131 protein-coding genes and 1 other RNA gene (2 of these 132 running past the window's edge) are annotated in these 112,499 nt (G+C 46.2%); 108 read left to right on the top strand and 24 right to left on the bottom strand.

Features of this window, described 5'->3' with window-relative positions:
• From ACWJJS_RS03525 to ACWJJS_RS03570, 10 genes are all read left to right on the top strand, one after another.
• Positions 1-574 carry the final stretch of a M28 family peptidase gene (locus tag ACWJJS_RS03525; protein WP_454023318.1) on the top strand. It extends 707 nt beyond the left edge of the window, so 574 of the gene's 1,281 nt are visible here — the last part of the coding sequence; its start codon lies beyond the left edge, outside the window; it ends in the stop codon at positions 572-574.
• A gap of 264 nt (positions 575-838) precedes the next feature.
• The gene (locus ACWJJS_RS03530; protein ID WP_326362201.1) at positions 839-2,176 is read left to right on the top strand and encodes a nucleotide sugar dehydrogenase; all 1,338 of its coding nucleotides are present in this window, start codon (positions 839-841) and stop codon (positions 2,174-2,176) included.
• A gap of 49 nt (positions 2,177-2,225) precedes the next feature.
• Complete coding sequence (locus ACWJJS_RS03535) at positions 2,226-3,356, top strand: DegT/DnrJ/EryC1/StrS family aminotransferase (RefSeq protein WP_014305849.1); 1,131 nt, start codon at positions 2,226-2,228, stop codon at positions 3,354-3,356.
• Positions 3,353-4,282: an NAD-dependent epimerase/dehydratase family protein gene (locus ACWJJS_RS03540; RefSeq protein ID WP_454023319.1), complete on the top strand. Its 930-nt coding sequence runs from the start codon at positions 3,353-3,355 to the stop codon at positions 4,280-4,282. The genes ACWJJS_RS03535 and ACWJJS_RS03540 overlap by 4 nt, the downstream gene beginning before the upstream one ends.
• Positions 4,248-5,504 (top strand): aminotransferase class V-fold PLP-dependent enzyme, encoded by a 1,257-nt coding sequence (locus ACWJJS_RS03545; RefSeq protein ID WP_454023320.1) that lies wholly within the window; start codon positions 4,248-4,250, stop codon positions 5,502-5,504. The genes ACWJJS_RS03540 and ACWJJS_RS03545 overlap by 35 nt, the downstream gene beginning before the upstream one ends.
• A gap of 11 nt (positions 5,505-5,515) precedes the next feature.
• Positions 5,516-6,397 (top strand): GNAT family N-acetyltransferase, encoded by an 882-nt coding sequence (locus ACWJJS_RS03550; RefSeq protein WP_077722861.1) that lies wholly within the window; start codon positions 5,516-5,518, stop codon positions 6,395-6,397.
• Positions 6,370-7,128, top strand: coding sequence for a WbqC family protein (locus ACWJJS_RS03555; protein WP_076851287.1), 759 nt, complete (start codon positions 6,370-6,372; stop codon positions 7,126-7,128). Before ACWJJS_RS03550 ends, ACWJJS_RS03555 begins: the two co-directional genes overlap by 28 nt.
• On the top strand, positions 7,091-7,768 hold the full coding sequence (locus tag ACWJJS_RS03560; RefSeq protein ID WP_077722860.1) for a PIG-L deacetylase family protein: 678 nt from the start codon (positions 7,091-7,093) through the stop codon (positions 7,766-7,768). Before ACWJJS_RS03555 ends, ACWJJS_RS03560 begins: the two co-directional genes overlap by 38 nt.
• Positions 7,769-7,775: 7 nt before the next feature.
• On the top strand, positions 7,776-8,696 hold the full coding sequence (locus tag ACWJJS_RS03565; RefSeq protein WP_077722859.1) for a TIM barrel protein: 921 nt from the start codon (positions 7,776-7,778) through the stop codon (positions 8,694-8,696).
• A complete protein-coding gene (locus tag ACWJJS_RS03570) occupies positions 8,671-9,906 on the top strand; it encodes an MFS transporter (RefSeq protein WP_003151636.1) in 1,236 nt (411 codons plus the stop codon). Before ACWJJS_RS03565 ends, ACWJJS_RS03570 begins: the two co-directional genes overlap by 26 nt.
• 42 nt (positions 9,907-9,948) lie before the next feature.
• On the opposite strand, the gene ACWJJS_RS03575 is transcribed toward ACWJJS_RS03570, so the two are convergent.
• Positions 9,949-10,410: a GNAT family N-acetyltransferase gene (locus ACWJJS_RS03575; protein ID WP_003151638.1), complete on the bottom strand. Its 462-nt coding sequence runs from the start codon at positions 10,408-10,410 to the stop codon at positions 9,949-9,951.
• A gap of 131 nt (positions 10,411-10,541) precedes the next feature.
• On the opposite strand from ACWJJS_RS03575, the gene ACWJJS_RS03580 reads away from it, so the two are divergent.
• The gene (locus ACWJJS_RS03580; protein WP_454023321.1) at positions 10,542-12,332 is read left to right on the top strand and encodes a zinc ribbon domain-containing protein; all 1,791 of its coding nucleotides are present in this window, start codon (positions 10,542-10,544) and stop codon (positions 12,330-12,332) included.
• Positions 12,333-12,370: 38 nt separating this feature from the next.
• Here ACWJJS_RS03580 and ACWJJS_RS03585 read toward each other — a convergent pair whose 3' ends face one another.
• The gene (locus ACWJJS_RS03585; RefSeq protein ID WP_454023322.1) at positions 12,371-13,081 is read right to left on the bottom strand and encodes a zinc ribbon domain-containing protein; all 711 of its coding nucleotides are present in this window, start codon (positions 13,079-13,081) and stop codon (positions 12,371-12,373) included.
• Between the two features lie 438 nt (positions 13,082-13,519).
• On the opposite strand from ACWJJS_RS03585, the gene ACWJJS_RS03590 reads away from it, so the two are divergent.
• The gene (locus tag ACWJJS_RS03590; protein WP_071392294.1) at positions 13,520-14,152 is read left to right on the top strand and encodes an NAAT family transporter; all 633 of its coding nucleotides are present in this window, start codon (positions 13,520-13,522) and stop codon (positions 14,150-14,152) included.
• 20 nt (positions 14,153-14,172) lie between these two features.
• Here the strand turns inward: ACWJJS_RS03590 and ACWJJS_RS03595 are convergent, their stop codons facing one another.
• Positions 14,173-14,730, bottom strand: coding sequence for a GbsR/MarR family transcriptional regulator (locus ACWJJS_RS03595; RefSeq protein WP_014418904.1), 558 nt, complete (start codon positions 14,728-14,730; stop codon positions 14,173-14,175).
• Positions 14,731-14,990: 260 nt separating this feature from the next.
• Here ACWJJS_RS03595 and opuCA point away from each other — a divergent pair, with 260 nt between their 5' ends.
• The 4 genes from opuCA to opuCD are packed head-to-tail and all read left to right on the top strand — an operon-like array spanning position 14,991 to position 18,427.
• Positions 14,991-16,130: an osmoprotectant ABC transporter ATP-binding protein OpuCA gene (opuCA, locus tag ACWJJS_RS03600; protein ID WP_062623563.1), complete on the top strand. Its 1,140-nt coding sequence runs from the start codon at positions 14,991-14,993 to the stop codon at positions 16,128-16,130.
• Between the two features lie 20 nt (positions 16,131-16,150).
• Positions 16,151-16,804 carry an ABC transporter permease gene (locus ACWJJS_RS03605; RefSeq protein ID WP_003151654.1) on the top strand — a complete coding sequence of 218 codons (654 nt, stop codon included), beginning with the start codon at positions 16,151-16,153 and terminating at the stop codon, positions 16,802-16,804.
• Positions 16,805-16,841: 37 nt separating this feature from the next.
• Positions 16,842-17,735: an osmoprotectant ABC transporter substrate-binding lipoprotein OpuCC gene (opuCC, locus tag ACWJJS_RS03610; RefSeq protein WP_102422576.1), complete on the top strand. Its 894-nt coding sequence runs from the start codon at positions 16,842-16,844 to the stop codon at positions 17,733-17,735.
• A gap of 17 nt (positions 17,736-17,752) precedes the next feature.
• On the top strand, positions 17,753-18,427 hold the full coding sequence (gene opuCD, locus ACWJJS_RS03615; protein WP_017418896.1) for a glycine betaine/carnitine/choline/choline sulfate ABC transporter permease OpuCD: 675 nt from the start codon (positions 17,753-17,755) through the stop codon (positions 18,425-18,427).
• Between the two features lie 34 nt (positions 18,428-18,461).
• Here opuCD and ACWJJS_RS03620 read toward each other — a convergent pair whose 3' ends face one another.
• A complete protein-coding gene (locus ACWJJS_RS03620) occupies positions 18,462-18,995 on the bottom strand; it encodes a GbsR/MarR family transcriptional regulator (protein WP_003151660.1) in 534 nt (177 codons plus the stop codon).
• Between the two features lie 285 nt (positions 18,996-19,280).
• Between ACWJJS_RS03620 and ACWJJS_RS03625 the strand changes: the two genes are divergently transcribed.
• The 9 genes from ACWJJS_RS03625 (at position 19,281) to ACWJJS_RS03665 (ending at position 27,127) form a co-directional block, all read left to right on the top strand.
• Positions 19,281-20,426 (top strand): betaine/proline/choline family ABC transporter ATP-binding protein, encoded by a 1,146-nt coding sequence (locus tag ACWJJS_RS03625; protein WP_454023323.1) that lies wholly within the window; start codon positions 19,281-19,283, stop codon positions 20,424-20,426.
• A 16-nt stretch (positions 20,427-20,442) separates the two neighbouring features.
• Entirely contained in the window at positions 20,443-21,096 is a 654-nt protein-coding gene (locus tag ACWJJS_RS03630) for an ABC transporter permease (protein ID WP_353575267.1), read from the top strand.
• A 14-nt stretch (positions 21,097-21,110) separates the two neighbouring features.
• Entirely contained in the window at positions 21,111-22,028 is a 918-nt protein-coding gene (locus ACWJJS_RS03635; RefSeq protein WP_146284063.1) for an osmoprotectant ABC transporter substrate-binding protein, read from the top strand.
• 18 nt (positions 22,029-22,046) lie between these two features.
• Positions 22,047-22,724 carry an ABC transporter permease gene (locus ACWJJS_RS03640; protein WP_070082385.1) on the top strand — a complete coding sequence of 226 codons (678 nt, stop codon included), beginning with the start codon at positions 22,047-22,049 and terminating at the stop codon, positions 22,722-22,724.
• Between the two features lie 110 nt (positions 22,725-22,834).
• On the top strand, positions 22,835-23,548 hold the full coding sequence (locus tag ACWJJS_RS03645; RefSeq protein WP_070082384.1) for a lantibiotic protection ABC transporter ATP-binding protein: 714 nt from the start codon (positions 22,835-22,837) through the stop codon (positions 23,546-23,548).
• Positions 23,545-24,279 (top strand): lantibiotic immunity ABC transporter MutE/EpiE family permease subunit, encoded by a 735-nt coding sequence (locus tag ACWJJS_RS03650; protein ID WP_070082383.1) that lies wholly within the window; start codon positions 23,545-23,547, stop codon positions 24,277-24,279. The genes ACWJJS_RS03645 and ACWJJS_RS03650 overlap by 4 nt, the downstream gene beginning before the upstream one ends.
• Positions 24,276-25,049: a lantibiotic immunity ABC transporter MutG family permease subunit gene (locus tag ACWJJS_RS03655; RefSeq protein ID WP_025853836.1), complete on the top strand. Its 774-nt coding sequence runs from the start codon at positions 24,276-24,278 to the stop codon at positions 25,047-25,049. Before ACWJJS_RS03650 ends, ACWJJS_RS03655 begins: the two co-directional genes overlap by 4 nt.
• Positions 25,050-25,070: 21 nt before the next feature.
• A complete protein-coding gene (locus tag ACWJJS_RS03660; RefSeq protein ID WP_070082382.1) occupies positions 25,071-25,733 on the top strand; it encodes a response regulator transcription factor in 663 nt (220 codons plus the stop codon).
• Entirely contained in the window at positions 25,724-27,127 is a 1,404-nt protein-coding gene (locus tag ACWJJS_RS03665) for a sensor histidine kinase (RefSeq protein WP_454023324.1), read from the top strand. Before ACWJJS_RS03660 ends, ACWJJS_RS03665 begins: the two co-directional genes overlap by 10 nt.
• Positions 27,128-27,211: 84 nt before the next feature.
• On the opposite strand, the gene ACWJJS_RS03670 is transcribed toward ACWJJS_RS03665, so the two are convergent.
• The 3 genes from ACWJJS_RS03670 to ACWJJS_RS03680 form a co-directional block, all read right to left on the bottom strand.
• Positions 27,212-27,529, bottom strand: a complete 318-nt coding sequence (locus tag ACWJJS_RS03670) for a winged helix-turn-helix transcriptional regulator (protein ID WP_003151672.1) — start codon at positions 27,527-27,529, stop codon at positions 27,212-27,214.
• Positions 27,530-27,610: 81 nt separating this feature from the next.
• Positions 27,611-28,042: a helix-turn-helix domain-containing protein gene (locus ACWJJS_RS03675; protein ID WP_003151674.1), complete on the bottom strand. Its 432-nt coding sequence runs from the start codon at positions 28,040-28,042 to the stop codon at positions 27,611-27,613.
• 24 nt (positions 28,043-28,066) lie between these two features.
• Complete coding sequence (locus tag ACWJJS_RS03680; protein ID WP_003151677.1) at positions 28,067-28,477, bottom strand: helix-turn-helix domain-containing protein; 411 nt, start codon at positions 28,475-28,477, stop codon at positions 28,067-28,069.
• A 195-nt stretch (positions 28,478-28,672) separates the two neighbouring features.
• Here ACWJJS_RS03680 and ACWJJS_RS03685 point away from each other — a divergent pair, with 195 nt between their 5' ends.
• The 6 genes from ACWJJS_RS03685 to ssrA all read left to right on the top strand — a co-directional run bounded on the left by ACWJJS_RS03685 (position 28,673) and on the right by ssrA (position 33,564).
• On the top strand, positions 28,673-28,858 hold the full coding sequence (locus ACWJJS_RS03685) for a helix-turn-helix domain-containing protein (RefSeq protein ID WP_087920807.1): 186 nt from the start codon (positions 28,673-28,675) through the stop codon (positions 28,856-28,858).
• Between the two features lie 123 nt (positions 28,859-28,981).
• On the top strand, positions 28,982-29,212 hold the full coding sequence (gene secG / locus ACWJJS_RS03690; RefSeq protein ID WP_003151681.1) for a preprotein translocase subunit SecG: 231 nt from the start codon (positions 28,982-28,984) through the stop codon (positions 29,210-29,212).
• A 118-nt stretch (positions 29,213-29,330) separates the two neighbouring features.
• Positions 29,331-30,071 (top strand): alpha/beta hydrolase, encoded by a 741-nt coding sequence (locus ACWJJS_RS03695; protein ID WP_014305833.1) that lies wholly within the window; start codon positions 29,331-29,333, stop codon positions 30,069-30,071.
• 18 nt (positions 30,072-30,089) lie between these two features.
• Positions 30,090-32,423: a ribonuclease R gene (rnr, locus tag ACWJJS_RS03700; RefSeq protein WP_003151684.1), complete on the top strand. Its 2,334-nt coding sequence runs from the start codon at positions 30,090-30,092 to the stop codon at positions 32,421-32,423.
• 139 nt (positions 32,424-32,562) lie between these two features.
• The gene (gene smpB, locus ACWJJS_RS03705) at positions 32,563-33,033 is read left to right on the top strand and encodes an SsrA-binding protein (RefSeq protein WP_003151688.1); all 471 of its coding nucleotides are present in this window, start codon (positions 32,563-32,565) and stop codon (positions 33,031-33,033) included.
• A gap of 168 nt (positions 33,034-33,201) precedes the next feature.
• Positions 33,202-33,564: a transfer-messenger RNA gene (gene ssrA, locus ACWJJS_RS03710) on the top strand.
• 73 nt (positions 33,565-33,637) lie between these two features.
• Here ssrA and ACWJJS_RS03715 read toward each other — a convergent pair.
• Positions 33,638-34,699, bottom strand: a complete 1,062-nt coding sequence (locus ACWJJS_RS03715; protein ID WP_454023325.1) for a tyrosine-type recombinase/integrase — start codon at positions 34,697-34,699, stop codon at positions 33,638-33,640.
• A 251-nt stretch (positions 34,700-34,950) separates the two neighbouring features.
• Between ACWJJS_RS03715 and ACWJJS_RS03720 the strand changes: the two genes are divergently transcribed.
• A complete protein-coding gene (locus ACWJJS_RS03720) occupies positions 34,951-36,051 on the top strand; it encodes an AimR family lysis-lysogeny pheromone receptor (protein ID WP_454023326.1) in 1,101 nt (366 codons plus the stop codon).
• A gap of 427 nt (positions 36,052-36,478) precedes the next feature.
• On the opposite strand, the gene ACWJJS_RS03725 is transcribed toward ACWJJS_RS03720, so the two are convergent.
• On the bottom strand, positions 36,479-36,877 hold the full coding sequence (locus ACWJJS_RS03725; protein ID WP_047936207.1) for a helix-turn-helix domain-containing protein: 399 nt from the start codon (positions 36,875-36,877) through the stop codon (positions 36,479-36,481).
• A 155-nt stretch (positions 36,878-37,032) separates the two neighbouring features.
• Here ACWJJS_RS03725 and ACWJJS_RS03730 point away from each other — a divergent pair, with 155 nt between their 5' ends.
• Together ACWJJS_RS03730 and ACWJJS_RS03735 are read left to right on the top strand one after the other, a co-directional pair.
• Positions 37,033-37,245 (top strand): helix-turn-helix domain-containing protein, encoded by a 213-nt coding sequence (locus ACWJJS_RS03730; RefSeq protein ID WP_257645411.1) that lies wholly within the window; start codon positions 37,033-37,035, stop codon positions 37,243-37,245.
• Between the two features lie 37 nt (positions 37,246-37,282).
• The gene (locus tag ACWJJS_RS03735) at positions 37,283-37,474 is read left to right on the top strand and encodes a helix-turn-helix transcriptional regulator (protein WP_139885394.1); all 192 of its coding nucleotides are present in this window, start codon (positions 37,283-37,285) and stop codon (positions 37,472-37,474) included.
• Positions 37,475-37,494: 20 nt separating this feature from the next.
• Here the strand turns inward: ACWJJS_RS03735 and ACWJJS_RS03740 are convergent, their stop codons facing one another.
• On the bottom strand, positions 37,495-37,620 hold the full coding sequence (locus tag ACWJJS_RS03740; protein ID WP_257645412.1) for a hypothetical protein: 126 nt from the start codon (positions 37,618-37,620) through the stop codon (positions 37,495-37,497).
• 79 nt (positions 37,621-37,699) lie between these two features.
• Between ACWJJS_RS03740 and ACWJJS_RS03745 the strand changes: the two genes are divergently transcribed.
• The 49 genes from ACWJJS_RS03745 to ACWJJS_RS03985 all read left to right on the top strand — a co-directional run bounded on the left by ACWJJS_RS03745 (position 37,700) and on the right by ACWJJS_RS03985 (position 71,635).
• Positions 37,700-38,575 (top strand): phage replisome organizer N-terminal domain-containing protein, encoded by an 876-nt coding sequence (locus ACWJJS_RS03745; protein WP_139885396.1) that lies wholly within the window; start codon positions 37,700-37,702, stop codon positions 38,573-38,575.
• On the top strand, positions 38,559-39,392 hold the full coding sequence (locus tag ACWJJS_RS03750; protein ID WP_031306578.1) for an ATP-binding protein: 834 nt from the start codon (positions 38,559-38,561) through the stop codon (positions 39,390-39,392). The genes ACWJJS_RS03745 and ACWJJS_RS03750 overlap by 17 nt, the downstream gene beginning before the upstream one ends.
• 14 nt (positions 39,393-39,406) lie before the next feature.
• A complete protein-coding gene (locus tag ACWJJS_RS03755) occupies positions 39,407-39,556 on the top strand; it encodes a hypothetical protein (protein WP_024085441.1) in 150 nt (49 codons plus the stop codon).
• Complete coding sequence (locus ACWJJS_RS03760) at positions 39,553-39,711, top strand: DUF6906 family protein (protein ID WP_015387915.1); 159 nt, start codon at positions 39,553-39,555, stop codon at positions 39,709-39,711. The genes ACWJJS_RS03755 and ACWJJS_RS03760 overlap by 4 nt, the downstream gene beginning before the upstream one ends.
• On the top strand, positions 39,708-40,256 hold the full coding sequence (locus ACWJJS_RS03765) for a hypothetical protein (RefSeq protein WP_102422279.1): 549 nt from the start codon (positions 39,708-39,710) through the stop codon (positions 40,254-40,256). Before ACWJJS_RS03760 ends, ACWJJS_RS03765 begins: the two co-directional genes overlap by 4 nt.
• Before the next feature lie 108 nt (positions 40,257-40,364).
• Positions 40,365-40,505 carry a BH0509 family protein gene (locus ACWJJS_RS03770; protein ID WP_015387918.1) on the top strand — a complete coding sequence of 47 codons (141 nt, stop codon included), beginning with the start codon at positions 40,365-40,367 and terminating at the stop codon, positions 40,503-40,505.
• A gap of 12 nt (positions 40,506-40,517) precedes the next feature.
• A complete protein-coding gene (locus tag ACWJJS_RS03775) occupies positions 40,518-40,673 on the top strand; it encodes a hypothetical protein (RefSeq protein ID WP_014721585.1) in 156 nt (51 codons plus the stop codon).
• 79 nt (positions 40,674-40,752) lie between these two features.
• Positions 40,753-40,956, top strand: a complete 204-nt coding sequence (locus tag ACWJJS_RS03780; RefSeq protein WP_024085436.1) for an XtrA/YqaO family protein — start codon at positions 40,753-40,755, stop codon at positions 40,954-40,956.
• A gap of 140 nt (positions 40,957-41,096) precedes the next feature.
• Positions 41,097-41,459, top strand: a complete 363-nt coding sequence (locus tag ACWJJS_RS03785; RefSeq protein WP_454023327.1) for a hypothetical protein — start codon at positions 41,097-41,099, stop codon at positions 41,457-41,459.
• Positions 41,456-41,713 (top strand): hypothetical protein, encoded by a 258-nt coding sequence (locus ACWJJS_RS03790; RefSeq protein ID WP_043867112.1) that lies wholly within the window; start codon positions 41,456-41,458, stop codon positions 41,711-41,713. The genes ACWJJS_RS03785 and ACWJJS_RS03790 overlap by 4 nt, the downstream gene beginning before the upstream one ends.
• Before the next feature lie 95 nt (positions 41,714-41,808).
• Positions 41,809-42,549 (top strand): hypothetical protein, encoded by a 741-nt coding sequence (locus tag ACWJJS_RS03795; RefSeq protein WP_454023328.1) that lies wholly within the window; start codon positions 41,809-41,811, stop codon positions 42,547-42,549.
• A gap of 128 nt (positions 42,550-42,677) precedes the next feature.
• Positions 42,678-42,815 (top strand): hypothetical protein, encoded by a 138-nt coding sequence (locus tag ACWJJS_RS03800; protein ID WP_454023329.1) that lies wholly within the window; start codon positions 42,678-42,680, stop codon positions 42,813-42,815.
• Between the two features lie 249 nt (positions 42,816-43,064).
• Positions 43,065-43,748, top strand: a complete 684-nt coding sequence (locus tag ACWJJS_RS03805; protein ID WP_454023330.1) for a dUTP diphosphatase — start codon at positions 43,065-43,067, stop codon at positions 43,746-43,748.
• Entirely contained in the window at positions 43,748-44,110 is a 363-nt protein-coding gene (locus ACWJJS_RS03810) for a hypothetical protein (protein WP_454023331.1), read from the top strand. Before ACWJJS_RS03805 ends, ACWJJS_RS03810 begins: the two co-directional genes overlap by 1 nt.
• Entirely contained in the window at positions 44,110-44,328 is a 219-nt protein-coding gene (locus ACWJJS_RS03815) for a hypothetical protein (RefSeq protein ID WP_454023387.1), read from the top strand. Before ACWJJS_RS03810 ends, ACWJJS_RS03815 begins: the two co-directional genes overlap by 1 nt.
• Positions 44,329-44,494: 166 nt before the next feature.
• Positions 44,495-44,713, top strand: coding sequence for a hypothetical protein (locus ACWJJS_RS03820; protein ID WP_014418499.1), 219 nt, complete (start codon positions 44,495-44,497; stop codon positions 44,711-44,713).
• An 86-nt stretch (positions 44,714-44,799) separates the two neighbouring features.
• On the top strand, positions 44,800-45,000 hold the full coding sequence (locus tag ACWJJS_RS03825) for a hypothetical protein (RefSeq protein WP_454023332.1): 201 nt from the start codon (positions 44,800-44,802) through the stop codon (positions 44,998-45,000).
• A gap of 118 nt (positions 45,001-45,118) precedes the next feature.
• Positions 45,119-45,310, top strand: a complete 192-nt coding sequence (locus ACWJJS_RS03830) for a hypothetical protein (protein WP_454023333.1) — start codon at positions 45,119-45,121, stop codon at positions 45,308-45,310.
• Positions 45,311-45,325: 15 nt separating this feature from the next.
• Complete coding sequence (locus tag ACWJJS_RS03835) at positions 45,326-45,760, top strand: hypothetical protein (RefSeq protein WP_454023334.1); 435 nt, start codon at positions 45,326-45,328, stop codon at positions 45,758-45,760.
• A 105-nt stretch (positions 45,761-45,865) separates the two neighbouring features.
• Positions 45,866-46,081, top strand: a complete 216-nt coding sequence (locus ACWJJS_RS03840; protein ID WP_099566814.1) for a hypothetical protein — start codon at positions 45,866-45,868, stop codon at positions 46,079-46,081.
• Positions 46,082-46,099: 18 nt separating this feature from the next.
• Complete coding sequence (locus ACWJJS_RS03845) at positions 46,100-46,549, top strand: ArpU family phage packaging/lysis transcriptional regulator (protein WP_340802320.1); 450 nt, start codon at positions 46,100-46,102, stop codon at positions 46,547-46,549.
• On the top strand, positions 46,549-47,091 hold the full coding sequence (locus tag ACWJJS_RS03850; protein WP_017417279.1) for a site-specific integrase: 543 nt from the start codon (positions 46,549-46,551) through the stop codon (positions 47,089-47,091). Before ACWJJS_RS03845 ends, ACWJJS_RS03850 begins: the two co-directional genes overlap by 1 nt.
• Before the next feature lie 838 nt (positions 47,092-47,929).
• On the top strand, positions 47,930-48,607 hold the full coding sequence (locus ACWJJS_RS03855) for a hypothetical protein (RefSeq protein WP_257645414.1): 678 nt from the start codon (positions 47,930-47,932) through the stop codon (positions 48,605-48,607).
• A gap of 13 nt (positions 48,608-48,620) precedes the next feature.
• Positions 48,621-48,995 carry an HNH endonuclease signature motif containing protein gene (locus ACWJJS_RS03860; RefSeq protein WP_139885404.1) on the top strand — a complete coding sequence of 125 codons (375 nt, stop codon included), beginning with the start codon at positions 48,621-48,623 and terminating at the stop codon, positions 48,993-48,995.
• Complete coding sequence (locus tag ACWJJS_RS03865; protein WP_257645415.1) at positions 48,955-49,290, top strand: transglycosylase; 336 nt, start codon at positions 48,955-48,957, stop codon at positions 49,288-49,290. The genes ACWJJS_RS03860 and ACWJJS_RS03865 overlap by 41 nt, the downstream gene beginning before the upstream one ends.
• 86 nt (positions 49,291-49,376) lie before the next feature.
• Positions 49,377-49,910, top strand: coding sequence for a phage terminase small subunit P27 family (locus ACWJJS_RS03870; protein WP_139885406.1), 534 nt, complete (start codon positions 49,377-49,379; stop codon positions 49,908-49,910).
• Complete coding sequence (locus ACWJJS_RS03875; protein WP_024085421.1) at positions 49,910-51,619, top strand: terminase large subunit; 1,710 nt, start codon at positions 49,910-49,912, stop codon at positions 51,617-51,619. The genes ACWJJS_RS03870 and ACWJJS_RS03875 overlap by 1 nt, the downstream gene beginning before the upstream one ends.
• 247 nt (positions 51,620-51,866) lie before the next feature.
• Positions 51,867-53,117 (top strand): phage portal protein, encoded by a 1,251-nt coding sequence (locus ACWJJS_RS03880; protein ID WP_454023335.1) that lies wholly within the window; start codon positions 51,867-51,869, stop codon positions 53,115-53,117.
• Positions 53,107-53,733 carry an HK97 family phage prohead protease gene (locus ACWJJS_RS03885; RefSeq protein WP_015968215.1) on the top strand — a complete coding sequence of 209 codons (627 nt, stop codon included), beginning with the start codon at positions 53,107-53,109 and terminating at the stop codon, positions 53,731-53,733. Before ACWJJS_RS03880 ends, ACWJJS_RS03885 begins: the two co-directional genes overlap by 11 nt.
• A 39-nt stretch (positions 53,734-53,772) precedes the next feature.
• Positions 53,773-54,966, top strand: coding sequence for a phage major capsid protein (locus ACWJJS_RS03890; protein ID WP_139885407.1), 1,194 nt, complete (start codon positions 53,773-53,775; stop codon positions 54,964-54,966).
• Positions 54,967-54,977: 11 nt separating this feature from the next.
• A complete protein-coding gene (locus ACWJJS_RS03895) occupies positions 54,978-55,292 on the top strand; it encodes a hypothetical protein (RefSeq protein WP_139885408.1) in 315 nt (104 codons plus the stop codon).
• Between the two features lie 27 nt (positions 55,293-55,319).
• Complete coding sequence (locus tag ACWJJS_RS03900; protein WP_139885409.1) at positions 55,320-55,865, top strand: collagen-like domain-containing protein; 546 nt, start codon at positions 55,320-55,322, stop codon at positions 55,863-55,865.
• A 14-nt stretch (positions 55,866-55,879) separates the two neighbouring features.
• Entirely contained in the window at positions 55,880-56,227 is a 348-nt protein-coding gene (locus ACWJJS_RS03905) for a head-tail connector protein (protein ID WP_139885410.1), read from the top strand.
• Positions 56,160-56,519, top strand: coding sequence for a phage head closure protein (locus ACWJJS_RS03910; protein WP_072177826.1), 360 nt, complete (start codon positions 56,160-56,162; stop codon positions 56,517-56,519). Before ACWJJS_RS03905 ends, ACWJJS_RS03910 begins: the two co-directional genes overlap by 68 nt.
• Entirely contained in the window at positions 56,512-56,895 is a 384-nt protein-coding gene (locus ACWJJS_RS03915) for an HK97-gp10 family putative phage morphogenesis protein (RefSeq protein ID WP_045510216.1), read from the top strand. The genes ACWJJS_RS03910 and ACWJJS_RS03915 overlap by 8 nt, the downstream gene beginning before the upstream one ends.
• A 23-nt stretch (positions 56,896-56,918) precedes the next feature.
• Positions 56,919-57,272: a DUF3168 domain-containing protein gene (locus tag ACWJJS_RS03920; RefSeq protein WP_257645416.1), complete on the top strand. Its 354-nt coding sequence runs from the start codon at positions 56,919-56,921 to the stop codon at positions 57,270-57,272.
• Positions 57,273-57,881 carry a major tail protein gene (locus tag ACWJJS_RS03925; protein WP_065180837.1) on the top strand — a complete coding sequence of 203 codons (609 nt, stop codon included), beginning with the start codon at positions 57,273-57,275 and terminating at the stop codon, positions 57,879-57,881.
• Between the two features lie 51 nt (positions 57,882-57,932).
• Complete coding sequence (gpG, locus tag ACWJJS_RS03930) at positions 57,933-58,271, top strand: phage tail assembly chaperone G (RefSeq protein ID WP_065180836.1); 339 nt, start codon at positions 57,933-57,935, stop codon at positions 58,269-58,271.
• 2 nt (positions 58,272-58,273) lie between these two features.
• Complete coding sequence (locus tag ACWJJS_RS03935; protein WP_223255071.1) at positions 58,274-58,459, top strand: hypothetical protein; 186 nt, start codon at positions 58,274-58,276, stop codon at positions 58,457-58,459.
• Between the two features lie 12 nt (positions 58,460-58,471).
• On the top strand, positions 58,472-62,347 hold the full coding sequence (locus ACWJJS_RS03940) for a phage tail tape measure protein (RefSeq protein ID WP_139885411.1): 3,876 nt from the start codon (positions 58,472-58,474) through the stop codon (positions 62,345-62,347).
• Complete coding sequence (locus ACWJJS_RS03945) at positions 62,347-63,186, top strand: phage tail domain-containing protein (protein WP_188322848.1); 840 nt, start codon at positions 62,347-62,349, stop codon at positions 63,184-63,186. Before ACWJJS_RS03940 ends, ACWJJS_RS03945 begins: the two co-directional genes overlap by 1 nt.
• A gap of 11 nt (positions 63,187-63,197) precedes the next feature.
• Positions 63,198-64,901 carry a phage tail spike protein gene (locus ACWJJS_RS03950; RefSeq protein ID WP_454023336.1) on the top strand — a complete coding sequence of 568 codons (1,704 nt, stop codon included), beginning with the start codon at positions 63,198-63,200 and terminating at the stop codon, positions 64,899-64,901.
• Between the two features lie 108 nt (positions 64,902-65,009).
• Positions 65,010-67,502, top strand: a complete 2,493-nt coding sequence (locus ACWJJS_RS03955) for a peptidase G2 autoproteolytic cleavage domain-containing protein (protein ID WP_454023337.1) — start codon at positions 65,010-65,012, stop codon at positions 67,500-67,502.
• Between the two features lie 16 nt (positions 67,503-67,518).
• A complete protein-coding gene (locus ACWJJS_RS03960) occupies positions 67,519-68,751 on the top strand; it encodes a phage baseplate upper protein (RefSeq protein ID WP_025852356.1) in 1,233 nt (410 codons plus the stop codon).
• Positions 68,748-69,110 carry a hypothetical protein gene (locus ACWJJS_RS03965; RefSeq protein WP_423056969.1) on the top strand — a complete coding sequence of 121 codons (363 nt, stop codon included), beginning with the start codon at positions 68,748-68,750 and terminating at the stop codon, positions 69,108-69,110. Before ACWJJS_RS03960 ends, ACWJJS_RS03965 begins: the two co-directional genes overlap by 4 nt.
• Positions 69,107-69,295: an XkdX family protein gene (locus tag ACWJJS_RS03970; RefSeq protein WP_015387951.1), complete on the top strand. Its 189-nt coding sequence runs from the start codon at positions 69,107-69,109 to the stop codon at positions 69,293-69,295. Before ACWJJS_RS03965 ends, ACWJJS_RS03970 begins: the two co-directional genes overlap by 4 nt.
• Before the next feature lie 51 nt (positions 69,296-69,346).
• Positions 69,347-69,769, top strand: a complete 423-nt coding sequence (locus ACWJJS_RS03975) for a phage holin family protein (RefSeq protein ID WP_025852350.1) — start codon at positions 69,347-69,349, stop codon at positions 69,767-69,769.
• Positions 69,770-69,816: 47 nt separating this feature from the next.
• Positions 69,817-70,755, top strand: coding sequence for an N-acetylmuramoyl-L-alanine amidase (locus ACWJJS_RS03980; RefSeq protein WP_139885417.1), 939 nt, complete (start codon positions 69,817-69,819; stop codon positions 70,753-70,755).
• 313 nt (positions 70,756-71,068) lie between these two features.
• Positions 71,069-71,635, top strand: coding sequence for a hypothetical protein (locus ACWJJS_RS03985; protein ID WP_139885418.1), 567 nt, complete (start codon positions 71,069-71,071; stop codon positions 71,633-71,635).
• A 51-nt stretch (positions 71,636-71,686) separates the two neighbouring features.
• Here the strand turns inward: ACWJJS_RS03985 and ACWJJS_RS03990 are convergent, their stop codons facing one another.
• Together ACWJJS_RS03990 and ACWJJS_RS03995 are read right to left on the bottom strand one after the other, a co-directional pair.
• Positions 71,687-72,229, bottom strand: coding sequence for a hypothetical protein (locus tag ACWJJS_RS03990; RefSeq protein WP_139885419.1), 543 nt, complete (start codon positions 72,227-72,229; stop codon positions 71,687-71,689).
• Positions 72,230-73,414: 1,185 nt separating this feature from the next.
• A complete protein-coding gene (locus tag ACWJJS_RS03995) occupies positions 73,415-74,068 on the bottom strand; it encodes a hypothetical protein (protein WP_101562435.1) in 654 nt (217 codons plus the stop codon).
• A 177-nt stretch (positions 74,069-74,245) separates the two neighbouring features.
• Between ACWJJS_RS03995 and ACWJJS_RS04000 the strand changes: the two genes are divergently transcribed.
• Both ACWJJS_RS04000 and ACWJJS_RS04005 read left to right on the top strand, forming a co-directional pair.
• The gene (locus tag ACWJJS_RS04000) at positions 74,246-74,551 is read left to right on the top strand and encodes a barstar family protein (RefSeq protein ID WP_326375029.1); all 306 of its coding nucleotides are present in this window, start codon (positions 74,246-74,248) and stop codon (positions 74,549-74,551) included.
• Positions 74,552-74,665: 114 nt separating this feature from the next.
• The gene (locus ACWJJS_RS04005; RefSeq protein WP_003151697.1) at positions 74,666-75,460 is read left to right on the top strand and encodes an SDR family NAD(P)-dependent oxidoreductase; all 795 of its coding nucleotides are present in this window, start codon (positions 74,666-74,668) and stop codon (positions 75,458-75,460) included.
• A 38-nt stretch (positions 75,461-75,498) separates the two neighbouring features.
• Here ACWJJS_RS04005 and ACWJJS_RS04010 read toward each other — a convergent pair whose 3' ends face one another.
• Entirely contained in the window at positions 75,499-76,389 is an 891-nt protein-coding gene (locus ACWJJS_RS04010) for a LysR family transcriptional regulator (protein WP_025853843.1), read from the bottom strand.
• A 151-nt stretch (positions 76,390-76,540) separates the two neighbouring features.
• On the opposite strand from ACWJJS_RS04010, the gene ACWJJS_RS04015 reads away from it, so the two are divergent.
• The 10 genes from ACWJJS_RS04015 (at position 76,541) to azoRB (ending at position 84,429) form a co-directional block, all read left to right on the top strand.
• Positions 76,541-77,080, top strand: coding sequence for a GNAT family N-acetyltransferase (locus ACWJJS_RS04015; protein WP_102422506.1), 540 nt, complete (start codon positions 76,541-76,543; stop codon positions 77,078-77,080).
• Entirely contained in the window at positions 77,077-77,889 is an 813-nt protein-coding gene (locus tag ACWJJS_RS04020) for an amino acid ABC transporter substrate-binding protein (RefSeq protein WP_025853844.1), read from the top strand. The genes ACWJJS_RS04015 and ACWJJS_RS04020 overlap by 4 nt, the downstream gene beginning before the upstream one ends.
• 25 nt (positions 77,890-77,914) lie before the next feature.
• A complete protein-coding gene (locus ACWJJS_RS04025; protein WP_264254831.1) occupies positions 77,915-78,727 on the top strand; it encodes an amino acid ABC transporter substrate-binding protein in 813 nt (270 codons plus the stop codon).
• A gap of 22 nt (positions 78,728-78,749) precedes the next feature.
• The gene (locus ACWJJS_RS04030) at positions 78,750-79,472 is read left to right on the top strand and encodes an amino acid ABC transporter permease (RefSeq protein ID WP_007409997.1); all 723 of its coding nucleotides are present in this window, start codon (positions 78,750-78,752) and stop codon (positions 79,470-79,472) included.
• 15 nt (positions 79,473-79,487) lie between these two features.
• Positions 79,488-80,195: an amino acid ABC transporter permease gene (locus ACWJJS_RS04035; protein ID WP_025853846.1), complete on the top strand. Its 708-nt coding sequence runs from the start codon at positions 79,488-79,490 to the stop codon at positions 80,193-80,195.
• Positions 80,192-80,971, top strand: a complete 780-nt coding sequence (locus tag ACWJJS_RS04040; protein ID WP_025853847.1) for an amino acid ABC transporter ATP-binding protein — start codon at positions 80,192-80,194, stop codon at positions 80,969-80,971. The genes ACWJJS_RS04035 and ACWJJS_RS04040 overlap by 4 nt, the downstream gene beginning before the upstream one ends.
• Entirely contained in the window at positions 80,968-81,975 is a 1,008-nt protein-coding gene (locus ACWJJS_RS04045) for an LLM class flavin-dependent oxidoreductase (protein ID WP_003151713.1), read from the top strand. Before ACWJJS_RS04040 ends, ACWJJS_RS04045 begins: the two co-directional genes overlap by 4 nt.
• Before the next feature lie 11 nt (positions 81,976-81,986).
• On the top strand, positions 81,987-82,274 hold the full coding sequence (locus tag ACWJJS_RS04050) for a glutaredoxin family protein (RefSeq protein ID WP_044052896.1): 288 nt from the start codon (positions 81,987-81,989) through the stop codon (positions 82,272-82,274).
• Positions 82,271-83,599 (top strand): LLM class flavin-dependent oxidoreductase, encoded by a 1,329-nt coding sequence (locus tag ACWJJS_RS04055; RefSeq protein ID WP_077722842.1) that lies wholly within the window; start codon positions 82,271-82,273, stop codon positions 83,597-83,599. Before ACWJJS_RS04050 ends, ACWJJS_RS04055 begins: the two co-directional genes overlap by 4 nt.
• Before the next feature lie 194 nt (positions 83,600-83,793).
• On the top strand, positions 83,794-84,429 hold the full coding sequence (azoRB, locus tag ACWJJS_RS04060; protein WP_003151719.1) for an FMN-dependent NADH-azoreductase AzoRB: 636 nt from the start codon (positions 83,794-83,796) through the stop codon (positions 84,427-84,429).
• Positions 84,430-84,474: 45 nt separating this feature from the next.
• Here azoRB and ACWJJS_RS04065 read toward each other — a convergent pair whose 3' ends face one another.
• Positions 84,475-85,515, bottom strand: a complete 1,041-nt coding sequence (locus ACWJJS_RS04065; protein WP_044052898.1) for an oxidoreductase — start codon at positions 85,513-85,515, stop codon at positions 84,475-84,477.
• A gap of 138 nt (positions 85,516-85,653) precedes the next feature.
• Between ACWJJS_RS04065 and csoR the strand changes: the two genes are divergently transcribed.
• The 6 genes from csoR (at position 85,654) to ACWJJS_RS04095 (ending at position 92,213) form a co-directional block, all read left to right on the top strand.
• On the top strand, positions 85,654-85,959 hold the full coding sequence (gene csoR, locus ACWJJS_RS04070) for a copper-sensing transcriptional repressor CsoR (RefSeq protein WP_013353610.1): 306 nt from the start codon (positions 85,654-85,656) through the stop codon (positions 85,957-85,959).
• 75 nt (positions 85,960-86,034) lie between these two features.
• Positions 86,035-86,241, top strand: a complete 207-nt coding sequence (gene copZ / locus ACWJJS_RS04075) for a copper chaperone CopZ (RefSeq protein ID WP_015240581.1) — start codon at positions 86,035-86,037, stop codon at positions 86,239-86,241.
• A gap of 83 nt (positions 86,242-86,324) precedes the next feature.
• Complete coding sequence (locus ACWJJS_RS04080) at positions 86,325-88,754, top strand: heavy metal translocating P-type ATPase (RefSeq protein WP_454023338.1); 2,430 nt, start codon at positions 86,325-86,327, stop codon at positions 88,752-88,754.
• Between the two features lie 149 nt (positions 88,755-88,903).
• The gene (locus ACWJJS_RS04085; protein ID WP_454023339.1) at positions 88,904-91,015 is read left to right on the top strand and encodes a heavy metal translocating P-type ATPase; all 2,112 of its coding nucleotides are present in this window, start codon (positions 88,904-88,906) and stop codon (positions 91,013-91,015) included.
• 117 nt (positions 91,016-91,132) lie between these two features.
• The gene (locus ACWJJS_RS04090; protein WP_014305813.1) at positions 91,133-91,804 is read left to right on the top strand and encodes a DsbA family protein; all 672 of its coding nucleotides are present in this window, start codon (positions 91,133-91,135) and stop codon (positions 91,802-91,804) included.
• Positions 91,794-92,213 carry a disulfide oxidoreductase gene (locus tag ACWJJS_RS04095; protein ID WP_014305812.1) on the top strand — a complete coding sequence of 140 codons (420 nt, stop codon included), beginning with the start codon at positions 91,794-91,796 and terminating at the stop codon, positions 92,211-92,213. The genes ACWJJS_RS04090 and ACWJJS_RS04095 overlap by 11 nt, the downstream gene beginning before the upstream one ends.
• A gap of 34 nt (positions 92,214-92,247) precedes the next feature.
• On the opposite strand, the gene ACWJJS_RS04100 is transcribed toward ACWJJS_RS04095, so the two are convergent.
• Positions 92,248-93,048, bottom strand: a complete 801-nt coding sequence (locus ACWJJS_RS04100) for a zinc-dependent metalloprotease (RefSeq protein ID WP_025853854.1) — start codon at positions 93,046-93,048, stop codon at positions 92,248-92,250.
• 222 nt (positions 93,049-93,270) lie between these two features.
• Here ACWJJS_RS04100 and ACWJJS_RS04105 point away from each other — a divergent pair, with 222 nt between their 5' ends.
• The 5 genes from ACWJJS_RS04105 to ACWJJS_RS04125 all read left to right on the top strand — a co-directional run bounded on the left by ACWJJS_RS04105 (position 93,271) and on the right by ACWJJS_RS04125 (position 102,455).
• Entirely contained in the window at positions 93,271-93,879 is a 609-nt protein-coding gene (locus tag ACWJJS_RS04105; protein WP_007410017.1) for a trimeric intracellular cation channel family protein, read from the top strand.
• A gap of 172 nt (positions 93,880-94,051) precedes the next feature.
• The gene (gene helD / locus ACWJJS_RS04110; RefSeq protein ID WP_454023340.1) at positions 94,052-96,367 is read left to right on the top strand and encodes an RNA polymerase recycling motor HelD; all 2,316 of its coding nucleotides are present in this window, start codon (positions 94,052-94,054) and stop codon (positions 96,365-96,367) included.
• Positions 96,368-96,541: 174 nt separating this feature from the next.
• Complete coding sequence (locus tag ACWJJS_RS04115; RefSeq protein ID WP_015387718.1) at positions 96,542-98,350, top strand: assimilatory sulfite reductase (NADPH) flavoprotein subunit; 1,809 nt, start codon at positions 96,542-96,544, stop codon at positions 98,348-98,350.
• A 27-nt stretch (positions 98,351-98,377) separates the two neighbouring features.
• Positions 98,378-100,093 carry an assimilatory sulfite reductase (NADPH) hemoprotein subunit gene (cysI, locus tag ACWJJS_RS04120; protein ID WP_052827842.1) on the top strand — a complete coding sequence of 572 codons (1,716 nt, stop codon included), beginning with the start codon at positions 98,378-98,380 and terminating at the stop codon, positions 100,091-100,093.
• Positions 100,094-100,439: 346 nt separating this feature from the next.
• Positions 100,440-102,455, top strand: a complete 2,016-nt coding sequence (locus ACWJJS_RS04125; RefSeq protein WP_077722834.1) for a Na+/H+ antiporter — start codon at positions 100,440-100,442, stop codon at positions 102,453-102,455.
• 36 nt (positions 102,456-102,491) lie between these two features.
• Here the strand turns inward: ACWJJS_RS04125 and ACWJJS_RS04130 are convergent, their stop codons facing one another.
• On the bottom strand, positions 102,492-102,977 hold the full coding sequence (locus ACWJJS_RS04130; RefSeq protein WP_025853859.1) for a hypothetical protein: 486 nt from the start codon (positions 102,975-102,977) through the stop codon (positions 102,492-102,494).
• 221 nt (positions 102,978-103,198) lie between these two features.
• On the opposite strand from ACWJJS_RS04130, the gene ACWJJS_RS04135 reads away from it, so the two are divergent.
• Positions 103,199-104,029 carry an aldo/keto reductase gene (locus ACWJJS_RS04135; RefSeq protein WP_007410023.1) on the top strand — a complete coding sequence of 277 codons (831 nt, stop codon included), beginning with the start codon at positions 103,199-103,201 and terminating at the stop codon, positions 104,027-104,029.
• A gap of 32 nt (positions 104,030-104,061) precedes the next feature.
• Here ACWJJS_RS04135 and ACWJJS_RS04140 read toward each other — a convergent pair whose 3' ends face one another.
• The 7 genes from ACWJJS_RS04140 to modA all read right to left on the bottom strand — a co-directional run bounded on the left by ACWJJS_RS04140 (position 104,062) and on the right by modA (position 110,693).
• Positions 104,062-105,207, bottom strand: a complete 1,146-nt coding sequence (locus ACWJJS_RS04140; RefSeq protein WP_102422514.1) for an ABC transporter permease — start codon at positions 105,205-105,207, stop codon at positions 104,062-104,064.
• A gap of 1 nt (position 105,208) precedes the next feature.
• A complete protein-coding gene (locus ACWJJS_RS04145) occupies positions 105,209-106,303 on the bottom strand; it encodes an ABC transporter permease (RefSeq protein ID WP_454023341.1) in 1,095 nt (364 codons plus the stop codon).
• 23 nt (positions 106,304-106,326) lie between these two features.
• On the bottom strand, positions 106,327-107,262 hold the full coding sequence (locus ACWJJS_RS04150) for an ABC transporter ATP-binding protein (RefSeq protein ID WP_003151751.1): 936 nt from the start codon (positions 107,260-107,262) through the stop codon (positions 106,327-106,329).
• 119 nt (positions 107,263-107,381) lie between these two features.
• Complete coding sequence (locus ACWJJS_RS04155; protein ID WP_024085790.1) at positions 107,382-108,485, bottom strand: sensor histidine kinase; 1,104 nt, start codon at positions 108,483-108,485, stop codon at positions 107,382-107,384.
• A gap of 5 nt (positions 108,486-108,490) precedes the next feature.
• Entirely contained in the window at positions 108,491-109,138 is a 648-nt protein-coding gene (locus ACWJJS_RS04160) for a response regulator transcription factor (RefSeq protein ID WP_014305805.1), read from the bottom strand.
• 93 nt (positions 109,139-109,231) lie between these two features.
• On the bottom strand, positions 109,232-109,915 hold the full coding sequence (gene modB / locus ACWJJS_RS04165) for a molybdate ABC transporter permease subunit (protein ID WP_014305804.1): 684 nt from the start codon (positions 109,913-109,915) through the stop codon (positions 109,232-109,234).
• The gene (modA, locus tag ACWJJS_RS04170) at positions 109,896-110,693 is read right to left on the bottom strand and encodes a molybdate ABC transporter substrate-binding protein (RefSeq protein WP_014305803.1); all 798 of its coding nucleotides are present in this window, start codon (positions 110,691-110,693) and stop codon (positions 109,896-109,898) included. The genes modB and modA overlap by 20 nt, the downstream gene beginning before the upstream one ends.
• A gap of 117 nt (positions 110,694-110,810) precedes the next feature.
• Here modA and ACWJJS_RS04175 point away from each other — a divergent pair, with 117 nt between their 5' ends.
• Positions 110,811-111,737, top strand: a complete 927-nt coding sequence (locus ACWJJS_RS04175; RefSeq protein ID WP_003151757.1) for a substrate-binding domain-containing protein — start codon at positions 110,811-110,813, stop codon at positions 111,735-111,737.
• A 30-nt stretch (positions 111,738-111,767) separates the two neighbouring features.
• Here ACWJJS_RS04175 and ACWJJS_RS04180 read toward each other — a convergent pair whose 3' ends face one another.
• Positions 111,768-112,499 carry the 3' portion of an LTA synthase family protein gene (locus ACWJJS_RS04180; RefSeq protein WP_454023342.1) on the bottom strand. The gene runs 1,125 nt beyond the window's last position, so only the last 732 of its 1,857 coding nucleotides appear in the window; its start codon lies beyond the right edge, outside the window; its stop codon occupies positions 111,768-111,770.

Below are 112,499 nucleotides of genomic sequence, written 5' to 3' on the forward strand. Positions count from 1 at the left end.
TGATATTATTTATGTCACAGCGCATTATGACAGCGTAAAAGGCGCGCCCGGAGCGGATGATAACGCCTCAGGCACATCTGCCGTTCTGGAAATCAGCAAGCAATTGACACACATACCGAAAGACAAAGAGATCCGCTTTATCCTGTTCGGTGCAGAAGAATTATGGTCTGCGGGTTCATCTTATTACGTCAGTACACTCACGGATAATGAAAGAAAGCACAGCCAGGCCAATTTTAATGCCGATATGATTGCGACTGACTGGGAAGAAGCGAGTCAAATGTGTGTCACGACTCCTGACGGCAGGGAAAACCCGAGTGTCCGGTATGCTGAAAAAGCCGCTGAAAAATCCCGGTTGGTCAAGCCAAACCTGATTCAGCTCGGTTACTCAGACCATGTCTCTTTTTATGAAGCGGGGATTCCGTCGGCTAACTGGATTTGGCTCAGCCCCGATACACAGGAGCCGGGGCCCTGGTACCACACCGAAAATGATAATATGAAACACATCAGCAAGGAACGGCTAGAGAAAGCCGGGGCACTCGTTTCCGCAGCAGTAACTGAGGCAATGAAAGAATAAAAAACAGGCTTCGGCCTGTTTTTTATATTATTTTCTGTATATTCTATCAATTAAGGGAGATTTTCTCACTCGTTACCAGATATATACCATTTAACAGGATTTTATTTTACAAATAAAAGAAAAATAAATAGATAATACCTAATTCACAAAAGGATGTAAAACTCATTTATCAAATTTTAACTTTTGTTATAATTGCGATATCGATCGATATTTGTTTTAAATTGTAAAAAACAATACTCTTTTCTATCTATTAGGGGGCGAAAAATGAATACTGTCACAAAAGAAGCCAGCAACCTTGGTCAAAAACGGCTGTTACATCTGATTGAAACGAAGCAGGCGATAGTAGGCGTGTTAGGCATGGGATATGTGGGATTTCCTCTTGCGCTGGAATGTGTCGATAAAGGATACAATGTGATCGGATTCGACAAAAACAGTGAAAAGGTTTCCTTGTTAGCCGCCGGAAGCAGCCATATTCAAGATATAGAGGACGGCAGACTGAACTCGGCTTTACAAACAGAACGCTTTCAAATCAGCGCCGACATGTCGCTCATCCAAAAATGCGACATCATTGTGATATGTGTACCGACACCCCTGAACAAAAAAGACAAGATCCCCGATTTAACCTACATCGACAGTGCAGTTGACAGCATGATCGCTTATGGAAGGCAGCATCAGCTTTTAATTTTAGAAAGCACCACCTATCCCGGAACAACGAAAAAAAAGATTGCCGACAGAATGGCATCAAGCCGCGGCATGAAAATAGGAACAGACTTTTTTACGGCTTATTCTCCGGAAAGAATCGATCCGGGCAACAGGCAATATGAAGTTTCAGATATTCCTAAAGTAGTCGGCGGAACCACACAGACTTGCACAGAACTTGCCTCAGCGTTTTACAACACCATTGTTACAAGCATTCACCCGGTCACCTCACCCGAAGTAGCTGAAACAGCTAAACTCCTAGAGAATACTTATCGTTATGTCAATATAGCTCTTATCAATGAAATGGCGCTTAATTGCCGTGAACTTGATATTGATATATGGGAAGTCATCTGCGCGGCGGACACGAAGCCGTTCGGCTTTCAAAAATTTATCCCTGGCCCCGGAGTCGGAGGCCATTGTATCCCGATTGATCCTTTTTACTTCAAATGGATCGCGAATGAAAAAGGACTGCAGACAAAATTAATTGATCTGGCGGACGAAATCAATTCTAACATGCCGATTTCTGTCTCTGACTATGCTTTGAAACTGGCGGGCAAAGACAAATGCAGCATCTTAATAATAGGGGCCGCTTATAAAAAAAATACAAATGACCCGCGTGAATCCTCAGTGTTTACGATAATGGAAGAATTGATGGACAAGGGATGCGCAAAAATTGATTATCATGATCCGTTTATCAGCGAGATCCGCTTGAATGACGGAAGCCGCAAACAATCTGTCCCTTTCACAAGAGAACAAATCAATCAGTACGACGTCATCATCATTCATACAGATCACGATGTAATCGACTACAGTATTTTGAAGGATGCCTCACCGATTATCTTTGACACAAGAAATGTATGCAGGGAAAAATCAGCCGACAATTGCAGAGTTGTCACTTTATAAGGAGGGAACGGTCATTAGTAATCGATTTATCTCTTTTCACAGACCTGATATGACAAACGAAGAAATCGCAAGCGTAACCGAAACGATTCAGTCGGGCTGGATTTCGAAAGGCCCGAAGGTAATCGATTTTGAGAAAAAGCTGGGAGAATGTATTGGAGCCGAACACGTCATCAGCTGTAATTCAGGCACTGCTGCATTACATATGGCTTTATTGGCGCTCGGTGTGGGAGAAGGCGATGAAGTCATCGTGCCGAGCTTCACGTTCTGTTCCAGCGTCAATGTCATCCTGCACGCCGGAGCCGTTCCTGTGTTTGCGGATATATGCGAGAAAAGTCTATGTGCCGATCCTGAAGATGTCAGGAAGAAAATAACGCCGCGCACAAAAGCGGTAATTGCGGTTCATTTTGCCGGCTATCCGGCTGATCTGGAAAACTTGCAGTCCATTTGTAAAGAAAACGGATTGTATCTGATTGAAGACGCCGCTCATGCGCTCGGTACAAAATATAACGGAAGCATGATCGGCACTCATGGAGATGCCGTGTGCTTCAGCTTTTATGCCACCAAAAATATTACAACGGGGGAAGGCGGAGCACTCGTCATGAAAGACGAACAGGCCGCAGAAAGAGCGAGGCTGTACGGCTGGCACGGCATCACAAAAAATGCCTGGAACCGGTACGGTGAAAAAGGCAGCTGGAGATACGACGTGTTACTGCCGGGCTTTAAATATAATATGACGGATATTCAGGCCGCGCTCGGTCTGGTTCAATTGAAGCGTGCAAACGAAATTCAAGAAAAACGGGCACAGATCGCTCAATTTTATGTACGTGAACTGTCGGGCCAATCTGACAAAGCAGCGCTTCCGCTTTCTGACATTCCAAACGGCATAACGCACTCATGGCATTTATTCATTTTGCGGATCCGAGAGAACGGCGGCATGGACAGAGATCTGTTTATTGAGAAAATGAAAGAAAAACAGATCGGGCTCAGCGTGCACTTTATTCCCGTGCATATGCATCCTTACTATCAAAAACATTTTCCTGCCGAGCTTCCGGTTACTGAACGTGTTTTCCGGGAGATCGTGTCACTGCCTCTTTACAGCCAGTTATCAGATGAGGATTGCAGCTATATTGTCAAGTCTATAAAAGAAGTTTTGACTATCAGCCAGGAGGTAGGATCATGAAACATATTGCGATTATCGGAGGAGCCGGTTTTATCGGAAGCGAATTGGCAGCATTATTACAGGCTAAAGGTTATCACACCATTATTGCAGACCAAAAGGAGCCCGATTTTGACACTGAATACCGCCAAACGGATATCCTTGACCGGACATCCCTCCGCGAATCACTGCGGGGAGCGGATGCGGTTGTCCATTTGGCGGCAATGGTCGGAGTGGACAGCTGCCGAAGCAATGAAGAAGACGTCATACGGGTCAATTTTGAAGGAACGAAAAATGTCACCGAGGTATGCGGTGAATTGGGAATCAGCACACTTCTTTTCTCATCGAGTTCAGAAGTGTTCGGCGATTCACCGGATTTTCCTTATACCGAGACAAGCCGAAAGCTTCCGAAATCGGCTTACGGAAAAGCCAAACTGCAATCAGAGGAATATTTGAGAGAACAGGCTTCCGACGAACTTCATATTCGGGTCGTCCGGTACTTTAATGTATACGGGCCGAAACAGCGCGAGGATTTTGTCATCAACAAGTTTTTCAGCCTGGCCGAGAATGGCTCTGAGCTGCCTCTTTACGGGGACGGCGGACAAATACGCTGCTTCAGCTACGTCAGTGATATCGTCACCGGAACTTATCTCGCGCTCATTCATGAAGGAGCCGTCTTTGAAGACTTCAATATCGGAAACGACCAGCCGATCACGATAAAAGAACTGGCTGAAAAAGTCAATGTGCTCTCAGGCAGAGAGAAGGATAACTATTTGTTTAAAAAGCTGGGCGAAGACGGCGTGAGGGGAAAAGACATCGAGATTTTTAAACGGGCGCCGTCAATCGAGAAGGCGAAACGTTTACTCGGTTACGATCCAAAAGTAAGTCTGAATGAAGGCCTGGAGATCATAAAAGATGAAAGACAAAAGCACAAACTTTCACTTTCCTGAAAACCCGGAAGTAGTCAAATATCCCGTTTATCCCGGACAGCTTTCCGTCAGGGGCCGTCTGCGCGCGGTGAAGCACTTGCTTACTGCCGGACAAAGCAGACTGACTGAAAAACTGGAAAAACGGTATGGAAAAGGGGTTGTGCTGACCTCCAGCGGCAGTGCGGCACTGGTGCTCGCCTTAACTTATTCGGGAGCCGGGCCGGGGAAAGAAGTGATTTTCTCATCCTTCAGCTGCCCGAATGTCATTGATGCCGTAGTGCAATCCGGTGCAACGCCTGTTTTTGCGCAGCTGGATGAGCATCTTTCTTTATCGTTTGAGGATGTCAAAAAAAAAGCGACGCGGCAGACGTGTGCGGTTATCCTCACGCATGTATACGGACGGAGAGAAAATACCGCCATCATTGACTGGGCGAAGGAACACGGTATTTTTGTCATTGATGATGCCGCTCAAGCCATGTTTACAAAACAAGCGGATACATATGCCGGCGGTCTGGGCGATTTGGGCATTTTAAGCTTTGGCCCGTCAAAACCGCTTGCGAGTATCGGAGGCGGCGCGTTAATCGCGCCGAAAGAATTGCTGAAGCAAAATGCAGCTCCCCCGATGGAACGGCGCGGCCGAGTAGCAAATGACTATCGATCCTATATCAGAAATCAAAGAATACAGGCTGTTATGAAACGGAAACGGCATCATCCCGTTTCATATATTTATAGAAAAGCGGGCATCATGCCTTCCATGAAAGCCACAAAGCTAGAAGCTCTGCCGGATAAACCGGCTCTTGTACCGGTGCTTCGCATGCATCCGGCAAGGGAAGCCATTATTGAAGATCAGCTTTCACGTATGGGTCAGCTTGTAACAGCCTCACTCCGAAACTTACAAGCGGCGGGAGAAATCTTTATAAAGGCGGAAGAGACGTACGGCATAAAGATGATCCAGCCTCAGGAAGGAGAACATCTGAATTATTTAACGATTGTATTCCCCCGGGATGAAGAGCGGTACGGGTGTTCCGTTTATTTAGCCGAAAGAGGCATCCAAACATGCTGGAACTATCTTCCCCTCGAACGTATTCCGATTTATGAAACATATGCGGCGGAAGAAGGGGAAGATCCGCTTTGGAAAAGAGTTCTTTCTCTGCCGTTTAAACCTCCTCTTCAAAAGGAGCAAGCCAGATATGTAGCCGAATCCGTTTTATCATATTGTGAGCAACAGAATAAGACTGAATAGTGGTGATAACTATGCAAAAAACAGCAGTATGCACGACCCGTCAGGTATGGGATCGGGCCGCTGACATGTATCAGGCGGGATTGTTTCAAAGCTATGATTGGGGAATTCTCATGGAAGAGCTTCCCGGCACGTCATTTCACCCTGTCAGACTGACAACGGACGGAGGACAGGTCATCTATCTTCCGCTTTTTGAACAGAAGGGCGTATTATCCGGCAATATGATCGGATACGGCGGCGTTATTTCAGATCGCCCCATCTCATTTGAATGGCTTCAAAGTGAAATCGAGGCCATATTCGGCCGGAACATATCCCGGATGCTGCTGCCGTACGGTCAGACTTCTTTTACAGAAGAAATCGGGGAAGGGTGGACGGAAAAGGCGACACGGATTCTTACGCTTCCGGACACGTTTGACGAACTTTGGACGGGCATTTCCGGAAAAGCCCGGACGGCAGTCAGATACGCTGAAAAAGAGAATATTGTCACCCGGCTGATCGGGCGACAAGAACTTGGCGCGTTTTATGACCTCTACAAAGAGCATACGTCGGCAATCGGCGCGGCTTATGTGCTGAGCCAGGGATTTTTCCAAAAACTGCTTGACACGTTTGCTGACCGGATGTTTTGGGTCGGAGCATATCAGGATGAGACGCTGATCAGCAGCAGTATTTTTCTCTATGACCGCTCTCATTTCTATTATTGGCAGAATGTAAACAGCCTGGCGGGAAAAAAAGCGCAGGCCTCTTACTTGTTGATGCGTGACGCTTTGCAATTCGCCATCAGCCGCAAGCTTCAATGGGCTGATTTTGGCTATTCACACAGTAAAGAAATCGCAAGACCGAAACGATATTGGGGAGCTGAAGAAAAACAATGCCGACTTTTTACGAAACCGGAATGAAAACAATAAGCGGCCATCAATCCAGTTATCTGCCGTGGTACGGTTTTTTTGAAAAAATGTATAAGTCGGATCTGTTTGCCATTCATGACACGGCTCAATTTGAGAAAAAAGGGTTTCTGAACCGCAACAGAATCAAAACGCCGCAGGGCCCCAGATGGCTGACGGTGCCTTTGCAGATGAAACAATATAAAGACATAGAGCTTCGGCATATGAAAATCGACCAGACACAGGATTGGCGGAAAAAACATTGGATGGCGATTAAGATGAACTATGCGAAAGCTCCCTATTTTGAGCGGTACCAGCATTTTTTTCAAGATGTCTATCAGAGGGAGTGGGAATATCTCCATGATTTGAATATGCACATCATTGAATTTTTCCGAAAAGAGCTCCGAATTGAAACGCCGCTCTGTTATGTCTCTGAGCTTGAATGCCGGAAGGAGAAAAAAAGCGATTTTGTTTTAGCGCTTTGTCAGGAGCTGGGGGCGGACCGTTATTATTCAGGCAGTCAGGGTTCCGACTATTTAATAGAAAGCGATTTTGATAGAAACGGAATTGTCATTGAGTATCAGCAGATCCGGCATTTTGACTATCCTCAATTATTCGGGGAGCATATCCCTCACCTCTCCATGCTTGATATGCTGATGAACTGCGGAGCGGATACAGCTGAAATGTTAGTTAAAGGAGGGCAATATGATGAAAGTAATGGTATTTGCAGCGCATCCCGACGATGAAATTATCGGCGTCGGCGGCACGCTCGCCAAACATGTCCGCCAAGGTGACAGCGTGTCGGCAGTCATTATGGCGGAAGGCAAGTCATCAAGAAAAACGGATTATGAGAAGCCTGAAGAGTCCGTTATGCAGCATTCTGCTCAAGAAACGGAACAAGCGCTCAGCACTTTGGGCATCCATGATTTTGTCAGGCTGAACCTTCCTGATAACAGAATGGATTCAATGGATTTGCTGGATGTCGTGAAGGAAGCGGAGAAACAAATCAATCGTTTTCAGCCTGACATTGTGTATACCCAGTACGGCGGTGACATTAATATTGACCACTCCGTCGTATTCAGAGCGGTCATGACCGCAACCCGTCCGCTTCCCGGCCATACGGTAAAACGGGTTTTTGCCTATGAAACATTGTCTTCGACGGAATGGAATTACTGTCAGAAGGATCAGTTTCATGCCAACTTCTTCGTTAATATTGAAGCTGAACTTGAAATGAAATTGAAATCGATGGCGTGTTACGGCTCCGAGCTCAGGGACTTCCCTCATCCCCGCTCTTTGCAGGCAATCGAACATAATGCCCGTGTATGGGGAGCAAAATCGGGTTTTTCCGCTGCGGAAGCGTTTATGCTTGTGAGAGGAACATGGTGACTGTCCTATGATTGCTCAAATTCCGTTTTTCGGACTTGATCCGAAGCAAATCGATGAGAAATGGGTGGAAGCGGGATACGGTCTGGAAGCCAATATTTTTGACGGCCGCTCCTTTAGTGAAGCGGATTATCTCAAAACATTCAATCAGACGCTGGAATATGCAAAACAGCTGGATCCTTCATTATTAACGCTGCATTTCCCGACAGATCATGCCGATTATGTGCATGAAGATCACATCAAAAAACAGCTTTATCACTTTGCGGAGCTCGCTGTGAAATACGGCGCCAAAGGCATAACCGTTCATGCGAATCAATTTATGACGGTTGAGGAATTTCAAGTCTATGACCTGGAAGGAAACCGTAAAAAAATCATTGAATTTTTCGCGGAGTTTGATGAGCAGCTGAAAGGGACGAACATTTGGATCGGTGTGGAAAACCTTCCGATCATCGGGAATCTGGGAGAGGATTTTGATCCGATTTTCATTTATCCTGAGGATTTTACAGAGCTGGTTCAGCTGGATCTGAAGCATGTCGGTATTACGTGGGATCTGTGCCATTGGGCGATTACCTATCAGACTCACTTGTCTTCCGCGCTTATGTTCAGAAATGACCAGCTGAGATACCCGGATTTCTTTCAGTTTCTCTCGATAAAAGAGAGTATTAAACATTATCACTTCAGCTCATTTCGCCAGCTTGCGTTCCCGCATGGCGGCGTCCGCTGTTTTGAGGGCCGCCATCCGAGTGAAGGGACGATCGCTGAGGAGCTGCTGAGACGGGCTGCAGATACTTTGCAGGAGCTTTATCGGAATCAAGATACCGGCATTGTATTTGAGGTGATGGAAGAGGATTATACGGAAAGACGGGAATCATGGAGAACGCTGGAATGGTTCGGCGGTGTTTCTGATGCCGAGGATCAAAAAAGGGCCTGATATGACATATCGAACACCGAACTATGCAAAGCTTTGGTGTGCGCAGGTGTTTTCTTCAGCGGCGGACGGGATCTGGCTTATTGCACTGCCGCTGTTAGTGCTGGAATTGACCGGCAGCAAAATTCTTGTCGGCGTTATTTCTTTTATCGAACTCGTGCCGTTGACATTTGGCGTGCTGGCGGGACCGCTGATTGATTTATTCCGAAAAAAGTCGATCTTGTATTTGTGCAATACGGGCCGGGCCGTCATCATGATCCTCTTGGCGGTGCTCAGCGCGAACGATTTATTAACCGTGTGGATAGCCGGGGTGTGCGCTTTTTGTCTATCTCTGCAATCGATGCTGTTTGCGCCGGCGAAAGTCGCGATCATTCCGCTGCTCGTCCGCAAACAGCATCTTGATCAGGCGACATCTCTGATCAATACGAGTGACTTGATCGGACTCATCGTCGGAAAATTGATCAGCGGGATCATGATTGCGGCTATTCCGTTCGGGCTGCTGTTTGCCATAAACGGAACTGCTTTTTTTATCTCCGCGGCATTTATCGCGTTCATTCGTATTTCAGAACAGCCCAATGAAAAAAGCAACGGGGCTGAAGATGTAAAAGCCGGTTACAGAATGCTGAAAGGAAATGCGGCATGGCTGACATCGGTCGGATACTTTTTCGTCGTAAATCTCGTCATTGCCGGTCTTATTTCAGTAATGGGGCCGATTCTTGCTGTGGAGCGTTTTCAGCAGAACTATTCTGTATGGTTTGCCGTCATGTATTCAATGTTTCAGGCGGGGATGCTTTTGGGCAATCTGGCCGTATTTTTCAAATGGAATACAAAACGCTTGAACCGGCTGTACCCGCGGACGTTAACGGCAGCGGGACTGCTCATTTTGGTGCTGTTTTTTCCGCTTCACGGGTTTGAGTGCATCATCTTCCTGGTGCTCGGCATCATCATCTCGTATATTGATGTGCAAACGGTGCTGTATTTCCAAAAGACGGTTCCGGCCGCATATTTCGGAAGGGTCTTTGCACTGATTTTTTCCATTGTCAAAATGGGTGAACCGCTGTCGGCCGCTGTCTACACAGGGCTTCTGCTGTTGATGAATGCGGATTATATTTTTGCGGCGGTCGGACTGACCCTTACGATCGTTTTTGCTGTTTTTTCAGTCAGACAAGGGAGTCAAAGAAATACAGAGAAACAAGCGGATCAATCTGTTTGAACGTTAAACGAAAGGGCGCCGATATCAGCCGGCGCCCTTTTATCATAAATCCAAATAAAGCCGTATCATATCCCGGCATTGAATGCCGTTTTCAAAAATGTCTTCATCATAATGTCTGATAAAAAAATCATGGTCGACAGCCTGAATGCGGAATCCGCATTTTTGATAGAGTGACAGCTGATGAATACTGGAATTTCCGGTGCCGATTTCAATCGTGTCAGCTCCCGATTGTCTCGCTTTTTCAATGGCATCTTGCACCAGCTGTTTTCCGAATCCCCTGTTCTGCAGCGATTCTTTTACCGCGATGTTTACGATTTCTATCGTTTTAGGCCTTGTTTGCAATAAGACGTAAACCCCTGCAAGCTCGTCTGACGTCCAAGCCGTATAGCATTCTCCTCTTACAAGATAATCATCGACAATCTCTTTCGACGGATCGGCCAGCAGCAATAGTTCATACAGCGCTTCATCCGGCTCCGCGGCTTTTCGGATGCTCAGTTTTTGCATGTCTGTTTCTCCTCCTCCGTTATGATCGACAGCTATTTTTCAAAATAACTCCAAAATCATTCTACTTTATTATAAAATATGAAACATAGGAAAAGTTATACAAGTTTTGCAGATTGAATAGGAGGAAAGTCATGTTTTTTTGTAAGTATTGCGGCCGACAGAACAACGAAGAGGCGCATTTCTGTAAAGAATGCGGAAAACCGATCGGGAAAGGAAGCCGGCTTGAACGGCAGGCGGCTGTAAGAGCGGCTGAACCTGCTTCACAAATGAGAAAGCCGATCCCTAAAAAAACGCTCTTCATATGGGGCGGCATTGCCGCAGCGCTGATCTTATTGATTGCCGCATATAAAACCGGAGCCTGGCTGACATCTGAAAAAAGGCTCACAGATCAATTCGAACAGGCGGTTCATGACGGGGACACGAAAAAGCTCGCAGCCCTGCTCACTCCTTCAGACAAAAAACTGAAGCTGAATGAGACCAATGTCAAACCGCTCCTTGCATACGCAAAGAAACACGATGAACTGCTGGCAACGCTTCGCGGCAATTCATCAGAAAAAGATGCGGTATACGTCAAAAAAGAGGGTAAAACCCTTCTATTGTTTGACCATTACGAACTGAAAGTCGATCCGGTTTATTTCCGCGTCACCAGCAATTATAAAGGCGCCGATCTTTATATCAACAGCGAGAAAACAGGGACGGTCAAAAAAGCCGATGAAACCCAAATCTTCGGCCCGTATGCACCCGGTGTCTACACGGCGGAAGCCAAGCTTAAAAATGACACGGTTGACGTTGTCAAAAAGCAAGAGGCAGAGGCGGCCGGCAGCCGGAATGTTGATTTTGACCTGCCGTTAGACGCCGAGGATGTGACGTTCACTCCGGCAGACAGCTTCAAAAACGCGAAAGGCGATCTGCTGATAAACGGCAAGTCCGTCCATAAAGATCCGTTTAAATCCGTTACATACGGTCCGCTCTTAACTGACGGTTCCATGACAGCCGCCGTGGAGGCTGATTTTCCTTGGGGAAAAATGAAAACTGCCGATGTTCCGATCAACAGTACTGATGTGGACTTAACGCTTATCCCGGATCAAGATACACAACAAACAATCATGGACACGATTGTCAAAACAACGAAGCAGTATACAAAAGCGATGGCAGACGGAAATACCGATCAGATGACCGAGGCTGGTTCCGCCTGGAAAGAGCAGACGAAAGAAGTGGTATCCGGCATGAAGAGTTCCGGCACCTTTTTGAAAGATCAGTATAAAGAGACAAGCTTTGATCTGGATTCATTTGCGATTTCTCAAGAGAACGGCCGCTGGCAAGCAACTGTTACGGGTAAAGAGCTTCATGAGTCTGCTTATTTCGACGGGAATACGAAGCCTGATATGGAAGAGGCTGAGCCGAGCTTTCATTATGTACTCTCATATGATACAAAACATAAAAAATGGGTTTTCGAAAAAGCTGACCCTGCCTCAGATTCTTCTGGGACCAATGTAAAAAAAATAAAAAACGACCAGCCGAAAACCTATACATCCGCATGGGCATCTTCCAAAGGAAATACAGCTTCAGGCAGCGTGACAAACGAGCAAGTCACATCGTTTATGACTGATTACCTGACAAATCAATCAAGCGCCGTCAGCCTTAACAATTTTGCCATCATGGCGGGCAATTTAGAAGAGGGAAGCCCTTTGTATGCTGATCAGCAGAAACTGGTCAAAAAACTGCACAGCGAGGGCACGACCGAAGTATTTAATGAAGTGAATGTCAAAAGCTTTTCACAGAAAGGCTCTCATCTGACGATTCATACGTACGAGGAGTTTTATATTACGAAAGCCGGCGGCAGTCCGAAGCTCAGAACATACAATTGGACGTATGGCGGCGTTGTCAAAGACGGAAGAATTTATTTAACATCCATTCAATAAAAAAACCCCGCGCCAATCAGGCGGCGGGGTTTCCGTTTTTAAAAGAAGAAATAATTCATGAGTTCTTTCATATAATGCTTGATCGTGAATTGAAACGTTACGCAAATGATCAAATAGATGACGATAACAGAATAAATGATATCCGCTTTAGCCGTGAGCTGATGCTGATAGCTCGCCAGCATGAGCGGAGGCACGGCAAACGCCGCTCCTAAAAGACCGACAGCCAGAATGGTAAAGCAAACGGTTGTATGAAGCAGCATAAAAATGAGGGCAAGAAGCAAAATAGCTGTAAACGGAATCAAAAATGCTCCGAATCTGGACAGCGAATCTTTAAATGACACCTGCGCGCCGCCGGCCTTCAAAGCGATAAAAATCAAGAGATACAGGCAAAAAACGCATAATGCAAAGGTAAGCGCCGGTTTGATCACAACCGCGGTAAAACTGACATCACGAAAGCCGTCTGATAAGAGAATATAAAACATAATCGGCGTCAGCAGGCAGAAAAGCACCATGTTGATGATGCTGCTGACAAGCTGTTCGCCGCCTGTCGTTTTACATGTTTGATACGGTCTCTTTAACACATCAAGCACGAATAAGGCAAATTGCTTTGAAGCCTGTTTAGCCGCGGCGCCGGCCTGAGCGGCCTGACTCTGTGTTTGGCCTGCGCCTCCCTGCCCGTGCTGGAGCGCACCGCACTTTTCACAAAATTTTCCGCCATCAGTATGATGGCCGCATTGGGAACAATACATTCTAAAACTCCTTTTACAAGTAATATAGGGATTTTGTTCAATATTTACATTATAAAAGAAAATAGGACGGATGTAACGGAGTTTTCTAAAGATATATAAATCACCTTCTCTATGAAATGATAATAGAGAAAAAGTACCCAATATGGTAGAATTTTATTGGAGCTGACAGATATCATGTCTCTCGGCGCATTGATTCAGAGTGAAAAAGGAAATTAACGCATGCTAAAAAAATTGAAAATGCTTTATCGGCTGTTGAAATTCGGAAAAGGCTTATGGAGATAGCAAACAGAAAAAACCGTCCTTACAAGGACGGTTTTTTCTGTTTTCCGGATCGTCCGGCTGAGGTTATAAAAAGCAGACCCCGGGGTAAAAATCATGCATAAGAAACAGCGGAGAACAAAACATAACTCAATAATGGCAAGTCATAAGGAGGTACGCATGTTTTCATTCATCATTCATGTCTTCATTTCACTGTTTGCAGTCTCCAATCCCATCGGAAACGTGCCGATTTTTCTTTCACTGACGGAAGGATACCCGGAGAAAGAACGGACAGCGATCGCACGCAAGGCTTCCGTGCTGTCGTTTATCATCTTGGCGGCTTTTTTAATCTTCGGCCATCTGATCTTTAAACTGTTCGACATTAATATTCATGCCTTGCGTATCGCAGGCGGTATTTTTATTTTCGGCATCGCTTATAATCTTTTAAACGCGAAACAATCACATGTACAGTCCCTTCATCATGAAGAGAAAGGGGAAAGCAAGGAGAAAGCCGATATATCCGTGACGCCTTTGTCGATTCCGATTATCGCCGGTCCCGGTACGATCGCGACGGTGATGAGTCTGTCGGCCGGCCATGGCGGCATCATCCATTACATTAGCGTGCTTATCGGCATTGCGGCCGTCATCGCGATGACGTTCATCTTCTTTCACTATTCTTCTTTCATCAGCAATAAGCTCGGGAAAACCGAAATGAACGTCATTACCCGACTGATGGGGCTGATTTTGGCGGTGGTGGCGATCGGCATGATCGGCGCCGGTCTGAAAGGCATGTTCCCGATATTGGTTTCCTGACTTAAAAAAGCAGCACCCGGTTATCTTCGGGTGCTGCTTTTTTCTATTTTCGGCACATGCTGAAACACTTCTTCACTCTCAAAAAATTCTATCAAACGGCTCAGCCAGTCATAATAATGGAGCCAATCCGTCAGTTCATCCAAAAGCTGACGGGCTTTTTCTTCAATATCGGGACTGAGATTTTCCGATTCCAGAAGCTCAGTCAGCTCGCGGTTCAGCTTTTTATAGAGCATTTTGTTTTTGCTGACCGCCTTTGTCCAATTTGCCGTAAACAGGGAGATAAACGTCTGGTAATAATCACGCTCCACGTCGTAAAGGTCTTTGCGAACGCCTTTTTCAAACACTTTTTCCGCCAGATTGGCATCAGTCATTTCACGGACCACCTGGCTCATCCTCGTTTTGCTCATCCCGGTCGCCTCTGACAGCTCATTTAACGTCATCGGCTTGCGGTTCATATAAATAATACCGAGCACACGACCAAGTGTGGCCGGCATTCCGAATGTATGCATATTCTCGGCGATTCTCTCAATGAGATGCTCTTCAGCATGCCCGATGATATCAAGAGCGTTTTTTTCCACGGCTGATCATCCCTTCACTGGCTTTTCATGCTGACAATATATCATATTTTTTACAGTTGATGAAAAAGATGATGCGGCAGGATATGCGAGCTATCGGGAGCGATTGTAAGAACATCCGCATTGTCAGCGGGATAACATGAAAAAATACGTATATTGTATATAATTTCAACACATTGTAAACTTTTTATTTTACAAATTTCATCTTATAATAAAGATTATACTTTTCAGAAAAATAACGGAACCCTTCGGAGGTGCACGGATTGCTGAGATTAGAAAATGTATCGAAAGTCTATAAAGGCGGAAAAAAAGCTGTCAGCAGCATTGATTTAAATATCGAAAAAGGCGAGTTTATTTGTTTTATCGGGCCGAGCGGCTGCGGAAAAACGACGACGATGAAAATGATTAACAGACTGATTGAGCCGTCATCCGGAAAGATTTTTATCGATGGCGAAAACATTATGGAGCAGGACCCGGTGGAGCTGAGACGGAAAATCGGCTACGTCATTCAGCAGATCGGACTTTTCCCTCATATGACCATTCAGCAGAACATTTCCCTCGTGCCGAAACTGCTGAAATGGCCGGAACAAAAGCGGAAGGAACGGGCGCGGGAGCTTTTGAAGCTCGTCGATATGGGCCCGGAATATTTAGACCGCTATCCTCACGAGCTGAGCGGGGGACAGCAGCAGAGAATCGGCGTGCTGCGCGCCCTTGCAGCGGAACCGCCTCTTATTCTTATGGATGAACCGTTCGGCGCGCTTGACCCGATTACACGGGATTCCCTTCAGGAAGAATTCAAAAAACTGCAAAGAACATTGAATAAAACGATTGTGTTTGTAACCCACGATATGGATGAAGCCATTAAGCTGGCTGACCGGATCGTCATTTTAAAAGCGGGAGAGATCGTTCAGGCCGGCACTCCTGATGACATTCTCCGGAATCCGGCTAATGAGTTTGTCGAAGAATTTATCGGCAAAGAACGGTTATTGCAATCAAGACCGGACATTGAGCGCGTCGAGCAGATGATGAACAAAAAGCCTGTCACCGTTACGGCGGACAAAACGCTTTCGCAGGCGATCCAAGTGATGCGGGAGCACCGTGTCGATTCCCTGCTTGTCGTTGATGACCTGAATGTGCTGCAAGGGTATGTCGATGTCGAGATCATTGATCAGAACCGGAAAAAAGCGAGCCTCGTCGGCGACGTGCTACGCTCTGATCTGTATACGGTCGAGCAGGGTACACTGCTGCGTGATACCGTACGCAAAATTTTAAAGCGCGGAATGAAATATGTACCCGTCGTTGATGAACAAAGGCATTTAGTCGGAATTGTCACGCGAGCGAGCCTTGTCGACATCGTTTACGATTCAATCTGGGGCGAGGAAGACCAGCTGGTGACAGGCTGACAAGGGGAGGAATGCTTACAATGAATGAAATGATCAAGTTTTTGCAGACGAACGGCGGAGAACTGTTATATAAAACGTGGGAGCATTTATATATTTCGATCATCGCCGTCATATTAGGCATTGTCGTCGCCGTTCCGCTCGGAGTGGCGCTGACGAGAATGAAAAAGGGCGCAGGCGCCGTCATCGGCGCCGTCAATATTGTGCAGACCTTGCCGAGTCTCGCGATACTGGCGTTTTTTATCCCGCTGTTAGGCGTGGGAAAGGTGCCCGCGATCGTCGCGCTGTTTTTCTATTCGGTGCTGCCGATTCTCCGAAACACGTATACCGGCATTCAAGGCGTAAACAAAAATCTGCTGGAATCGGGAAAAGGCATCGGGATGACGGTCTGGGAGCAGATCAGGCTTGTGGAACTGCCGCTTGCGGTTCCGGTGATCATGGCGGGCATCCGCACATCCACCATTTATCTGATCGGCTGGGCGACGCTTGCTTCCTTTATCGGGGGCGGCGGGCTCGGAGACTATATTTTTATCGGCCTGAATCTCTATCAGCCTGAATATATTATCGGCGGCGCCGTGCCCGTCACCATTTTAGCCATTATCATTGATTATCTGCTGGCGGCGACGGAACGGAAGGTGACGCCGAAAGGGCTGAAAGGACTGAAGGAAGTATCATAAGGAGTTGGCTGTTTTGAAAAGAAACCAAAAGAGATGGATGTGCGCACTGGCGCTGTCGGCTGCTCTGCTTCTGGGCGGCTGTTCCCTTCCCGGCCTGAGCGGGGCTTCCGATGATACGATTAAAATCGGGGCGCAAAGCATGACGGAATCAGAAATTATCGCCAATATGATTGCACAGATGATTGAGCACAATACAGACTTGAATACGGCATTAATTAAAAACCTCGGATCGAACTATGTCCAGCAGCAGGCGATGCTCGGCGGTGAAATCGATATCGCCGCGACGCGCTACTCGGGAACGGATTTAACGAGCACCCTCGGCATGGAAGCGGAAAAAGACCCGAAAAAAGCATTATCTATCGTCCAGAAGGAATTTGAGAAACGCTTCCATTACAAATGGTTTGATTCTTACGGATTTGAGAACACATACGCTTTTACCGTCACGAAAGAGCTTGCGGAAAAAGACCATTTAGACAAAGTATCCGATATTAAGAAGTATGCGGATCAATTTAAGCTCGGTGTAGACAATGCGTGGCTGAAAAGAAAAGGCGACGGCTATAAGGGCTTCACCGACACGTACGGCTATGAATTCGGCACAACCTATCCGATGCAGATCGGACTTGTATACGATGCCGTGAAAAACGGGAAAATGGACGCCGTCCTCGCTTATTCAACGGACGGACGGATTAAAGCGTACGATCTGAAAATTTTAAAAGACGACAAGCAGTTTTTCCCGCCGTATGACTGTTCGCCGGTCATTCCCGACAGCGTGCTGAAGCAGCATCCTGAACTGAAGGGCATTGTGAATAAACTGATCGGCAAAATCGATACGGAAACGATGCAGGAATTGAATTACGAGGTGGACGGCAAGCTGAAAGAACCGTCCGTCGTCGCTAAAGAATTTCTGGAGAAACATCATTATTTTGAATAAGAAATGAGGTGGGGCAAATGGAAGTGCTGCAGCAGCTCGGCACTTATTATTCTCAAAACGGCGTCTATGTGCTTCAGGAGTTTTACCGCCATTTTCTCATGTCGGTATACGGCGTTTTATTTGCGGCGATCGTTGGGATTCCGCTCGGCATCTTCATTGCCAGATACAGAACATTAAGCGGCTGGATATTCGCGGTGACAAACGTGATTCAGACCGTGCCGGCGCTTGCGATGCTTGCGGTGCTGATGCTCGTCATGGGGCTCGGCGCCAATACGGTGATTTTGTCGCTGTTTTTATATTCGCTTCTTCCGATCATCCGGAATACGTACACCGGAATCGCCAGCATTGAACATGCTTATCTTGAATCGGGAAAAGCGATGGGCATGACCAAATTTCAGGTGCTCCGCATGGTGGAGCTGCCGCTTGCGCTTTCCGTCATCATGGCGGGGCTGCGGACGGCCCTTGTCATCGCGATCGGCATTACGGCAATCGGTACGTTTGTCGGCGCGGGCGGGCTCGGTGACATCATTGTCAGGGGCTCAAACGCCACGAACGGAACCGCGATTATTTTGGCCGGCGCCATTCCGACAGCGCTGATGGCCGTTATCGCAGATCTTGTGATGGCATGGCTGGAGCGGGCGCTAAGTCCGGTGAGAAAGAAAAAACGAACCAAAGCGCCGAATGCGGCATGAAAAAAAACGCCTTGCGGGTCAGGGCGTTTTTTTCTTATGGCTTCGGAACATGCTTGAAAATTTCTTCGCTTTCAAAAAACTCGATCAGACGGCTGATCCAGTTGTAGTAATCAAGCCAATCCTTTAATTCTTTCAGCAGTTCGTTGATTTTTTCCTCAGCTTCTTCCGGCACGCCGTTTTCAAGGACGGCCGTCAGTTCGCGGTTCAGCTTTTTATGCATCATTTTATTTTTGCTGACGACCTTGCTCCATGTGGCCGTAAACAGCGTAATAAAGGTTTGATAATAATCCTGCTCGACGTCGTATAAATCTTTGCGGACGCCTTTTTCAAACACTTTTTCCGCCAGATTGACGTCAAGCATTTCACGGACCGCCTGGCTCATTCTCGTTTTGCTCATGCCGGTCGCTTCTGATAATTCAGTTAAGGTCATCGGCTTGCGGTTCATATAAATAATGCCTAAAATGCGCCCCACTGTCGCCGGCATTCCGAATGTATGCATATTTTCAGCGATTCGTTCTATCAAATGATCTTCAGCTTGTTCGATTACGTGTAACGGATCTTTCTCCAACAGTTTCAATCCTTTCAGTCAGCAATTCCGATGTCAATATACCACATTTTTAAACCGGCGGAAATGCTCTTCCGAGAGAATTTGGCAGTAATTCGGAGCAATAAGAAGAACTTTGCCGATCAATACGGGTAAATCAGTGCTTACACAACCTTTATATATAATATGGACAAATTGTAAACTTTTTAATTTACAAAGTTTAATTTATAATGGGAAACGTTCAATTGTCTGAAAAGTTAAATTTGAATTTAACGATTTGAACAAATTTAATATCGGAGGTGTGAGTGTTTGCTGACATTAGAAAATGTCTCGAAAACGTATAAAGGCGGGAAAAAAGCCGTCAACAGCATCAGCCTGAATATCGCCAAAGGCGAATTTATTTGTTTTATCGGACCGAGCGGCTGCGGCAAAACGACGACGATGAAAATGATCAACCGCTTAATTGAACCGACAGAAGGCAGAATCCTGATAGAGGGCCGAAACATTATGGAACAAGACCCGGTGGAACTCAGAAGAAGCATCGGCTATGTCATCCAGCAGATCGGGCTGTTTCCGCATATGACCATTCAGCAGAACATTACGCTCGTTCCGAAGCTTTTAAAGCATCCTGCCGAAAAACGGAAGAAACGGGCGCGGGAGCTTTTAAAGCTCGTTGATATGGGGCCTGAATATTTAGACCGTTACCCTCATGAACTGAGCGGAGGACAGCAGCAGCGAATAGGTGTATTACGGGCACTTGCCGCAGAGCCGCCGCTTATCTTAATGGATGAACCGTTCGGGGCGCTTGACCCGATTACGAGAGATTCCCTTCAGGAAGAATTTAAAAAACTGCAAAAAACCTTACATAAAACCATCGTATTTGTTACCCATGATATGGACGAAGCCATCAAGCTTGCGGACAGAATCGTCATTCTGAAAGCGGGAGAAATCGTCCAGGCCGGAACGCCTGATGAGATTCTCAGATTTCCGGCGAATGAATTTGTTGAGGAGTTTATCGGCAAGGAACGGCTGATTCAATCATCCAGCCCTGATATTGAACGGGTGGAGCAGATCATGAATCCCGATCCCGTGACGGTAACACCTGAGAAAACACTGTCAGCCGCCATTCAGCTGATGCGTGCCGAGCGGGTGGATTCGCTGCTCGTCATTGATGAAAAGAACGTTCTCCAAGGTTATGTCGATGTGGAGATGATTGACCGCAAACGAAGACAAGCGGTAACCGTCGCGGAAGTGCTTGAACGGGATCTGTACACGGTCAGAAGCGGCACTCTGCTTCGCGACGCCGTCCATAAAATTTTAAAAAGAGGCATGAAATTTGTGCCGGTCCTTGATGAGGAAGGCCGGCTAACGGGAATCGTGACAAGGGCAAGCCTCGTTGACATCGTCTATGACTCCATCTGGGGAGAAGAGAATCAGCTTGCGGTGATGTCATGAGGAGGCTTCCATTGATATGAATCAGACCGTGCAATTTTTACAGGCAAATGGAGGAGAGATGCTTTATAAAACATGGGAGCATCTGTACATCTCATTAATCGCCGTCATGGCGGGCATTCTCGCCGCCGTTCCGCTCGGCGTCCTGCTGACGAGGATGAAAAGAGGAGCCGGCGCCGTCATCGGCATCGTCAACATCATTCAAACCTTGCCGAACCTTGCCATTCTTGCGTTTTTTATTCCGCTTTTAGGCGTAGGAAAGGTCCCGGCCGTTGCGGCGCTGTTTTTCTATTCCATGCTGCCGATTCTCAGAAACACGTATACGGGGATTCTCGGCGTCAATCGGCATCTTCTGGAATCGGGAAAAGGAATCGGCATGACGGCATGGGAGCAGATCAGGCTTGTAGAGCTCCCGCTTGCCGCTCCGGTCATCATGGCGGGCATCAGAACGTCTTCGATTTATTTAATCGGCTGGGCGACGCTCGCCTCCTTTATCGGCGGAGGCGGGCTGGGAGATTACATTTTTATCGGCTTGAACCTTTATCAGCCGGAGTATATTATCGCAGGCGCCGTTCCGGTCACGATGCTGGCGGCCGCCGTCGATTACATGCTGGGGATGACAGAACGGAAAGTCACGCCTGACGGGCTGAAAAGCATAAAGGACGCTTCATAAGGAGGAGGTCTCTCATGGGGAATAGATGCAAAAAACGGCTGCTCGCAATCGCCTGTCTCGGCATGCTGCTCCTTGGCGGATGCTCGCTCCCGGGATTGAGCGCCGCATCGGAGGACACCATTAAAATCGGCGCGCAAAGCATGACCGAATCGGAAATCATCGCAAGCATGCTCGGACAGATGATCGAACATCACAGCGGGTTGAAGACAACGGTTATTAAAAATCTCGGCTCCAATGCCGTACAGCAGCAATCCTTGATAAACGGTGATATTGATATCGCCGCGACGCGCTATACAGGAGACGCGCTGACCGGGACGCTTCGCATGGAGCCGGAAAAAGACCCGGACAAAGCGCTGCGGCTCGTTCAGCGTGAATTTCAAAACAGATATGACATGAAATGGTTTGATTCTTACGGCTTTGATAATACATACGTCTTTACCGTTTCCGGACAGCTTGCCCGCAAGTACCATTTAGAAACGGTATCCGATGTCAAAAAAGAAGCGTCTCATCTGAAATTCGGCGTAGATAACTATTGGATGAAGCTGAGAGGCAACGGATATCAGGATTTTATGAAAACATACGGAATGTCATTTGAAGGCACGTATCCAATGCAGATCGGCCTCGTATACGACGCGCTGAAAAGCAGAAAGATGGATATCGCGCTCGCTTATTCCACCGACGGAAGAATCATCGCTTACGGACTGAAAACGCTGAAGGATGATAAGCGTTTCTTTCCTCCGTATGACTGTTCACCCGTCGTTCCGGATCATGTATTAAAAGAGCATCCCGAACTGGAGGGCGTGATCAATCAAATGATCGGCGCGATTGATACAAAGATGATGCAGAAAATGAATTACGAAGTTGACGGCCGATTAAAAGAGCCGTCCGTCGTGGCCAAGGAATATTTAGAAAAACATCATTACTTTGAATAACGGAAAGGAGATGTGCGGATGGACACGATGAAAGAGCTGTTTACGTATTACGCTCAAAACGGCAGCTATGTTCTGTATGAGTGCTGGCGGCACTTTCTCATGTCGGCGTACGGCGTCGTTTTCGCTGCCGCTTTCGCCATTCCGGCCGGAATTGTGACAGCCAGGCACGGGCGTCTCGCCGGCTGGGTGTTTGCTGTGGCGAACGTGATTCAAACCGTTCCGGCGCTTGCGATGCTCGCCGTCCTGATGCTTGTCATGGGACTCGGCGCCAATACGGTTATCACGGCTTTGTTTTTGTATTCACTGCTGCCGATTCTCAGAAATACGCACACGGGCATTATTAATATCGAGCACGCTTATCTCGAGTCGGGAAAAGCGATGGGCATGACGAAATACCAAATCCTTCGTATGGTGGAGCTGCCGCTTGCGCTTTCCGTCATTATGGCGGGTCTCCGAACGGCGCTCGTCATTGCCATCGGCATCACGGCGATCGGCACCTTCGTCGGGGCGGGCGGCCTCGGCGATATGATCGTCAGAGGATCGAACGCGACAAACGGAACCGCCATTATTCTGGCGGGCGCCATCCCGACCGCGCTGATGGCGGTGGCCGCAGACCTGCTGATGGCGTGGCTGGAGCGAGCCCTAAGCCCGGTGAAAAAACAAAAAAGAAAGCTGATCGTACGCTCAGCCTCATGAAAAAAAGCATTCTTCCGCGTGAAGGATGCTTTTTTTGATTTCTTGATTAAATTTTGATAACTGCGCTGTAAAGTCTTACATATCAAATAACAAAGCAGAGGGGTAATCATATGAGCAACATCTTAGAAACGAGACGGCTGCAAAAATCATTCGGCAGACAACAGGCAGTGGCTGATGTGTCTCTATCGGTTAAACGCAACAGTATATACGGCCTGCTCGGTCCGAACGGCGCGGGAAAATCGACGACTCTCAAAATATTGACCGGCATGCTGCAGCAAACATCCGGCGAGGTTCTGTTCGACGGACATACATGGAAGCGCGAAGATTTGAAAAGCATCGGTTCCCTGATTGAAGCGCCGCCGCTTTACAGCAACCTGACAGCCGCTGAAAATCTGAAAGTCCGCTGCGTGATGCTCGGACTGCCTGATTCAAGAATTGCGGAAGTGCTGGAAATCACGGGATTAACGGGAACCGGAAAAAAGCGCGCCGGACAATTTTCCATGGGAATGAAACAGCGTCTCGGCATTGCGTTAGCATTATTAAACCGTCCGTCGCTCTTAATTCTTGATGAGCCGACAAACGGATTGGACCCGATGGGGATTCAGGATTTGCGGGAATTTATCCGCTCCCTGCCCGGACAGGGAATGACGGTTATTTTATCAAGCCACCTGTTATCAGAAGTCGAGCAGATCGCAGACCATATCGGAATCATCAGTGACGGCGTTTTAGGATATCAGGGAGAAATCAGCCGGGAAGACGATCTGGAGCGGCTGTTTCTGGAGGTTGTCAAATCAACACGCGAGAAAGCGGGGAATGGGAAATGATTCAGTACATGCAGGCGGAACACCTTACATCTAAAAGAACATTTATCAGAAAGCTGATCATTCTTATCCCGCTTCTGAACACGGCTTTTTCTTTTCTGCTGAATACGGCTTATTTTATGACGGGCACGTTCAATTGGTGGGCGGTTATTTTCATGCCGCTCATGATTGCTCTAATGTGCGGTTTATCTGTTAAAAAAGAGAAAAAATCTGCGAATGACCGCGCGGTGTACTCATTGCCGGCAGATTTAAAAAGCATATGGCTCTCAAAAATAAGCTTGATCGCGCTGTATTCACTCCTGTCGCAAATCGTCTTTTTCATCATCATGTTTTTACTTGGCCTTGTATTTCCGGCAATTGCTGCGCTGCAGCTGAAAGGCGTTGAAGCAGGCTTCCTTTTATGGCTGACGACGCTTTGGGAAATTCCATTGTGCTTATGGATTGCCAGGCAGTTCGGATTTACGGCAGTCATTCTCGTGAATATGATCGCCGCCTTTGTTTTGGGTATTGTGCCGGCGTCCGGCTCATTGTGGTGGCTGAGCCCATGGAGCTGGTCAGTCCGGGTGATGTCACCGATTCTCGGGATCCATCCGAACGGAATTCCGCTTCCCGCAGACAGCGGCTTATTAAACGGAAACGTGATCTTTCCGGCTATTATTCTTTCTATCCTTTCTTTTATCGCAATAAGTTTGATTTCCGCAGTGTCTTTTTCAAAAGGGGGAAACCGGTCATGACCGTGCTTTTACGATATATGTGGGCCGATGTATTAAAAATGAAGCGCACGCCGTTCATATGGATGCATGTTGCGGCGCCGGTTTTATGCGCGGGATTTTTCCTGTTATATATGATGTATGGAAGGATTCAGGAGCCTTATGTGCTGTACAGCGTCTTCTTCAACGTGATTGCCGTTTTATACCCTTTAATCATCAGTATTGTCTGCGGCATGTCTGCCTCCGTCGAGGAACAGGCGGGTTATTTTCAGATGATGCTGGCGGTTCCGCATTCGAAAATCGTCAGTTTTGCGGGCAAGCTGCTTTTGCTGCTCCTATTGAATGTGTTATCGGCAGGTCTCGCCATCTGTCTTTATTTGGCGGGGTTGAAATTTGTTCTTCACATCAATGATCTCCCGTATCTTCTCTTTTTAAAAGGAGGGGCGTGGCTGATTGCCGGCAGTATTCCGCTTTATATGATTTCTTTTTTTGTCGGCATACAGTACGGCATGGGACCGTCCGGGCTTTTAGGGGGTGCGGGATTATTAATGGCGGCGCTCATGAATACGGGACTTGGCGATATCATCTGGCGTTTTTTCCCGTGGGCATGGAGCGTGCGGCTTTCAGGCCTTGCAGGACTGCTGCATTTTGACAAAGTCAAAAAAGAGTTCCTCCCTTATGTAAGATACGATATGAGATTCGGAGAAATAATGTTATATTTTTCTATAGTGATATTATGTCTGGCCGGCCTCTATTGGTGCAGAAGATGGGAAGGGCGGCGTTCATATGAATAAAGGCAAGGAGCGATTCGGCCGGTGGCAAACATTTTAGCAATTGATGATGAAAAAGATATTCTCGTTCTGATCAGAAACATTTTACAGCGTGATCAGCATACAGTAACGATTCTCGAAAAAGCGGAAGATCAGTCATTGGATTTTTTTCAAGGCTATGATTTGATTCTTCTTGATGTCATGATGCCCGGAACGGACGGGATTGAACTCTGCCGGCGGATTCGGCCGCTGGTGGACAGCCCGATCCTGTTTTTAACGGCAAAGTCTGACGAAGAATCCATTGTGAAAGGCCTCATGACAGGCGCTGATGATTACATCACAAAGCCGTTCGGCGTACAGGAATTGATGGCAAGGGTAAACGCGCATGTCAGAAGGGAACGGCGGGAAAAGCATCAGAGGAAACGGCTGATATCAGGCTTCATGTTTGATTTTGACAATAAAGAAGTATGGATGGATGACCGGAAACTGCCTCTTACGAAAAACGAATATAAAATCGTTGAATTTCTGGCACAGCATAAAAACAGAACATTCTCACGGGAGCAGATTTACGAGGAAGTGTACGGCTTGGACGGCGATGCGCTCTATTCAACCATTACGGAGTTTATCAGAACCATCCGGAAAAAATGTAAAGAACACGGGGCTGATCCGATCAAAACGGTGTGGGGTGTCGGATACAAATGGGAATAGCAAAAGGAAAATCCAGCATCCGCAAAGAGCTTGTCAAATTTACCATCACTTTGTGTCTGAGCACGATGGGGGTGGCGGCATTATGCATCGCCTTAAATGCCATTGCCATGAATGCCGGAGCGATCCTCCCGGCAAATTACAGCGAGCATGAGGCGGAACAGATCAAACCCCGCCTGAAATCAGCGGAAAAGATAACAGAAGACATGATCCCCGCAGGTATGACATACGCCGTTTTTGATAAAAAAACAAAGCGGATGACAAAAGGAACGATGACGGAACAAGATGCGGCCAACGCCAGAAAAAAGATTCAGCATCAGCCGTATTTTAATTATGCTCAAAAAGGATTCATGGTGATAAATCGGAAAGATGAATACGGCGTTCTCCAATATTCACTCAGGTCGGAATTTCAGTCGCCGCTGTTAAGGCGCTATCTGCCGAATTATGAATGGACGGGTCTTACGATTCTGATCACTTTGCTTCTTTTGACCGTTTTTATCGTGACGACGCGTTTCGCCAATCAGCTGAGACGGCATTTCAGCACACTCAGCTCCATTACGGCAAGCATTCAAAAACAGAATTTAAATATCAATCCAAAAAGGTCGCGTATAAAAGAATTTGACGATGTCATTGACTCTCTGCTGAAAATGAAAGACGCGCTTCAGGCATCTCTGGCGGCGCAGTGGGAGGCGGAGCGGATAAAGAAAGAACAGATCGGCGCGCTTGCGCATGATATTAAAATTCCGGCAACGATCATTAAAGGAAATGCCGAGCTGCTTCAGTTAACAGAACCTGATGAGGAGCAGGCGGAATATGCGCAGTATATCCTGGATGCCGGAAACAAAATCGAGCATTATGTCGGACAGCTGATCCAGCTTTCCAAAGCGGAGGAGGCAGTTGATGTTCATGTCGAATATACCGACCTTAAGGAGTGGATTCAAAACATATATCGTGACGCGGCGGCGCTTGCGGGGCCGAAGCAGATTGATCTCGTCCTTAGCGAACGGGGAATTGACCGAATAGAAGCGCCGATCGATCATGAGCTGCTCCACAGGGCGGTCATGAATATCGCGGCAAATGCCGTCGACTATACGCCGGAAGGAGGGGAAATCCGTGTGGACGTCCTGTGCACCGATTCCGCCCTCCATCTTGCCGTATCCGACTGCGGAAGCGGGTTCTCGCCGGAAGCGCTGAAAAGAGCGACACAGCTTTTTTACACGGAGGATAAAAGCAGACATTCGGCGGGACATCACGGCATGGGGCTTACATTCGCCCATCACGTCGTACATCTTCATCACGGCGAATTAATACTTGAAAATCAGGAGTCTGGAGGAGCCCGGGCGGAGATTCGAATTCCGCTGGAAGGCGTCAGACAAAAACAAGCCCTGCACGCCTGAGGGCTTGTTTTTCTGTATAAGAAAAGCAAAAATAAAAACGGCTGTCCGTTTGAGAGATCAGCCGCTTATGCGGAAAAGAGTTTATCAGGAAGGATCAATCCATGTTGAAGACCACTTGGAAATTTCCTCTAAAATAGGGGCTAATGCGCAGCCTTTTTCCGTTAAAGAATACTCAATGCGGACAGGCGTTTCGGGGATAACATCCCGTTTGATGACACCTTCTGTTTCAAGTTCTTTCAGACGTTCTGACAAGACTCTTCCGCTTAAATTCGGAAGCGCCGCTTCAATTTCGCTAAATCGCTGCTGTCCGTTCAATAACTGAAAGACGATTAGAGCCACCCAGCGTTTACTTAGGATGTCGACCGCTTTTTCGAATCTGGGGCACATTTCTGATTGGTTCATGCTTTTTCACCTCGTCTTCTGCTATTATACCGCAAAATCGGAGGGAACGTACGTCTGGCGCTTGTTAAGTTGAGGAGAGGATCAAAAAGAGGATGAGGAATCCGGGGAGCGTTTTTTCGCTTCAGCCGCAATAAAATCAAAGTACTTGCTGACGCTTTCAATATCTTCTTTTGTGAAGTGCTGCCACTTTTTGCTGTCAAACAGCGGCAGATGCTCCGCGCCTCTGTCAACGGCGGTCTGATAGATGGCGCAGATGGATTGATAGCTTTCGGAGGTTTCACGGATTTCCTCCTGAAATGCCTTGATGTGTCCGGCCCGCGCCATTAACTCCTCGTACGGGATTTTTAATGTGTCCGCCAATTTTCTGATGGTCGCCGGTTTAGGAATGCCGCGGTGCCCGTTTTCAATTCTGGAAATGGTCGCCGAGCTGACGCCGGAATAGACGGCAAGCTGATTGACGGTAAGCTTCCGGGCGCGGCGCAGCTCTCTTAATTGCTTTCCGAATGTGTTCAATAAGATCGCCTCACATGTGCAAAGTCATGAGTCTTCATTTGTTCTTTTTTTGGCTTCCGCCGATAAGAACGCAAAGTATTTATCAAGCAGAACCAAGTCTTCTTTCGACAGGTGCCGCCAGTTCTCCCGCTCCAAAAGGGATAAATCATGCAGCTCATACGTTTCGGCTTTTTCCAGCAAGGTGCAGCCCGTGTCGTACGGGGCTCTCGTTTCCTGGACGGTCTCTATGTATCCCGCCGTCTGCATCAGTTCCTCATACGGGATTTTTAACGCATCTGCGAGCTTTTTAATGGTTGCAGGTTTCGGCACCCCGCGTTTGCCGTTTTCAATCCGCGAGATTCCCGCGGCGCTGACGCCTGAATACGTTGCCAGCTGATTCACTGTCAGATGCCTTTTTTCCCGTAATGTCCGCAATTGTTTCCCGAAGCTTTCCACAGTCTCTCCCCCTCCCGCGGTCTATTTATATTCTAGTATGTTTATTGACTAAAGGGAATAGCCAGGCTGGAAAAGTATTGACAAAAGTTAACAAAAGCCGTATCTTATGTATAAGAAAGAAAGTATTTGACAGAACGGAAGGTGAAGAAAGTGGTCGAAAAGATACAGATCAGAAGAGATTATGTGCTGCAGTATATGGTCAATAATGACTACTCGTTAAACCAGCTCGCCCTGGAGATCGGAATATCTCCCGCCACACTGAGCCGTGTACTGAATGGAGAGCGGAGGCCGGGCCAGCTGGTCATCGGAAAAATGCTCTATTACTTTGACATGAAATTTGAAGATCTTTTTTACTACGACTTTGTTGACAAAAGTCAATGATGATGGAAGATTCAAACGCATTTCCGTTTTTCTGACATGATGTGCACCGATACGGCGTGACATGCCTTTGTTTTTCATGTAAAATAGAAGCAATGTAGGCCAGTCAGTCTGGAGGTGTATGGGATGCACACATTATTGATTACCTTATTGGTTATCGTCAGTATTGCACTTATTATTGTCGTATTGCTTCAAACCAGCAAAAGCGCCGGTTTATCGGGTGCAATTTCAGGCGGGGCGGAGCAGCTTTTCGGAAAACAGAAAGCAAGGGGCCTTGATCTGATTCTTCACCGCACAACCGTTGTGCTGGCAGTCTTGTTTTTCGTGTTGACGATTTCGCTAGCGTATATCGTATAAGGCAATGTTTGTATAAGGTCTGATTTAATATCAGGCCTTTTTCTTGTTGAGAGACGGCGTTTGTTTCTCGCAAAACTGTGGAAAACTAAATTGAATGTGCAAAAAAGGGGTTATGAGCATGAAAATTGTGACACCAAAACCATTTACATTTAAAGGCGGAGACAAAGCAGTGCTTCTGCTGCACGGATTTACGGGAAATACGGCAGACGTCAGAATGCTCGGCCGCTACTTGAATGAGCGCGGCTACACTTGTCACGCGCCTCAATATAAAGGGCACGGCGTTCCGCCGGAAGAGCTGGTACATACGGGACCTGAAGATTGGTGGAAAGACGTCATGGACGGTTATGAGTATTTACGGTCTGAAGGCTATGAAAACATTGCGGCGTGCGGACTGTCGCTTGGCGGGGTTTTTTCATTGAAATTGGGTTACACTGTACCCATAAAGGGAATTGTTCCTATGTGTGCGCCGATGCACATTAAAAGTGAAGAGGTTATGTACGAAGGAGTTCTCTCCTACGCGCGCAATTATAAAAAATTCGAAGGAAAACAGCCGGAGCAGATTGAAAAGGAAATGAAGGAGTTTGAAAAAACGCCGATGAATACGCTCAAATCGCTCCAGGAGCTGATTGCCGATGTGCGCAAAAACGTCGACATGATCTATTCCCCGACATTTGTGGTTCAGGCACGGCATGACCATATGATTAATACAGAAAGTGCGAACATCATTTTCAACGAGGTGGAAACGGACGACAAACAGCTGAAATGGTATGAAGAATCAGGCCATGTCATTACGCTCGATAAAGAACGGGACCTCGTTCATCAGGATGTGTACGAATTTTTAGAGAAACTCGATTGGTAACAAACAGGAGGTCGAATAATGGAAAAAGAAGCGTTTATGGACCGTCTTCTCGCGTTTATGAAGGAAGAGGCGTACAAGCCCCTTACCATTCAGGAACTCGAGGAGATGCTGAACATCAAGGAAGCCGATGAATTTAAAGAGCTGGTAAAAGCGCTGGTGGCGCTCGAGGAGACGGGACAGATCGTCCGCACCAGAAGCAACCGCTACGGGCTTCCGGAAAAAATGAATTTAGTAAAAGGAAAAATTTCCGCGCATGCGAAGGGCTTCGCGTTTCTGCTGCCGGAGGATACCTCTTTAAGCGACGTGTTTATTCCGCCGAACGAGCTGAATACGGCCATGAACGGCGATATCGTCATGGTGCGGCTCAATTCCCAGTCAAGCGGATCGAGACAGGAAGGCACGGTCATCCGCATCCTGGAAAGAAGTATCGACCGCGTCGTGGGCACATACACAGAAACGAAAAGCTTCGGCTTTGTCATCCCGGATGATAAGAAAATCACGAGTGATATTTTTATTCCGAAACATGCCAATAACGGCGCTGCGGAAGGCCATAAAGTCGTCGTCAAACTGACAAGCTACCCTGAAGGCAGAATGAACGCCGAAGGAGAAATCGTTGAAATACTCGGCCATAAAAATGATCCGGGCATCGATATTTTATCCATCATCCATAAGCACGGCCTGCCGGGAGATTTTCCGGCTGAAGCGATGGAGCAGGCAACAAGCACGCCCGATACCATCGATGAAAAAGACATCAAAGACCGCCGTGATCTCCGCGATCAGGTCATCGTCACCATTGACGGCGCCGATGCGAAGGATCTGGATGACGCCGTCACCGTGACAAAGCTTGATAACGGCAGCTACAAGCTCGGCGTCCATATTGCCGATGTCAGCCATTACGTCACGGAGAATTCCCCGATTGACAAAGAAGCGCTGGAAAGAGGGACAAGCGTGTACTTGGTTGACCGGGTCATTCCGATGATCCCGCACAGACTGTCTAACGGAATCTGTTCTTTAAATCCGAAGGTCGACCGGCTGACGCTTTCCTGCGAAATGACAATCAACCAGCAGGGACAGGTGACAGAGCACGAGATCTTCCAAAGCGTCATTAAAACGACGGAAAGAATGACCTATTCAGATGTCAACCGGATTCTCACAGAAGACGACGCCGAGCTGAAAGAAAGATATGAGCCGCTCGTCCCGATGTTCAAAGACATGGAACGTCTGGCGGAAATTCTCCGGGCGAAACGGATGGACCGCGGCGCCGTGGATTTTGATTTCAAAGAGGCGAAGGTGCTCGTCGATGAGGAAGGCGCCGTAAAAGACGTCGTCATCAGAGAGCGCTCAGTAGCGGAAAAGCTGATTGAAGAATTTATGCTTGTGGCAAACGAAACGGTGGCCGAACACTTCCATTGGATGAACGTGCCGTTTATTTACCGGATTCACGAAGAGCCGAACGCCGAAAAACTGCAAAAGTTTCTGGAGTTCGTGACGACATTCGGTTATATCGTCAAAGGGAAAGCCGGAGACATTCATCCGCGCGCGCTGCAAAGCATTCTTGATGAAGTGCGGGACCGTCCGGAAGAAACGGTGATTTCAACGGTTATGCTCCGTTCCATGAAGCAGGCGAAATACGATCCGCAAAGCCTGGGCCATTTCGGGCTGGCGACTGAATTTTATACGCACTTCACATCGCCGATCCGCCGTTATCCTGACTTAATCGTTCACAGGCTGATCAGAACGTATTTGATCAACGGACAATCGGACGAAGCAACTCAGGAAAAGTGGGCCGAACGCCTTCCGGAAATCGCTGATCATACGTCAACGATGGAACGGCGCGCCGTTGACGCCGAGCGGGAAACGGACGATCTGAAAAAAGCGGAATATATGCTTGATAAAATCGGCGAGGAATTTGACGGCATGATCAGTTCCGTCACGAATTTCGGAATGTTCGTCGAGCTGCCGAATACGATTGAAGGGCTTGTGCACGTCAGCTTTATGACGGATGATTATTACCGTTTTGACGAGCAGCATTTCGCCATGATCGGTGAACGCACGGGCAACGTTTACCGCATCGGAGACGAAATCACGGTCAAAGTCGTCGACGTCAATAAAGATGAGAGAAACATCGACTTTGAAATTGTCGGCATGAAAGGCACCCGCCGTCCGAGAGAAACAACAGGCGACCGCAGAAAACGAGGCAGACCGGCGCGGAAACGCGTGTTAAACAGCAATACCCCGGCTTCACCGCCGAAATCGGAGGAAAAAGGGGAATGGTTTACAAAACCGAAGAAGAAAAAGAAAAAACGCGGTTTCCAAAACGCGCCGAAACAAAAACGCAAAAAGAAGAAGTAAATGCGAAAAGCAAATGGGGCATAATGCTCTGTTTGCTTTCTTTCGCAAGCCGCATTTTCATTGTCGCGGAACGATCCATTTGCTAAAATAAAGCGTATCGCACACATGAACGGTTTTTGCGGAGAGAGGAGGATAAGGCATGCCAAAAGGATCAGGCAAAGTATTATCGCAAAACAAAAAAGCAAACCATGATTACTTTATAGAAGAAACCTATGAAACAGGCATCGTGCTGCAGGGAACGGAGATTAAGTCCATCCGCGCCGGCCGCGTAAACATGAAGGATTCCTTTGCGAAAATCGAGCGCGGCGAAGTGTTCCTCCACAACATGCACATCAGCCCGTACGAGCAGGGAAACCGCTATAACCACGACCCGCTCCGGACGAGAAAGCTTTTGATGCACCGGAAAGAAATCAATAAGCTGATCGGCCTGACGAAAGAGAAAGGCTATTCCCTCGTGCCGCTGAAGCTGTACTTGAAAAACGGCTTCGCCAAAGTATTAATCGGCCTCGGAAAAGGGAAGAAAACATACGATAAACGTGAAGATTTAAAACGAAAAGACGCCAAAAGAGAAATCGAAAGAGCGTTCAGAGACAGACAAAAAGGCTTCTGATGCCTGAGCCTTGATGTGATGATATGCCCTGTGCTATACTGTTCACACATCAGATTCACAGGCTGTTTATTGAAGATATTCCCAATTGAATTTGCCTGTGATCATGGTATAATAACAGTACAGCCAGTTGAGCAAGAGCTTGATAGATCTCCCGTATACCCTTAACAAGGGGACGTTACGGATTCGACAGGGATGGATCGAGCTTGAGCTGCGAGCCGAGAGGCGATCTCGTTAACACGCACCTAAATATAACTGGCAAAACTAAAAGTTTTAACCAAAACTTAGCACTAGCTGCCTAATAAACGCAGCGAGCTCTTCCTGACATTGCCTATGTGTCCGTGAAGAGCACATCCAAGTAGGCTACGCTTGCGTTCCCGTCTGAGAACGTAAGAAGAGACTGACAGACTAGCTCTCGGAAGGCCCGCCCGCAGGCATGAAGACGAGTGAAACACGAAATATGCAGGCTACGCTCGTAGACGCTTAAGTAATCGATGTTTCTGGACGTGGGTTCGACTCCCACCGTCTCCATACATAACGCCAAACCACGCTGTTATCAAGGGTTTCAACGCCCCCGGTAACAGCGTGGCAACATTTTGGCAACATTTTAAAAAATTTCTTTGTTCATAAGCTCAACCATTTCCCTCTGTGCAGAGGGGTAGAGGTGACTATATGTGTTTAATGTTTCTGCCACATTTTTATGTCCTAACCTCTGAGCAATGACAAGAGGATTGCACCTTTTATGAATCAAATATGATGCGTGAGAGTGTCTAAATTCATGAATGAGGATTCTTTTGACACCAGACAGCTTTAAATATTTCTCGTACCGTCTATCTATTGTACTTGTTGCGATACTGTCATAAAACGAACCAAAAACCCTATAATCAGGTTTAACCGGCGCTAACTTTTCAGCGCTTTTTTTTATGTTCTTTAATAGCTCCATGACTTTTTCAGGCATTAAAATGACCCTTATAGATGATTTTGTTTTAGGTGTTGTTATGATCCGGTTGTACTCGGTCTTATTGATGTCAATCAAACCATTTTCAAAATCCACATCGGCCCAATTCAATGCCAACAGCTCACCTTTTCTTGTTCCGCTAAAGTACAGAGTCGAGAAAAAGGCTTTATATAATTCATCGTCAACCACAGATATAAACTTCTGGAATTCATCAAATTCCCAATAATTCAATCGTTTATTTACTTCCATTTCAAAATTTCCAGCAACTTTTGCTGGGTTGTTTTTTGCACCATGAAATTTTATAGAAAAGTTAAACACGGCTGATAGTGTTGTATGAATCTTCTTTAAGAAGTCTGGTGAATATTTATCAATGATTTTACTCTGATACAACATAACTTTTTTTGGCGTAATTGAATCTAACTTCGAATTGCCAAACTCATTAATTAAATGATTAAAGAGAATGTTCTTTATAACGTTGATAGACGACTCTTTACGCCGTCCTCTATACCAAGTGAAATAACTCTCGGCTGCCTCTTTGAACGTTAGGTCAGAGGAATCATCTATTTCAATTAGGAACTTGGCTTCTGCCTCTTTTGCTGCTTTTTTTGTTTTGAAGCCGCGTTTTCTAGCCTGCTTTACACTGCCGTCCTCGCGTTGTACACGAGTAGTGAAAAAGTATGTGTTCGTTTTTTTGTCTTTGTATACAGGCAAGGCATATCATCCTTTCTTACCCCGATTTCATAATATTAAGATAGCATGGGTTTGAATCTTTGAAAAGAATAGGGGTAAAATATCATGCCAAAAAGGTATGAATACTTATACTTTTAATTACATATATGGTATAATTAAGTATAGGAAGTATTTTTTTCTTTTGAAATATTGCAAAATTCTAAATTTTATCGCCACCGTTCGACAAATTTCTCTTTGTGATTATGTTAAATTTGAGTTGAAAAGGTGATCATATGGGAACAATTACAGCTAGAGATATAAGAGTTCATCTAAAAGAAATGATTAAATCATCCGACGAAAAGCAGAATTTGATAGCTGCTAAAATCGGAATAAGTGAAGGGTATTTGAGTAAATTTCTCAGTGGAAAAGAAATAAATTTTTGGATGGTTCGAGAGATCGTAAGGTATCTTGACCCGGAGAATGAAACGGAATTGATGAAACGGCATTGTTTAAGTGGAGTGAAGAAGAAAAATTATGCTTCTGCTTTGGAATACTGTTACGCAAAACGGCTTTTTTCGGTCGTTGAATCGTTGATTAAAAATCAGATTTCTAGAGATGGAAAAGCTGACTTATGGTCAAAAATTTATAGATTTATCCTTAACTTTCGGTTATCTGATGGAAATATAGAGTATATCGAAAGCCTCAAAGAGTTAAAGTCAAATTCGGATGAAACAAAGGTGTTACTATATATCTTGGAGATGTACAGTAATTTTTATAATGGCAGATTTGAGATAACTCTATATCAAATAGAAACTATTAAAATCTTGATTTCTGAATTGGGCGATCCATTCTTAAAACTGGCTTATTCTGCCCGCGTTGAAGAAGTTCTAGTTAACATCTACTTGAAGCAGAAAAACAATGTTAATAAGGCGAGAGAAGTAGCTCACTCGCTTTTGGAAAAGAATCTTAGTGTCAATCTAAATATGACGGCGTTATACATATTGGCATTATCATATGTTTACGAATCCTATTCTGCTTCCTATCACTACTACATGGAAGTCATAAAGTTGCTCGGGAAATTCCCTGACAGAGAAGACGAATTAATTCAGAACAAAGAAGAAATAGCAATTCTTCAGTGTTACTGGGACAAAGAAATATCAGAGGATTTTCGTGTCACTAAATTTGCAAAAGCATTGGCAGAAAAGAAAGCCCTTAATAAATTTTATAAACATGATACTTACAAAAAATATGCTTTATTGTTTGATGGTAAGGAAGAGGCATCATCGGAGAAACTACTGTTATCTCTTTATTTTTTTTCACAGCAACAAGACCAATTTAGAGCAACACTTCCAAAAATACACTTGATAAAATTAGGATTTAATTTTAATATTTAGTATCAGGAGGTGTTGCAAATGAGAAAAATGCTATTAACTCTATCCCTAGTGTTCGGTATACTGGCTCTTTCTTATACCAATTTGAGTTTTACTCATACAGCAAATGGCGAATTTCAAACTGCCGAGATTAGAGTAGGAGCATAAATCATTGCCACCTGAAAAGTATATAATCTTTTAAAAAAAGACGCTGCCGTAACGGGCAACGTCTTTCGTACTTTTCGGGGATATTTCCTGTTTTCAAAAAAAACGAAAACAGGAAATTCTTGAAAAAGTGTTTATTTTGAAATTGATATTAAATATAATAGGAACAAGCGTTCTTTTTTGAAAGGGGAAACATCATGCACATTTCATTTGAAAACATCATCGGGAATTTGAAAAAGGAAATTGAAAAGGAGAAAAATGCAGACACAAAAAAACTTAAAGTTGGTTAATCTAGGTCTTTCAAATGCCGTTCTTTTAATTCCCTTAATTCTTTCAAATAGTTTATAACCATTTGTAATTCTTCTTCTGTAATTTTACTTCCGTTATCATGAACAATATTTAACTTTTTAAGGTCATCTATCGTGATACTCTTTTGAGCAAGAAGTTGCTTTTCAGGTTCTGAATATTTTTTCAAACTCTCTTCATCAAAAAACAAGTATGATTTATGAACGCCTAAATAATCAGCGATATTTTCTATAACCTGCATTGATGGTTGTTGTATATTTCTTTCAATTCGCGAAAGATAACTTTGCGTAATTCCTATTGAAGCAGCCATTTCTTCTATGGTTCTCTTCTTCTCTTTTCTAAGGCGACGTATAGCTTCCCCTAATTTTAGATTTTCCATAACAAACACCCGCTTTTTTTAAAAAATAACCCTCTTACCTATAGGTAATTATATCACAGGGTATTCCTCACAAGAAATTTTTTTTTGGAAAACTCTTGTATAAAAAATTCCTCTGTGGTAATCTACAAATATACCTGACAGGAATTAAAAAGGGTGTGATTGAAATATTTCGTCTTAATGAACTTGGACAAATGATTAAGGAATTAAGAAAAAAACGTAAAATGACACAAAATGATTTTGCTCAATTACTTGGTTTTACTGCTTCTTATATCTCTCGTATAGAGAGCGGGAAAGCAAATCCAACGTTAAAGGCTATTGAACAAATGGAAAAAAAGTTATGTGTAAGAATTTTTTTTGAATATCAATAGTCCTGTCAGGTATATTTTAGAGGGGGAGGTAATAATTTTGTATCTGAATCTTTTTATCGCTCGCAAAGAAAATCGAAAATCACAAAATGATATTGCTCAATATCTAAATATCACAAAGCAAACCTATTGCAGAAAAGAAAAGGGGATGGCTGATTTTACCATTACAGAGGGCCGAAAATTAGCCGATTACTTTGGTCGCTCCTTGGATGAGTTATTTCAGAAATCATAAGGGGGTCGCAAGAGTTGTTTTTAGTTAGTCAAATATGGCTGGATAATCAGTTTCAGGTCATTATCAGTGAATCTGCTTCTGTACACCAAAAAGCCGTGGATAAATTGGTAGGCCTTGGCGGGGTTGTAGTTGCAAACAATCGTCAAGATAATCTCCTCGGCTCTGTAATCGTAAACGGAAAACGGTCTGTATGGCCTTTGACCAAGTCAGAAGGGGGTGAGTTGGATGGGCGAAATTAAATTTGTAAAGCTCAGTACTCATATGTTTGATGATGAAAAAATCAAACTTATTGAACAGATGCCTGAAGCTGACACATTGTTAATTATATGGGTGAAATTACTCGCTCAAGCTGGTAAGACCAACGCCTCCGGTTACATCTTTCTTAGTGAAAATGTTCCGTATACTGACGAAATGCTTGCAGCTATTTTCTCGCGGCCGTTGGGGGTTGTAAGAATGGCCTTGGATACATTCAGACGGTTCGGAATGATTGAGATTAACGATCAGAATTATATCAGTATTTGCAATTGGGAAAAACATCAAAACGTAGATGCAATGGATAAAATCAGGGAAGATACCCGCAAAAGAGTTGCTAAATATCGGGAAAAACAAAAGGCTTTACAGCTTTCTCAACCTAGTAACGTTACAGGTAACGTTACAGTAACGCAAGGTAACGAACAAGAAGAAGAAAGAAGAAAGAAGAAAGAAGAAGAATTAAAAGATATATTGTCGGGTAAACCCGACGACGCATCTTCTTCCAAAAACGAAAAGGACGAAATTCCTTACACACTGATCATTGATCTGCTGAACAAAGTAGCGGGTAAACGGTACCGACCTACTACACCAAGAACAAAAAAAGACATCAAGGCACGCTGGAACGAAGGTTTTCGCTTTGAAGATTTTAAACATGTCATTCTAGTAAAAACTGAGGAATGGCTCAATGATCCTGCTATGAATAGATATTTACGTCCTGAAACATTGTTCGGTACAAAATTTGAATCTTACCTAAATCAAAAAGGAGGATCAGCGAATGAAGGATTTTACAAAGGAACAAGCGGCCGCAGTCCAGGGCGAAATATCTCGCAGGATGACATTCCTTACTGACGAGCACGGCAATCCCGTTTTCTGTGACAAACACACCCGGATAATCGGGGGAGAAGAAAAGCCGTATCCAGTGCAGTTCATTAAACTGCGGGATGGCTCTGCAAAGTGTCCCATGTGCGAACGGGAACAGCGCAATAAGGAGATTGAGCATGAAACCGAGGAATGGCGCCGCCGGATGGATCAAAAGGTTTTATCTATGTATTCACTAATCGCTGATCCCACACTCAAAGAAGCGACGTTCTCGACATTCCAAAGTTATAACCATGAAGACGAGCGGAACAAGCGCCGGATGATGGAGCTTGTTAAGCAAGTGAAGGCAGGAGCCGTCATGAATATCTTCTTAACGGGTGAATCTAACGCAGGAAAAAGCCATCTCGCTATGTCAGCCATTAAAGAGCTGAACAAGAGGGACGCAGAAGGATACGCTAAATCAGCGTTGTTTGTAAACAGTGACGCCCTTATGAGGCGAATAAAGAACTCATTCAAGGACAGCTCTGAAAGGCTTACGGAAGCTTTTGCGATCGAACTGCTGACAAGGGTTGATTATCTTGTCATTGACGATCTCGGGGCCGAGGTGGGCGACACAGACAACGAAAACAGGGCGGCAAATGATTTTATTCATCGCGTATGGTACGGCGTCTCTACGGGGCGACAAGGCAAATTCACGATCGTTACAACTAATCTATCCGGCGTGGCTCTGACTAAACTTTATGACAAGAAAGTCGTAAGCCGGCTCACGGCACACCTGGAAACAGTCAAATTCGAAGAGAAGCAGAAGGAAAGAAAAGGCCGTACTGCGCCCGCCCTGTCCTTTTAAGGAGGTGAAAACAGTTGATACAGGCAATCATGCCCGGCGTGCTGCAGATCGTCCCTGAACGCAAATTAACGGATGACCAGCGCAAAAAAGAAATAGACGAGCTTATCAAGGTTCTTGATCAAAAAATAGCAGACTATCAGAACTTTAGGGGGAATGCAGTGTGAAACACGGGAAGCGCCCGACGCGCGCACAGAAAAATGTCATTAAGGCAAACGGCTTAAACCCAAATAACTGGCTTGTAAGCAAAAATCTGCAGCATGAACACCGGCTTATTATCGTTCATCGGAATACAGGAACGGTCCGGAGGTGCTGGGCATGAGTCAGGCGGTCAATACCGAACGGTTCGAACTGGCTTTGGAAGATATGAATTATGAATGGTCAATGGTCCAGCTAAAAAAGGTCGTTCAATACTGGCACGATGGGAAATCAATTCTTGATATGTCGGAATTATTAAACAGGGATTCAGATGAAATCATTTTGCTGGTCATGGACTTTGCAAGAAAAAACATCCTGCCCGCCCGTAAAAACGGCTTACGCGCTAACAAAAGAATTAGAATATCCGAGAAAACGATGAAAGATAAAATGTACCGACTACGCTATTTGTTTGAAGAAAGCCCGGTGTATATCCCTTTTCAGGAGCTAAACTTCATGTTTTATGACAGTGAAATCAGGCGTTTCCGGGAGCTATGGGCGGCAGATGAGTCTTATCTCAACATAGCAAAAGAGCTGAAACGGAATGAAGATGAAACGTTATTCCTTATCATCGACCAAGCAAAAAGAGACCTCATTGAGCCTCGGGAATCCGGCTTGCTCGGAAAGGAAGCGTCAGAAGATGAACGCAACAAGCAAAAACTTCCATTTTGAAAAAGCAACGGTCCAGCAACTTATGGTCATCGTGCGTTATGAAGACTGCGCCCCGGAGGTACGGAACGCGGCTTTACAAATGCTGATTATGAAGGGAGTGGCAGACGTTTGGGACAGGCAGAACGAAAGCATTTAATGGAATGGCTTTTGCTTATCGGCTCTTATGGCAGAGATTTTTTAAACCGCCAGACAGATGAAGAGCTTGAGCGCTTATATAATCTTCAAATCAAAGGCATGAACAAAGAATAGGAGGACAGCACCATGACAGAAAACAAAAACTTGCGTCGGCACGGCGAAGTCACAACGCGGGTGATGAGCGAAGAAGAACGCCTTGAGTATATAAAAAAACACCCAATCATTTCGACGGAAAAACCAAAGGTTGGCATACAACTATTCCCGTCAAACTATTGGATGTAAGGACGGCCGCTAAAGCAACCGCCACCGTATGAATAATAAAACCTAGACACTTTTATTATACCATACGGAGGCTTTGAACATGCAGCCAAAACATATATCACTCAATCAAAATACAAGTGTTTCTCAATTTATTGAGCCGGGGAAGGTGTCTGTCATCGTGTTAGACGGCAACCAAAACGCCGCGTATGTCGTCGAGGCACCCGAACACGGTAAAACAATCATTCAAACAGTAAAAGGCGGTCTGGCTCGTTGTGATTACGAGATCGGCCATAAATTCAATTAGCAGGGGCTTTCCCCTGCGGGGGAGGAACGGAAAATGTATCAAAACGAAATTGCCCGCAAGTGTGAACGCTGCGGAAAAATATATTATTCAGCTCAATGGGTTGTATGCAAAACATGTCTTTTAGACCGGGAGGCCCGGGCATGAAAGAATTCAAAATCAATTTGTCAAAAGGTGAGGTTTTATATACCGGCTCTTACATTTGCGCCCTTTCAAAAACGCCAGCCAGTACACCTGAGCAAATTTCTTTAGAAGCAGCAGCCGAAAAGCTCGCGGAAGAATTAATCATGCAACAGGCTATGAATCGGGAACACCAGCGCCAGCAGGATGTCACGGTCATTCAGTTTCGGCAGGCTCAAGAAGAGATTAAGCGGCTTAAATACGAGAATGACAATTTCAGAAGGTTGCTTGCTACATTCACCGATGAAGAGGACGACCCTTTCGGAGTGGTAAAGAAGGCCTTAAACGGTCAGTTTCCTGTTGAATGGGAGGGGGCTGCGGAATGATGCCACTACAAGTAGAACTGCAACGGAACGTGAAGGCCACGAAGGACGAAGCAATGACCGTCGAGCAGGCGGCCGAGCTTTTAAAGGTTCACCCGGATTACATCCCGACGCTTGTCGCTCGGTCTGACGATCTAAAAATGATCGGCGACCATACCATTATCGCTAAACGGGATAAAACAAATATCTGGCTGGTCGGGGCATGCGTGGGGCTTTTCTTCTTCGCTGTCGCTGTCCTGCCGGGATTAATGGGGTGACAGCATAACCGGTTTAGGAAAACCTCTTCAATACCTGTTTAAGTGAACACATGATCAACTTTACAAGTATAAAAACAAATTAGGAGGAAATCAAAATGAATCTTGAAACAAATATCAAAGATGTAATCGCAAAACAAATGGAAGAAGGAATGGTTGAAAAACTGGTCGCAGAACAACTAGAAAAAGGAATTTCAAAAGCGCTTGAACATTTATTCTCAAGCTATGGTGATGTGACCGAGATTATCAAAAGCAAACTAAAAAGCGTCATCGTCCCATACTTAGAAAACTATGATTACTCGGATTACATCACAAAGCTTGATCATGTGCTGGTCGGAGTATTACAAAATACAACAATAGAAAACCGAAACCTACTAAACAATTTCAAGGAATTGATGTCGGGAGAGACAGAAAAAACAATCAAACTGTCTGACCTCTTCGCAGAATGGATGAACTATGTTGCAAAAAACGTTGAGACTGACGAACTGGAAGTAGAATTTGACGATAGACCTGAATATGAAGCGGTTGAGGTATCTGTAAATGTTGAACGGAACGAGGATAGAAGTTGGAGTTCGTTTGAGCATGCAACGATTTTATTTGAGTGTGATCATGACGAAGAAATGAACTTTGAAATACCGATTTCCTTTTATAAGAACGGAACAGATAAGGAATGGGATTTAAGATACAACTCAGTTCACGACTTGAAATCTCTCAGACATCTGAACGAATTTGAAATTCTTCTCATGAGATTATCACAAAACGGCGTGGGGATAATCCTTGATATTGAATGGGAAAATGATGCAGTTACGCCAGAAAAAGAACCGGAACCAAGTTTCTAAAAGGATGGGAATATCATGATCGAATACCATTGCCCGGACTGCGATTATAAAAAACTTGATTTAGAAATCCGCGCTGATGCACGCTGCCCGCATTGTGGCCGCACCATGGGCGCTGAGGAGGAAATAGCGTGAAACAGGATTACAGGCAGGCTTTAGAACAAGCATTGGCTGTCTTCCGTGAAAAGCACGGACCGGAAACAGGCGGCATGCTGCTGATGTGTCATGTGCATGAATTTCTACAAAATACCGTCGGTGGGCGGAAATAAGGGAGCGGAAATCATTATGGAAAGCTTATGTTGTGAAACGTGCGGATTAGATACCCATGAAAATACTGCACCTATCTTTGAAAAGCCTTTAAGGTTTGCTTTGCGATCAGACATTAAAAAGCTAAAACAAAACACTGGCGATCATCGAAAACAAGAAAATATTTGCCTTGACTGTTTCACTGCTGAATTGCAACAGGTTAGCAAGGATTGTAAAACACGGTGCACAATTAGATCAAAGGAGAGCGGACAATGAATCTACAAAAAATGTTTGAAATGCAAAAGGTGCTTGATGATCGGATCATCAAAGAAAAGGGGCTTGAGGGGCAGGACTTGCTACCGAATCTCATTCTTGCTCTACAAGTGGAACTGGCCGAGTGTGCGAATGAATGGCGCGGCTTTAAGCATTGGAGTAATAATCAAAAGCCAAGAACAAAATTATCAACAACTGTTGGAGCGACTCCTGAAAATGCATCCTTTTTCCGATGTGAAAATCACTATTGCGGAAAATATGTAAACAAAGATGATTTTAAACACTTATTAGATCCGGATTATGAAATATGTCCTGTTTGCAATGCGGCTTATGTAACGGCTTTTCGTGATAAAAACCCACTACTTGAGGAATACGTGGACTGCCTGCATTTTATCTTGAGCATCGGGAACCGGCTTGGCTGGAATGACACTGACACCATAGATGGTGTAGTCGTGCAGCATTTAATTTCTGAAAAAGGGTTTGATACAGCAAAAACATTCTCTTGCTTGCTATCCATTGCTTACGGATTCCATTTCAGCAATGTAGAAGAGCGGACATATATCAGTTTATTTACGACTTTCTTTGAATTAGGCAGCAAGCTCGGATTTAAATGGGAGCAAATCGAAGCGGCTTACATGGACAAAAACGCCGTCAATCATCAGCGGCAGCAGGAGGGGTATTGATGAATCACACTGACAACCCGATCATTTCAGCCGTCATCAGCAAACTAAACGCACAACAGGAAAAGGGGCTTGCCAAGTACGGCCGGCCCGTTCAAGTTAACACCTATGACATACGCGGCTGGTTGCAGCACGCACTTGAAGAAACTCTTGACCAGGCAGTCTATCTGGAAGCGGCTATTCAGAATTTAGACAGAAAAGAAGAGACACTACAAGCGACATATAACAATTTGAAAAATAATCCGCCTGCTTCCGAATCCATAGAAGATATGGGCGATTACTATATGAACCTTAATTCAGCTCAAGCGATTTACTCCACCGCATTTTTATTAGGTTTTAATCTTAAAAAGGAGGGCGCGGAGTGATGGCATACAAAGATAAATCCATTCAACTTTTCAATCTGTTTGATGAATTGAGCGAACAGGTTAACAACGTCATGCATGACGCGGTGATTTACAGAAAGCGAAACAGACTCAATGTGATAGATCAAGGCGCAAAAGAGGCCGAGCGGATCACGAAAGAAATTCAAACGCTTGTGAATTCGATGCGGCGGAAGAAGGTGGACACGGAATGCCAAAAGTGAATGGAACATTGATCGGATACCATTGCGACGACTGCGAGGAATGGACATTCTTAGAAAGGCCTGCCAGCACGTCCGAAATTTATTGCCCTTTTTGTGGAGAACAAAATCTTGCGATAGATTCTGATGATTTAAGCTTACTGGAAGAAATAATGAAGGTGGACGCGGAATGAGTAAATTCATCGTTTTGAAAATGGATGACATCAAAGATCATTTAACTATTGAAGAACAGCTCCTTTTATGGACGTCCATCGAAAAGATTAACGTATGCAGAGAAGCCGAAGGGAAAAAGTTTAATAATTATGCCGTCATCAACCAGGATGAACCCTATATCAACGAGGTAACGGACATTATGAGAAAGCATGGACATTGGGAGGACGCGGAATGAATGATGGGATAATTGGAGTCATATTCTTCCTGTTCCTGTTTTGGGCGTTTATAGTCTGGTGGAGAAATTATTGAGGGGGGCGCGGAGTGAAGAAGTGGACGGCAAAAGAAGGAAATTGCACATACACCATAGAGAAAATAGCGGACGGAACCTTTGATCTAACTGTTGATGTTCTTGGTCAAAAAACCTATCTTTGGTTTCCGAGTTACGCAAGTGCCCGTAATTATCTGCGGAACGAAGAATCATTCACGGGCAGGATGAAACAGGTTAAGGAGGGCGCGGAGTGATGGAAGATATTCTTTGCCCTAGCTGCTGCGAAAGTGAATTAGAACTATGGCATATGGACATTTACGAATGCCCGGAGTGCGGGACTATGATTCCGGGTGAAGTATTGGAGGACGCGGAATGAGTAAAGAGCTTTCGGATATTAACAGTTTAGAAATAAGCGATAGGCATTCTAAGCGTTTAGAGATATGTACCGATGGTCATTTAGTTGACTTGTATGATTCGTCAACAGAGGCACACATCTTCGAATTTAACAAAACGCATATCGAAGTTCTAAAGAAAATTATAAAAAATTTAGAAATTGTTGAATGAAGGGGATGAACAATCATGAAAAAAATATTCAAATCAATCATTCTATCGGCAGTATTACTTACGGGAGCGGCGGCCGTTGCGCCGTCTGCTTCCGCAGCATGGTCCGGCTGGCAAAACGAATCCGGGTACAGCGGCCGGGTGTTTACGGATGCCGCGACTTACACGGCCGGCGCCTCAACGGTGGACTGGAAAGCCGAGAAAAAAGGCTCAAGCACTCTTTATTACACGGCCGGCGTATACAAGAAGCGCAGCGGCGGCGGGCTGATTGATACGAATTTAGTACAGCGGGGCAGCTTCAAAACGGCAACCCCTCTGAAATCATTTAACGTGAAAACGATCCGGAATAAGACCGGGAAAGGAACCTATGTCATTCAGCTTGACTGCTATTCTGATTCCGGCAAGCGGAACTACATCGGAACATTTGAATCAGCTAAATTTTACGTGAAGTAATCAAAAATCAATATGTCCAAGACGGAGAGCCTGCGGACACTGATCATTGCACAGAATCACTGTGCTCTGATTGGTGTCCGTTTTTATTTGAATGGAGGTTAAAGGATGAAAACAATGCAACGGGCGTGTGAAGAACTAGGGGAAAACCTAAGAAAATTCGGAACGCGTTTACCCAAACCTAAGCCGATTGTTAATAAAGAACGTTGTTTAAAGCCATCTAAAAAGTCTCAGAAGCTCAGTAAGCGCGATTTAGAAGACCTAATGGGGGTAAACAGACCGACATACAAAAGAGGCCGTGGCGGAGCTTTTAGACAGAAATAATAACAGGAGGGATTTTTGATGAATCAAATGACACTGAACATACCTCAAATTGACGAAGAAGCAACGAAAACGAAGGCAGAAGAGCTGCTCGAAAAATATCGCATGTACTTGCTACAAGTGCCGGAAGATTTTTTGCCGAAAGTGACCGCAACATATAGCCTTGTCCCTCCCAGTTTTTCGAATGAATTTCATTCCTCCACAGAAGACGCAGCATTAAAACGCATGGATTGGGAGATTGAAAGAGAACGGTTTTTAAAGAGAATGCAAAGAGCGGTTAACCGGCTTTCTCAAAAGGAGCGGCAAATTCTTGTCATGCTCTACATGCAGAATGAAGAGATGTATGATTATGAAGTCTATGCAGAAATGAGAATCAGCCAGCGCAGCTACTACCGGACGAAAGCAAAAGCGTTTTACCGGTTGGCCTTTGCCCTTCGTGCGGAAGTCTATAAGGATGGGGGCGCGTCGTAATGAATTTTGTTCAACCTATAAGGGATTTAGATCAGATTTATTATATTAAAAAGTACCTGAAAGAACGGAGCGAACGGAATCACCTTCTTTTTGTGGCCGGAATTAATTCAGGTCTGCGTATATCAGACTTGCGGCTTTTAAGGGTTAGGGACGTGAAGCGCATGTATATCGACCTGCGGGAGCAAAAGACCAGTAAACAAAAGCGAATCAAAATCAATAAAGCATTAAGGAAGGCTTTTGCCGATTATATCAAGGACAAGGACGATCAAGAATTCTTATTTAAAAGCCGCGAGGGACTAAATAAACCGATAAGCCGCAGTATGGCATATAATATTTTAAGGGAAGCGGCTGATTATGTTGGTCTTGATGGTATCGGGACCCATACAATGAGAAAAACCTTCGGATACTGGCACTATAAGAAATTTAAAGACGTTGCCTTGCTACAGGAGATATTTAATCATTCAAGCCCTGACATTACGCTCAGATACATCGGAATTACTCAAGACACCATGGATCAAACAATGGATGCATTCAGCTTATAAGCTCATCTGTTTAAAAAACAGACGGGCTTTTTTTATGCCTTTTCTTATGAATAAACCATATTGAGAAAATGTCAAACTCATTTTAGAGAAATGAATTAAACATAGTGGTGGCAAAGGATTCAGCGATTCGGGGAATTGGACACAATATAAGTTATGATTAATTGGGTTATGTGGAAAATCTTGTCCGTTTCTCGTGGTATCATTAAAAAGATACGAGGGAGGTTGTTGCGAAGTGAAACGTTGTCCGAAGTGCAACCCAATTACTGAAATGAAGCTGCTCGTTGCACATGAAGAAATGACATATAGTCTTTATCGCTATGTATGTCCAGCATGCAAAACGACTGACGTTGAAGAGGACCTAATTAGAATCGAACATGATCATTTGTAGATTGTGGGATAAATAGAAAAATTGGAAGTTTTTCGTGGTATCATCGTGTTACAGGAGGTGAGCAGCATGAGTAGAGGCGCAACAGGTTCAGCGTTAGAAGAAAAAGGCATGGTTTGATAGAACGATACCAAGTAATGAAGGGGTGAGCGGGATGACTGCGGCAGAGCAAAAAGGAATGTACTAAAAAGATTTTGGCAGAAAGATGGCACGATAACGGCACACCATTTTGTTTTAGATAAGGTATTATGGTAATAGGTAATAAATCAATGGAGCGGCACTGCTGATGAGCGGGGTCGCTTTTTTATGTTCTCTGTAAACTGCGTCCGGTAAATCTCAGGATAGACAATCGGCGGTTAGCGGCTTGAGTGCGGGGGCAGTTTAGAAAGAATATACCAAGCGCTTTCCCAAGTGGGAGGGCGCTTTTTTAATTGTCAAAAGGGAGCGATGTAAATGAAATTGGAATTAGCAAATAGAACCATCTTTGAGTTACTTAAAGAAGCACACGCGAAAGGAGAAATGATTGTTACGAACGAGAGGCAGCGGAGGCTAGGAAAAACAAAAGCATTGATGTTATTCGCAGAAATAAACCAACTTTCTGTAATTGTCCCGGAAAGACTAAAAAGAGATTATTTAAAAAGATACCCACACGTTCATATATTAGGGGATGCAGAAGTTACCTACATTGACGCATTGCCTCTAATACTTTTATGTGATGAGGGAGTACCAAAAAGAACTATTGAAGAATTGAAAACTAAATGTCATGGAGTATCGGGGTTTCTCAACGAATATCAAGATGTTAATGAATATGCTACAACTGTAGCAGGCTTTGATCCAGCTACTCCAAAAGGAGATTTAAGTAGCCTGACAGTCGAGAAAATTTTCGAAACGCCTTTGCTAAAAATTGAACTTGATGAGATTGACTCCGTGCCGCGCATTTTCTATAAGGGGGAAAAGATTATTGATCGCGTTGCGGTTGATTTTGAATGGCGGACGGCAGACGGCCGGATGTTTGAGGAATCAGATAAAATTGGTTCGACCTATATTCGTATCAAGCATGGCAAGGAGATCAACGGGATGTTGACTGTCGATACAAAGGAAATTGCATTTGGTGAAAGGGCTTATAGTTAGGGGGTATTCAATCATGAAGAAAGCTTTAAAGCCCTGCAATGAACCCGGCTGTCCTAGCCTGACGCGAGAGGGCTACTGTGAACAGCATAAGCGAATCAAGCCGGCCTATGATCAATACCGGGAGTCTGCTGCCAAACGGGGGTATAACAGCAAGTGGAGGCAGTCGCGCGCTGGCTACCTGTCCAAGCATCCGTTATGTGCCGCCTGCTTAATGCAAGGCAGAAGAACCCCGGCGACAGTTGTCGATCATATCGTTCCGCATAAAGGCGACAAAAAACTATTCTGGGACTCGGGCAACTGGCAGCCTCTCTGCGGGCCGTGTCATAGCCGGAAGACGGCAAAGGAGGATGGAGGATTTGGAAACAGAACATCAAACGTGCGTGTGTGATCAATGTATGACCAGACTGCTTATCAAAGGCTGTTCAAAGATCAGGAAGCACGACAACGGAGTCAAAGAGCATTATATCAAGTGTCCACGCTGCAAGGCTGAGTATACATCCTTCTATACGAACGAGGACATCAGGCGAATGCAGCACAGAATAAGAAAGATATTTGCTTTGCGTCGTAATATGAAAAAGGAATCAGCTGTCGATCTATATTCAAAGAAAATAGAAGCAGCACAAATCGAAATTCAAGCAGCCATGAGCCAGCTCAAGAAGGAGATGGAGACCCCCCACCCTTAAATCCCTAGAGGACGTTTGCCGGAGACCGCGCTCCCCTCCCCATTTTGATAAATTCCCTAAATGAAAAATCGGAAGGAGGTGAGGGAATGGCCAGACCGCGTCAACCTGTGGACTTGTTACTTTATAAAGGCAAGAAAAACTTGACAAAGCAAGAGATTGAGGAACGCAGGGAACAAGAAATAAAGGCGCCGAGCGACAAAGTGAAAGCTCCATCATATTTGCCAAAAGACTTAAAAAGAGAGTTTAAAAAGATAGCGGATGAGCTTAAAAACATCGGAATTATGACTAATTTAGATGTTGATGCGCTCGCCCGTTTTTTGTTTGCTCGAAAATTATATCTGCAAGTAACGGAGCACTTGCTTGAACGAGGACCAATGAAAACAGTGATCATTAGAAAATTGGATGATGACGGAAATGTAATAGGGGAAGAAGAAAAAATTGTTCCGAATGATGACTATTCCGATCTTTTAATCAATCAGGACAAGCTTTTTAAACAATGCAGGCAAGCTTCCAGTGATTTGGGGTTAACCATTTCCTCTCGTTGTAAACTTGTCATCCCGAAAAAAGATGACGGAAAACAGAAAACTAAAGAGGAAGAACGGTTCGGGGGCCGCGTGTAATGCAAGAGATAACTGCTGAAATTCTCATTGAGCGGGTTTGGTCATATGCTGAGAAAATTCGTTCCGGGGAAATTAAGGCAGGCAAAAAGCAAAAATGGGCTGTAGAGCGATTTTTTAAAGATGTTGACCGGCTCGCAGAAGATGACTGCCCTTATTACTTTGATGCTGAAGCTGTTGTAGATTTTTATGAATGGTCGCGGCAATTTAATCATGTCGAAGGTATACTTGCAGGGCAGCCGATTGAACTAACAGACTTTCAGCTTTTTATTGCGGCCAATATATACGGATTCTATAAAAAAGAAAATGGCGCCCGCCGGTTCCGGAAAGCTTATATCCAGCTGGCACGTAAAAATGCGAAATCGCAATTTTTAGCTTTAATAGCGTCATATGAGATTTTCCCGACACAAGAAAAACACCGGGTATTTATCGCAGGCTGGTCCCGCGAACAATCAGATGAAGTATATCAAGCAATTCTTGAGCAGCTGCATCACGCGCCGATACTCAAAGGGAAATACACCTCTGCTAATGGCCGCGTGAAAAAATATAAAACAAACTCCATTATCCAGCCTCTTTCCCGTGAGGCCCGGAAGCTCGGGGATGGTAAAAACCCATCATTGGGAATTGTGGATGAATACCACGCACATGAAACAAGTGAGATTTACGATGTCCTGGACAGCGGGATGGTCGCTCGGCGCAGTCCGTTAATGGCTGTTATTACGACAGCGGGTTTCAACATGGAGCGGCCATGCTTTAAGGAATATCAATATACGAGTAAAATTCTTGATCCAGACATTGACACGGAGAATGATGATTATTTTGTTATGATCTGTGAACTGGACCCGGAAGATGACATAAAAGATGAATCAAACTGGATCAAGGCGAATCCGATTGTGGCAACATACCCCGAGGGGATGGAGTCATTACGTTCTGCTTTAAAAGTGGCTCTTGAAGTGCCTGAAAAGATGCGCAGTTTCCTCACCAAAAATATGAATCGATGGGTTGACCAGAAGGACAATGGTTATATGAAGATGACAAAATGGCGCGCTTGCAGCGGGGAAATTCCTGATCTGCAAGGACTGCCCGTTTATTTGGGCCTTGATTTATCAATGACAACAGACTTAACCTCCGTTGGATATGTGGCCATGCAAGACGGCTTTTTCTATGTCGGTCAACATTCCTTTATGCCTGAAGCCCGAGCCAAAGAAAAAATGGCGACGGATAAAGTGCCATATGATTTGTGGAGAGAGATGGGATTTATCACTTATACATCTGGCGAAGCAGTTGACTATCAATTAGTTGAACAATGGATCATTGAATTTATTCATAAAAACCGTTTTCGGCTACAAGAGACAGCATATGACAAGTGGAATGCTCTTCATTTAGCGCAGCGGCTTGAATCAAAAGGGCATACAATGGTGGAACTGCCGCAGAGAATCAATCATCTTTCATTACCTACAAAAAGCTTTCGAGAAAAGGTATTTGAAAGGAAAGTCGTGCATGGCGATGATCCGGTTTTAACATGGGCAATTAATAACGCAATTACGAAAATGGACCCGCAAGAGAATATCATGTTGGATAAAGCAAAATCACCGCAGAGAATCGACCCTATTGCGGCTGTTATAAATGCTTACGCCAGAGCGATGTATCACGACACAAACCATAGAGTAGATTTAAATAATCACTTCGGCTCTGGGAATTTCAGTTTTTAGGATGTGAGAAAATGAAAAAAGTCAGGAAAAAGATCAAAGCTTCTTTTAAGTGGTTTTTTCACCCCAAGTATTTGAAAGCCCTGCTTTCTTTTTTCTGCTTGATAATAAATGATCTGCTGTTTATGGCGGGAGCCGCCTTTATCCTGACAGCTGTCTATAGATGGAGCACCAACATCGGTCTGATTCTGACGGGTGTCTTTTTAATGTTTTATGCATACCTCATATCAAAGAAAGCGAGGTGATATAAATGCTGCTTGAACGAATGTTTGAGAAACGTTCTGGCTCGTCAGATCATGAAGATGGTTTTAACAACATTTTATTAAACATGTTCGGCGGCCGGAAAACAGCAAGCGGCGAAAGAGTGAGTGAAAGCAACTCACTTGTGCAGCCGGACATATTTGCATGTGTCAATGTATTATCGGATGACATTGCGAAACTGCCGATTCACACATATAAAAGAACGGACGGCGGCATTGAGCGGAAACCCGAGCACATATCCGCGCATGCTGTTTATGCTCGGCCGAATCCTTACATGACAGCTTTCACATGGAAAAAGCTCATGATGACTCATGTTCTGACTTGGGGGAATGCATATTCCTATATTCAATTCGGACCACATGGTTATCCGGAAGCGCTCTTTCCCTTGCGCCCTGATTACACGAATGCTTACGTTCATCCAACAACAGGCATGCTGTGGTATCAAACTGTGTTAAACGGGAAAGCCATTGAATTATATGACTACGAGGTACTGCATTTTAAAGGGCTTTCGACTGACGGAATACATGGTAAATCACCTATTGGCGTTGTGCGGGAGCATATCGGGGCGCAAGCGGCTGCCACAAAATATAACGCCAAACTGTACAAGAACGAGGCAACTCCTCGGGGGATATTGAAAGTTCCGGCGTTCCTGGATGAAAAACCAAAAGAGAACGTGCGCAAAGAGTGGAAACGGGTGAATCAAGGTGAAAATATCGCCATTATAGATAACGGACTGGAATATCAATCTATTTCCATGCCTCTGCAAGAAGCTCAATTTGTTGAGTCTATGAAGTTTAACAAAGCACAGATTTCCATGATTTATAAAGTGCCGTTGCATAAGCTGAACGAATTGGATAAAGCGACATTTTCAAATATTGAGCATCAGTCCATTGAATATGTCAGAAACACGCTGCAGCCGTGGATTGTGAATTTTGAACAAGAACTAAACGTTAAATTGTTCTTAGATCACGATCAGAAAAGCGGCCATTACGTGAAATTCAATATAGATAGCGAGCTGCGCGGCGACAGTAAGACGCAAGCGGAGTATTTGAAAACACTTCATGAAACAGGAGTGCTGAATAAAGACGAAATCAGAGAATTACTTGAGCGCAACCCTATTGAAAACGGCGATAAATATATCTCCAGCTTAAACTATGTGTTCCTCGATTTTGTGGAAGAATATCAGCGGCTTAAAGCTGGCGGCGCCATGAAGGGGGGTGACAACAAGAATGAAGGATAAAGAGGTGCGGCATCTGACGACGCCGATTGAACTGCGTTCCGAAGGTGAAGGGCAGAGTGAATATATCGAAGGGTACGCTCTCAAATTCGAAAAATGGTCAGAACGTTTGGGCTGGTTTAAAGAGATAATCAGCAGAACAGCTCTTGACTCAGCTGACATGTCTAACGTCATCGCCCTTTTCAACCATCAGCAAGATTTCCCCTTAGCGAGAAATACTGTTTCCGGGGATACTGGCCGCCTTGAATTAGAAACAGATGGGATAGGCCTCAAATTCCGATTCAAGCCCTCAGACACGTCATATGCGCGTGATTTAATGGAGAATGTCAGGAGCGGTGTGATCAATCAGTGCTCCTTTGCTTTTTCACTTGATTATGGGGATGCTGAGGCAGATGAATGGCGTATCAATGAAGATGAGGACATTTACGAGCGACGAATTAATAAAATCAATCGTATTTTTGATATTTCGCTCGTCACTACGCCTGCTTACAGCGATACTGAGGCGGTTGTAGGTGCCCGCAGTTTAGAAAAGGTAGAGCAGCTGAAAGAAAGACGTAATTCATCAGATGAAGCGTTAAAAATGGAATTGGAACTATTAGGCCTTGTACTCCCGGAGTAAGGTCTTTTTTAGTTCAGAAAACAAGGAGGAAATGATTTTATGCCAATGCAAATGAGCAAAAAAGAAATCGCATTAAGACAACAGTTTACTGAAAAGAAGCAGCAAGCAGACAAGGCACTGCAGGAGGGCAATACCGATGAAGCGCGTGCATTGCTTGATGAAGTGAAACAGCTTAAAAATCAAATCGAATTGATGACCGAAGGACGTTCACTTGATGTCCCGGATTTACCGGGCGGTGTAAACTTTGTGCCCGAGCAAGAGCGCAACCCAGAGGGGCAGCGTTCACAAGGTCAAGGAAATGAGGAAAGGCAACAGCAATACAGCAAAGCTTTCCTTAAAGGATTGAGAGGCAAAAGACTTACCGACGAAGAGCGTGACCTTCTGGATAGTCCAGAATTTAGAGCGATGTCCGGTATAAATGATGAAGATGGCGGAATTTTGATCCCAGAGGATATTGGAAGGCAAATCCATGAATTTAAACGTCAGTTTGAGCCGTTGGAACAATATGTAACCGTTGAACCTGTCACAACTCGATCTGGAACTCGTTTACTTGAGAAAAATGCTGATATGGTGCCGTTTTCACCTGTAGAGGAATTGGGGAATTTACCTGAGATTGATCAGCCTAGATTCACAAAAGTATCCTACTCAATCATAGATTATGGTGGCATCATGACTCTATCTAATTCAATGTTGAATGACTCTGACCAAGCGATCATGACATATGTAGCAAAATGGTTCGCAAAGAAATCAGTTGTTACCCGTAACAATTTGATTTTGGCTGCAATTGCATCATTGAAAAAAGTAGATATTGATGGTTTGGATGGTATTAAAAAAGCATTAAATGTCACGCTTGATCCGATGGTGGCGCCGGGTTCTATCGTGCTGACAAACCAAGACGGATATGACTGGTTAGACACGCTTAAAGATGGAACAGGAAGATACCTATTACAGCCGGACCCAACCAATCCTACAAAGAAGTTGCTTGATGGACGACCTGTCGTGCCTTTTACTAACAGAGTATTAAAAACTCAAAAAGGTAAAGCTCCTCTCATCATCGGGAATTTAAAAGAAGCGGTTGTTCTGTTTGATCGTGAACAACAGTCAATTGCATCCACAGACACAGGGGCAGGAGCATTTGAGACAAATTCAACAAAAGTCAGAGGGATTGAACGAGAAGATGTCCGTAAATGGGATGAGGATGCTGTAGTATTCGGACAAATCACGGTTGAATAAGGAGAGATAATATGAGCTATTCAACAAAAAACTACACCACCGACGGGGGAAATCGTACCGTCATCGGCGGTGTTTTAGAAATTGCCGGGGGCAAGGTCATTAAAGATGGACAAGAGGTCAGTTTAGACGGCGGAAACCAATCTGAACCAGGACCCGGAAGCGTAACCCATGAAATGCTGGCGGATAAGTCGGTCCGCAGCAGGAATATCGGCACCGGCAGTGTAATGGAAGAACACTTAAATTCATCTGTTTTAGATCGTCTCAAGGCTATTGAAGATAAATTGAAAGAGCTTGCCGGTTCTGAGTCTGACGGAAAAACGGAATAAAAAATAAAAGGAAAAGGATGATTACAGATGGCTGAAGATTATTTATATGAAAGTAATGGAGTCAAAACTTCATCTGAAAAAGGAAAAGACGGCAAGGCGATAACGCCAGTCTATCTCAAAGAAAACAGCGAAGAAAATCCTCTTTTTGTAAAAGGACTGCAGGGTGAAAAAGGTGAGAAAGGAGACAAAGGCGATACCGGTAAACAAGGTCCTCAAGGAGAACCGGGGGAACCCGGCCCGCAAGGATCAAAAGGCGATAAGGGGGAACCCGGGGAACAGGGGCCACAGGGTGAACCGGGACCGGCCGGACCAAAGGGAGATACTGGCGAGCAAGGCCCGCAAGGTGAGAAAGGAGACAAGGGTGATCCGGCTGTTATTGAAGAAAGCAGCATTACGTATGAAATGCTTGCAGAAAAATCCGTCCGGAGTAAAAACATCGGAACTGGCAGCGTGATGCCGGAGCATCTAAACAGCGAAATTACAAAAGTGCTTGATGAATTGAAACAAAAAATGAATAACCTTGAAAGTGACCTGGCTGCTTTGAAAGGAACCGAAGAAGAACCGACAGAATAGGCGGTGTGTCCTGAATGGATTTAGAGGCTATTAAAAATTATTTAAAAGTCGAGCATGAAGAAGATGATCGTCAGCTTTTGAATCAAATGGCGGCGGCCAAAAGCTATATTATCAACGGGATAGGCCGGTATATTGAAGGGCACCCGCAATTTGAGCTGGTGCTTCAAATGCTTGTCCAACATTGGTATGAAAACAAAGGGATATATGAGTCCGGGGGAACCGGCTTATCTATCCCTTTTACTGCTGAAAATATATTGACGCAGCTGCGTTATGTATCTGTGGAGGAACTAGAAAATGAGAAAAAAGATCAGCCAACTCCGGCACCGTCTGACCTTTCAAAAGAAAACCGAGACACAGGATGAAGAAGGTAACTGGAATGCAACCTATGTGGACTTATTCACTGTCTGGGGAGCTGTAGAGGGGGCTGGCTCTCTCGGAAATAGCGAAACTATGATTGCCGGAGCATTGGGAGTCAAGACCCCTAAAAAAATCACGGTGCGTTACCGGAAGGATATAAAACCGAATATGCGGATTGTTAAGCGCGTTCCTAAAGATAAGACGGAACGCGTTTTTGATATTTTGGACACAAATGATCCGGAAGACCAAGAGGAAGAGCTTGAGATTCTTTGTCAGGAGGTGGGAACCAATGGCTGATATGAGCTTTGACGGTATAGATGATCTAACGCAGTATTTTGAAAAAATCGGCGGAGACGTTGAAAAGGTGGAACCCGTAGCTCTAAAGGCCGGCGGTGAAATTATCGCTGAACGGCAACGCTCCCACGTTAACCGGAGTGATAAAAAACAACCTCATATGCAGGACAACGTCACAGTCTCCAATGTCAGAGAATCCAAGGACGGAGTGAGGTTTGTGGCCGTTGGTCCAAATAAAAAGGTAGCGTATCGGGGGAGGTTCTTGGAGTGGGGAACCTCAAAAATGCCGCCGCAGCCGTTCATAGAAAAAGGCGGAAAAGAAGGGGAGGGGGCTGCTGTGGAATTAATGGAGCGAATACTTACAGCGCCGATCAAATGACCTACTCTCCTAAAATTGAATTGGTGAGTACACTTAATTCCAGTGCTTTATTAAAAGCCCTGGCGTCTGGCGGAATTCATAACCTCGTTGCGAATGATGTCAGCGCATTTCCGAGAGTAGTTTTTTCGGAGATTCAAGATGCTGATGCGGATTTTGCAGACAACCAGGTCTATTCATTTGAGGTGCGTTATCAAATCAGTATTTTCACTCAAGCGAGCACCCGCGGCAAAGAAACAGCGATTGCTGCCGAAATAGACAGGCTTATGCGGGAAATCGGATACAGCAGATATGATTCTCAAGATTTATACGAAACAGATACAAAGGTCTTTCATAAGGCCAGACGTTATAAAAAAACCTATTATCAGGAGGGAAAGTAGATGGGGAAAGTATTATCCGGCTTGGATATGTTTCATATCGCCGAAGTATTGAAAGACACGAAAGATGAATTGAAATTCTCTGATCCGCAAGAATTACCGGGTGCCGTTAACTTGAAAATTGATCCTAAATCCGAACAAGAGGTTTTTTATGCTGACAACGTGGCATATGCCACTGTTAATAGTTTAGGTGATATTGATGGTGAAATGGAAGTTGCCGACCTCCCTCTTGACATGCAGTCAAGGATTTTCGGTAAGCAAGTGGAGAATGGCATCCATTTTTCTAGTGCTGATGATAAGACATTGGAGATTGCTCTTGGTTTCCGGGCCAAGCTCTCTACCGGCGGGTACAGATACTATTGGGTGCTTAAAGGAACCCCAGAATTAGTACCGGTTGAACACAAAACGGACGAGGGGAAAGCTACGCCCCAAACAGCGCAGGTCAAAATTAAATTCATGCCTCTTACTAATGTAAAAGAGGGTAAGCGCAGATGGGATGCAAAAGCAGAAGAAGATAAGGCCAATGGGATTAACGCTGAAACATGGTTCAAACAAGTTGTCTATAAGGACATCACGAAAGAGGGAACGCCTGTCGTTGATGTCGGTAAATAATTAATTGAGCGCCTGAGAGCGCTCTTTTTATATGAAAAAGGAGGAACCTACATGGAAGCTTTGTCTATTACACTTCGGCTTGATGGTAAAGATAAAAAATTTGTTACACCTGACCACATTACAGGTTTATTGTTCCGGAAGGCTGCAAAAATCACTGATGATTTTGAATCCCAAGATTCAGAACGCCTTTTTACTGATGAACAAATTGAATTTGTCTGTAATACATTTGGCCAGAAATTCACGCCTGATGAGTTTGAAGAAGGGATTGACTCCCGGTTAGCAGGAAGGACAATTTTTGCTGCTGCACAGTATGTGTTGGGGAACATTGCAGATGCAACGGCTCTTTTAAATGGCGAAGAAATTCCCAGTGGTGAAGAGCCGGGGGAGTAAGTCTGTCTGAGTCAGTCCTTGATATGTATAACGCCCTTGAGGAAATAGGATATACGCAGAATCAAATTGACGAAATGGACATTGTCTATCATCTGAAAAGACTGGCTCGGAGAAAATCGCAAGAGAAGGCCCAAACGAAGGCAAAAAACAATGATGAACCTGTATATATTGATCAATTTCTCGGATAAGGAGGTGCCCGGTTGAGCAAAGACATAAAGGTCAGGCTGTATTCGAATTCATCTGAGTTTAAAAAAGAAATGAGCGCCTGTGCTGTTCAAATGAAAAATTTGAAGTCGGAATTTGAAAAAAACCGTACGGCAGTGGGTGTGTGGGGAAACGAATTAAAAACTGCTCAAGTAACCGAAAAAACATTAACACAACAATTGGAAACACATAAACGCAGAGTAAAGGCTCTTGAGAGAGCTTACGCAGACGCGGCTATAAAAAAAGGGAAAGACATAAAAGAAACGCAAACCCTCGCCCGCCGTTTAAATAATGCTACTGCCGCAATGAATAAGACGCAAAACGCGCTAAATAGTACGACTCAGAGGATAAAAACGTTAGAGGAGGCAGCGAAAAGAGCTTCCTCCCGTGTTCGGATCATGGGCGAACGAATGGATTCAATTGGTGGAAAAATGCGTTCCGTTGGTTCGTCAGTAGCTATGACATCGGGCATCGCCTTTGGTGCGCTGGCTCTGTCTCTACGTGATGCTGTTCAGGTCGGTATGGACTTTGAAAAGCAAATGAGTAAAGTCCAGGCCATTTCCGGCGGATCGGCGGCAGAGATCGCAAAATTGAGAGAGCAAGCAAAAGAACTCGGTGCAACCACTGTCTTTACAGCAAGTCAGGCAGCGGATGCACAGGGTTTTTTGGCAATGGCTGGATTTAAGGTGAATGACATTTATGACGCAATGCCGGGAATGCTCAGTCTGGCGGCGGCCGGTCAACTGGAATTAGGAATGGCCGCGGATATTACATCAAATATCATGTCTGCCTTTGCTCTAAAAGCAAAAGAGTCAGGGCACGCCTCGGATGTCATTGCTTACGCCGCAGCCAACGCAAACACCAACGTTGAACAGATGGGCGAAGCCATGAAGTTTTTGGCGCCGAATGCCAATTCTCTCGGTTGGGGAATGGAAGAATCAGCGGCCGCCATTATGGCTTTTGGTGACGCAGGTCTCCAAGGCTCAATTGCAGGGCAGGCTTTTGGTACATCCTTGATCCGTCTCGCTTCGCCGACGGGTAAGGCGTCGAAGCTTGTCAAAAAATTAGGTTTTGATTTCTTCGATGCAGCCGGAAACATGAAAAGCATGCCGGAAGTCGTTGAGGAAATGGAAAAAGGTCTGAAAGGCATGACCAAAGAGCAACAGGCGGCCGCATTAAAAACGATTGTGGGCGCTGAAGCATATAAACATTGGGCTGTCCTTCTTCAAAAAGGTTCAAAGGCTTTGGGGGATAATACTAAGGCGCTTGAAAAATCAGATGGAGCCGCCAAAAAGATGGCGGATACAATGCTGGATAATGCACACGGAAGCATAATAGCTTTTGAGTCAGCACTCGAAGGAGCAAAAATCAAACTGACGGAAAGTCTGCTACCTGCCCTGGGCGATTTAGCAAACAAGGGCAGCGACTTGATTATGATGTTTAATAATCTGGATTCCGGTACCGTGCAAACTATAGCGAAAACAGCCGTTCTGGCGACAGGTGTATTAGGAGTTACGACAGCCGTCGCCACGCTTACAGCTGGAATAGGGGCGCTTTTAGCGTTTACCGGTCCTGTTGGCCTTGCGATTGTCGGAGGTACAGCGCTGCTTGGCGGCATTTCAGTTGCTACTTACGCTTACACTGAACAATTGAAGAACCAGAAAAAGCAGCAAGAAGAGGCGCGAGAATCAGCCTTGCTTTACGGCGAGGGCGTTTCTAAAGCAACACAAAAATCTGCTTCCGCCTATGTGGATTTAAGGGAAAAGGCGGAACTACAGCTATTTGAATTGACCCGGGTATCGGGTTCAGAAGCTCAGAAGATGTCAGCTAAATTAGTTGAAACTTATGCCAATATGCGCGACCAGCTGATACAAGAACTTGAAGGGCTTAAAAAGGATGCTCTGGTTGTCTTAAAAGGGCTATACGCGGACACCGATGAGAAAACAAAAAAAGCCGGCGAAAAGATGACTGACAAGATGGTTGGCGCAATTGATAAAGATATGCAAGAGGCTAGAAATAAACTGAAACAGTTAAATGCTCTACAAAAAGAGACGGGCCTCGTCACTTCCAACATGAATGCCTCACAAAAGAAGCAATTCAATGACATTGTTTCCTATTTTGAATTGTCTACAAGTAAATTTGCGGCCAATCAAAAAGAAGCATTAGCAATGCAAAAAGTAGTAACGGATCAGCAAGGACAGCTTTCATTTAAACAAGCTCAGAAGTACAACAACGACATTAAAAAAGTCTATGACGATGGTAAACAAGCCGCCAAGAAAGACATGGAATACAGAAATGATGTTATTGAGAAGTTATTTGCGCAGGGATATATAGAGGCTGAACAAAGAAGATCATTACTGAGCAAAAGCACAGCTGACTATAATACAGCTTTAACCAAAAATACCGATGTCTACGAAAAAAACTCGAGAGCCTTGTTTTCTAAAATGTCGAGAGATGGGAAACTCCTTGATTTAGAAACAGGAAAGGCTCTTGAGAGACAAACGGAGTTTACTACTAACTCTATGGGAATAGCGTCGCAAGCTGAAGAACAGGAGGCCGCATATCAAGAACGATGGGCGGCACGGCAAATAGACTATCTTCAAAAATTAGGGCAGTCCAAAGAAAAAGCAATTGAGACAACCCAACAGGCTTTAGAAGAGTTTTACCAAGGTATGGGGATGACCAAAGAACAAGCCCGTGAAGAAGCAAGTCAGATGGTTGCCAATGTTGAAGGGGAATTAGATAAGCCGACAAGCGCCAGCCAATCAGGGAAGAAGGTTGCTGAGGATTTTTCTGCCGGTTTGAAGCAGTCCACACCAGCAGTGATTGGTGGGGGAACGGTCTTACAGCAAGCCCTTAACAATTCGCTTTCCGCAGATAATGCCACGCCCGCACAGGCCGGACAAAATAAAGGAAATGCCTTTCGTACAGGTATCAATTCTACAAAGCCCGGTAATGCACAAGCGGGGGCGTCTATACTCCAATCTGCTTTAAGCGAGATGAGGAAAGGCGGCGGGCAAGCAAATGCAGCAGGACAAAACAAAGGAAATAAGCATAAAGCTGGTTTAACGTCTACCAAAGGCGCCAATACATCTGCGGCCGGCTCTCTTAGCTCATCGGTAACGAGCAATTTAGCCAAAACCTCAGACGGCGGAGGCGGTAAAAAGGCCGGAACTGAATTAGCCAGCGGCGTTCTTAGCAAAAAAGGCTCAGCAAACAGCGCCGGAAAAAGTGTTGCAAACAGTGCAAAAACAGGGCTGAAAAGCGTTAAGACACAAGGTGTCGGTACCGATTTTGTTACTGGCTTTATAAATGGAATGGGATCAAAAAACAGCTCTCTCTTCAGTGCGGCATGGAATCTGGGGAAATCCGCCTTGCGGACCTTAAAAAAGTCAATTGACTCTCATTCTCCCTCCAAACTAACAAAAGCGGAAGGAAACAACTTTTCTGATGGGTTTGCGTTAGGGATAGAGGACAAAGCCAAAAACGTAAAACAAAGCGCTGCTTTTATGGCACAGAACGCGATGACCTCGTTTAAGCAGGAATTAAATCAGATGGCTTTCAATATAAAGGGGGCTGCTGATCAGCTCATTTCAATGAAGTCGGAGCTTACTGTTCGGAATGAAGTTGACACGCCTGCCTTAAACCAAAAACTCGACGCTCTAATCACACTTCTGTCACAGCAACAGTCTGGCGGGGCAGGCCAGGCCGCGATACCTCAGCAGCCTATTATCATCCATCCGGCTGCGGTGCATATGGACGGCCAACAAATTGCGACGATCGCTTTTGAAAAAGGAGATGGCAGGATACTTGACCAGAAAGCTGCAGACCGATACAACCAGAATGCCTATAAAGGCGGTGTCAGATCATAATGCTAGATTTATATATTGATTTTAATAACGGTATGGGGGAACAAAGTTTAACAGGCATTCTCCCCCGTTTTAAGGTACGCAGCTTCACGCCTGACTCACCGAATATTGAACGAGAAACAACAACCCTTCCAAGGATAAACGGTTTAGTACTGCCGCAACACCCCCGGGACGTTGTTTACAAAGAGAGAGGCATCAAGGTTGATTTTTTATTAGATTCCGTCATTGCCGAAACCTTTTATCAGAACCGGCATGAACTTTATTCATTGTTAGTGCAGCCGTTTCCTTATTATATTTCGACGGACCTTCTGCCTAACCGTCGGTTCCTTGTTACGTGTGACGGGAATTTTACTATCACCAAGGACAAACAGAAAAACCATGCCACATTTACAGTAGATTTCACGGACATTCTGGGGCTTGCCGAGTCGAAATATACCTCTTCTACCATCCAGAATTTCAATGGAGAGCACTGGAGTCCCGGCATGGGAATCCTTCGGAGAGATGATCTTGAATATCATTTCAAGAACCAAAAACGGTTCAGTGTTTACAATCCCGGCGGCGCCGCGGTCAACACTCTGCAGCATGATTATAACGTCTTTCTGTGGGCCAAAGGCACAAACGTAACCATTGTGAACCGAACGAACGGGGAAAAATTGAAAATTGAGCAGGAGCTAAAACGCTCGCAAAAAGTCACATTCATCAGGCAGTACACTGTAATCGGGGATAAGCGTCTGAAAACATCCGGCCGTCTGCCGACACTGGATGTAGGATGGAACGATTTTGAAATTATAAACTCAAATGACTTTGAAATTTTATTTGATACTCGTTTTTATTATAAGTGAGGAGGGATGACATGGCTGCGGCTGACTTTATTAAAAGCCTGGTACCAGGGGCGCAAAAGGTACGAAAAAAATATAATGTCCTTGCCAGCCTTGTCATTGCTCAAGGCTGTCTGGAAAGTGGGTTCGGCACGAGCGGTCTTTCCAAACAAGCTAACAATTTGTTTGGGGTAAAGGGAACCTATAACGGAAAATACGTGTTGATGTGGACCAGCGAGCAGGACAAATACGGAAATGTGGAGAGGGTACAAGCTAAATTCAGAAAGTACCCTTCATACGCTGAGAGTTTGGCCGATCTGGGAAGCTTATATAATCGTCTTGAGCGGTATAAAGCAGTGGTAGGGGAAACGGATTATAAAAAAGCATGCCGAGCCGTTCAAAAAGCTGGCTACGCAACAGACATCAACTATGCTAATAAATTAATTACCATGGTCGAACAGTATAAGTTGATGCAATATGACGATACGTCAGAATTGCCGAACGAGCCTGATGATCCAGAATCCCCAGAGACCCCAGAAGAGGAACCGAGCTTTCCGAGTAAAGAATACGCGGGTAACGACATCCCTCTTAATAAAAAATTGCCGTCAGATGTGGACTTTCCTCAACTGCATGTTTCCACGAAAGACGGAAATGACGTTGTGGAAGTAACAGGCGTGATCGTTGATCTTACAGACGATACTACCGGAAAAAAGAGCTTTACCTTTACAATTACCAAAACAGAGAGCAATGCGACTGAATTCGATTTACTGATCAACGACAATATTCTTTACATTGACGAAAGGAGGTTCAAACAACAAAAATACTATATTACAGATGTAGACCTGAAGCAGGCTAAAAACGTCCTGACAAAAACAATCACGGCCAACCACATTTTTACCGTTCTGCTTGCTGAGAATCGAGTGGATGATACAGTAACGAAGAAACTGACCGTAAAAGAGGCCTTTGACATTGCGTTAAAAGGTACTGATTTTTCATATGTGTTGGAAGAGCCTGAAAGTAAATTCGCTACCGCTGAAGAAGAAAATTTCGGTGATAAAAACTCCACTGAATTAATAGATCAGCTCATAAATGATTATGAGTTAGAGCTTGACGTGGATAATTATAAAATTCATGTCTATAAGAAAATGGGGAAAGAGATTCCTTTCACATTTGACTCTCGTTACAATATGCCGGGCATCAGTATCAAAACCAACTCGCAAAATTGCTCTACCCGTGCATGGGGATATGGTGCGATGTCTAAAGACAGTAAGAGCACAGGCAAAAAACCGAAATACGTATTTGAGCCGATCTTGTATATCCATCCAGAGGAAAAGAAATTCCTGCGGGAAGGGAAACCGAAGTGGGCCGACCCGATCAGAGACGAAACTATAAAAAAGTCGGGTAGCATGGTTTCTGCGCTGAAAAAACATGTGAATCCATATCCGGAAACAGTCGTCAGTGTGGATTATCAATATGTATACGAACCGAAATTGCTCAAAATTGAAAAGCCGTTCTGGAAAGGTGATACAGTCCACATTTTAGCCGACACAGCAGACGGAACGACTTATGAGGATGATGTGCGGCTCTTAACGATTCAATACAATCCGTTGAATCCATACAGCAGCCCGAAGCTGACTTTTGCCAATTTCAGAAAAGACATACAAGATATTGCAGTGAATCAGGCCAAGAAACTGAGAGAACAAAAACGATATATTGATCAAATACTCACAGCGCTTTGATAGGCGTTTTTTATTTTGTCGAAAAGGAGAGTGAATACAGTGTTGAGGTTGAAAAAAAATTACGATACCACTAGAAACTCTCGTTATGAGGATGAGCTATCTGGTGATATGGAAGCGATCGAGAGTAGCATAAACGGACTTGAAAGTGAAATTACCCGTCATAAGAAAGCTGCTACAGCACATACTTCTGAGCAAATTGATCACGGGGGCTTTTCTTTACGAACTTATATTGACAGTCTCTATAATCGGGTGCGCAATCTCATTCTTAATGCCGACGGGACAAATGTAAAAGAAGTAGTGGACGCCCGTGTTAATGCTGATGGGGAAATTGCCCCACTGCTGAAAGAGCGTCTCGACAAGGAATATAACAAACTTCTACGTAAGATCACCAGAAACGTTAACGTAGACGACTACGGGGCCGACCCTACCGGGGAGACAGACAGCACAGAAGCATTCAAAAGAGCGATTGGAAACGGAAAGGTGCGGCTCAATCTATCAGCCGGAGAATACGTGATAAGGGGCGTAAAGCTGCCGTCATGGACGTATTTGATCGGCCAGGGCATGGGCGTCACCACGCTAAAACTGCACGAGGACACGCCGGCCAGTGAGTGGGTTGTCACAAATGCTGATCATGCGAAAGGCAACCGGAATATCGTTGTGGAAGGTATGTCGCTTGACTGGAATCCTGATCGTCAGGGCGGCGTAGGCGCAACCGGAGGTGTACATTCAAGCTGTCTGCTTTTCGCGCAAGTAAAGTTTGGTATTGCGCGCGGCGTTGAAGGTATTAATCCCGGCTTACATTGTTTTGATGTATCAGCGCCTTCTTATGACATTACAGCAAAAGATTACACGGCAACGGGGAGCAAATATATTTGGATCGACAAGTGTGTCGGCTCGGGGTATGGTGACGACGGCATTACGACCCATTACAGCGAGTATATTTTCATCACAAATAATGTGATGACGAACCCGCGTGGCACCGCACACCGTAAAGGGGGAGCCAATTCAAACGGAATTGAAGTGGATGATGGCTCCAAGCATGTCTGGGTTATAGATAATTATACAGAGGGGAATGTGCGGGGCGTAGAGGTAAAAGCCCATAAGGAATGGCCGGCACCGAGTGACGTTCACATTCGCGGTCATGAATCATTTCGTGACGTTCGGTCATTTGATTTACGGCATATTGATCACCATCTTGTAAAAGACCCATGGAGCGAGACGGCTCGTGATGTGACGTTAGTAGACTGCACATCCCGGGAACCCGTCTATAATTCGCTTTATGAAGGATTAGCTCCGAAAGCCCTTGTCGTTTCGGCGTACCAGCGTGTTCAGATTATCGGATTCAAAGCCATAGGTGATCCAACATATGATTACAAAGACGGCTCGATCATTGCTTTCCAGTATAAGAGCAGGAAGATAACAGTAAACAACTTGCACATTACCGGATTTAAAAAGGCTGATTGTGACATTTATATTACCGGCGGCGAACAGATGACCGACGATGTATTTATTTCTGATTTTGTTATCCATGATTCCGCAAGAACCGGCATCGCGATAGGGGGCGGCGTATATAATGTTAACTTGTTAAATGGGCTTATGCATGTGGCAAGCGGAACGGCCGGCATTACATCCCCGAACACCAAGACCAATATTTTTCTTGTCAGAGCTTACGGCTATAAAGATGCGGCTGTCATTGCGGGGGAAAAGCATTCAGTCGTTCCGAATAACGTCAAGGGAGGCTTTCGAGCAGCTTCCGGCTCCGGCCATGCACTGACGAAATACAGTGCGATTATTGCGTGTACGGGGGCGACGTACGCGAAGGGTGAGCGCAATCTGCTTGCAGGAAATGCGGGAGGTTCTTCCTCGGAAGGATCGCGCAACGGTGTCATGTTTTCATACGATTCTCACACAACAGGAGACGGGGCGTCCTCGGGTGTCATGTTCTCCAAGGCTACTAAGAACAGCAAATCTTACACAATGGTTTTAGGCCATGGAAACGGCAAAGCCTCGGAAGCCAACAAAAAAATTGAATTAAACGCAAAGGGCGGAACAGTGCGGTCCACCGGCGCAATAGAAAGCGTATCGAATTTAAAAGACTTGGCGGAGTATTTTGAATCAGCTGACGGAGCAAAGATAGAGGCGTCTTATCTTGTAGCGTTAGAGGGCGACAAAATCCGTAAAGCTCAAGAAGGCGACAAGATACTTGGGGTCGTTTCCAAAACTGCCGGTGTTGTGCTTGGCGGAGCTGCCTTCTATTGGAATGATCGTTTTCTTCGTGATGAATTTGGCGGCATTATCTACCGAGAAGTATTTGACGGTGACGACATCATTTCGATTCCAGCTGAGAACCCGAACTATGACCCCGAAGCCGAGTATAAGCCTCGAGAGGAAAGAGACGAATGGCATATTATTGGTTTGATTGGCCAAGTCTTCGTGCGGGTGGATGATACCGTTAACATCGGTGATAGTGTTTCAGCAGTTGACGGCATCGCAACAAAGGCGGAAAGCGGCGGCTACGGAACCGTGATGAGATTAGAATCCCCGTATGATACGGAAAAGGGATACGGCGTGGCTCAAATGATGGTTACGCCGCAGCACTAAGGAGGGATAAGCGACGATGTATAAAACGGGCAGCGTGCCGATCAACATTAATACAAATCCAATCAATGGCCGGAGTACAAATATACAATTTATGACGCAGGACACTGGCAGCGCAAAGCTGTTTTTTTCTTTTACAAAGGATGGTGTGCCGTTGCCTCTGTCAGCCGTAGATGCAAAAATTGTCCTCCTGTATGATGATGGATCGTTTTATAAAAAGAGCCTCACCATCACTGACAAGGTAAACGGCACAGCGGAATATGTGTTGTCCAATGCAGAACTCAAGCATTACGGAACGGTTAAGGCGGAAATCAAACTATATTACACGAACGGCCAAGCGCTGGCGACTTCATTTTTTACTTTCTCTATCGCCAAAACGTTAGAGGATCAGAACATCGTTCCGACAGCTGATTATTACATTGATGATTTTGAAACGCTGAGAGACGGGATAAACCACATCGTCGAAGAAATCAGTCAGACTGTCGAGGAATTACAGAAGAAATTTGCCGATCTGGAAGCTATTGAAACGAAAGAGGGCGCGCAGAAAAAAGCGAATGCTGCAGAGGAAAAGGCCAAGGCTTATACAAATGAACATGCGAATGATGAAGAAAAGCATATTACGGCTGCCGAAAGAAAGGCGTGGAATGCCAAGGAAACCCCCTCCGGCGCGCAAAAGAAAGTAGACGCCCATGCGAACGATCAAGAAAAGCATGTTTCTGCAGCAGATCGGAAGGCTTGGGACGCCAAGGAAACCCCTTCGGGTGCTCAGGATAAAGTAAACACGCACGCCAGCAACACTGACATTCACGTTACGGCCGAAGATCAAGCTTATTGGGATGATATGACCCGGCAGTTCAAAGCCCATAACTACAACCAAGAGAGGCACACCTCTGCAGCTGAACGGAAGATATGGAACGGGGCTGCCACCTATGCAAACATCATGCTGAAGAACGGAGCCACCGCAGGGACGCGGACACCGATGTACGCAAAGTGGGGGGCGTTTTTAATCTTACGGGGGCATGTGAAAACAGACGCCGAAATTATATTCGGCTCCATCCCCGCGGAATACGCACCTGCTGGCGGTTCCGTTATAACAGTGCCGTTAAGTGGTACAGGCGGCACAGCCAATTTAATCATTTATGATGATGGAGACTTGAAAATAAAATACCCGGACCCGGCGGACTCAAGTAAGATGGGCGGAGGCTACTATCTGGATGTGGTCGTGGGCTTTCAGGAAGGAGGGACAGCATGATTCAGGTTTATGAGTATGATGAAAATTTCATTTTGACCAAACCCGTTCCAATTGAGCCTGATGAAGAAGGAAACTATACAATTCCTGATAATTGCACAATGGTCCAGCCTCCTTCTTTTATAAAGGCGATGTATCATCCAACTGAGAAGATATGGACGGAGGCGGCCACAGAGGAAGAGAAAAAATCCTTGGAAAAGCAAATTGAAAGCGGACGGGTTCCTTCTCCCGTCGATGAATTGAAAGCTCAGAATGCGGCCATTACAACGCAGCTTGCGGAAGCGCAGAGCCTGGCCGAGTCACAAGCGCAAATGATTGCCAATCTTTATCTAATGCTGGCGGAGGGAGGGAAAGGGGTATGATGGATTGGTTTACAAGCGTTAAAACCATCTACGGATGGGGGCCGCAGTATTACAGTAATGCAGACGTGGCCCGTTTTGTGGAGTGGGGAAGAATTACAGAAGATGAATACAAACAAATAACCGGCTTAACCTATCCGATGACAAAACAGCCTGTCAGTGTGGATTTAGGCGGCGCCGCAAACTGATCAACACCCGGAGAGGTGTTTTTTATTTTGCCTCGAAGGAGGTGATAACAATTGGAGGGAATATACGTGTGGATGAATTTTGAGAGCTTACAGATCGCAAGAGCATATCTTTTTGGGGAGGTGAAATATCTTGATTTAATGCTGGTGCTGAACATCATTGACATTATTACCGGTGTGATAAAGGCATGGAAATTCAAGGAGCTTCGGAGCCGTAGCGCATGGTTCGGCTATGTCCGTAAAATGCTCAGTTTCCTTGTGGTTATCGTGGCGAATGCTATTGATACGATTATGGATCTGAACGGCGTCCTGACCTTTGCGACCGTTCTTTTTTATATTGCAAATGAGGGCCTTTCCATCACAGAGAATTTAGCGCAAATCGGCGTTAAAATTCCGGCAGTCATCACTGACCGGCTCCATGTAATTGAAAGCGACAACGATCAGAAAACAGAAAAAGACGATCAGGCAGCAGGTTAATCCGGCGGCCTTTTTATATTTCAAAACAGAATAGGAGACGATGAAAAATGGTGAAAATCACAAAAGACTTTATTCCAGTAGGACATAATAATAGACCGGGATACGCAATGGACCCGGCATACATCACAGTTCACAACACGGCGAACACAGCAAAAGGGGCAAACGCAGCCATGCACGCCCGTTATGAGAAAAATCCAGAAACACCTACCAGCTGGCATTTTACGGTTGACGAAAAAGAGATATATCAACATCTGCCATTGAATGAAAACGGATGGCACGCGGGAGACGGAAACCGCGGAAACGGCAACCGGAAATCTATCGGTATTGAAATTTGTGAGAATAGCGATGGGGATTTTGAGAAAGCCGTGGCGAATGCTCAATGGCTGATCAAAAAGCTCATGAAGGAGCAGGGCATTTCCCTTGCAAATGTCGTTCCGCATCAACACTGGTCCGGTAAGTATTGTCCGCGCAAATTGCTTGATCGGTGGGACTCTTTTAAGGCCGGTATAAGCGGCGCGCCATCTTCACCAGCGAAGACAGAAACCAAGACAGGCGGGGCGACGTACACCGTCAAGAAAGGCGATGCTCTTTCTGTCATTGCACAGAAAAACGGCGTGAGCATGGCCACCCTGCAAAAGTTGAACGGTATCAAGGACCCGAATTTTATCAAAGTCGGCCAGGTATTAAAGCTGACTGGCTCGGTCAGCTCTTCATCCGGTAAAAAGAAATCATCTTACACGCTACCGTCAGGCATTTTTAAAGTGACAAGCCCATTAACTAAGGGAACGGCTGTGAAACAAATTCAGACGGCCCTGGCGGCTCTTTATTACTATCCGGACAAGGGAGCAAAGAACAACGGAATAGATGGCTATTACGGGTCCAAAACAGCAAATGCGGTCAAACGATTCCAGTCCATGTATGGTCTGTCTGCTGACGGCATCTATGGGCCGAAGACAAAGGCGAAGATCGAAGCCCTATTAAAATAAAAAGCCCTCTGAGAGGGCTTTTTTTATTGTCATGAGTTTTCATTGTTTCTTTTTTTTATAGTCTCATTAATCTTCATAATAATATAAATTGGAATAAACAAAAAAATGAATAGTAGCGGAAAACTCAAGGAACTACCATAATAAACAATAACACCACAAATTAAAGCAATAAGTATTGTCATGATCAACTCTCTCATTTTTCACACTCCTTTTTTCAAATAATAGCACATAAATTCTAAAAAAAGGTAGCGTTTACAAAAACGAACCTTTATACTGGTAATCGCAAGAAAAAATACCAAATGGAGGGATTTTTTTGAAAGTTTATAAGTCTTTGACGGTCGGTATTCTTTCGTTGTCACTTGCGTTTAGCGGAATAACTTCGGCTTTTGCCACAGAAAAGAAAGAGAATTATAGGAATGATATTGCTGTTTCCGAAACTTTGGACCCGAATTCAAGCATTGAGAATTTGATGATATATCATACTGCTGGAATAAATTTATATGACTCAAGCAATGTCTTGAAAAACAAATCTGATGTACAAGCGAAATGGGACGGGCAATTCAAATCAGATTATACTATCCCGGCTTATGTAGTTGCTTCAGCGGCATCAGGCGGCATGTGGCATATTACAAGATATTTGACTGCAACCTTTAATTTAGGCGGAGCTGCGGCTGCTGCATTTACAAGCATGGTAACAGGTTATGTTGCTTCAAAGGGTGATATTCGTTTAAAATCCACAGAAAAATACAAATGGCTCGTTAGGTACACGAAAGCGAAATACGAAGCAACAACAAAGATATATAAAAAAGGAAAATACAAGACAACTAAAACGAAGACATGGATTTCCGAAGCTGATCCGAATATTGATTCGGTTGAGTAAATAAAAATATAAAAACCCTTCTCGAAAGAGAGGGGTTTTTGCATATAAAAATTATTCTTTAGTCACATAAACGTCCGCTTTATTCAAAAGTGGGACTCGTTTGAAATTAACTTTGTAGCCATCTTCGGTCCACGCATCATCATATTTATTATCATCAAAAAAGGAGGCTGCTCTTTTATAATCAAGATCAAGGCTGTCAAGAAGAATGATCGCACACCCAATTGACTTAACTGGTAATTCCTTAGTTGTTCCGAAAGCTTGCATATGAAACCCAGTGAAGTTTTTGTTTTTATCATAGTTTATATTGAGCTGGTAATTAAGAAACCCGTTATCTGATGAGTCGGTTTCAGATGCAACAATTTGAGTGTATGTATCCTTATTGTTTTCTTTTCTTATATCGCTCTCAAGATCAATCTTTTTTGGTAATGTCGGCATATTCTCCATTTCAGCTAGACTGTCTATTGAATCATCATAACGAGAAGCAAACTCCTTTAAAAAGGCTTTCTCGGATGATTGAGTGTCTTTTTTAGTGGCTGAGCTATGACCGCAACCCGCAAGAAGTAATAATAAAAGAATAACAATCAGTTTCTGCATTTATTCCTCCCCCTAAAATTAGTCGATGATTCCATCTTAAAGCAAAAAAGGTCTTGATTCTATCCTTCAAATCAATTTATCTGACAGATGCTTTTCAGTGGCAACATTTTGGCAACAAATTCATAAAAAAATAGCTTAATTTATTCAAAGTTTCGGTGACAAAAACATTAATTTATCAACGTTTTTTCACCTTTTTTAAAATATATAAATACACTATGATAGACTCCCACCGTCTCCATACATAACGCCGAAACCGCAGTGTTATCAAGGCTTTCAAAGCTTTCGATGGCACTGCGGTAACATTTTGGTAACACTTTTTAAAATTCTTCGTTTTCTCCCTTTGTGCTGAAAGGAAGATGGCTTTCGTGTTAATGCCATACCTCCTCCTATCTAAATTCCTGCCTGTTCATTTTAATTTCTCTTACTACTCATTCAATACTTAAAAAGGATAATCTAAAAGATGTGCTGCTTTTGCTTTATCCTATTATTTTGTATTATCCGTTTGTATAATTGTGGCAAAAAAAGCTGTCCAGGAAATACAGTAAAGAATAGAGATAAAGCCAACAGAATTACTATGCTCTTTGTTTTAATTGTTTTCAGAATGAAATGAAAGATAGGGATCGAATTGCGGAGTATTTTCTTCAGTCTCGTACATGGACTTCTGTTTAGATTTTAAATGAAATTGTTTAAATTTTTCGGTTTATACTTGAAGTTAGTGAAGAGTATTAGCTATTTCGGGAATTACATACAATATAAACTAGAATTAATTCATGTTATCATTGTTTTATGGGAGGTGACGACATGAGTAAAATGAAGAAGGCTCAATGTACCAACCTAAACGAAAGATTAAGCACTTAACCACCAATAAGTATTTTTGATGAGCATTGAAAAATTTTATAGTAAGGATTGAAAAGATTCAAGAATAGGGAGGGCAGATCATTGTTTTTTAAAACTAGTAGAAATACGGATGAAAAGAGCACTAATATAGCTTTCTATTCTTTATTCATCTATTGGTCAGGTTTTTTATTGATAAATAGTATCCTTGATTTTTTTAACAAGGGTTTAAAGATAAATTCACTTTTGTTATTAATATCAGGCTTAATAGTTTTTTTTGTTAGTGAATTTATATCAAAATGTATCAGAAAAATAAAAAATAAAAAAGTGTGAGCGAAAGCTCACACTTTTTTATTGAGACCTGCAACTATATGTATTCGTTGCTCCTGAACCCATTTTTGTAATAATAATGCCTTTTCCTTTAGAATTGCAGGCATTTATAGTACCCATACCTAAAAGCGGTACCGCACCTAACATTAATGTAAGTGCAGTTGGGCTTTTAGCAAAAATTTTAGCTATAGCTGTAGCTGTACCCCAAAATCCACTATTAATTCCAACAGCAGCACTCAATTGTTTTATTTGTGAGTTGCTAATTTTATATTCTTTATAGTTTATAACTCCCATTGTTGTTACAATGTGTTCAACAGGTTTAATAACTTCACTTCTATTTAACTCGTCAATATACTCTTTGAATATGATCAACGCGTCAGTGCCTGTCAAAGAAGCAGATGTTTGATTTTCATAATTTACAATAGTATCATACAGCGTTTTTGCTGCTAAACTCAGTTGACTTATATCTTCTGGAGAATTAGATGATAGATTTTTCATATCCAATTTTTCATCTAATTCATTGATAGCATCAACTAATACTGCAGTGTTTTTTACATCTTTTCCAGGTACAGTTATCGTGTCATCTTCTGACGTTTTCACGGTGGCTAAAGTGCTAATAGGAAAAATGCTAAATAAAAGCACTAGCGATAATAGAAAAACAAAAGATTTTTTCATCTATAACCCTCCTCATAAGATTCAATTAAATTCTACCAATAATAAATAATACAGTAAATAACTAGAATATTAATTTCTCCTTAACAAGTGTGAGGTGAGTTATAATAACGGGTCGAAGGTAATGGATCAAGGTGTATCCTGCTAAATATAATTCGAAGAAAAAAGGAGTCCATGTGAATGATAGTCGTCATCATAGACGGAAAAGATGTTACAAGCACAGAAGCTTTACACCGAATCTTAAAAGATCAATTAGATTTCCCGGACTTTTATGGTGAAAATCTGAATGCCTTATGGGATTGTCTGACAGGCTGGATAGAATATCCGCTGACTTTGGTGTGGAAGAATTTTGAGATCAGTCAGAAGGCATTGGGTTCGGATGCTGATGATGTCTTGGAGCTGTTTCAAGAGGCTCAGGAAGAGTTAGAGAATCGGTTTGTCATTCAAATCGATCAGCCGTCAGCCGGGACAACGGACAGGCACTAAAAAGTGCGTACTTCCCCTCATCCATTTTTCTACCCGATAATAGGGACGGAAGGTTTCAGGCTTTCGATTTCTGTCCATATATAAGAAGAGACTTGCGATAGGGAGGAATGGATGATGGACTTGCAGTTGAAAGGGAAGACGGCGCTTGTGACGGGATCTACGTCAGGCATCGGGAAGGCGATTGCGGCTTCGCTGATTGCAGAAGGTGCGGCCGTGATCATTAACGGCCGCCGTGAAGAAAAGGTGAACGAAACGATCCGGGAACTAGAGAAACAGACGCCGGATGCCCGTCTCTATCCGGCCGCATTTGATTTAGGCACGGCGGAAGGATGCGGCGCGATTTTTCAGCAGTATCCGGATGTGGATATTCTCGTCAACAATTTAGGAATCTTTGAACCTGCGGAATACTTTGATATTCCTGACGAAGAGTGGCTCCGGTTTTTCGAGGTGAATATCATGAGCGGCGTGCGGCTGACACGCCGGTATGCAAAGCGGATGATTGAGCGGAAGGAAGGACGGGTGATCTTTATCGCGAGTGAAGCGGCCGTCATGCCTTCTCAGGAAATGGCTCATTACAGCGCTACGAAAACAACGCAGCTGTCGCTGTCACGCAGTCTGGCCGAGCTCACGGAAGGGACGAATGTGACGGTGAATACGGTCATGCCCGGCTCCACGAAAACAGAGGGCGTCGAAACAATGCTGGAGTCGCTTTATCCCGGTGAAAACCTGACAGTGGCTGAAGCGGAGAGACGATTTATGAAGGAAAATCGTCCGACGTCGATCATTCAGCGATTGATCCGTCCGGAAGAGATCGCTCATTTTGTCGCCTTTTTAAGCAGCCCGCTGTCGTCTGCCATTAACGGATCTGCATTGCGGATCGACGGCGGCTTGGTGCGGAGCATTATATAAGATGAACATACAAAAACCCCCGTAAAGCGGGGGTTTTTTTAATGCGGATCACGCTGAAACCGGCTGATGATCCTGCTGATTAAATCTTTTGTGGCACAGTCAAAATGCTCTTCTTTTTGGTTTGTCAACAGCCCGACCGGCGGTGAAATTGTTAAGTTATGGATCGGAATGACCTTCGTGCCCTCGATCGGCTCTGAATGCGCCGTCGCCGTAAAGATTGAGACGCCGATATTTTCCCTGACATAGTATTGGTGAGCCATGCTGCTGGTCAGCTCCATTTTTCGATAGCTGCTGCCGATGGCCCGCTGCAGGTGCTGTTCAATTTGAATCCGGATCGGGCAATTGGCGGGCGTAAAAATCAGGCATTCATTTTCTAAATCTTCGAGATTAACGCTTGCTTTGGCGGCAAGGGGATGTCTGTTGGACACGATGACATTGAGCGAGTCATGGAAAAACGGATCGAAATAATTTTCCAGAATCAGCTCCGGCTCGCCGCATACCGCAAAATCAATGGCGCCCTCCAGCAGTTTGCGGCTGCATGTATTGGCATCATCCACGCTGACATTGACCGACATGTCCGGATAATCATTTAAGAAACCCCGCAGCACGGCAGGGAAGATCAGGCTTGCCGTCGGTTCGGATATGCCGATCTGAATAAGGCCGGCCTGGCCCTGTCTGATATCGGCCAGAGTATGGTCAAGCACCTCGTATTGCGCGAGAAGCTGCCCGGCCCGCTCATGAAACAGCCGCCCCGCCCTTGTCAGCTTCAGCTTCTTTCCCCGTTCAAACAGCTGCGCGCCTACATCCTGTTCCAGCTGTTTAATCCGCATTGAAATCGTCGGCTGTGAGTAGTTCAGAATTTCGGCGGCCTTATAAAAGCTGCCTGACTGTACGATGGTATGAAACGTTTTAATGGTGCGTAATTCCAACGAAATCCCCTCCCGGCTGTTCATTAATTTTCTTGAACCTTTCCTTTACTTTTTTTGATTAGTCAAACAAATCAGTTTGCTTTATAGTATAAACAATCAAAGCTTAGTAAACAAATTGGAATTATATATTTTTGCGGGGAGAGTGACCGGAATGAGTGAAGACATATTTCGATTGGCTGAGAAAAAGGATGCGCCGGAGTTTTTAGAGCTGCTGTACAGCGCGTTTCAGCCGATCCGCAATTTGGAGATTGACTGGCCGTCGGCGCGGGCCGACATCGATATGGTAACGGAAAATATTGAAAATCATTCAGCCGTCGTGCTCGAACGGGACGGACGGATTCTTTCAACAATTACGATCCGTTTTCCGTGGGAGAGTGACACGCCTCCGTCAAAATATCCGTTTGTCTGGTGGTTTGCGACGCTTCCTGAGCTGAAGGGGCAGGGCATCGGCAGCAAACTTTTGACTTATGTGGAGGAACATGTGCTGCGGGATACGCTGAAGGCCCCGGCCATCACGCTCGGCACTTCGGCGCGCAAGCATCCCTGGCTTGTAGATATGTACAGACGGAGGGGATATGAAGTGTATTTTGAGCAGGAGAAAGACGGAGACATCGGAGTCATGATGAGAAAGGTGCTCATACCGGAGCGGTTTGACGCGTCGCTGTTAGGCACACCGAGCTGGGCGCAATGATAAAAAAACGGATCAGAGCCGGCTGTCTGCTTCTGCTGCTCGGCGTGCTGGCCGGGTGCGGGCAAGGAGAAAGCACGAAAGCGGGGAGCGGCGTGCAGACCGTTATCGTCGGCACGGGAACTGATTTTCCGAACATTGCTTTTATGGATGAAAAAGGCGAGCTGACCGGCTATGACATTGAAGTGATGAAAGCCATTGATGAACAGCTGCCGCAATACAAATTTGTCTTTAAGACGATGGATTTTTCGAATCTGCTTACAAGTCTCGGAAACCGGAAAATTGACGTGATCGCGCACAATATGGCGAAAAACAAGGAACGGGAGAAACGCTTTTTGTATCACAAAATCCCGTATAACTACTCGCCGATGTACATTACGGTGAAGGCGGATAATGACGCGATACACACGCTCCGGGATTTAAAAGGGAAAACCGTCATCGTCGGCGCGACGTCAAATGCGGCGGATTATATGACGGCATACAACAAGTCCCACGGCAGCCCGATACACTTGAAATACGCCGGGCAGGGCGGCAATGATACAGCGAACCAAATTGAGACAGGACGTGCTGACGCCACCGTATCCACGCCGTTTGCCGTCGATTTTCAAAATAAGACGCACGCGTTCAAACAAAAGACGGTCGGTGATGTGCTGCTCGATACCGAGGTGTATTTTATGTTCAATAAAAACAGCCAAACCCTGGCGGACGATACGGATCGGGCGATTCAAAAGCTTGAGAAGGACGGCACATTGAAAAGGCTGAGTGAAAAATGGCTCGGCGCGGATTATTCAAAATCAAGTTTCACGAAATAATTGAAGCAGAAAACGGGGCGATCACATGAAAATAAGACTGGCGGTCATGTCATTAACAATTGCGGCAACGGCGGCGTTATCAGCCTGCGGCGCGGGCGGGGAGGCGGCATCAGGCAATCAGAAAAACGTGAAGAACATTACGGTCGGCACCGGCACTCAATTTCCGAATATTTGCTTTATTGATGATAAAGGCAAATTGACGGGCTATGACGTTGAGCTGGTGAAAGAGCTTGACAGGCGCCTGCCGGACTATCGATTCACCTTTAAAACGATGGATTTCTCCAACCTGCTTGTCAGCCTCGGCCAGCATAAAGTCGATATCGTGGCTCATCAAATGGAGAAAAGCGCCGAACGGGAGAAAAAATTTCTGTTCAATCAAGTCGCGTATAACAACTTCCCGCTGAAAATCACGGTGCTCCAAGATAATGGGAACATTCACGGCATTAATGACTTGAAAGGAAAGCGGGTCATTACAAGTCCGACGTCAAACGGCGCGCTTGTGCTGAAAAAATGGAATGAAAAACACGGCAGTCCGTTTGAAATCGCCTATGCCGGCCAAGGTTCAAACGATGCGGCCAATCAGCTGAAATCCGGCCGCGCCGATGCAACGATTTCAACGCCGTTTGCTGTCGATTTTCAAAACAAAACGAGCGCGATCAAAGAAAAAACGGTCGGCGGAGTGCTGTCAAATGCCAAAGTGTTCTTTATGTTTAACAAAAATGAACAAACGCTGAGCGATGACATTGATAAAGCGCTCAAGGAAATCATTGATGACGGCACGCTTAAAAAGCTGAGTGAAAAGTGGCTCGGCGCGGATTATTCAAAGGAGCAATATTAAGTGAAAAAGAGAGGGACCGGCAATGGAAAAAGCGTTTGATATCAGTATGATCGCGTCCTTTGTGCCGACATTGCTCGGGTATTTGCCCGTCACGCTGTATATATTGGCGGTGTCTTTGCTGTTCGGCTTTCTATTGGGGCTGCTTTTGGCGCTGCCCCGCATCTATCGCATTCCCGTTTTGAATCAGTTTGCGAAGCTGTATATCTCTTTTTTCAGAGGAACGCCCATCATGGTGCAGCTGTTCATTGTATTTTACGGCATTCCGGCGCTCACGGCGCTCGCCGGAATTGATACCTCTAAAATGGACCCTTTGTATGCGGCCATCGCCACGTACGCGCTGAGCAGCGCGGCAAGAGCGGCCGAAATCATCAGGGGAGGTGTGAACAGCGTCGACCGCGGGCAGGCGGAGGCGGCGTTCAGCATCGGGCTGAACGGGGGGCAGACATTCCGGCGCATCATTCTGCCGCAGGCGCTTGTGCAGGCCTTTCCCAACATCGGGAATATGGTGATCGGTTTCTTAAAAGATACATCACTCGCTTTTTCGATCGGGGTGATGGATATGTCGGGCAGAGGACAGACCTTGATTACATCGAGCAATCATTCTCTTGAAGTGTATATCTCGCTGTCTGTTCTGTATTACGCGGCCGCCCTTTTATTTGAATGTGTCTTCAGATGGGCCGAAAAACGAATCAAGAAAGATGAGACGCGCCTTGTGACGGTTTTTGACATGAGCGCGCACGGCTGAAAAGGAGGGAGAGCAGTGGAGCTGGACATTCCATTTATCGGAACTGCGATAAAACAAATGTTGAAAACCGTTCCGCTTACATTGGCGATGACGGTCATTCCGATTATTGCCGGATTTTTCATAGCTCTCGGCAATATCACGGTGCGTATATTCCGCATCAAATGGCTGCTGGCCTGCTCAGCGTTTTACGTGTCTTTTTTCCGCAGCACCCCGGCGATTCTCCATATCATGCTGATTTATTTAGGGGTTCCGCTGATTGCCGAACAATTCAGCCGCGCGTTTCATCTCGGCTGGTCGGCCAATCAGATTCCGGTCGCCGTGTTTGTCATCATGGCACTGTCATTAACGGCAGGCGCCTATATGACGGAAATTCTCCGATCCGGGATCATGGCCGTCGATACGGGGCAGGCGGAGGCGGCATATTCAATCGGCCTGACGCGGGGCCAGATGATTCGGCGTGTGGTTCTGCCGCAGGCGTTCATGATATCGCTGCCGAACTTCACCAATATAGGCATCGGCTTTTTGCATACCACTTCCATCGCGGCAATTGTTGCAGTGCCTGAAATTACAGGAACGGCGACGATTGCGGCATCCGATAACTATGCGTTTCTGGAAGCATTTATCGGGGCGGCCGTGATTTATTGGGGATTAACGCTGATTCTCGAAGCAGTAAACAGTCTGGCGGAAAAAAGAGCGGCCAGATATCAAGGAGGCGCATTATGATCGAAATCCGAAACATTCAGAAACATTTTGGCAGTCATCACGTGTTAAAGGGGATCAATTTAAGTGTCCGGAAAGGAGAAGTCGTGACGATCATCGGTCCGAGCGGTTCCGGGAAAACCACTTTTCTGCGCTGCCTTAATTTGCTTGAGCGGCCGGATGAGGGCGCCATTTCGCTGCACGGTGAAGTCATTAACTGCAAAAAGCCTGCCAAAAAAGACATTCTCAGACTGAGGAAACAGACGGCGATGGTTTTTCAGCAATATCATTTGTTTTCGCATAAAACGGCAATTCAAAATGTCATGGAAGGCCTGACGGTCGCAAGGAAAATGAAAAAATCAGATGCGTACGCCATTGCCGAGCGGGAACTGGCCAAGGTGGGGCTTCAGGATAAATTGCATGCCTATCCGAATCAGCTGTCGGGAGGACAAAAGCAGCGGGTCGGGATTGCCCGGGCGCTTGCCATTCATCCTGATGTGATGCTGTTTGATGAACCGACCGCAGCCCTTGATCCGGAGCTTGTCGGCGAGGTGCTTGAGGTGATGCTTAACATTGTGCGGACCGGCGCCACCATGATCATTGTCACACATGAGATGGAATTCGCCAGAAGAGTGTCCGACCAAATTGTGTTTATGGATGAAGGAGCAATCGTGGAACAAGGAACGCCTGAGGAAGTTTTTCACAAGACGAAAAAAGAAAGAACGAAGAAGTTCCTCCGCCGCGTGCTGCCTGATTACGGTTATGACATAAAAGAGCGCATAAAGGAGCCTGTCGTATGATTCGTTTAAGCATTTTAGATCAAAGTGTCACCGCGGAAAACCAAACCGCAGAAGAAGCCTTGCGGCAAACGGTGAAATTGGCTCAGGAGGCCGAACAATACGGATATGACCGTTTCTGGGCGGCGGAGCATCATAACAATGAAGAGATAGCGGGATCAGCGCCGGAAATTGTTCTGGGGTATCTTGCCGCAAGCACGAAAAAAATCCGTCTCGCATCCGGCGGGGTGATGCTGCAGCATTACAGTCCTTATAAGGTGGCGGAGCAGTTCCGGGTTCTGTCCGCCCTTGCTCCCGGCCGTGTGGCGCTCGGTGTCGGCAAAGCGCCCGGCGGATTTCAGCTGTCAACCGATGCGCTGCAGCGGGAGCTTATCCAGCCCGCCCGTTTGTTTGAAGAAAAGCTTGAGGAGCTGACTCATTTCATCCGAAATGATTTTCCGGACTCGCACCGCTACGCGTCATTGCGGCCGACGCCGCATACTGAGTATGCGCCTGACATCTTTTTACTCGGCGGCAGCGCGGAAAGCGCGATATCCGCGGCCAAACTCGGCATTTCCTTCGTTTTCGCCTATTTCATAAACGGTGAAGAGGCTGCGTTAGAAAAAGCGCGCCACGCCTTTGACGAGCATCTGCCGAAAGGATCGAAGGCGGAATTTCACCTTGCGCCGATGGTATTTACCGCACATACAAAAGCAGAAGCGGAAAAACACGTCGTATCGCGTGAGTCGGTCAAAATCATTCTCGAAGACGGCAAAAAGGTGAATGTCGGTTCCCGGGAACAAGCGGAAGCGTTTCTTGAACAAGTCACGCAGCCATATAAGCTGATCACACAAAAGACGGGTGTGATTGCCGGGACAAAAGAAGAGACCGCCGCCGAGCTGCGACGATTATCCGTTCAATACAGCATTACCGATTTTGTGATTTTGTCGCCTATCAAAAACGCTGAGGAAAAACGATTGTCTTACCGGCTGTTAAGCGAAGCGGTGCAGCCGGCCCCACAATTATAGGAGGGATGAACATGAGTCATGAAGTAAACGTAGTGGTCTGGAGCAAACAGGGCTGCTCCTATTGTGATGAAGTGAAAGGATATTTGCGGGAAAAAGCCGTGGCATACGAAACAATTGATGTGACAGAGCGGGACGAATTGCGTGACGTGCTGCAGACGAAGTACGGCATCCGTCATGTTCCCGTCGTTGAAATCGGCAGCGGTGACAGCCGTGTGTATCAGGCCGTTACTCAAGTCGGCATTGAACATGTAGAACGGGCGCTTGCCGATTACGAGGGGAAAAAGGGGGTGAGAAAATGAGCCGGACGGATCTAATTCAATTCGGAGTCATGATTCACGGTGTCGGCGGCACAACGGACGGCTGGCGTCATCCCGACGCCGATCCGACAGCAAGCACGAATGCGGCGTTTTACAGGCAAAAAGCGCAGACTGCTGAAAGAGGGCTGTTCAGCTTTGCTTTTATTGCGGACGGCTTGTTCATTTCTGAAAAGTCCATCCCGCATTTCTTAAATCGGTTTGAGCCGATCACTATTTTATCGGCGCTTGCCGCCTCTACAACCCATCTTGGTTTAATCGGCACATTTTCCACCTCGTTCACTGAGCCGTTTACCATCGCAAGACAGCTGATGTCTCTTGACCATATCAGCGGCGGCAGGGCGGGCTGGAATCTCGTCACCTCTCCGCAGGCGGGAGCCGCGCGCAATCACAGCAAAGAAAGCCTTCCCGACCACAGCCGGCGCTACGACATCGCCCAGGAACATGTGGACGTGGTGCGCGGTCTGTGGAATTCCTGGGAAGAAGATGCCTTCGTCCGCAACAAAGAAACCGGGCAGTTTTTTGACCCTGACAAACTGCATCGCCTGTATCACAAAGGCGAGTATTTTCAAGTGGAGGGCCCGCTGAATATCGGCCGGTCCAAACAGGGAGAGCCGGTCGTTTTCCAAGCGGGGTCTTCAGAAACCGGCCGGTCGTTTGCCGCGAGGAATGCAGATGCAGTCTTTACGCACTCCAATTCACTTGAGGAAACGAAAGCTTTTTATGATGATGTGAAGAAGCGGGCGGCGGATTACGGCCGGGATGCTTCCAAGCTGCGGATCTTTCCGGGAATCAGTCCGATTATAGCCGGTTCACAAGAAGAAGCGGAAGCGAAATATCAGGAATTCGCCGAGCTGATACCGATAGAGAACGCCGTTAAATATGTGGCCAGATTTTTTGACGATTATGATCTGAGCCGTTTTCCGCTGGATGAGCCGTTTCCTGATTTGGGCGACGTCGGGAAAAACGCGTTTCAAAGCACGACAGACCGTATCAAAAGAGAGGCGAAAGCCAGGAATCTTACGCTGCGTCAAGTGGCGCGCGAAGCCGCGTTTCCGCGAACCAACTTTATCGGGACACCGGAACGTGTGGCATCATTAATTGAAACATGGTTTCAGCGGGAAGCGGCGGACGGGTTTATCATTCACTCTGACATCCCGGGCATGCTTGAAGCCTTTGTAGATCAAGTCATACCGATCCTTCAGGAAAAGGGGCTGTACCGAAAAAGCTATCCGGCGGATACACTGCGGGGGAATCTCGGGTTGGATATTCCGGTCTGCAAACCAAATCCGATTTTGAGCAGAAACTAAATGTTTCTGCTTTTTCTGCTGCTTGCCATTCCCGTCATTACAGCCTTTTTTAAAAAATATACTGATTTCGAGATATTATTGTTGCGAAAAGAATTTTTTGTAACTATAATTATTACAGAACTGATCAGTATAAAAAAACATTCATATTTCATAATAAATGTGTGTGTAATTTGAAAACGAAAGGGCTGTTTACAATGGCAAAAGTACTTTATATCACTGCTCATCCTCATGATGAAAAGACATCTTACAGCATGGCGACAGGAAAAGCGTTTATCGATTCTTATAAAGAATCAAACCCGAATGATGAGGTTGTACATATCGACCTTTACAAAGAGAACATTCCTCATATCGACGCGGATGTATTCAGCGGCTGGGGAAAACTTCAATCCGGCACAGGATTTGAAGAGCTTTCTGAAAACGAAAAAGCGAAAGTCGGCCGTCTGAACGAGCTGAGCGATCAATTCGCGTCAGCTGACAAATACGTATTCGTCACACCGCTTTGGAACTTCTCATTCCCGCCTGTTATGAAAGCGTACCTTGATTCTGTGGCTGTAGCCGGAAAATCATTCAAATATACAGAGCAAGGCCCGATCGGCCTGTTGACTGACAAAAAAGCGCTCCACATTCAGGCGCGCGGAGGCTATTACTCTGAAGGCCCGGCGGCTGACATGGAAATGGGCCACCGTTACATCGGCATCATGATGAACTTCTTCGGCGTTCCTTCTTTTGACGGTTTAATCGTTGAAGGCCATAATGCTGAACCGAATAAAGCACAGCAAATTAAAGAAGATGCGATTGCCCGCGCGAAAGAAGCCGGAAAATCATTCTGATCTTAAAAAAAACCTCCCCGCCGTCGGCAGGGAGGTTTTTTTATATTAAAGGGCAATCGTCCGTTTTTGCTCGCTGCTTTTCATCGCCGCTTCAATGACACGGATGACATCGATGCCTTCTTTTGCCGTAACGGGAAGCTGTTTTCCGTTTAAGATGCTGTCCGCCAGCAGTTTGTAGTACGTAAGGTAAGAGCCGTTCTCAGAGGGGATTGTTTCTGTATGCCTTTTTTCATCCGCTGCGATTGTCAGCTCTCCGAAGTTGTCAGGGTCATCGGCCCCCCAGCTGTCGTCAATCGGCTTTTGGCCGGCTGAAAGCGCCTCTTCCTGTCCGTCCTTTCCGTATTTGATAAAGCTTGCATTCCGTCCGTGAATCTGATAGCGCGGGCCGTTTGCCGCATTCATGGAGCCGGATTGAAGAATGACCTGAAGTTTGCCGTAATGGAGCGCGGCCAGAAAATAATCGACGGTTTCACTGTTGTCCCGCTGTTTCATCACATGTGCCGTGACGGATTCCGGCATTCCGAAAAGCAGGAGTGTCTGGTCAATAATATGTGAACCGAGATCATACAGCGTTCCCGTGGCGGGTCCGCTTTTTTCGCGCCATCTTTCTTGGACAACCGGATTGTACAGATCGTAGTTGACTTGATATGTATGAATGTCTTGAAGCGCCCCGTCCCGAATCAGCTTTTGTATCGTTAAAAAGTCATTGTCCCACCGCCGGTTGTGGTACACGCTCAGTAAGACGCCTTTATTTTCAGCCGTTCTTCTCAGCTCCTCCGCTTCTGCTGAAGTCGCCGTCATCGGTTTTTCCACGACGGTGTGTTTTCCCGCCAGGAGACATTTCATCGCTGATTCATAATGCATTCCGCTCGGTGTCGTAACGATGACGAGATCAATGTCAGGATCACCGGTAATGTCTTCAATCGCGCGCACGGCTTCAGCCCCCGGCAGATCACGTTTGACCTCCTCCGTTCTGGAGGTCATGACTTTTTTGATCTGATAATCATCAAGGACGTCCAAAAGCGGCGCATGAAAGACTTTCCCGGACAAACCATATCCCAATATGCCAACCTGTATCGTTTTCAATGAACTTCCCCCTCATGATATGTGATAACAATATATACCCCGCGGGTGTACTGGTAAAACTTGTGTGTTGAAAATTTTTTACACCGGATTTTCAAGTCTGTATAATGAAGGTAACGAAGAACAAAACCGAGGTGGAAAATGGACAAACATACCGAGCATCAATCGTTAAATCATAAAAGCGCCAAAGAAAAAGACCAGATTCTGAACCGGCTGAAACGGATTGAAGGCCAAGTCAGGGGCATTCAGAATATGGTGGAAAACGAACGATACTGCGTGGATATTCTCGTGCAGATTTCAGCCGTGCAGGCGGCCATGCAGAAAGTCGCGTTTCATCTGCTGGAAGATCACGCCCATCACTGCGTAGCCGGCGCCATTGAGAGCGGAAACGGGGAGCAGGCGATTGCCGAGCTGCTTGATGTTGTGAAAAAAATCGCGAAATCGTAAAATAAAATGTTTTGAAATACCCTACAGGGGTATGGTAACATAAAAAAGAAAAAACAAGACGTGGAGGGAATCATCATGGAACAAAAAACACTGCAAGTCGAAGGCATGTCCTGTCAGCACTGCGTAAAAGCAGTAGAGACCGGAGTGGGAGAACTGAACGGAGTGACGGCGGTTCAGGTGAAATTGGAAGCCGGACAGGTGGATGTGACGTTTGATGAAAACAAAGTCTCCGTATCAGATATAAAAGACGCGATTGAAGATCAAGGGTATGACGTCGTATAGGATTTATCGCGCTTCGGGAACGGGCGCGGTTTTCTTTTATCATAATTATACCCCCATGGGGTTTATGAAGAGAGATGAGGACATTGAGTGAACCGAAAGAGATGACCATTCAGGTGGGAGGCATGACATGCGCCGCCTGCGCTTCAAGAATTGAAAAAGGGCTGAAACGGATGGACGGCGTCAATGACGCTTCCGTCAATCTTGCGCTTGAGACCTCAAATATTTCTTATCAGCCTGACAAAATCGAAGCTGGCGCCATAAAGGATAAAATTGAAAAACTCGGCTATCACGTCGTGACGGAAAAAGCCGATTTTCAGATTGAAGGCATGACGTGTGCCGCTTGCGCCAACCGGATTGAAAAGCGCCTGAACAAAACAGAGGGCGTTGTGAGCGCACCGGTGAATTTCGCCCTGGAAACAGTCACCGTTGAATACAATCCGAAAGAGGTGACACCGAAAGAGCTGAAAGAGACCGTGGCAAAACTCGGCTACCGGTTAGAAGATAAGGAAGCGGACGGCCAAGACGGCGGATTATCTCAAAAGGAAAAAGAACAGCGTAAACAGCTGATCAGGCTGATATTTTCTGCCGTTCTCTCCTTTCCGCTTCTTTGGTCGATGGTCAGCCATTTTTCTTTTACTTCTTTTATCTGGATGCCGGATATCCTGATGAATCCGTGGCTGCAATTCGCGCTTGCCACCCCGGTGCAGCTTGTCATCGGCTGGCCTTTTTATATGGGAGCGTACAAGGCGCTGAGAAACAAAAGCGCCAATATGGATGTTCTCGTTGCGCTCGGAACGACGGCCGCTTACGCATACAGCCTGTACATGACGATTGCGTCTCTCGGACGAGACGGACATGCTGAGGGGCTTTATTATGAAACGAGCGCCATTTTGCTGACTTTGATTTTGCTTGGAAAGCTTTTAGAGATGAAAGCAAAAGGCCGCTCATCAGAAGCGATTAAAAAGTTAATGAAGCTTCAGGCGAAGACGGCGGCGGTTGAGCGGGACGGCAAAGTACAGGTGATTCCGATTGACGAGGTCCGGGCGGGGGATATCGTATACGTGAAACCTGGAGAACGCGTTCCTGTCGATGGCGAAGTGATTGAAGGCCATTCCGCGATTGATGAATCGATGATTACGGGAGAGAGCATGCCTGTCGATAAGTCTCCCGGAAGCACCGTCACCGGGGCGACGATCAATGCAAACGGCTTTCTCAAAATCAGAGCGGTGAATGTCGGCAAAGATACCGCGCTTGCACACATTATTAAAATCGTGGAAGAAGCCCAAGGATCAAAAGCCCCCATTCAGCGGCTCGCGGATCACATTTCAGGCATTTTCGTCCCGATTGTGCTGGGGCTGGCCGTGCTGACTTTTCTCATTTGGTATGTATGGGCGGCGCCGGGACAGTTTTCTGAAGCGATCGGCAAATTCATCGCCGTGCTTGTCATTGCCTGTCCGTGCGCACTGGGGCTCGCCACTCCGACGAGCATTATGGCGGGCTCCGGCCGCGCAGCTGAATTCGGCATTCTCTTTAAAGGCGGGGAGCATCTAGAAAAGACCCAGCGTCTGACGACCATCGTACTGGATAAAACCGGAACGGTGACAAACGGCAGACCGGTGCTGACAGACGCCGTACCGGCAGCGGGAATGAACGAAGAGGAGCTCCTGCGGCTGGCGGCGGCCGCCGAAACGGGATCGGAGCACCCGCTTGGAGAAGCCATCGTGTCAGGAGCCGAAAAACGGGGGATTTCCATCCCGAAACTCGCCCGGTTCCAAGCCCGGATCGGTTCCGGAATCTATGCAGAGGCTGAAGGGAGAACGATTCTTGCCGGATCAAGACGGCTGATGGAATCAGAGCACATTGAACATGAAGCACTGCTTCCGCACATGGCCCGCTTGGAGGCGGAAGGAAAAACGGTGATGCTTATTGCGGCAGACGGCAAAGCGGCGGGGCTTATCGCAGTCGCCGATACCATCAAAGAAACATCTCCGGCCGCGGTGAAACGCCTGAATGATATGGGCCTTGACGTCATCATGATGACCGGTGACAACCAAAAGACGGCGGAAGCCATTGCTAAAGCCGCAGGCATCAGCCGCGTGATTGCCGAAGTGCTTCCCGAACAAAAGGCAGCGGAGATTTCCCGGCTGCAAAAAGAAGGCCGGCGCGTGGCAATGGTCGGCGACGGCATCAATGATGCTCCGGCTCTGGCTGTGGCCGATATCGGGATGGCCATCGGTACCGGCACCGATATCGCAATGGAAGCAGCGGACATTACGCTGATCCGCGGAGACCTGAACGGCATTGCCGACGCCATCGGCATGAGCAGGCTGACCATGAGAAACATCAAGCAGAATTTAGGCTGGGCATTGGGCTACAACAGCATCGGCATTCCGATTGCGGCAGCCGGCTTTCTGGCTCCGTGGGTGGCAGGCGCTGCCATGGCATTCAGCTCAGTATCGGTCGTGCTTAATGCTTTGCGTTTACAGAAGGTGAAAAAAGACAAAATCGGCTGATGCCGGTTTTGTCTTTTTTATTGACACTTTATTCAAAGCCTGCATATAATAGAGAAAACACATATATGAGTATATGTTCATATATATAAATTCGTTTACCTGTATTGATGTTATGGGAATCCTATTACGGAAAGTAGGGTGAGTCGAAAATGAAAGCAGCCAAAGGTGAATTTGTATTAGACGGACTTGATTGCAGCAACTGTGCAAAAAAAATAGAAAACGGCGTAAAAGCCATTGACGGCATAGACGGCTGTGCTGTCAATTTTGCGGCAAGCACCATCACGGTCTCAGCCGGCGGGAAAAACGAGCAATGGATGAAAGACGAAGTCGCGAAAAAAGTAAAGTCCATTGATCCTCATGTGACCGTTCGTTCGAAGCACGAAGACAAACCCGGCGGGGATGAATACCGCAAAAAGCTGCAGCTGATGTTAGTGAGATTGGCGGCAGGCGCCGTTTTGGCCGTCATCGCTTACTTCGCGCACACGGGCGCCGTCCTTGAGTTTCTGCTCTTTTTTGCTTCATATTTGATCATCGGCGGCGATATCGTAGCCAGAGCGGGAAAAAATATTGTCCGCGGCCAGGTATTTGATGAGCATTTTCTGATGGCGCTTGCCACAATCGGCGCATTTATCATTCATCAATATCCGGAAGGCGTCGCGGTCATGCTGTTCTACCAGATCGGTGAATTGTTTCAGGGAGCGGCCGTCAGCCGATCCAGAAAATCGATCAGCGCGTTATTGGACATCCGTCCTGAGTACGCCAATGTGAAAACGGAAAACGGCATGGCTGCCGTTCCCCCGCAGGACGTCAAAGTCGGACAGGTCATCGTCGTGAATCCCGGAGAACGGATTCCGCTGGACGGAAAGGTGCTGAGCGGTTCCTCGATGGTGGATACATCCGCTTTAACGGGCGAATCCGTGCCGAGAAAAGCGGAGCCGGGGCAAGAGGTGATGGCCGGATTTATGAATCAGAACGGCGTGCTTCATATTGAAACCTCTAAAGGGTATGAAGACTCTGCCGTGTCAAAAATATTGAATCTGGTCGAAAATGCGGCCGGACGCAAAGCGAAAACGGAAAACTTTATTACGAAGTTTGCCAAGTACTATACACCGGCCGTTGTCATTGTTGCGGTGCTTCTCGCCTTTTTACCGCCGCTTCTCGTGCCTTCAGCCGCGCTATCCGACTGGGTGTACCGCGCGCTGATTTTCCTTGTGATTTCTTGTCCGTGCGCACTCGTCGTCTCCATTCCGCTCGGGTTTTTCGGCGGTATCGGGGCTGCGTCTAAAGCAGGGGTGCTCGTGAAAGGCAGCAACTATTTAGAAGCGCTCAATCAGGTGGCATACGCCGTGTTTGATAAAACGGGAACCTTAACGAAAGGCAATTTCGCCGTTACTGATATCAAACCGGCGGCAGGATTTACGAATGACAGCCTGCTTCATGCAGCCGCGCTTGCAGAAGTCCATTCCAATCATCCGATTGCTTCTTCCATCCGTGAAGCTTACAATCAACCGTTAGCGGCTGAGGAGATTGAAGAATATGAAGAAATACCCGGACACGGCATTAGGGTGAAAACCGGCGGATCAACGATTTTGGCCGGAAATCAAAAACTGATGGCAAAAGAACAAATCGCTTCCGGCACAGCTGAAAATAACGGAACCGTCGTTTATGTCGCCGTGGATCGGCAGTATGCGGGGGCAATCGTGATCGCCGATGAAATCAAAGAGGACGCCAAACAGGCCATTGCCAATTTAAAAGCGCTCGGCGTGAAGCGGACAGTGATGCTGACGGGTGATTCAAAGCAGACCGGAGAAGCTGTCGGCCGAGAGCTCGGTATTGATGACGTGTACACAGAGCTTTTGCCTGGTGACAAGGTAGACCGCGTCGAAGAACTTGAAGCCGCGCTTTCACCGAATGAAAAACTGATGTTTGTCGGCGACGGGATTAATGATACGCCTGTGCTTGCCAGAGCTGACATCGGAGCTGCCATGGGGGCTCTCGGTTCTGATGCCGCCGTCGAAGCGGCCGATGTCGTCCTGATGACAGACCAGCCGTCAAAAGCAGCCGAAGCCATCCGGATTGCACGCCGCACACGCCGGATCGTCTGGCAGAACATCGGATTTGCTTTAGGCGTAAAAATCATTTTTCTCCTGCTTGGCGCATTCGGATTCGCCACCATGTGGGAAGCAGTCTTTTCAGATGTAGGCGTCACGCTGATCGCCGTTGCCAACGCGATGCGCGTCATGAGAGTGAAAGCGGAATAATTGTCAAAGATAATTCGTTTTTCAGGGTTTTCTTAAACAAGGTTGTCTTGGTAAAATAGAGAAGCGGGCCATCCGGCATCCGCTTCTTTTTTATTTTAAAAACAATGAGGTGTCTGAGTGAAAAAGAAACAATCGTCTGCGAAATTTGCGGTGATTCTGACGTTAATCGTTGTCGTTTTATTTGCGGCCATCGTAATTATTAACAACCAAACGGAAAAAGCGGGCGAAACAGTCGCCGAACAGCCTTCCATTAAAGGACAGCCCGTGCTCGGCAAAGACAGCGCGCCTGTTACGGTAGTTGAATTCGGAGATTACAAATGTCCGTCATGCAAAGTATTTAACAGCGATATCTTTCCGAAAATCAAAAAAGATTTTATCGATAAAGGCGACGTGAAATTTTCATTTGTGAACGTCATGTACCACGGAAGCGGCTCGCGTCTGGCGGCACTTGCTTCAGAAGAGGTGTGGAAGGAAGACCCGGCATCATTCTGGGCTTTCCATGAAAAGCTGTTTGAAGAGCAGCCGTCAAGCGAACAGGAATGGGTCACGCCTGCATTGCTTGAAAAAACGGTCAAAAGCACCGCGAAAAAGGTTGATCCTGACAAGCTGAAGGAAAACCTTGATAAAGAGACATTTGCAAAAGAGCTGAAAGCTGACACTGACCTGAATGATAAATTAAACATTACGGCGACACCGACGATTTACGTAAATGACAAAGTGATTAAAGAATTCTCTAATTATGAGGAAATTTCAAAAACGATTAAGAAAGAGCTGAAAAATGAAAAATAGAATCGTATTTTTATATGCTTCTTGGGTGATAGCTCTTGCTGCCATGCTCGGCAGCCTTTATTTCAGCGAGATCAGAAAATTCATACCGTGCGAGCTGTGCTGGTATCAAAGAATTCTCATGTATCCGCTTGTCCTGATTTTAGGAATCGCCACCTTCCAGGGTGACACGCGCGTGAAAAAATATGTGCTGCCGATGGCCGTCATCGGCGCGTTTATATCGATCATGCATTACCTTGAGCAGAAGGTGCCCGGTTTCAGCGGCATCAAGCCGTGTGTCTACGGCGTGCCTTGCTCATCTGAATATATTAACTGGTTCGGTTTCATTACCATTCCTTTCTTGGCATTGACGGCATTTATTCTCATTATGATCTGCATGTGTTTTGTCAAAACGGAACGCACGGCAAAATAAAGAGCCTGCTCCATGGGGAGCGGCTCTTTTTCTATTATTTGTACCAAGCTTTGTTTGTCGCAATCTGTCTGTTATGGGAGCTGTCCCAGATATCCACGGAATAGGCATAATCATAATTCATGACGCAGCGGATGCCGCTGCCTTGGGCGTCATGCTGAAGTCCGAAGTTATGGGAAAACTCGTGCTGTGCCGCTTTCGCCGTGTTGGCCGTTCCTTGATCAAGGTTCACGCTGAAAGCCGGGCCGCTCGGTTTGCCGTTATATACATACGCGATACCGCCGGCGTCAAAACTTGATTTTGCGGTAAAACCGACGACGAAATGATAATTTTGATTTCTGAAGCTGCTTTGGAGATTCGATAAAATCTGAGAACTGTTTGAGCCGGAAGAATTCCAAGCCTGCACGGCCTGTACGACGAAATCAATGTTGTGATCACGGTTAAAAGCGACATCCGCCTGCTCCACGATCTGGACGATTCGCGTTTGCCAGTCGCTGTATTTGGCGCGGTATTCAGCGTCCGCCACCGCCAGCACTCTGACCTTCTGGGAGCCCGTGCTGGCTTTAGTTGAGGCTTTATCCTGACTGACATTGGCATTGAATCGTTTCGTGCCGACCTGCTTGCCGTTCTCATCCAGAATTTTTGTGTCAACCGTCTGTTCAACTTGGACCGGGCCCTTCAGATCTTTAAAATGATCGGCTTTCGGAAGCGGGTCCGTATATACCGTTTTCGCCGGCTCCGCATGAGTGTGCGAATGCGTATGGCTTTCGGCTGACGGCAGGCCGGGAATTAATCCGGCGGCCAATAAAACAGGAAAAACAAGTGAACTGATTTTCATCTCATAACCCCCTTTTTGTTAGAGAAAGTATTCAATGAAACTCCCAATAAACCTTCCATTAAAGTATAAAATAGGAAAATATTCTCGCTCTCAGCGGTTGCGGGTGAGGTTGTCCCGGATTAGGAATCAGAATCTTTCAAAAATAAGGTTGATTTTAAGAGAAAGCGATTATAAAATCTAATGGTCGTCAGAAAATTTAACAAATAAAAAGGAGCATATGGAATGGCCTGGGAGCTGCTTAGTGTAATCGGCATCATTGCGTTTGCGGTCAGCGGAGCGATTGTTGCGATGGAAGAGGAGTATGATATTTTAGGCGTGTATATCTTGGGGATTGTAACGGCGTTCGGCGGAGGAGCCATCCGAAATCTGCTGATCGGTGTTCCGGTCTCCGCCTTGTGGGAGCAAGGCGCGTTTTTTCAAATCGCTCTCGCATCAGTTACGATTGTCTTTTTGTTTCCGAAGCTGCTGTTAAGACATTGGAGTAAATGGGGCAACCTATCCGATGCCATCGGGCTATCGGCGTTTGCCATCCAAGGCGCTTTATATGCCGTGAAAATGGGCCATCCGCTCAGTGCGGTGATTGCGGCAGCGGTCCTGACCGGAAGCGGGGGCGGCATCATACGGGATCTGCTCGCGGGCAGAAAGCCGCTTGTGCTCAAGGCGGAAATTTATGCAGTCTGGGCCGCGCTCGGAGGGTTAATCGTGGGCCTCGGCTGGGCCGGGGATGCCGCCGGTTTGTATGTGCTGTTTCTTGTGCTTGTGGCATGCCGCATCTGCAGTTATGTGTTCAGGTGGCGCCTGCCGAATCGTTCCTATCATATAGATCAGTAAAAAACCGATTTCATAAAAGAAATCGGTTTTTCTGCATAACTCGCTTCTGATAAAAAAAGACGCCCGATATGATAAGAAAAAGGGTATTTGACCATAATGCTGAATAATATGTTGCATATATGTTTGTATGAGGAAAGCCGGATTTGTCAGCTTGATCTCGGAGGTGCCGCTGATGGCAAAACGTGATAAAGAGTGGAAAGAAGAGCAGGAAAGAATCAATTTTGTCATGAAGGAACTGGAACAGAAACAAACTCATCTTGAAGCCTCATCGGGCGGATTGAAGCAGGATATTGTCGGCCTGAGAAAAACGTTTTGGGATGATGTCACCGTGAATATGGATGACGCCCATGAAGCGGCTGAGACATTTTCAAGCATTAAACAGCAGGCGGAAATGCTTTCAGAACGTGAACGGACGCATCGGCTTCAATACCGGCAGCTTCAAAAAATCCAAAAGCTGAAAACCTCTCCTTACTTCGGCCGTGTCGATTTTACGGAAGAAGGGGAGTCCTCTTCCGAGCGGATTTATATCGGGCTGACTTCTTTGATGGATGAAAACAACGAGCAATTTCTCATTTATGATTGGCGCGCGCCCATCTCATCTCTTTACTATCAATATTCCCCGGGAAAAGCCCGCTATGAAGTTCCGGAAGAAACGATAGAGGGAGACATCACACTGAAGCGGCAGTTCATCATTAAAAACGGGACGCTTAAAGCGATGTTTAACACGGATATGACGATTGGTGACGAAATGCTGCAAGAGGTGCTGAGCAGCCATTCCGGACAGCATATGAAAAACATCGTGTCAACCATCCAAAAAGAACAGAACGAAATCATCCGTGATGAAAAAAGCAAATATCTCATCGTTCAGGGGGCCGCCGGGAGCGGGAAAACATCCGCGGCGCTTCAGCGGGCCGCTTACTTGCTGTACCGCGGGCGCGGGGTGCTTGATGCCCGTCAGATTGTATTGTTTTCCCCGAACATTTTGTTTAACAGTTATGTTTCCGCCGTATTGCCGGAATTGGGAGAAGAGAATATGGAGCAGGCCACCTTTCAGGAATATATCATCCGCCGTCTCGGACGAAAGTTTGATTGTGAAAGCCCGTACGAGCAGCTTGAATATTGCCTGACTGAACAAAATCAGGACGCACTTTCCGTAAGGCTCGCAGCCATTGCTTACAAAGCGTCATCAGCTTTCCAGGCCCTGATTGACCGCTATGCCGGCTCGCTTTCCGGCTCGGGCCTGATATGTAAACAGATCAGCTTCCGGGGAGACATCCTGATTTCAAAAGAGCGGATTGAAGCCTATTTTTATTCGCTTGATCAGCAGCTGCCGATTCCGAACAGAGCGGAGCTGACGGCGGAATGGCTTCTCGCGGAAATCAGCGCTCTCGAAAAAAAGGAGCGTAAGAAGGAATGGGTCTTGCAGGAGAGCGAGCTGCTTGATAAGGAAGACTATGCTGAGGTTTATCAAACACTCAAGAAGCAGGCGGCAGATGATGAACCTGCATTTGACGACCATCAGCGCGAACAGCGCCTGCTTGCCGCCATTATTGTCGGGAAAGCCTTTAAACCGATTAAGCAGGCCGTCAGACGGCTCGGCTTTCTCGATATAAAACGGATGTATCTCCGGCTGTTTTCAGACTGGGGAGCTGATGAAAAGCCCGATCATTGGGAGAGCATCGGCGCTTTGACCGGAAACGCATTTGCAGAACGGTCGCTTCCGTATGAAGATGCCGCTCCGTATCTGTATTTGCAGGATCTGCTAGAAGGAAAAAGAAAAAACACACAAATGAAGCACGTCTTCATTGATGAAGCGCAGGATTATTCCCCATTTCAGCTCACATATATTCAAAGCATCTTCCCGGCGGCAAAGATGACGGTGCTCGGTGATGTCAGCCAGTCGATTTATGCCCACACCATTACGGGCCCTTCTTCCCTCGCCGGCTGCTTTCGCAATGGTGCAGAAAAGTATGTCAGCCTGAAGCGGACTTACAGATCGACGCGGCAGATTGTTGAATTTACGAAAGCGCTGCTGGCTGACGGCGATGACATTGAGCCTTTTAACCGGAACGGGGAAAAACCGCGTGTTATGCGGACGGATACAGAAAATGCGCGGCAGGAACAATTGGCGGATACAATCCGGGAGCTCAGACAAAAAGGCTGGGAGACGGTCGCCGTCATCTGCAAAACGGCCGCGGAAGCCAAAAAAGTGTTTCAGGCAGTCAGTGCCGAGAGCGGTGTCCGCTTGATCAATAAAGAAAACCAGCCTTTTCAAAAAGGGGTATGCGTCATTCCCGTTTATTTGGCAAAAGGCATTGAGTTTGACGCCGTCATTGCCGCTGACGCCTCTGCTGCCCAGTACAATAGCGAACATGACCGTAAGCTGTTATATACGGCCTGTACGCGGGCGATGCATCATTTGACCGTATTGTCTCCGGGAGAACCCTCTCCTTTTATAAAAGAAGTGCCCGCCGGCTTATTCGTTTAAGCCCTTTGCCGAGTGCAAAGGGCTTTTTATCATTAGTAATCTTAATCGTTGTCATCATGATTATATATTTTACTTACATACAAACTTTCGGTAAAGTTTCAATTAGAATATTATTTTGACAATTCCTATAGAAATAACGTACGTTACGTTTAATTCCTTGTGAGGTGGATATCGTTGCAACTTCAGGTCATGAACAGTCCGTTTAATCAGGAGCAGGCAGAGCTCCTTAACCGCCTTCTGCCGACCTTGACAGAATCACAGAAAATCTGGCTGAGCGGTTATTTGGCTGCGGCCCGGTCCGAATCCGGTGAAACAGCCGCGCCCGCTGCTCCGGCTCCTGCAGAAAGCCCGGCAGTCTCGAAAGAAGTGACCGTATTATACGGATCGCAAACGGGAAATGCGGAAGGTCTTGCGAAACAGACGGTAAAGACGCTTGAGGAACGGGGATTCCAGGTCACCGTCGCGTCGATGAACGATTTTAAGCCGAATAATCTGAAAAAAGTAAACAATTTACTGATCGTGGTGAGCACGCACGGAGAAGGCGATCCGCCGGATAACGCGCTGGCCTTTCATGAATTTCTTCACGGCAGACGCGCGCCGAAGCTTGAAGCGCTCCGTTACTCCGTTTTGGCGCTCGGGGACAGCTCGTATGAATTTTTCTGCCAGACCGGCAAAGAGTTTGACGAGCGTCTTCAAGAGCTCGGCGGCACCCAGCTTGCGCCGCGGGTTGATTGCGATCTTGATTATGATGAGCCGTTTTCGGAATGGCTTGACGCGGTTATCGGCGGTTTGAACGAAGGAGCGGGAAATCAAACAGCCGAAGCGCCTGCCGAGACGCCCGCTCTCGGTGAATCCGTATATTCCAGAACGAACCCGTTTCGGGCGGAGGTTCTTGAGAACATCAATCTGAACGGACGCGGTTCGAATAAAGAAACACGTCATCTTGAGCTTTCGCTTGAAGGATCGGGCCTCGCGTATCAGCCCGGAGACAGCCTCGGCATCTATCCGGAAAATGATCCGGCGCTCGTTGATGAGCTGATCAATGAGCTGAAATGGAATCCAGAACAGGAAGTGGCGGTGAATAAACAAGGAGAGCGCCGTCCGCTGAAAGACGCGCTTACTTCTCATTTTGAAATTACCGTCTTAACAAAGCCGCTTTTGCAAAAGGCCGCACAGTTTACGGCTGATCAAAAGCTGAGTGAACTTCTGGCCGAAGGAAACGAAGAGCAGCTGAAAGCATACACCAACGGCCGTGATCTGCTTGATCTCGTCCGGGATTTCGGTCCGTGGGAAGCTTCCGCGGAAGACTTTCTTTCCATCCTGCGTAAAATGCCGGCCCGGCTCTATTCGATCGCAAGCAGTTTAGAAGCGAATCCGGAAGAGGTGCATCTGACAATCGGAGCGGTCAGATATGACGCGCACGGCAGAGAACGTAAAGGCGTGTGCAGCATTCTTTGTGCGGAAAGACTCCAGCCGGGAGATACGCTTCCGATTTACATTCAGCACAACCAAAACTTCAAGCTGCCGGAAAACCCGGATACACCGATCATTATGGTCGGGCCGGGGACAGGCATCGCACCGTTCCGTTCCTTTATGCAGGAGCGTGAAGAAACCGGAGCTGAAGGGAAAACATGGCTGTTTTTCGGGGATCAGCACTTTGTCACTGATTTTCTGTACCAGACGGAATGGCAAAAATGGCTGCAAAACGGTGTTCTCACAAAAATGGACGTCGCTTTTTCCCGGGATTCGGAGGAAAAAGTATATGTGCAGCACCGCATGAAAGAACAAAGCAAAGAGCTGTATGAATGGCTGCAGCAGGGAGCCGCCGTATACATCTGCGGTGATGAACAGCATATGGCGCATGACGTGCACCAGGCGCTTCTCGATATCATTCAGGAAGAAGGCGGCATGAGCCGTGAAAAAGCGGAAAGCTTCCTGGCAGACATGCAGCAGAAAAAACGCTATCAGCGTGACGTATATTGATTTTGGTTTGAAAGGAGCTTATTCAGCATGGTGAACAACATTTTAAAAGCGCCGGAAGGCCCTCCAAGTGATGTTGAGGAAATTAAAGAAAAAAGCGATTATTTGCGCGGCACATTGAAAGAAGTCATGCTCGACCGGATTTCAGCCGGCATCCCGGACGATGACAACCGGCTGATGAAGCATCACGGAAGCTACTTGCAGGATGACCGCGATCTCCGTAATGAACGTCAAAAACAAAAGCTTGAACCGGCTTATCAGTTCATGCTGCGCGTCCGGATGCCAGGCGGCGTGTCAACTCCGGAACAATGGCTTGTCATGGATGAACTGGCGCAAAAATACGGAAACAATACATTGAAGCTGACAACGCGTGAAACGTTCCAAATGCACGGAATTTTAAAATGGAACATGAAAAAAACGATTCAGAAAATCAATGCGGCGCTGCTTGATACCATTGCGGCCTGCGGAGATGTCAACCGAAACGTCATGTGCGCTTCAAATCCGCACCAGTCTGAAATTCATGCGGAAGTATACGAATGGTCGAAGAAATTGAGCGATGACCTTCTTCCGCGCACGAGAGCCTATCATGAAATCTGGCTTGATGAGGAACGTGTGGCGGGAACTCCTGACACGGAAACGGAACCGATGTACGGGCCGCTGTATTTGCCGCGGAAATTCAAAATCGGAATCGCCGTGCCTCCGTCCAATGATATCGATGTCTTTTCTCAAGATCTCGGCTTCATTGCCATCGTGGAGGAAGGCCGTCTTATCGGATTCAACGTGGCAATCGGCGGCGGTATGGGAATGACGCACGGCGATACGGCCACTTATCCGCAGCTTTCAAAAGTCATCGGCTTCTGCAAACCGGAGCAGCTGTATGATGTAGCGGAAAAAACCATTACAATTCAGCGCGATTACGGAAACCGTTCCGTCAGAAAGAATGCCCGATTCAAGTACACCGTTGACCGTCTCGGGCTGGAAAACGTAAAAGCCGAGCTGGAAAACCGCCTCGGCTGGCAGCTGGATGAAGCGAAACCTTATCATTTTGACCATAACGGCGACCGTTACGGATGGGTGAAGGGCGTAAAAGGGAAATGGCACTTTACGATGTTTATCGAAGGCGGCCGCGTCACGGACTATGAGAATTATAAGCTGATGACGGGATTGCGTGAAATCGCCAAAGTCCATACAGGGGATTTCCGTCTCACTTCTAATCAAAACCTGATTATCGGCAATGTCTCGAGCCAGAAAAAGAAACAAATCAGCGCATTAATCGAACAATACGGTCTGACAGACGGCCGGCAGCATTCCGCCCTCCGCCGCAGTTCAATGGCTTGCGTCGCGCTTCCGACATGCGGGCTCGCCATGGCCGAAGCCGAGCGGTATCTGCCGAAATTGATTGATAAGATTGAAGACATTGTTGACGAAAACGGGCTGCGGGATGAAGAAATCACCATCCGTATGACCGGGTGCCCGAATGGCTGCGCCCGCCATGCACTCGGCGAAATCGGATTTATCGGAAAGGCGCCCGGAAAATATAATATGTATTTAGGAGCGGCGTTTGACGGCAGCCGTTTGAGCAAAATGTACCGGGAAAATATCGGTGAAGAGGAAATTCTGAGTGAGCTTCGCACTATTCTCCCGCGCTACGCGAAAGAGCGTGAGGAAGGCGAACACTTCGGCGATTTCGTCATCCGCGCCGGCATCATTAAAGCGACGACAGACGGCACGAATTTTCACGAATAAGATGAGCTCTTAAAACCAAGGATAGAGACACACTGGCGGTGGTTCTCTATCCTTTGCTAAGCAGCATAAACGCTGCACCGCGTCATGAAACAGATGACGCAGCTTGCGAAAAAGCCTGTTTTCAGAGAAAACAGGCTTTTTCTTTTTCCGGAAAAAATGTAGCCGAAGGCAAAAAAAGTTCGCCGTGAGCGCGTTATGAGAAATTTTAAATAAAAACGGGTAAAATAAAAGAAGAATGGTTGCGTGCGGAAAATATATTGAATCTGCCCGATCATCGGCTCCGGCCTTTGACAAGGGCAGAGAACAGACAATAATGATATGATGCAGCAGATGAAGGAGGTCAGCTTTGGACATATTTTTAGTCGTACTCGTACTTTTAACCATTATCGCGATCTCAAATATCGTAAATCGGTTTGTCCCCTTTATCCCGGTGCCTTTGATTCAGGTGGCGCTCGGTATCATTGCGGCGTCATTTCCGCAGGGGCTTCATTTTGAACTGAATACTGAATTGTTTTTTGTTTTGTTTATCGCGCCGCTGCTTTTTAACGATGGAAAACGGACGCCGCGTGCGGAACTTTGGAATTTAAGAGCGCCGATTCTGCTGCTTGCGCTCGGGCTCGTGTTTGCCACGGTGATTGTCGGCGGTTACACGATTCATTGGATGATTCCGAGCATTCCGCTGGCCGCCGCGTTCGGGCTGGCGGCGATCCTGTCACCGACTGACGTCGTCGCGGTCAGCGCGCTGTCAGGGCGTGTGAAGATGCCAAAAGGCATTCTGCGTCTCCTTGAAGGAGAAGGACTGATGAATGACGCATCCGGCCTGGTCGCTTTTAAATTTGCGATTGCGGCGGCCGTGACGGGCGCATTTTCGCTGGCGCAGGCCGCCTTCAGTTTCGTTCTGATTTCAGCCGGCGGTTTACTCAGCGGTGTCGTCATTTCTTTTTTGATTATCCGTTTCCGGCTGTTTATGCGGCGCCTCGGCATGCAGGATGTCACGATGCATATGCTGATTCAAATTCTGACGCCGTTCGTCATCTATCTCGCGGCTGAAGAAATCGGCGTTTCCGGCATTTTAGCGGTTGTGGCCGGCGGCATCACGCATGCGGTGGAGCAGGACCGTCTTGAATCAACGATGGTCAAACTGCAAATCGTCTCTTCAAGTACGTGGAATATTATTTTGTTCATTCTGAACGGTCTTGTTTTCGTTATTTTAGGTGCGCAAATACCGGACGTGGTTTCCGTCATCTTTAATGATACCGCGTTTAACAATATGATGGTCATCGGGTATATTATCGTCATTACGCTGACGTTAATGATTCTCAGGTTTTTGTGGGTGCTGTTTTTTTGGAACGGCAAGTGGTTTTTTAACAAGGATCAGAGCATTTATAAACCCGGCCTGCGCTCGACCCTGCTGATTTCGGTTTCAGGCGTCAGGGGAGCGGTCACGCTTGCGGGTTCCTTTTCCATTCCTTACGTGCTCTCTGACGGCTCACCGTTTCCTGAACGGAATTTGATTCTCTTTTTAGCCGCGGGCGTTATTTTGTGCACATTGGTGCTGGCGACAATCGTACTGCCGATTTTGACAGATAAGCCGGAAGACAATGTGAAAGAGAAGAAAGTCAAATTGCTGACAGCGAGACGGAAGCTGATAAAAGCTGCCTTAACCGCCATTAAAGAAAATATGAATGAGACAAACAAAACGGCTTCTTTTGCGGTCATTGCCGAATACAATGAGAAAATGAAAAATCTCAGGTTTCAGCAGTTCACCGTCAAAAACCGCACGAAAAAAGATGAGCGGAAAGTCCGCGCCCAAGGGATACAGGCAGAACAGGAAGAATTGCTGCGGCTGATTGAGCGGGGCGACATACCGGAAGAAACGGCTGACAGCCTTCAGGAACGGTTTGATGAACTGGAAGTGCTGTATACGAACCCGTTTAAAGTCGGCTTATCTAAGAAAAAGCTGAAACGCCTGATGTACTGGATCTTTTTCGGCGAACATAAAAAGCCGGAAATGTCGATTTTAAATGAAGAAGGCCTCATTCGCTCCACAAGGGTTAAAACGGCAAAAGCGGCCATTGAAAGCCTGAAAAAACACATGACTGAAGAAAATAAAGATGTGACGCTTGCCGTCATTTCTTTTTACAATCACTTGATTTTCAGGCTGGGGCACTCGTATCACGAACAGAGTCCGAGCCGCCGTTTTGAAAATCAAAAACTCGAAATCAAACTGCGGGCCGTACAGGCCATCCGCAACGAAATCCAAACATTATTCGAAGAGCGGGAAATTTCCCGCGACATGTCGCATGAGCTTCGCCAATACATCAATGATGTGGAAGCGGCCATGCTTGACGGAGATGAATAAAAAAAGTCCGGCATCTGTTCGCCGGACTTTTTTAGATTACGGACGATGGAATTCGACGTGATCGCCGTCGCGGTCAAACCAGCCTCTGAAGGCCCAGTTGATCCAGCCGCCATCTCCTTTGTTGGTGAAGCTTCCGTCTTCAAACACCCAAATGCCGTACGTGATGCCGTCATAAACGGCGGAACCGTAAAACTGAACGCCGTTAAAATGATCTTCATATTCCTGGCTTAAATTAAACACCATGACATTATATTTTTGTCCGGAAGCGTAGAATGAAGATTCCATTAAGTTTTTGACGAAGCCGTCACGGTTTTGCGCCGACTTAATCGCGTCAGCAATCGAATTGCCGATGCCGAGCAGGTCAACGTCAATGTTTAATCCGACATCTTTTGCTGAGACATCTGATGTTTGCTGAGCCAAGTTTTGAGGGGCCGGGTTTTCTTTTGCGGATACAAAGGACAGAGGAGTCAGAGACAAAGCGGCGCCAAGGGCAACGGACATCGGGATACGCATACGTTTCATATGATTTCCTCCTTCAATTGTGTGGTGGCTACAGTAGCGATTTACCCGGACAGTTACCCGATTAACCGGAATTTTTGAAAAATAGGAAAATAATAACGTTGGTGGTACTTGGGCACTAAAGATGGTTTTTGTTATAACGATGAGCGTATAATTGGTTTCTTACGGCGGAAATGTGAGATAATAATAACCGTTTACATAATGACTAGAAAGGATGGTTCAACGTGGCAAAAAGCTTAAAAGATACTGTAAAGCTTCATAATGGCGTTGAAATGCCGTGGTTCGGCCTTGGCGTCTTCAAGGTGGAAAACGGAAGCGTAGCGGCGGACTCCGTCGAAGCGGCAATCAGAAACGGCTACCGCAGCATTGATACGGCGGCTATTTATAAAAATGAAGAGGGTGTCGGCGAAGGCATCAGAGCTGCGGGCGTTGCCAGAGAAGAGCTGTTCATCACGTCAAAAGTGTGGAATGAAGATCAAGGATACGAAACGACACTTGACGCGTTTGAGAAAAGCCTTGAGCGCCTCGGCCTCGATTACCTCGACCTTTACCTGATTCACTGGCCGGGCAAGGATAAATATAAAGACACATGGCGCGCTCTTGAAAAGCTGTACAAAGACGGAAAAATCCGCGCCATCGGCGTCAGCAACTTCCAAGTGCATCATTTAGAAGAACTGCTGAAAGATGCTGAAATCAAGCCGATGGTCAACCAGATTGAATTCCACCCGCGCCTGACTCAAAAAGAAGTAAGAGATTTCTGCAAAGCGCAGGGCATTCAAGTGGAAGCGTGGTCTCCATTGATGCAGGGACAGCTCCTTGATAACGAAGTGCTGTCACAAATTGCGGAAAAACATAACAAATCGGTTGCTCAAGTGATTTTGCGCTGGGATCTTCAGAACGAAGTCGTTACCATTCCGAAATCGATTAAAGAGCACCGCATCATAGAAAATGCCGATATTTTTGATTTCGAACTGTCACAGGAAGAAATGGAAAAGATCAGCGCATTGAACAAAGACGAGCGTGTCGGACCGAATCCGGACGAGCTTCTGTTCTAAGAAAAAACAGCCCTTTACGGGGCTGTTTTTCTTTACATAAATGTCTGTGTCTGACGTTTTACGCTGAACCTGTATGCGGCTATTAATAACAGGGCGGCGGCGAAGGCTCCCAAAATGATGATGTTCAGCGTCAGGCTTTGGAGCGTGCGGCCGTGCTGCAATTGATCGACCGTATCAAGCACCCAGCGCTGAGGCAGAAATTCGGCGATTGTCTGCACTGTTTTCGGCATAATATTGCCCGGAAAAAAGCAGCCGGCGAGCAAGCATGTCGGTACAACGATCAAGTTCAAAAGCGCCGATGCCGAAGAGCTGCTGTTGGAAAAACCGACGGCAATAAAGGCGATCCCGATTGCGCTTAATGCAAACAGCATCATCAGGACGAACAGCTGCCACAGCGGGAATGACGGATGAATATGAAAAGCGGCGCCCATAAAGAGAACGGCGAATATAATTTGGACGGCCATGATGATCATATTCACCGCCGCGTTCGCCAATACATACTGCTTTGACGTGATCGGCGTTGACAGAAGCCTGTAGTACGTCCTGTTTTCTCTTTCTTTAATCATCAGTTCCGTCAGGTTGCCGGCGGAATAGAGCATAATGATAATGAGATACCCGATGACTGAGTAAGTCATTTCTTTATGGTTCGATGTATCTTGTAAAACAGCGGACTCCGTTTGAATCGGAGAATGCTTGAAATCGGCGTACATCGCCTGAAAGGCCTTCGCGTCTCCGCCGGAAGATTTGCCGATTGAGGCGGCGCTGTTCATATAATTGTACAAATAAGAGCTGACATATTCGGTGACCTGGGCGCCTTTCAGCGAGGTCATGCCGATGTGAGACGGTTTCCCGTCTTTTACGCTTTGGGAGAAGCCTTTTTCAAACGTAATGAGCGCCTCCATTTTTCCTGAAGCGATCTTTGATGAGGCGGACGCAGCCGTTTCCTCCGAAATCTTCACATGATCCAGTCCTTTTAAAAACGTGACCGTATCCTGTGCCACTTCTCCGCCGTCTTGATTGAGAATGCCGATATTGAGCGTTTCGGCTCCGCCGTTGGCATTGGTCATGAAGGAGAGGAAGACGCCGATCAGCGGAGCCCCGATATAAAGAATGAGCTGTTTTTTGCTTTTTGTAATTCCTTTGAGAGTGTGTGCAAACAGCCACCAGAAGTTTTTCATATTACAGTCCCTCCCGTCTTTGAAACGTAAATGCGGCGATCAGCAAAAAGAGTGCCGCCAGTGCTGTATTTAATCCGAGTGCAGGCCATGCCGCTGATACATCATTTGCGTAAATGATGTTGTTAATCGCCTTATTGATCCAGGATAAGGGCGACAGGGCGGAAATTCCTCCGCCTTCATATTTGTAATAGGCGCCGCCGATAATGGACATTACCTGAACGATGATGACGGTGATTAATCTGGCGCTTTCGGGTTTTCTGGTCAAATAGCTCAGGCTGAGCCCGAAGCTGACGGCCAAAAGAATTTCAGAAACGAGAATCAACAGCACAAGTCCCATGTGGCTGCCCCAGTTCGCTTTCAAGATAAATTTGCTGAAGGCGACAACGGCAAGAATCGTCAGAACATTCACAGCCAAAATGCCGAGCATCTTTCCAAGAAAGATATCGCTTTTCCGGAGCGGGGCGGCGATCAGGCGATCCGCGGTGTGCCGTATTCTTTCCCCGCGGAATAAGGAGCTGGCAAAAATCGAGGCGTACAGCCCGATCATCGTCGTCATGGATATCGCGTAAAAATCTTTCGCCTTCGGTTCTTTCGCTTTGTGTAAAGACGTCTGCTTTATATAATCGCTTTTGATTTGTCCGGCGGAAGGTGCCTTATGCGCCTTGTAAGCGGCGGCGCCTGCTTTGTATTGATTGGTAAAAGCGGTCAGCATGCCTTGGACGATCGTGCCGTTGATGCCGCTCCGGTCATTTGTACAGACTTGGAACCCGGTGTTTTTTACAGTGACGAAAGCATCCGCCTGATTTTCTCGAACCTCGTTTTTGCCTTTTGCCTCCGTGTCCGCTTTTTGAAAATAGACATGCTCTTTTTTGGCGGCTTTCATAAACTCAGTAAAATCATGAGAAAGAGGGCCGTTTGACTGGTCCGTATATACCACCTTGATGTTTCCGACCGTCACCTCTGAATCAAAGGCGTTAGATAATGCCGCGGTGAAAATCAGCATGAAGACAATCGGAAAAGCAAGCATGAAAATAAAAGTCCGTCTGTCGCGGAAACTGATTTTGATTTCTTTCCCGGCGATGTGCAGAATATTCATTTGCAATCCTCCTTTCAATAGGGTCAGTCGCGCAGGCTTCTGCCTGTCAGCGTGAGAAATACCGTTTCTAAGTCAGGTGCCTGTTCCTGCAAGGAGCGGATTTCAATGCCTTTGTCCATGAAGTACCGGATCAGGCGGTTTAAATTGTTGACCCCTGTGTCAGAGCTGATTTTCACGCTGTTTTCTTCCAGTACGGCGGCTCTGACGCCGGGCAGCTCCTGAATATCGCCGAGGCTGATGCCGTTTCCGGATGACAGCTCAATCACGACGTCCTTCGTGTCGGTAATGATGGAAGTCAGCTGTTCTTTTGTGCCTTCTGCGATGACTTTTCCGTGGTCGATGATGGCGATGCGCGTGCATATTTCTTCCACTTCCTCCATGTAGTGGCTCGTGTAAATGATCGTGCAGCCCATTTCATTGAGCTTTTTCACTGATTGCAGAATATAATTTCTTGATTGCGGATCAATGCCGACCGTCGGTTCATCCATGATGATCAGTTTCGGCCGGTGGGCAAGGGCGCAGGCGATATTAAGCCGGCGTTTCATTCCCCCGGAAAAATGCTTCGGCAAATATTTGTGTTTATCGCTCAAGCCGACGAATGTCAGGGCTTCCTCGACCCGTTCTTTCAGAGCCGCCCCTCTCAGGCCGTACAGACCTGCGAAGAACTTCACATTTTCATAGGCGTTTAATTCCTCGTAAATCGCGAGGTCCTGAGGGACGATGCCGATATTCATTTTCGTTGCTTTGCTATATTTGAAAATATCTTTTCCGAGAAACAGAATGTCTCCGCCTGAAGGTTTTAAAAGACCTGAGATCATATTGATCGTCGTGCTTTTTCCGGCTCCGTTTGCGCCGAGAAACCCGAAAATCTCACCTTCTTTTACGGCAAGCGACATCTGGTCAACGGCGGCATAATCACCGAATTTCTTACTCAGCTGTTTGAGCTCCAAAATGTTCATGTTTCCACCTCTATGTCTTATGATGCTCTTATTATAAAAAAAAGAATGAACGGCCGTTAGTGCAGCTGTTCATTCCTTTGACATGAGAATCTTCATATTTTTCACATGAAAACATTCACTTATTCAACCGGAAGCAATGTCGTGACGGAAAAACCGGCCGTGCCATCAAAAATAACGGTTCCGTGCAGGACGGCCGCCCGTTCTTCCATACCGAGCATGCCGAGGCCTTTTTTAAAGCGGACGGCGCCGTTTCCGTTATCTTTCACTTCCGCTTTCACGGCTTTATTCAGCACATGGATATCAATGAAAATCTGCGTGGCATCGGCGTATTTCATCGCATTGGTTAAAGCTTCGGTTACGTTTTCCTGAATGACTCTCCAATGCATTTGCGTCAGCCTGTCCAAATCGCCTTGATGCGTAAACGGAACCGGCATCCCGTTTTTGGCCGAAAATTCATCAATAAACGTTCTTAATCTGTGAATGCCCATTTGTTCAGCGGGCGGTTTCATATTTTTCAGCGTTATGCGGATATCCTCTATGCCCTCTTTGGAAATGGTAATGGCGTTTTGGAGCAGTTCAGCCGCTTTGTCCGGATGGGAGCCGAGCATCCGCTTCGCCGCTTCCATCTGAATGAGCGCGCCGGTCATCGAATGGCCGATTTTGTCATGGATGGCTTGGGACAATCTGTTTCTTTCCTCGAGTTTGCCGGTGTACTCCGATTGTTTGATATATTCTGTGCTGCTGTGCAGCTGTTTCGTCAGTTTTTCAATGCTTGAGCGCATGCTGTCCGACTGTTCTTCATATTTCTTCAGCCGATTGCCGGACCGGGCGGCCAAAACGAAAATCGCCAGACAGAACAAGGTTATGACGATATAAGTCGGAAGGTCGCCGTACGGGATAAATAAAAACGGCAAAAACACGAGCAGGCAGAACACATAGCGGTGAACCGGATATTCGGCAAGAACCGCAAAAATGGCGGGCGGCAAAAGAAACAGAAACGCCGGATGGCCTAAGGCGGAAAGCCAAGCGGTCAATGCCAGCGTCATGAGGGTGATCCCGCGCCTCCAAGCGGGCGGCCTGATCATGCAGACCGCGATGCCCAAAGACAGATAAAGCAGCAGAAACAAGACGGCGTACGGCGTGTAAGGGCGGTCTGCCGATACGAACAAAAAAGCCGTATAAAAAATAGCGATCAGTCTGCTCATCAGCATCCAAAAATCCATACCGTTCAACGCCCGTTATCCACCTTCCCGGTGATATAAAAAATGGCAATCTGCGTTCTGTGCTCAAGCCCCGTTTTCCCTAAAATAGATGAAATATAATTGGCCGTCGTCCCTTCAGAAATGAAAAGCTGTTTTGAAATTTCCCTGTTCGAGAATCCTTTCGCAATAAGCGACATGATGCTGAGCTCTCTTTCAGTAAACTGGCTTTCATCAATCTGATGTGCGGCTTCCGCCGGCCGGAAAAGGCTGTCTTTTATTTTGTCCAGCACGGTGTCCTGAAGAATGCTGTGCCCGTTGAAAACGCTTTTGATCGCATCGCGGATCCGTTCCGGTTCGGTGTTTTTTAATAAATATCCTTTCGCGCCGTTTTTAATTGCTTCTAAAATATACTCATCGTCGTCAAATGTCGTCAGGATCATCGGCTTCGTATCCGTTTCCTCAGCGATCCGTTTTGCGGCTTCGACGCCGTTCATCACCGGCATGCGGACGTCCAGCAAGGCGATATCGACGGGGTTGTGCTTACAATACTCTGCCGCCTCGAGTCCGTTTTCCAACGTTGCCGATACAGTAAATTCCTCATATGTATGCAAAATGATTTTCATTCCTTCTCTGATGAAAGAATTATCATCCGCGATAATGACATTAATCTTCATAGCCGCACCCTTTGTGTGTTTTTGTTTCATTATATACCATCCGATTTTAAATCAAAAAGCCTCCCGACGAAAGGTGCGCGGAAGGCAGATCGGTCAAGCGGGCTTTTTCAATTGGATGAAAAACAGCATCAGAAAAGAAATGATCACAATACAGATCACCCACACCCAGGCGAGTGTTTCATTGCCGGAGTCCATCGCGACGTAAATTGCTGTCGGCAGCGTTTGGGTGACGCCGGGAATATTTCCCGCAAACATTAAAGTCGCCCCGAATTCACCTAGCGCCCTTGCAATACTGAGAATGCTTCCGGTCAAGAGGGAGGGAAAGGCAAGCGGGACGGAAATACGGGTGAACACCTGCCACCTGCCGGCTCCGTCTACTTTCGCCGCTCCCTCGATGTCAGCATCAACCGCGGCGAAGCCGGTTTTAGCGGACTGATACATAAGCGGGAAGGCGACAATGGCCGAAGCGATCACCGCGGCCGACCACGTGAAAATGACGGGCTGGTGAAAAATCCGCTCAATCGCCCGGCCGATAAAGCTGTGTTTCCCGAAAATGATAATGAGAATGAAGCCGACAACGGTAGGCGGAAGAACGAGCGGGAGCATAAACAGAGTCTCCACAGCCGTTTTTCCGGGGAATCGCGCTTTCGCCATCCAGGCGCCGGCAAGCGTTCCGAGAATGATGACGGCGATGCCCGACGCCAAAGCCACCTCAAATGACAGTACGACGGGAGTGAAAAACTCCGAAGCCGTAATGTTACTTGGCAGTAAATCCATATTTCTTAAACACTTTCATCGCTTCATCTGACTGCAGATACTGATAAAACGCTTCTGCTTCTTTACGGTGCTTTGTATCCTTGACGATGCCGACAGGATACACGATCGGATCGTGCGTTTTCGCCGGCGCTTCATCGGTGATTTTCACCTTTTTCGAAATCAGCGCGTCTGTTTTATAGACAAGCCCGGCATCGACATTTCCGGTTTCAACATAAGAAAGCACCTGGCGGACGTCTTTTGCATAGACGGCTTTATCTTTTACCTTGTCCCACAGGGATAATGCCGTCAGTGACTGTTTGGCGTATTGTCCGGCCGGAACGGATTCAGGCGTGCCGAGCGCGATTTTTTCCGTGCTGTCTTTTTTCAGGTCATTCAGATGTGTCAGGTGTGCGCTGTTTTTCTCAGGCACGATCATGACGAGATCATTTTTCAAAAGATCCGTGCTGTCCTTTTTGTCGATATCTCCGTCATGAACGAGCTTTTCGAATTTATCTTCGGCTGCCGAGAAGAATAAATCAGCTCCCGCGCCTTGGGAAATTTGTTTTTGCAATGTGCCTGATGATCCGAAGTTGTCTTGAATGGTTACGTTTGAATGTGATTTTTCGTAGTTGGTCTGGATTTCTTCAAGTGCATCCTGAGCGCTGGCTGCCGCAGAAACGGTCAGCGTGACGTTTTCGTTTTGTCCGCCTTTGGACGATTGTCCGGATGAGCAGCCCGCAGTTGCGAGGAAAACGGCCATAGCCGCAGTTGTGAGTAGTGTCGCTTTCTTTTTCAACATTGTGCACCCCTTATAGCTAAATATCATTAGATCAAACTAATTATAACGCAATTGTACGTGATGGTGCGGTTTTTTTTCAATATCTGAACAGTTATAATAAAAACGGAGCGTGATAATATGACAGAAGCCACTTCCTATACAATAGAAGAAGTTGCGGGCCTTTTGAAGGTCTCCAAACTGACAGTATATGATTTGATAAAAAAAGGACTCATTCCGGCGTACAGGGTCGGAAGACAGATGAGGGTCGATGAAGAGGACTTAAAACAATATAAAGCAAACATGAGAATGTCAAAAAAGCCATCCGCAGCAGAAGCGCCTGACCCGTCACGCGGGCGGGAGCCGGAAAAAAGGCAGTCTGTTATCATCAGCGGGCAGGATGTGTCGATGGACCTCCTCAGCAAACAGCTGGAACAAACAATACAGGCGGCTCCGCTCCGCAAGTACAGCGGCAGTTTGAACAGCCTGATCGAGATGTACCGCGGGGCCTGTGACATCGTCAGTCTGCATTTATACGATGGGGAGACGGGGCAGTATAACATCCCGTATGTGAAGCGCATTCTTTCAGGGGAGCCGTTTGCGCTTTTTCATGTCGTGCTTCGTCAGGCCGGATTATATGTGAAAAAGGGCAATCCGCTGAACATTCAGGGCTTTCAGGACTTGAGCCGAAAGGATGTCCGCATCGTCAATCGCGAAAAAGGATCAGGCGCGAGGGTGCTGCTGGATGAACAGCTCAGATCATTCGGCATCACGCCGTCTGATGTCGCCGGATATCATGACATTGTCACGGATCATCTGTCAGCGGCTTCACAAGTATCAAGCGGAAAGGCGGATATCGGAGTCGGGTCGCAGCATGCGGCGCATATGGCAGGCACGGACTTTATCCCGGTGATCAGTGAGCAGTACGATGTGGTTGTGTTAAAACAAAACCGGGAGCTTGTTCAAAGCGTGCGGGACATTCTTAATTCTGAGGAATTCAAGTCTCAGCTTTCTCAATTATCCGGATATGATACGAAAATGACAGGACGGCTCATATATGAAACATGAAAAATCCCTCCATATAACGGAGGGATTTTTTTATTGCTTATAAAACCGCAGCAGGTCGCCGTTTAATATTTTATCGGAAAGCATCAGCTCTTGTTCCGCTTTTTCTTTCTCATCGCTGCACGCGCTCATGTCAGAAAGCGGTTCACCCGTTTTACGGCTGTAACACGTATTTTTCGTATAAATATGGTCATCCGTGATAAAGCTGCCGTTTCTCAGCACCGCAAACGGAGTCCGCTCTCCGGAAAACAGATCATTGCCGAACTGAATGCTGCCTTTCGTTTCAATGCCGAGCAGGTGAAGCAGCGTCGGCCTTACATCAACCTGTCCCGCGGCGGAAGCAATCGTTTCCGGCTCACGGTCGGTCACCCCGGGAATATGAATGATAAACGGCACGCGCTGAAGCTGAACCGTATCAAACGGAGTGATTTCCTCTTTCCCTAAGAATTCGGCAAGTCCTTGATTATGGGCTTCGGATATACCGTAATGATCTCCCATCAGGACGATCATCGCGTTGTCATACAGCCCTTCTTTTTTCAGCTTCTTGAAAAAGTGTTTCAGAGCCTCATCTTCATAGCGGACCGTCGTCACATAGCGGTTTAATAACTCGCTGCTTGTGTCCGGTTCCTCAATGAGCTGATCCTGTTGATCAATTTCAAAAGGAAAATGGTTGGTCAAAGTCAGCAGGCTTGCGTAAAACGGCTGCGGAAGCTTCTTTAATTTTTCCGCTGACTGTTCGAGAAACTCCTTATCTTTCAGGCCCCA

The sequence above is a fragment of the Bacillus sp. JK106 genome (assembly GCF_053663355.1).

Excerpts from the sequence above, each read along its gene's own strand:
- ACWJJS_RS03530 (WP_326362201.1), top strand. The coding sequence starts at position 839 with ATGAATACTGTCACAAAAGAAGCCAGCAACCTTGGTCAAAAACGGCTG.
- ACWJJS_RS03535 (WP_014305849.1), top strand. The coding sequence starts at position 2,226 with ATGACAAACGAAGAAATCGCAAGCGTAACCGAAACGATTCAGTCGGGC.
- ACWJJS_RS03540 (WP_454023319.1), top strand. The coding sequence starts at position 3,353 with ATGAAACATATTGCGATTATCGGAGGAGCCGGTTTTATCGGAAGCGAA.
- ACWJJS_RS03545 (WP_454023320.1), top strand. The coding sequence starts at position 4,248 with ATGAAAGACAAAAGCACAAACTTTCACTTTCCTGAAAACCCGGAAGTA.
- ACWJJS_RS03550 (WP_077722861.1), top strand. The coding sequence starts at position 5,516 with ATGCAAAAAACAGCAGTATGCACGACCCGTCAGGTATGGGATCGGGCC.
- ACWJJS_RS03555 (WP_076851287.1), top strand. The coding sequence starts at position 6,370 with ATGCCGACTTTTTACGAAACCGGAATGAAAACAATAAGCGGCCATCAA.
- ACWJJS_RS03560 (WP_077722860.1), top strand. The coding sequence starts at position 7,091 with ATGAAAGTAATGGTATTTGCAGCGCATCCCGACGATGAAATTATCGGC.
- ACWJJS_RS03565 (WP_077722859.1), top strand. The coding sequence starts at position 7,776 with ATGATTGCTCAAATTCCGTTTTTCGGACTTGATCCGAAGCAAATCGAT.
- ACWJJS_RS03570 (WP_003151636.1), top strand. The coding sequence starts at position 8,671 with ATGCCGAGGATCAAAAAAGGGCCTGATATGACATATCGAACACCGAAC.
- ACWJJS_RS03575 (WP_003151638.1), bottom strand. The coding sequence starts at position 10,410 with ATGCAAAAACTGAGCATCCGAAAAGCCGCGGAGCCGGATGAAGCGCTG.
- ACWJJS_RS03580 (WP_454023321.1), top strand. The coding sequence starts at position 10,542 with ATGTTTTTTTGTAAGTATTGCGGCCGACAGAACAACGAAGAGGCGCAT.
- ACWJJS_RS03585 (WP_454023322.1), bottom strand. The coding sequence starts at position 13,081 with ATGTATTGTTCCCAATGCGGCCATCATACTGATGGCGGAAAATTTTGT.
- ACWJJS_RS03590 (WP_071392294.1), top strand. The coding sequence starts at position 13,520 with ATGTTTTCATTCATCATTCATGTCTTCATTTCACTGTTTGCAGTCTCC.
- ACWJJS_RS03605 (WP_003151654.1), top strand. The coding sequence starts at position 16,151 with ATGAATGAAATGATCAAGTTTTTGCAGACGAACGGCGGAGAACTGTTA.
- opuCC (WP_102422576.1), top strand. The coding sequence starts at position 16,842 with ATGTGCGCACTGGCGCTGTCGGCTGCTCTGCTTCTGGGCGGCTGTTCC.
- opuCD (WP_017418896.1), top strand. The coding sequence starts at position 17,753 with ATGGAAGTGCTGCAGCAGCTCGGCACTTATTATTCTCAAAACGGCGTC.
- ACWJJS_RS03630 (WP_353575267.1), top strand. The coding sequence starts at position 20,443 with ATGAATCAGACCGTGCAATTTTTACAGGCAAATGGAGGAGAGATGCTT.
- ACWJJS_RS03635 (WP_146284063.1), top strand. The coding sequence starts at position 21,111 with ATGGGGAATAGATGCAAAAAACGGCTGCTCGCAATCGCCTGTCTCGGC.
- ACWJJS_RS03640 (WP_070082385.1), top strand. The coding sequence starts at position 22,047 with ATGGACACGATGAAAGAGCTGTTTACGTATTACGCTCAAAACGGCAGC.
- ACWJJS_RS03645 (WP_070082384.1), top strand. The coding sequence starts at position 22,835 with ATGAGCAACATCTTAGAAACGAGACGGCTGCAAAAATCATTCGGCAGA.
- ACWJJS_RS03650 (WP_070082383.1), top strand. The coding sequence starts at position 23,545 with ATGATTCAGTACATGCAGGCGGAACACCTTACATCTAAAAGAACATTT.
- ACWJJS_RS03655 (WP_025853836.1), top strand. The coding sequence starts at position 24,276 with ATGACCGTGCTTTTACGATATATGTGGGCCGATGTATTAAAAATGAAG.
- ACWJJS_RS03665 (WP_454023324.1), top strand. The coding sequence starts at position 25,724 with ATGGGAATAGCAAAAGGAAAATCCAGCATCCGCAAAGAGCTTGTCAAA.
- ACWJJS_RS03670 (WP_003151672.1), bottom strand. The coding sequence starts at position 27,529 with ATGAACCAATCAGAAATGTGCCCCAGATTCGAAAAAGCGGTCGACATC.
- ACWJJS_RS03685 (WP_087920807.1), top strand. The coding sequence starts at position 28,673 with ATGGTCAATAATGACTACTCGTTAAACCAGCTCGCCCTGGAGATCGGA.
- secG (WP_003151681.1), top strand. The coding sequence starts at position 28,982 with ATGCACACATTATTGATTACCTTATTGGTTATCGTCAGTATTGCACTT.
- ACWJJS_RS03695 (WP_014305833.1), top strand. The coding sequence starts at position 29,331 with ATGAAAATTGTGACACCAAAACCATTTACATTTAAAGGCGGAGACAAA.
- rnr (WP_003151684.1), top strand. The coding sequence starts at position 30,090 with ATGGAAAAAGAAGCGTTTATGGACCGTCTTCTCGCGTTTATGAAGGAA.
- smpB (WP_003151688.1), top strand. The coding sequence starts at position 32,563 with ATGCCAAAAGGATCAGGCAAAGTATTATCGCAAAACAAAAAAGCAAAC.
- ACWJJS_RS03720 (WP_454023326.1), top strand. The coding sequence starts at position 34,951 with ATGGGAACAATTACAGCTAGAGATATAAGAGTTCATCTAAAAGAAATG.
- ACWJJS_RS03725 (WP_047936207.1), bottom strand. The coding sequence starts at position 36,877 with ATGGAAAATCTAAAATTAGGGGAAGCTATACGTCGCCTTAGAAAAGAG.
- ACWJJS_RS03745 (WP_139885396.1), top strand. The coding sequence starts at position 37,700 with ATGGGCGAAATTAAATTTGTAAAGCTCAGTACTCATATGTTTGATGAT.
- ACWJJS_RS03750 (WP_031306578.1), top strand. The coding sequence starts at position 38,559 with ATGACATTCCTTACTGACGAGCACGGCAATCCCGTTTTCTGTGACAAA.
- ACWJJS_RS03765 (WP_102422279.1), top strand. The coding sequence starts at position 39,708 with ATGAGTCAGGCGGTCAATACCGAACGGTTCGAACTGGCTTTGGAAGAT.
- ACWJJS_RS03775 (WP_014721585.1), top strand. The coding sequence starts at position 40,518 with ATGACAGAAAACAAAAACTTGCGTCGGCACGGCGAAGTCACAACGCGG.
- ACWJJS_RS03780 (WP_024085436.1), top strand. The coding sequence starts at position 40,753 with ATGCAGCCAAAACATATATCACTCAATCAAAATACAAGTGTTTCTCAA.
- ACWJJS_RS03785 (WP_454023327.1), top strand. The coding sequence starts at position 41,097 with ATGAAAGAATTCAAAATCAATTTGTCAAAAGGTGAGGTTTTATATACC.
- ACWJJS_RS03790 (WP_043867112.1), top strand. The coding sequence starts at position 41,456 with ATGATGCCACTACAAGTAGAACTGCAACGGAACGTGAAGGCCACGAAG.
- ACWJJS_RS03795 (WP_454023328.1), top strand. The coding sequence starts at position 41,809 with ATGAATCTTGAAACAAATATCAAAGATGTAATCGCAAAACAAATGGAA.
- ACWJJS_RS03805 (WP_454023330.1), top strand. The coding sequence starts at position 43,065 with ATGAATCTACAAAAAATGTTTGAAATGCAAAAGGTGCTTGATGATCGG.
- ACWJJS_RS03810 (WP_454023331.1), top strand. The coding sequence starts at position 43,748 with ATGAATCACACTGACAACCCGATCATTTCAGCCGTCATCAGCAAACTA.
- ACWJJS_RS03815 (WP_454023387.1), top strand. The coding sequence starts at position 44,110 with ATGGCATACAAAGATAAATCCATTCAACTTTTCAATCTGTTTGATGAA.
- ACWJJS_RS03820 (WP_014418499.1), top strand. The coding sequence starts at position 44,495 with ATGAGTAAATTCATCGTTTTGAAAATGGATGACATCAAAGATCATTTA.
- ACWJJS_RS03830 (WP_454023333.1), top strand. The coding sequence starts at position 45,119 with ATGAGTAAAGAGCTTTCGGATATTAACAGTTTAGAAATAAGCGATAGG.
- ACWJJS_RS03835 (WP_454023334.1), top strand. The coding sequence starts at position 45,326 with ATGAAAAAAATATTCAAATCAATCATTCTATCGGCAGTATTACTTACG.
- ACWJJS_RS03840 (WP_099566814.1), top strand. The coding sequence starts at position 45,866 with ATGAAAACAATGCAACGGGCGTGTGAAGAACTAGGGGAAAACCTAAGA.
- ACWJJS_RS03845 (WP_340802320.1), top strand. The coding sequence starts at position 46,100 with ATGAATCAAATGACACTGAACATACCTCAAATTGACGAAGAAGCAACG.
- ACWJJS_RS03850 (WP_017417279.1), top strand. The coding sequence starts at position 46,549 with ATGAATTTTGTTCAACCTATAAGGGATTTAGATCAGATTTATTATATT.
- ACWJJS_RS03855 (WP_257645414.1), top strand. The coding sequence starts at position 47,930 with ATGAAATTGGAATTAGCAAATAGAACCATCTTTGAGTTACTTAAAGAA.
- ACWJJS_RS03860 (WP_139885404.1), top strand. The coding sequence starts at position 48,621 with ATGAAGAAAGCTTTAAAGCCCTGCAATGAACCCGGCTGTCCTAGCCTG.
- ACWJJS_RS03865 (WP_257645415.1), top strand. The coding sequence starts at position 48,955 with ATGGAGGATTTGGAAACAGAACATCAAACGTGCGTGTGTGATCAATGT.
- ACWJJS_RS03870 (WP_139885406.1), top strand. The coding sequence starts at position 49,377 with ATGGCCAGACCGCGTCAACCTGTGGACTTGTTACTTTATAAAGGCAAG.
- ACWJJS_RS03875 (WP_024085421.1), top strand. The coding sequence starts at position 49,910 with ATGCAAGAGATAACTGCTGAAATTCTCATTGAGCGGGTTTGGTCATAT.
- ACWJJS_RS03880 (WP_454023335.1), top strand. The coding sequence starts at position 51,867 with ATGCTGCTTGAACGAATGTTTGAGAAACGTTCTGGCTCGTCAGATCAT.
- ACWJJS_RS03885 (WP_015968215.1), top strand. The coding sequence starts at position 53,107 with ATGAAGGATAAAGAGGTGCGGCATCTGACGACGCCGATTGAACTGCGT.
- ACWJJS_RS03890 (WP_139885407.1), top strand. The coding sequence starts at position 53,773 with ATGCCAATGCAAATGAGCAAAAAAGAAATCGCATTAAGACAACAGTTT.
- ACWJJS_RS03895 (WP_139885408.1), top strand. The coding sequence starts at position 54,978 with ATGAGCTATTCAACAAAAAACTACACCACCGACGGGGGAAATCGTACC.
- ACWJJS_RS03900 (WP_139885409.1), top strand. The coding sequence starts at position 55,320 with ATGGCTGAAGATTATTTATATGAAAGTAATGGAGTCAAAACTTCATCT.
- ACWJJS_RS03905 (WP_139885410.1), top strand. The coding sequence starts at position 55,880 with ATGGATTTAGAGGCTATTAAAAATTATTTAAAAGTCGAGCATGAAGAA.
- ACWJJS_RS03910 (WP_072177826.1), top strand. The coding sequence starts at position 56,160 with ATGAGAAAAAAGATCAGCCAACTCCGGCACCGTCTGACCTTTCAAAAG.
- ACWJJS_RS03915 (WP_045510216.1), top strand. The coding sequence starts at position 56,512 with ATGGCTGATATGAGCTTTGACGGTATAGATGATCTAACGCAGTATTTT.
- ACWJJS_RS03925 (WP_065180837.1), top strand. The coding sequence starts at position 57,273 with ATGGGGAAAGTATTATCCGGCTTGGATATGTTTCATATCGCCGAAGTA.
- gpG (WP_065180836.1), top strand. The coding sequence starts at position 57,933 with ATGGAAGCTTTGTCTATTACACTTCGGCTTGATGGTAAAGATAAAAAA.
- ACWJJS_RS03945 (WP_188322848.1), top strand. The coding sequence starts at position 62,347 with ATGCTAGATTTATATATTGATTTTAATAACGGTATGGGGGAACAAAGT.
- ACWJJS_RS03950 (WP_454023336.1), top strand. The coding sequence starts at position 63,198 with ATGGCTGCGGCTGACTTTATTAAAAGCCTGGTACCAGGGGCGCAAAAG.
- ACWJJS_RS03955 (WP_454023337.1), top strand. The coding sequence starts at position 65,010 with ATGGAAGCGATCGAGAGTAGCATAAACGGACTTGAAAGTGAAATTACC.
- ACWJJS_RS03960 (WP_025852356.1), top strand. The coding sequence starts at position 67,519 with ATGTATAAAACGGGCAGCGTGCCGATCAACATTAATACAAATCCAATC.
- ACWJJS_RS03965 (WP_423056969.1), top strand. The coding sequence starts at position 68,748 with ATGATTCAGGTTTATGAGTATGATGAAAATTTCATTTTGACCAAACCC.
- ACWJJS_RS03970 (WP_015387951.1), top strand. The coding sequence starts at position 69,107 with ATGATGGATTGGTTTACAAGCGTTAAAACCATCTACGGATGGGGGCCG.
- ACWJJS_RS03980 (WP_139885417.1), top strand. The coding sequence starts at position 69,817 with ATGGTGAAAATCACAAAAGACTTTATTCCAGTAGGACATAATAATAGA.
- ACWJJS_RS03990 (WP_139885419.1), bottom strand. The coding sequence starts at position 72,229 with ATGCAGAAACTGATTGTTATTCTTTTATTATTACTTCTTGCGGGTTGC.
- ACWJJS_RS03995 (WP_101562435.1), bottom strand. The coding sequence starts at position 74,068 with ATGAAAAAATCTTTTGTTTTTCTATTATCGCTAGTGCTTTTATTTAGC.
- ACWJJS_RS04000 (WP_326375029.1), top strand. The coding sequence starts at position 74,246 with ATGATAGTCGTCATCATAGACGGAAAAGATGTTACAAGCACAGAAGCT.
- ACWJJS_RS04005 (WP_003151697.1), top strand. The coding sequence starts at position 74,666 with ATGGACTTGCAGTTGAAAGGGAAGACGGCGCTTGTGACGGGATCTACG.
- ACWJJS_RS04015 (WP_102422506.1), top strand. The coding sequence starts at position 76,541 with ATGAGTGAAGACATATTTCGATTGGCTGAGAAAAAGGATGCGCCGGAG.
- ACWJJS_RS04020 (WP_025853844.1), top strand. The coding sequence starts at position 77,077 with ATGATAAAAAAACGGATCAGAGCCGGCTGTCTGCTTCTGCTGCTCGGC.
- ACWJJS_RS04025 (WP_264254831.1), top strand. The coding sequence starts at position 77,915 with ATGAAAATAAGACTGGCGGTCATGTCATTAACAATTGCGGCAACGGCG.
- ACWJJS_RS04030 (WP_007409997.1), top strand. The coding sequence starts at position 78,750 with ATGGAAAAAGCGTTTGATATCAGTATGATCGCGTCCTTTGTGCCGACA.
- ACWJJS_RS04040 (WP_025853847.1), top strand. The coding sequence starts at position 80,192 with ATGATCGAAATCCGAAACATTCAGAAACATTTTGGCAGTCATCACGTG.
- ACWJJS_RS04045 (WP_003151713.1), top strand. The coding sequence starts at position 80,968 with ATGATTCGTTTAAGCATTTTAGATCAAAGTGTCACCGCGGAAAACCAA.
- ACWJJS_RS04050 (WP_044052896.1), top strand. The coding sequence starts at position 81,987 with ATGAGTCATGAAGTAAACGTAGTGGTCTGGAGCAAACAGGGCTGCTCC.
- ACWJJS_RS04055 (WP_077722842.1), top strand. The coding sequence starts at position 82,271 with ATGAGCCGGACGGATCTAATTCAATTCGGAGTCATGATTCACGGTGTC.
- azoRB (WP_003151719.1), top strand. The coding sequence starts at position 83,794 with ATGGCAAAAGTACTTTATATCACTGCTCATCCTCATGATGAAAAGACA.
- csoR (WP_013353610.1), top strand. The coding sequence starts at position 85,654 with ATGGACAAACATACCGAGCATCAATCGTTAAATCATAAAAGCGCCAAA.
- copZ (WP_015240581.1), top strand. The coding sequence starts at position 86,035 with ATGGAACAAAAAACACTGCAAGTCGAAGGCATGTCCTGTCAGCACTGC.
- ACWJJS_RS04085 (WP_454023339.1), top strand. The coding sequence starts at position 88,904 with ATGAAAGCAGCCAAAGGTGAATTTGTATTAGACGGACTTGATTGCAGC.
- ACWJJS_RS04095 (WP_014305812.1), top strand. The coding sequence starts at position 91,794 with ATGAAAAATAGAATCGTATTTTTATATGCTTCTTGGGTGATAGCTCTT.
- ACWJJS_RS04100 (WP_025853854.1), bottom strand. The coding sequence starts at position 93,048 with ATGAAAATCAGTTCACTTGTTTTTCCTGTTTTATTGGCCGCCGGATTA.
- ACWJJS_RS04105 (WP_007410017.1), top strand. The coding sequence starts at position 93,271 with ATGGCCTGGGAGCTGCTTAGTGTAATCGGCATCATTGCGTTTGCGGTC.
- helD (WP_454023340.1), top strand. The coding sequence starts at position 94,052 with ATGGCAAAACGTGATAAAGAGTGGAAAGAAGAGCAGGAAAGAATCAAT.
- cysI (WP_052827842.1), top strand. The coding sequence starts at position 98,378 with ATGGTGAACAACATTTTAAAAGCGCCGGAAGGCCCTCCAAGTGATGTT.
- ACWJJS_RS04130 (WP_025853859.1), bottom strand. The coding sequence starts at position 102,977 with ATGAAACGTATGCGTATCCCGATGTCCGTTGCCCTTGGCGCCGCTTTG.
- ACWJJS_RS04140 (WP_102422514.1), bottom strand. The coding sequence starts at position 105,207 with ATGAAAAACTTCTGGTGGCTGTTTGCACACACTCTCAAAGGAATTACA.
- ACWJJS_RS04145 (WP_454023341.1), bottom strand. The coding sequence starts at position 106,303 with ATGAATATTCTGCACATCGCCGGGAAAGAAATCAAAATCAGTTTCCGC.
- ACWJJS_RS04150 (WP_003151751.1), bottom strand. The coding sequence starts at position 107,262 with ATGAACATTTTGGAGCTCAAACAGCTGAGTAAGAAATTCGGTGATTAT.
- ACWJJS_RS04155 (WP_024085790.1), bottom strand. The coding sequence starts at position 108,485 with ATGGATTTTTGGATGCTGATGAGCAGACTGATCGCTATTTTTTATACG.
- ACWJJS_RS04160 (WP_014305805.1), bottom strand. The coding sequence starts at position 109,138 with ATGAAGATTAATGTCATTATCGCGGATGATAATTCTTTCATCAGAGAA.
- modB (WP_014305804.1), bottom strand. The coding sequence starts at position 109,915 with ATGGATTTACTGCCAAGTAACATTACGGCTTCGGAGTTTTTCACTCCC.
- modA (WP_014305803.1), bottom strand. The coding sequence starts at position 110,693 with ATGTTGAAAAAGAAAGCGACACTACTCACAACTGCGGCTATGGCCGTT.
- ACWJJS_RS04175 (WP_003151757.1), top strand. The coding sequence starts at position 110,811 with ATGACAGAAGCCACTTCCTATACAATAGAAGAAGTTGCGGGCCTTTTG.